The organism is Chromobacterium vaccinii, assembly GCF_000971335.1.
GTDB lineage: Bacteria > Pseudomonadota > Gammaproteobacteria > Burkholderiales > Chromobacteriaceae > Chromobacterium > Chromobacterium vaccinii.
This window is the reverse complement of the sequence record NZ_JZJL01000009.1, coordinates 1-111,775: the sequence shown is the minus strand read 5'-3', so window position 1 is coordinate 111,775 and position 111,775 is coordinate 1. Positions and strand designations below refer to the sequence as shown.

The 111,775-nt window shown below is 64.1% G+C and carries 109 protein-coding genes, 1 other RNA gene and 2 pseudogenes; 73 read left to right on the top strand and 39 right to left on the bottom strand.

Annotated features, from left to right (window positions below; translation table 11 throughout):
- Positions 1–16: 16 nt before the first annotated feature.
- Positions 17–502 carry a GNAT family N-acetyltransferase gene (locus VL52_RS06745; protein WP_046156315.1) on the top strand — a complete coding sequence of 162 codons (486 nt, stop codon included), beginning with the start codon at positions 17–19 and terminating at the stop codon, positions 500–502.
- A 10-nt stretch (positions 503–512) separates the two neighbouring features.
- On the opposite strand, the gene VL52_RS06740 is transcribed toward VL52_RS06745, so the two are convergent.
- Positions 513–1,055 carry a DinB family protein gene (locus VL52_RS06740; protein WP_046156331.1) on the bottom strand — a complete coding sequence of 181 codons (543 nt, stop codon included), beginning with the start codon at positions 1,053–1,055 and terminating at the stop codon, positions 513–515.
- Between the two features lie 62 nt (positions 1,056–1,117).
- Here VL52_RS06740 and VL52_RS06735 point away from each other — a divergent pair, with 62 nt between their 5' ends.
- The gene (locus VL52_RS06735; RefSeq protein ID WP_082107202.1) at positions 1,118–1,759 is read left to right on the top strand and encodes a TetR/AcrR family transcriptional regulator; all 642 of its coding nucleotides are present in this window, start codon (positions 1,118–1,120) and stop codon (positions 1,757–1,759) included.
- Positions 1,760–1,791: 32 nt separating this feature from the next.
- Here the strand turns inward: VL52_RS06735 and VL52_RS06730 are convergent, their stop codons facing one another.
- Entirely contained in the window at positions 1,792–2,799 is a 1,008-nt protein-coding gene (locus VL52_RS06730; protein WP_046156314.1) for an MBL fold metallo-hydrolase, read from the bottom strand.
- Positions 2,800–3,104: 305 nt separating this feature from the next.
- On the opposite strand from VL52_RS06730, the gene VL52_RS06725 reads away from it, so the two are divergent.
- The 4 genes from VL52_RS06725 (at position 3,105) to VL52_RS06710 (ending at position 10,720) form a co-directional block, all read left to right on the top strand.
- Complete coding sequence (locus tag VL52_RS06725; RefSeq protein ID WP_046156313.1) at positions 3,105–4,880, top strand: autotransporter assembly complex protein TamA; 1,776 nt, start codon at positions 3,105–3,107, stop codon at positions 4,878–4,880.
- Between the two features lie 4 nt (positions 4,881–4,884).
- Positions 4,885–8,700 carry a translocation/assembly module TamB domain-containing protein gene (locus tag VL52_RS06720; protein ID WP_046156312.1) on the top strand — a complete coding sequence of 1,272 codons (3,816 nt, stop codon included), beginning with the start codon at positions 4,885–4,887 and terminating at the stop codon, positions 8,698–8,700.
- A 155-nt stretch (positions 8,701–8,855) separates the two neighbouring features.
- Positions 8,856–9,347: a putative pterin-binding protein gene (locus tag VL52_RS24430; RefSeq protein WP_046156311.1), complete on the top strand. Its 492-nt coding sequence runs from the start codon at positions 8,856–8,858 to the stop codon at positions 9,345–9,347.
- Positions 9,347–10,720, top strand: coding sequence for a sensor histidine kinase (locus VL52_RS06710; protein WP_046156310.1), 1,374 nt, complete (start codon positions 9,347–9,349; stop codon positions 10,718–10,720). The genes VL52_RS24430 and VL52_RS06710 overlap by 1 nt, the downstream gene beginning before the upstream one ends.
- 9 nt (positions 10,721–10,729) lie before the next feature.
- On the opposite strand, the gene VL52_RS06705 is transcribed toward VL52_RS06710, so the two are convergent.
- A complete protein-coding gene (locus VL52_RS06705; protein ID WP_160298920.1) occupies positions 10,730–11,635 on the bottom strand; it encodes a helix-turn-helix domain-containing protein in 906 nt (301 codons plus the stop codon).
- A 391-nt stretch (positions 11,636–12,026) separates the two neighbouring features.
- On the opposite strand from VL52_RS06705, the gene VL52_RS06700 reads away from it, so the two are divergent.
- From VL52_RS06700 to VL52_RS06685, 4 genes are all read left to right on the top strand, one after another.
- Positions 12,027–12,284, top strand: a complete 258-nt coding sequence (locus VL52_RS06700) for a hypothetical protein (protein WP_046156308.1) — start codon at positions 12,027–12,029, stop codon at positions 12,282–12,284.
- A gap of 91 nt (positions 12,285–12,375) precedes the next feature.
- Positions 12,376–12,840 (top strand): MarR family winged helix-turn-helix transcriptional regulator, encoded by a 465-nt coding sequence (locus tag VL52_RS06695; protein WP_046156307.1) that lies wholly within the window; start codon positions 12,376–12,378, stop codon positions 12,838–12,840.
- Positions 12,837–13,409 (top strand): cysteine hydrolase family protein, encoded by a 573-nt coding sequence (locus VL52_RS06690; RefSeq protein ID WP_046156306.1) that lies wholly within the window; start codon positions 12,837–12,839, stop codon positions 13,407–13,409. Before VL52_RS06695 ends, VL52_RS06690 begins: the two co-directional genes overlap by 4 nt.
- Positions 13,406–14,326: an FUSC family protein gene (locus VL52_RS06685; RefSeq protein ID WP_046156305.1), complete on the top strand. Its 921-nt coding sequence runs from the start codon at positions 13,406–13,408 to the stop codon at positions 14,324–14,326. The genes VL52_RS06690 and VL52_RS06685 overlap by 4 nt, the downstream gene beginning before the upstream one ends.
- Before the next feature lie 10 nt (positions 14,327–14,336).
- On the opposite strand, the gene VL52_RS06680 is transcribed toward VL52_RS06685, so the two are convergent.
- Positions 14,337–17,501 (bottom strand): EAL domain-containing protein, encoded by a 3,165-nt coding sequence (locus tag VL52_RS06680; RefSeq protein WP_046156304.1) that lies wholly within the window; start codon positions 17,499–17,501, stop codon positions 14,337–14,339.
- 106 nt (positions 17,502–17,607) lie between these two features.
- On the opposite strand from VL52_RS06680, the gene rnpB reads away from it, so the two are divergent.
- The 6 genes from rnpB (at position 17,608) to galE (ending at position 23,826) form a co-directional block, all read left to right on the top strand.
- An RNA gene (gene rnpB, locus VL52_RS23160) (RNase P RNA component class A) lies at positions 17,608–18,067 on the top strand.
- Positions 18,068–18,204: 137 nt separating this feature from the next.
- The gene (dusB, locus tag VL52_RS06675) at positions 18,205–19,263 is read left to right on the top strand and encodes a tRNA dihydrouridine synthase DusB (RefSeq protein ID WP_046156303.1); all 1,059 of its coding nucleotides are present in this window, start codon (positions 18,205–18,207) and stop codon (positions 19,261–19,263) included.
- Positions 19,264–19,308: 45 nt separating this feature from the next.
- The gene (locus VL52_RS06670) at positions 19,309–19,545 is read left to right on the top strand and encodes a helix-turn-helix domain-containing protein (protein ID WP_011134100.1); all 237 of its coding nucleotides are present in this window, start codon (positions 19,309–19,311) and stop codon (positions 19,543–19,545) included.
- 180 nt (positions 19,546–19,725) lie between these two features.
- Positions 19,726–21,303, top strand: coding sequence for a bifunctional phosphoribosylaminoimidazolecarboxamide formyltransferase/IMP cyclohydrolase (gene purH / locus VL52_RS06665; protein ID WP_046156302.1), 1,578 nt, complete (start codon positions 19,726–19,728; stop codon positions 21,301–21,303).
- Positions 21,304–21,434: 131 nt separating this feature from the next.
- Positions 21,435–22,712 (top strand): phosphoribosylamine--glycine ligase, encoded by a 1,278-nt coding sequence (gene purD / locus VL52_RS06660; RefSeq protein ID WP_046156301.1) that lies wholly within the window; start codon positions 21,435–21,437, stop codon positions 22,710–22,712.
- Between the two features lie 109 nt (positions 22,713–22,821).
- Positions 22,822–23,826, top strand: coding sequence for a UDP-glucose 4-epimerase GalE (gene galE, locus VL52_RS06655; RefSeq protein WP_046156300.1), 1,005 nt, complete (start codon positions 22,822–22,824; stop codon positions 23,824–23,826).
- Between the two features lie 47 nt (positions 23,827–23,873).
- Here galE and VL52_RS06650 read toward each other — a convergent pair whose 3' ends face one another.
- The 10 genes from VL52_RS06650 to VL52_RS06615 all read right to left on the bottom strand — a co-directional run bounded on the left by VL52_RS06650 (position 23,874) and on the right by VL52_RS06615 (position 36,546).
- Positions 23,874–24,359, bottom strand: a complete 486-nt coding sequence (locus VL52_RS06650; RefSeq protein WP_046156299.1) for a hypothetical protein — start codon at positions 24,357–24,359, stop codon at positions 23,874–23,876.
- 183 nt (positions 24,360–24,542) lie between these two features.
- Positions 24,543–25,865 (bottom strand): capsule polysaccharide biogenesis protein, encoded by a 1,323-nt coding sequence (locus VL52_RS06645; RefSeq protein ID WP_052729184.1) that lies wholly within the window; start codon positions 25,863–25,865, stop codon positions 24,543–24,545.
- Positions 25,866–25,886: 21 nt separating this feature from the next.
- Entirely contained in the window at positions 25,887–27,953 is a 2,067-nt protein-coding gene (locus VL52_RS06640; protein ID WP_082113661.1) for a capsule polysaccharide biogenesis protein, read from the bottom strand.
- A gap of 566 nt (positions 27,954–28,519) precedes the next feature.
- Complete coding sequence (locus tag VL52_RS24425; protein WP_144410176.1) at positions 28,520–29,131, bottom strand: acyltransferase; 612 nt, start codon at positions 29,129–29,131, stop codon at positions 28,520–28,522.
- Entirely contained in the window at positions 29,131–31,317 is a 2,187-nt protein-coding gene (locus tag VL52_RS23805; protein WP_160298919.1) for a capsular polysaccharide export protein, LipB/KpsS family, read from the bottom strand. The genes VL52_RS24425 and VL52_RS23805 overlap by 1 nt, the downstream gene beginning before the upstream one ends.
- A gap of 15 nt (positions 31,318–31,332) precedes the next feature.
- Entirely contained in the window at positions 31,333–32,997 is a 1,665-nt protein-coding gene (locus VL52_RS06635; protein WP_082113659.1) for a polysaccharide biosynthesis/export family protein, read from the bottom strand.
- A gap of 4 nt (positions 32,998–33,001) precedes the next feature.
- Positions 33,002–34,177 carry a KpsE/RkpR family capsule polysaccharide export protein gene (locus tag VL52_RS06630; RefSeq protein ID WP_200895964.1) on the bottom strand — a complete coding sequence of 392 codons (1,176 nt, stop codon included), beginning with the start codon at positions 34,175–34,177 and terminating at the stop codon, positions 33,002–33,004.
- Positions 34,161–34,832, bottom strand: a complete 672-nt coding sequence (locus VL52_RS06625; protein ID WP_046156297.1) for an ABC transporter ATP-binding protein — start codon at positions 34,830–34,832, stop codon at positions 34,161–34,163. The genes VL52_RS06630 and VL52_RS06625 overlap by 17 nt, the downstream gene beginning before the upstream one ends.
- Complete coding sequence (locus VL52_RS06620) at positions 34,829–35,581, bottom strand: ABC transporter permease (protein ID WP_046156326.1); 753 nt, start codon at positions 35,579–35,581, stop codon at positions 34,829–34,831. The genes VL52_RS06625 and VL52_RS06620 overlap by 4 nt, the downstream gene beginning before the upstream one ends.
- A gap of 23 nt (positions 35,582–35,604) precedes the next feature.
- Positions 35,605–36,546, bottom strand: coding sequence for a KpsF/GutQ family sugar-phosphate isomerase (locus tag VL52_RS06615; protein ID WP_046156296.1), 942 nt, complete (start codon positions 36,544–36,546; stop codon positions 35,605–35,607).
- Between the two features lie 353 nt (positions 36,547–36,899).
- On the opposite strand from VL52_RS06615, the gene VL52_RS24420 reads away from it, so the two are divergent.
- The 4 genes from VL52_RS24420 (at position 36,900) to yedA (ending at position 39,458) form a co-directional block, all read left to right on the top strand.
- Entirely contained in the window at positions 36,900–37,118 is a 219-nt protein-coding gene (locus tag VL52_RS24420; protein ID WP_144410175.1) for a hypothetical protein, read from the top strand.
- Positions 37,119–37,253: 135 nt separating this feature from the next.
- Positions 37,254–37,835 (top strand): L-threonylcarbamoyladenylate synthase type 1 TsaC, encoded by a 582-nt coding sequence (tsaC, locus tag VL52_RS06610; RefSeq protein WP_186338496.1) that lies wholly within the window; start codon positions 37,254–37,256, stop codon positions 37,833–37,835.
- Between the two features lie 26 nt (positions 37,836–37,861).
- Positions 37,862–38,530: a protein TolQ gene (gene tolQ / locus VL52_RS06605; protein WP_021475840.1), complete on the top strand. Its 669-nt coding sequence runs from the start codon at positions 37,862–37,864 to the stop codon at positions 38,528–38,530.
- Positions 38,531–38,591: 61 nt separating this feature from the next.
- Positions 38,592–39,458 (top strand): drug/metabolite exporter YedA, encoded by an 867-nt coding sequence (gene yedA, locus VL52_RS06600; protein ID WP_046156295.1) that lies wholly within the window; start codon positions 38,592–38,594, stop codon positions 39,456–39,458.
- Positions 39,459–39,588: 130 nt separating this feature from the next.
- On the opposite strand, the gene VL52_RS06595 is transcribed toward yedA, so the two are convergent.
- Complete coding sequence (locus VL52_RS06595) at positions 39,589–40,719, bottom strand: lytic polysaccharide monooxygenase (RefSeq protein WP_046156294.1); 1,131 nt, start codon at positions 40,717–40,719, stop codon at positions 39,589–39,591.
- Positions 40,720–41,204: 485 nt separating this feature from the next.
- Between VL52_RS06595 and VL52_RS06590 the strand changes: the two genes are divergently transcribed.
- From VL52_RS06590 to gap, 6 genes are all read left to right on the top strand, one after another.
- The gene (locus tag VL52_RS06590; RefSeq protein WP_021475838.1) at positions 41,205–41,939 is read left to right on the top strand and encodes a GntR family transcriptional regulator; all 735 of its coding nucleotides are present in this window, start codon (positions 41,205–41,207) and stop codon (positions 41,937–41,939) included.
- Complete coding sequence (nagA, locus tag VL52_RS06585; RefSeq protein WP_046156293.1) at positions 41,936–43,057, top strand: N-acetylglucosamine-6-phosphate deacetylase; 1,122 nt, start codon at positions 41,936–41,938, stop codon at positions 43,055–43,057. Before VL52_RS06590 ends, nagA begins: the two co-directional genes overlap by 4 nt.
- Positions 43,038–44,060, top strand: a complete 1,023-nt coding sequence (locus tag VL52_RS06580) for an SIS domain-containing protein (protein WP_235429223.1) — start codon at positions 43,038–43,040, stop codon at positions 44,058–44,060. The genes nagA and VL52_RS06580 overlap by 20 nt, the downstream gene beginning before the upstream one ends.
- Before the next feature lie 89 nt (positions 44,061–44,149).
- Entirely contained in the window at positions 44,150–46,645 is a 2,496-nt protein-coding gene (ptsP, locus tag VL52_RS06575) for a phosphoenolpyruvate--protein phosphotransferase (RefSeq protein ID WP_046156291.1), read from the top strand.
- A gap of 76 nt (positions 46,646–46,721) precedes the next feature.
- Positions 46,722–48,410 carry an N-acetylglucosamine-specific PTS transporter subunit IIBC gene (gene nagE, locus VL52_RS06570; RefSeq protein ID WP_082113658.1) on the top strand — a complete coding sequence of 563 codons (1,689 nt, stop codon included), beginning with the start codon at positions 46,722–46,724 and terminating at the stop codon, positions 48,408–48,410.
- A gap of 229 nt (positions 48,411–48,639) precedes the next feature.
- Positions 48,640–49,638: a type I glyceraldehyde-3-phosphate dehydrogenase gene (gene gap / locus VL52_RS06565; RefSeq protein ID WP_046156290.1), complete on the top strand. Its 999-nt coding sequence runs from the start codon at positions 48,640–48,642 to the stop codon at positions 49,636–49,638.
- 67 nt (positions 49,639–49,705) lie between these two features.
- Here gap and VL52_RS06560 read toward each other — a convergent pair whose 3' ends face one another.
- Positions 49,706–50,149, bottom strand: coding sequence for an Lrp/AsnC family transcriptional regulator (locus VL52_RS06560; RefSeq protein ID WP_046156289.1), 444 nt, complete (start codon positions 50,147–50,149; stop codon positions 49,706–49,708).
- A gap of 420 nt (positions 50,150–50,569) precedes the next feature.
- On the opposite strand from VL52_RS06560, the gene phoB reads away from it, so the two are divergent.
- The 3 genes from phoB to tal all read left to right on the top strand — a co-directional run bounded on the left by phoB (position 50,570) and on the right by tal (position 53,722).
- Positions 50,570–51,259: a phosphate regulon transcriptional regulator PhoB gene (gene phoB / locus VL52_RS06555; RefSeq protein WP_021475523.1), complete on the top strand. Its 690-nt coding sequence runs from the start codon at positions 50,570–50,572 to the stop codon at positions 51,257–51,259.
- A complete protein-coding gene (phoR, locus tag VL52_RS06550) occupies positions 51,259–52,566 on the top strand; it encodes a phosphate regulon sensor histidine kinase PhoR (protein ID WP_021475524.1) in 1,308 nt (435 codons plus the stop codon). Before phoB ends, phoR begins: the two co-directional genes overlap by 1 nt.
- 94 nt (positions 52,567–52,660) lie before the next feature.
- Complete coding sequence (gene tal / locus VL52_RS06545; RefSeq protein ID WP_046156288.1) at positions 52,661–53,722, top strand: transaldolase; 1,062 nt, start codon at positions 52,661–52,663, stop codon at positions 53,720–53,722.
- An 81-nt stretch (positions 53,723–53,803) separates the two neighbouring features.
- Here the strand turns inward: tal and VL52_RS06540 are convergent, their stop codons facing one another.
- A complete protein-coding gene (locus VL52_RS06540; protein WP_046156287.1) occupies positions 53,804–54,334 on the bottom strand; it encodes a hemerythrin domain-containing protein in 531 nt (176 codons plus the stop codon).
- A gap of 196 nt (positions 54,335–54,530) precedes the next feature.
- On the opposite strand from VL52_RS06540, the pseudogene VL52_RS25315 reads away from it, so the two are divergent.
- Both VL52_RS25315 and ampD read left to right on the top strand, forming a co-directional pair.
- Positions 54,531–54,947, top strand: a pseudogene (locus tag VL52_RS25315) (GNAT family N-acetyltransferase); the annotation flags it as partial.
- A gap of 57 nt (positions 54,948–55,004) precedes the next feature.
- Positions 55,005–55,550 carry a 1,6-anhydro-N-acetylmuramyl-L-alanine amidase AmpD gene (gene ampD / locus VL52_RS25310; protein WP_260799326.1) on the top strand — a complete coding sequence of 182 codons (546 nt, stop codon included), beginning with the start codon at positions 55,005–55,007 and terminating at the stop codon, positions 55,548–55,550.
- Positions 55,551–55,554: 4 nt separating this feature from the next.
- Here the strand turns inward: ampD and VL52_RS06530 are convergent, their stop codons facing one another.
- From VL52_RS06530 to VL52_RS06510, 4 genes are read right to left on the bottom strand one after another with little or no spacing between them, the layout of a single operon-like run.
- A complete protein-coding gene (locus VL52_RS06530; protein WP_046156285.1) occupies positions 55,555–56,010 on the bottom strand; it encodes a hypothetical protein in 456 nt (151 codons plus the stop codon).
- Positions 56,007–57,335, bottom strand: coding sequence for a chorismate-binding protein (locus VL52_RS06525; protein ID WP_052729183.1), 1,329 nt, complete (start codon positions 57,333–57,335; stop codon positions 56,007–56,009). The genes VL52_RS06530 and VL52_RS06525 overlap by 4 nt, the downstream gene beginning before the upstream one ends.
- Positions 57,332–58,075, bottom strand: a complete 744-nt coding sequence (locus VL52_RS06515) for a queuosine precursor transporter (RefSeq protein ID WP_046156282.1) — start codon at positions 58,073–58,075, stop codon at positions 57,332–57,334. Before VL52_RS06515 ends, VL52_RS06525 begins: the two co-directional genes overlap by 4 nt.
- Positions 58,072–58,563 carry a helix-turn-helix domain-containing protein gene (locus VL52_RS06510; protein WP_046156281.1) on the bottom strand — a complete coding sequence of 164 codons (492 nt, stop codon included), beginning with the start codon at positions 58,561–58,563 and terminating at the stop codon, positions 58,072–58,074. The genes VL52_RS06515 and VL52_RS06510 overlap by 4 nt, the downstream gene beginning before the upstream one ends.
- Before the next feature lie 489 nt (positions 58,564–59,052).
- On the opposite strand from VL52_RS06510, the gene VL52_RS06505 reads away from it, so the two are divergent.
- The gene (locus VL52_RS06505) at positions 59,053–59,619 is read left to right on the top strand and encodes a hypothetical protein (protein WP_046156280.1); all 567 of its coding nucleotides are present in this window, start codon (positions 59,053–59,055) and stop codon (positions 59,617–59,619) included.
- A 61-nt stretch (positions 59,620–59,680) separates the two neighbouring features.
- Here VL52_RS06505 and kup read toward each other — a convergent pair whose 3' ends face one another.
- Positions 59,681–61,546: a low affinity potassium transporter Kup gene (kup, locus tag VL52_RS06500; RefSeq protein WP_046156279.1), complete on the bottom strand. Its 1,866-nt coding sequence runs from the start codon at positions 61,544–61,546 to the stop codon at positions 59,681–59,683.
- Positions 61,547–61,849: 303 nt separating this feature from the next.
- Between kup and VL52_RS06495 the strand changes: the two genes are divergently transcribed.
- Genes VL52_RS06495 through VL52_RS06485 form a run of 3 tightly spaced genes read left to right on the top strand, consistent with a single transcriptional unit; the run spans position 61,850 to position 65,546 of the window.
- Positions 61,850–63,556: a proline--tRNA ligase gene (locus VL52_RS06495; protein ID WP_046156278.1), complete on the top strand. Its 1,707-nt coding sequence runs from the start codon at positions 61,850–61,852 to the stop codon at positions 63,554–63,556.
- A complete protein-coding gene (locus VL52_RS06490) occupies positions 63,556–64,197 on the top strand; it encodes a lytic transglycosylase domain-containing protein (protein ID WP_046156277.1) in 642 nt (213 codons plus the stop codon). Before VL52_RS06495 ends, VL52_RS06490 begins: the two co-directional genes overlap by 1 nt.
- A gap of 41 nt (positions 64,198–64,238) precedes the next feature.
- Entirely contained in the window at positions 64,239–65,546 is a 1,308-nt protein-coding gene (locus VL52_RS06485) for an Nramp family divalent metal transporter (protein WP_046156276.1), read from the top strand.
- Between the two features lie 109 nt (positions 65,547–65,655).
- Here VL52_RS06485 and VL52_RS06480 read toward each other — a convergent pair whose 3' ends face one another.
- Positions 65,656–66,153, bottom strand: a complete 498-nt coding sequence (locus VL52_RS06480) for a MarR family winged helix-turn-helix transcriptional regulator (RefSeq protein WP_046156275.1) — start codon at positions 66,151–66,153, stop codon at positions 65,656–65,658.
- Positions 66,154–66,405: 252 nt separating this feature from the next.
- Between VL52_RS06480 and guaD the strand changes: the two genes are divergently transcribed.
- Together guaD and VL52_RS06470 are read left to right on the top strand one after the other, a co-directional pair.
- Positions 66,406–67,716 (top strand): guanine deaminase, encoded by a 1,311-nt coding sequence (gene guaD, locus VL52_RS06475; RefSeq protein ID WP_046156274.1) that lies wholly within the window; start codon positions 66,406–66,408, stop codon positions 67,714–67,716.
- Positions 67,717–67,894: 178 nt separating this feature from the next.
- Positions 67,895–68,239, top strand: coding sequence for a hypothetical protein (locus VL52_RS06470; protein ID WP_046156273.1), 345 nt, complete (start codon positions 67,895–67,897; stop codon positions 68,237–68,239).
- Here the strand turns inward: VL52_RS06470 and VL52_RS06465 are convergent.
- Positions 68,208–68,630 (bottom strand): carboxymuconolactone decarboxylase family protein, encoded by a 423-nt coding sequence (locus tag VL52_RS06465; protein WP_046156272.1) that lies wholly within the window; start codon positions 68,628–68,630, stop codon positions 68,208–68,210. The two genes, VL52_RS06470 and VL52_RS06465, sit on opposite strands and share 32 nt — an antisense overlap.
- Positions 68,631–68,634: 4 nt before the next feature.
- Positions 68,635–68,904, bottom strand: coding sequence for a DUF2798 domain-containing protein (locus VL52_RS06460; protein ID WP_052729182.1), 270 nt, complete (start codon positions 68,902–68,904; stop codon positions 68,635–68,637).
- Positions 68,905–69,002: 98 nt separating this feature from the next.
- Between VL52_RS06460 and VL52_RS06455 the strand changes: the two genes are divergently transcribed.
- Complete coding sequence (locus VL52_RS06455) at positions 69,003–69,896, top strand: LysR family transcriptional regulator (RefSeq protein WP_046156270.1); 894 nt, start codon at positions 69,003–69,005, stop codon at positions 69,894–69,896.
- Positions 69,897–69,944: 48 nt separating this feature from the next.
- On the opposite strand, the gene VL52_RS06450 is transcribed toward VL52_RS06455, so the two are convergent.
- The 4 genes from VL52_RS06450 to VL52_RS06435 are packed head-to-tail and all read right to left on the bottom strand — an operon-like array spanning position 69,945 to position 71,794.
- Positions 69,945–70,466: an RDD family protein gene (locus VL52_RS06450; protein WP_046156269.1), complete on the bottom strand. Its 522-nt coding sequence runs from the start codon at positions 70,464–70,466 to the stop codon at positions 69,945–69,947.
- Complete coding sequence (locus tag VL52_RS06445; RefSeq protein ID WP_021478379.1) at positions 70,463–70,858, bottom strand: DUF3106 domain-containing protein; 396 nt, start codon at positions 70,856–70,858, stop codon at positions 70,463–70,465. Before VL52_RS06445 ends, VL52_RS06450 begins: the two co-directional genes overlap by 4 nt.
- The gene (locus tag VL52_RS06440) at positions 70,851–71,231 is read right to left on the bottom strand and encodes a DUF3619 family protein (protein WP_046156268.1); all 381 of its coding nucleotides are present in this window, start codon (positions 71,229–71,231) and stop codon (positions 70,851–70,853) included. The genes VL52_RS06445 and VL52_RS06440 overlap by 8 nt, the downstream gene beginning before the upstream one ends.
- Positions 71,228–71,794: an RNA polymerase sigma factor gene (locus tag VL52_RS06435; protein ID WP_021478381.1), complete on the bottom strand. Its 567-nt coding sequence runs from the start codon at positions 71,792–71,794 to the stop codon at positions 71,228–71,230. Before VL52_RS06435 ends, VL52_RS06440 begins: the two co-directional genes overlap by 4 nt.
- 193 nt (positions 71,795–71,987) lie before the next feature.
- Between VL52_RS06435 and ilvB the strand changes: the two genes are divergently transcribed.
- The 4 genes from ilvB to VL52_RS06415 all read left to right on the top strand — a co-directional run bounded on the left by ilvB (position 71,988) and on the right by VL52_RS06415 (position 75,859).
- Positions 71,988–73,754, top strand: coding sequence for a biosynthetic-type acetolactate synthase large subunit (gene ilvB, locus VL52_RS06430; protein WP_046156267.1), 1,767 nt, complete (start codon positions 71,988–71,990; stop codon positions 73,752–73,754).
- A gap of 10 nt (positions 73,755–73,764) precedes the next feature.
- Positions 73,765–74,256 (top strand): acetolactate synthase small subunit, encoded by a 492-nt coding sequence (gene ilvN, locus VL52_RS06425; protein ID WP_011134142.1) that lies wholly within the window; start codon positions 73,765–73,767, stop codon positions 74,254–74,256.
- A 45-nt stretch (positions 74,257–74,301) separates the two neighbouring features.
- Positions 74,302–75,318: a ketol-acid reductoisomerase gene (gene ilvC, locus VL52_RS06420; RefSeq protein ID WP_046156266.1), complete on the top strand. Its 1,017-nt coding sequence runs from the start codon at positions 74,302–74,304 to the stop codon at positions 75,316–75,318.
- Positions 75,319–75,496: 178 nt separating this feature from the next.
- Complete coding sequence (locus VL52_RS06415; RefSeq protein WP_144408815.1) at positions 75,497–75,859, top strand: hypothetical protein; 363 nt, start codon at positions 75,497–75,499, stop codon at positions 75,857–75,859.
- A 141-nt stretch (positions 75,860–76,000) separates the two neighbouring features.
- On the opposite strand, the gene asd is transcribed toward VL52_RS06415, so the two are convergent.
- On the bottom strand, positions 76,001–76,843 hold the full coding sequence (gene asd, locus VL52_RS06410) for an archaetidylserine decarboxylase (protein WP_046156264.1): 843 nt from the start codon (positions 76,841–76,843) through the stop codon (positions 76,001–76,003).
- 216 nt (positions 76,844–77,059) lie between these two features.
- Positions 77,060–78,046, bottom strand: coding sequence for a DUF2860 family protein (locus VL52_RS06405; protein ID WP_046156263.1), 987 nt, complete (start codon positions 78,044–78,046; stop codon positions 77,060–77,062).
- Positions 78,047–78,252: 206 nt separating this feature from the next.
- On the opposite strand from VL52_RS06405, the gene VL52_RS06400 reads away from it, so the two are divergent.
- The 3 genes from VL52_RS06400 (at position 78,253) to VL52_RS06390 (ending at position 82,267) form a co-directional block, all read left to right on the top strand.
- Positions 78,253–78,909, top strand: a complete 657-nt coding sequence (locus VL52_RS06400; RefSeq protein WP_046156262.1) for a response regulator — start codon at positions 78,253–78,255, stop codon at positions 78,907–78,909.
- A complete protein-coding gene (locus tag VL52_RS06395; RefSeq protein ID WP_046156261.1) occupies positions 78,899–80,302 on the top strand; it encodes a sensor histidine kinase in 1,404 nt (467 codons plus the stop codon). Before VL52_RS06400 ends, VL52_RS06395 begins: the two co-directional genes overlap by 11 nt.
- Positions 80,303–80,479: 177 nt before the next feature.
- Complete coding sequence (locus VL52_RS06390) at positions 80,480–82,267, top strand: 2-isopropylmalate synthase (RefSeq protein ID WP_046156260.1); 1,788 nt, start codon at positions 80,480–80,482, stop codon at positions 82,265–82,267.
- 272 nt (positions 82,268–82,539) lie between these two features.
- Here VL52_RS06390 and VL52_RS06385 read toward each other — a convergent pair whose 3' ends face one another.
- The gene (locus VL52_RS06385) at positions 82,540–82,983 is read right to left on the bottom strand and encodes a hypothetical protein (protein WP_021478391.1); all 444 of its coding nucleotides are present in this window, start codon (positions 82,981–82,983) and stop codon (positions 82,540–82,542) included.
- A gap of 228 nt (positions 82,984–83,211) precedes the next feature.
- Between VL52_RS06385 and bioD the strand changes: the two genes are divergently transcribed.
- The 6 genes from bioD to VL52_RS06360 all read left to right on the top strand — a co-directional run bounded on the left by bioD (position 83,212) and on the right by VL52_RS06360 (position 88,389).
- Entirely contained in the window at positions 83,212–83,844 is a 633-nt protein-coding gene (gene bioD, locus VL52_RS06380; RefSeq protein WP_046156259.1) for a dethiobiotin synthase, read from the top strand.
- Between the two features lie 174 nt (positions 83,845–84,018).
- Positions 84,019–85,134, top strand: a complete 1,116-nt coding sequence (gene coxB / locus VL52_RS06375) for a cytochrome c oxidase subunit II (RefSeq protein ID WP_046156258.1) — start codon at positions 84,019–84,021, stop codon at positions 85,132–85,134.
- 13 nt (positions 85,135–85,147) lie between these two features.
- Complete coding sequence (gene ctaD / locus VL52_RS06370) at positions 85,148–86,785, top strand: cytochrome c oxidase subunit I (RefSeq protein WP_046156257.1); 1,638 nt, start codon at positions 85,148–85,150, stop codon at positions 86,783–86,785.
- Between the two features lie 14 nt (positions 86,786–86,799).
- Positions 86,800–87,342, top strand: a complete 543-nt coding sequence (locus tag VL52_RS06365) for a cytochrome c oxidase assembly protein (protein WP_046156256.1) — start codon at positions 86,800–86,802, stop codon at positions 87,340–87,342.
- A 2-nt stretch (positions 87,343–87,344) separates the two neighbouring features.
- Positions 87,345–87,521, top strand: coding sequence for a DUF2970 domain-containing protein (locus VL52_RS23800; RefSeq protein WP_082113656.1), 177 nt, complete (start codon positions 87,345–87,347; stop codon positions 87,519–87,521).
- A gap of 10 nt (positions 87,522–87,531) precedes the next feature.
- On the top strand, positions 87,532–88,389 hold the full coding sequence (locus VL52_RS06360) for a cytochrome c oxidase subunit 3 (protein ID WP_046156255.1): 858 nt from the start codon (positions 87,532–87,534) through the stop codon (positions 88,387–88,389).
- Between the two features lie 6 nt (positions 88,390–88,395).
- On the opposite strand, the gene VL52_RS06355 is transcribed toward VL52_RS06360, so the two are convergent.
- Positions 88,396–88,593: a DUF2909 family protein gene (locus tag VL52_RS06355; protein ID WP_021478398.1), complete on the bottom strand. Its 198-nt coding sequence runs from the start codon at positions 88,591–88,593 to the stop codon at positions 88,396–88,398.
- A gap of 103 nt (positions 88,594–88,696) precedes the next feature.
- Between VL52_RS06355 and VL52_RS06350 the strand changes: the two genes are divergently transcribed.
- The 22 genes from VL52_RS06350 to VL52_RS06245 all read left to right on the top strand — a co-directional run bounded on the left by VL52_RS06350 (position 88,697) and on the right by VL52_RS06245 (position 105,151).
- Entirely contained in the window at positions 88,697–89,311 is a 615-nt protein-coding gene (locus tag VL52_RS06350) for an SURF1 family protein (protein ID WP_160298918.1), read from the top strand.
- Positions 89,298–89,807 carry a redox-active disulfide-containing membrane protein gene (locus tag VL52_RS06345; protein WP_046156254.1) on the top strand — a complete coding sequence of 170 codons (510 nt, stop codon included), beginning with the start codon at positions 89,298–89,300 and terminating at the stop codon, positions 89,805–89,807. The genes VL52_RS06350 and VL52_RS06345 overlap by 14 nt, the downstream gene beginning before the upstream one ends.
- A gap of 47 nt (positions 89,808–89,854) precedes the next feature.
- Positions 89,855–90,886 carry a COX15/CtaA family protein gene (locus VL52_RS06340; protein ID WP_046156253.1) on the top strand — a complete coding sequence of 344 codons (1,032 nt, stop codon included), beginning with the start codon at positions 89,855–89,857 and terminating at the stop codon, positions 90,884–90,886.
- A complete protein-coding gene (locus VL52_RS06335; RefSeq protein ID WP_046156252.1) occupies positions 90,883–91,782 on the top strand; it encodes a heme o synthase in 900 nt (299 codons plus the stop codon). Before VL52_RS06340 ends, VL52_RS06335 begins: the two co-directional genes overlap by 4 nt.
- Positions 91,782–92,360, top strand: coding sequence for an SCO family protein (locus VL52_RS06330; protein WP_046156251.1), 579 nt, complete (start codon positions 91,782–91,784; stop codon positions 92,358–92,360). Before VL52_RS06335 ends, VL52_RS06330 begins: the two co-directional genes overlap by 1 nt.
- 45 nt (positions 92,361–92,405) lie before the next feature.
- On the top strand, positions 92,406–93,170 hold the full coding sequence (locus tag VL52_RS06325; protein ID WP_235429219.1) for a flagellar brake protein: 765 nt from the start codon (positions 92,406–92,408) through the stop codon (positions 93,168–93,170).
- 36 nt (positions 93,171–93,206) lie between these two features.
- Entirely contained in the window at positions 93,207–93,848 is a 642-nt protein-coding gene (gene hisG / locus VL52_RS06320; protein WP_021478405.1) for an ATP phosphoribosyltransferase, read from the top strand.
- 90 nt (positions 93,849–93,938) lie between these two features.
- Positions 93,939–95,243 carry a histidinol dehydrogenase gene (hisD, locus tag VL52_RS06315; RefSeq protein WP_046156249.1) on the top strand — a complete coding sequence of 435 codons (1,305 nt, stop codon included), beginning with the start codon at positions 93,939–93,941 and terminating at the stop codon, positions 95,241–95,243.
- 60 nt (positions 95,244–95,303) lie between these two features.
- A complete protein-coding gene (locus VL52_RS06310; RefSeq protein WP_046156248.1) occupies positions 95,304–96,290 on the top strand; it encodes an ABC transporter substrate-binding protein in 987 nt (328 codons plus the stop codon).
- 79 nt (positions 96,291–96,369) lie between these two features.
- The gene (gene hisC, locus VL52_RS06305) at positions 96,370–97,440 is read left to right on the top strand and encodes a histidinol-phosphate transaminase (protein WP_046156247.1); all 1,071 of its coding nucleotides are present in this window, start codon (positions 96,370–96,372) and stop codon (positions 97,438–97,440) included.
- Between the two features lie 7 nt (positions 97,441–97,447).
- Positions 97,448–98,041 carry an imidazoleglycerol-phosphate dehydratase HisB gene (hisB, locus tag VL52_RS06300; protein WP_046156246.1) on the top strand — a complete coding sequence of 198 codons (594 nt, stop codon included), beginning with the start codon at positions 97,448–97,450 and terminating at the stop codon, positions 98,039–98,041.
- On the top strand, positions 98,038–98,676 hold the full coding sequence (gene hisH / locus VL52_RS06295) for an imidazole glycerol phosphate synthase subunit HisH (RefSeq protein ID WP_046156245.1): 639 nt from the start codon (positions 98,038–98,040) through the stop codon (positions 98,674–98,676). The genes hisB and hisH overlap by 4 nt, the downstream gene beginning before the upstream one ends.
- Before the next feature lie 21 nt (positions 98,677–98,697).
- Entirely contained in the window at positions 98,698–99,438 is a 741-nt protein-coding gene (gene hisA, locus VL52_RS06290) for a 1-(5-phosphoribosyl)-5-[(5-phosphoribosylamino)methylideneamino]imidazole-4-carboxamide isomerase (RefSeq protein ID WP_046156244.1), read from the top strand.
- A gap of 72 nt (positions 99,439–99,510) precedes the next feature.
- The gene (hisF, locus tag VL52_RS06285) at positions 99,511–100,275 is read left to right on the top strand and encodes an imidazole glycerol phosphate synthase subunit HisF (RefSeq protein WP_046156243.1); all 765 of its coding nucleotides are present in this window, start codon (positions 99,511–99,513) and stop codon (positions 100,273–100,275) included.
- Positions 100,272–100,655 (top strand): phosphoribosyl-AMP cyclohydrolase, encoded by a 384-nt coding sequence (gene hisI / locus VL52_RS06280; RefSeq protein WP_046156242.1) that lies wholly within the window; start codon positions 100,272–100,274, stop codon positions 100,653–100,655. The genes hisF and hisI overlap by 4 nt, the downstream gene beginning before the upstream one ends.
- A gap of 135 nt (positions 100,656–100,790) precedes the next feature.
- Positions 100,791–101,117, top strand: a complete 327-nt coding sequence (locus VL52_RS06275; protein WP_046156241.1) for a phosphoribosyl-ATP diphosphatase — start codon at positions 100,791–100,793, stop codon at positions 101,115–101,117.
- A 17-nt stretch (positions 101,118–101,134) separates the two neighbouring features.
- A complete protein-coding gene (locus VL52_RS06270) occupies positions 101,135–101,458 on the top strand; it encodes a histidine triad nucleotide-binding protein (protein WP_046156240.1) in 324 nt (107 codons plus the stop codon).
- A 36-nt stretch (positions 101,459–101,494) separates the two neighbouring features.
- Positions 101,495–101,701 (top strand): Sec-independent protein translocase subunit TatA, encoded by a 207-nt coding sequence (gene tatA, locus VL52_RS06265; protein WP_021478416.1) that lies wholly within the window; start codon positions 101,495–101,497, stop codon positions 101,699–101,701.
- Between the two features lie 14 nt (positions 101,702–101,715).
- Positions 101,716–102,237, top strand: coding sequence for a Sec-independent protein translocase protein TatB (gene tatB / locus VL52_RS06260; RefSeq protein ID WP_046156239.1), 522 nt, complete (start codon positions 101,716–101,718; stop codon positions 102,235–102,237).
- Complete coding sequence (tatC, locus tag VL52_RS06255; RefSeq protein WP_021478418.1) at positions 102,234–102,977, top strand: twin-arginine translocase subunit TatC; 744 nt, start codon at positions 102,234–102,236, stop codon at positions 102,975–102,977. Before tatB ends, tatC begins: the two co-directional genes overlap by 4 nt.
- Positions 102,974–103,321, top strand: a complete 348-nt coding sequence (locus VL52_RS06250) for a DUF2069 domain-containing protein (protein ID WP_021478419.1) — start codon at positions 102,974–102,976, stop codon at positions 103,319–103,321. Before tatC ends, VL52_RS06250 begins: the two co-directional genes overlap by 4 nt.
- A 198-nt stretch (positions 103,322–103,519) precedes the next feature.
- Complete coding sequence (locus VL52_RS06245; RefSeq protein WP_052729181.1) at positions 103,520–105,151, top strand: methyl-accepting chemotaxis protein; 1,632 nt, start codon at positions 103,520–103,522, stop codon at positions 105,149–105,151.
- 66 nt (positions 105,152–105,217) lie between these two features.
- On the opposite strand, the pseudogene VL52_RS06240 reads toward VL52_RS06245, so the two are convergent.
- The 6 genes and pseudogenes from VL52_RS06240 to VL52_RS06215 form a co-directional block, all read right to left on the bottom strand.
- Positions 105,218–105,995, bottom strand: a pseudogene (locus VL52_RS06240) (TatD family hydrolase).
- The gene (locus tag VL52_RS06235) at positions 105,995–106,678 is read right to left on the bottom strand and encodes a hypothetical protein (protein WP_046156238.1); all 684 of its coding nucleotides are present in this window, start codon (positions 106,676–106,678) and stop codon (positions 105,995–105,997) included. Before VL52_RS06235 ends, VL52_RS06240 begins: the two are co-directional and overlap by 1 nt.
- Positions 106,679–106,718: 40 nt before the next feature.
- On the bottom strand, positions 106,719–107,267 hold the full coding sequence (locus tag VL52_RS06230) for an NUDIX domain-containing protein (RefSeq protein ID WP_200895962.1): 549 nt from the start codon (positions 107,265–107,267) through the stop codon (positions 106,719–106,721).
- Positions 107,264–109,024: an ABC transporter ATP-binding protein gene (locus VL52_RS06225; protein ID WP_046156237.1), complete on the bottom strand. Its 1,761-nt coding sequence runs from the start codon at positions 109,022–109,024 to the stop codon at positions 107,264–107,266. Before VL52_RS06225 ends, VL52_RS06230 begins: the two co-directional genes overlap by 4 nt.
- The gene (locus VL52_RS06220; protein ID WP_046156236.1) at positions 109,014–110,756 is read right to left on the bottom strand and encodes an ABC transporter transmembrane domain-containing protein; all 1,743 of its coding nucleotides are present in this window, start codon (positions 110,754–110,756) and stop codon (positions 109,014–109,016) included. Before VL52_RS06220 ends, VL52_RS06225 begins: the two co-directional genes overlap by 11 nt.
- Before the next feature lie 67 nt (positions 110,757–110,823).
- A complete protein-coding gene (locus VL52_RS06215; protein ID WP_046156235.1) occupies positions 110,824–111,039 on the bottom strand; it encodes a bestrophin family protein in 216 nt (71 codons plus the stop codon).
- Positions 111,040–111,775: the final 736 nt, after the last annotated feature.

Sequence of the window (111,775 nt, the reverse complement as noted above, 5' to 3'; positions counted from 1 at the left end):
CAGAAAGGCTTGCCGCATGCTGATCCGACAGATTCATTCCAGCGATTTCGCGTTCATTTCCTCGGTGATGGACGATTGGTGGGGCGGGCGCCAGGTGAGGCACCTGCTGCACCGCATGTTCTTCGACCATTTCGCCGATACCGGTTTCGCGGCGGTGGAGGGGGAGGAGATCGTCGGTTTCCTGGTGGGCTTCCAGTCCCAGTCGCGGCCGGAGATCGGCTACATCCACTTTGTCGGGGTATCGCCGGCGGCTCGCGGCAAGGAGATTGGGCGCAGCTTGTACCGCCGCTTCTTCGCGGCGGCGCGCGAGCGGGGATGTTCGGAGGTGCGAGCCATCACCTCGCCGGGCAATGCGGCGTCCATCGCGTTTCACCGGAGGATGGGCTTCGCGTTGCTGGAGGGCGATGGCGTGGAAGAGGGCGTGCCGGTCGAGCTCGACTACAGCGGCCCCGGCCAGCACCGCGTGCGCTTCAGCCTGCCGTTGTCTCAGGCGGTTTTCTAAGCCGCCGGCCTCAGGCCGATTGGGTTTCGCCTTGCCGCCGGCGCGCGGGTTCGGTTCGGTGCAGATGCACCGCGTAGGTGTCCCAGGGCAGTTCGACGCCCAGCGGGTGGCGCGCGGCGGCTTGGGTCAGCAGCCGGCCGGCTTCGCCGCGGTGGTAGCCGCCGTGGGTGACGACGTGGGTCAGCATTTCCTCGCGCGTCATATAGCCGTTGTCGCCGTCGGTGAAGGCGAAGGGGATGGCTTGCGCCAGCGTCGCCGGCGCGGCGCCGGCGGCGTAGTCCAGATACCAGCGGTCCAGCGCCGCGGTCTCCCGCCGCAGCGCTTCCGGCTCCGGCGTATACGGCGTGTTGTCGGCGGCGAAACCATGCGGGATGCCTTGCAGATGGGCGGCGAAGATCCGGTTCACCACCTGGCAGTGGTTCATCAGCCGCAGCGCCAGGCGGCGCTCCTCGGCGTGGCGTTCGGGGTCGAGCCCGGCGATGGCCGCCAGCATCTCCTCGTTGGCCCATGCCTGGTAGCGGAACATCCGCGTCAATAGTTGGTTCGCGCTCATGGTGCCGGCCTCTCCATTCATGCTATGTAGACATGATTGAATTGTTTTCCGAGGAGGCAGGCGTGTCCACTCGCATTCCCGGCGCCGCGGCGGCCATGCGCAAGGCCCCGCGCCAGGCGCGTTCCCGCGCGATGGTGGACGCGATCGTCGAGGCCGGCGCTCGCGTTCTGGACGCTCGCGGCTGGGCCGGTTTCACCACCAACGAGGTGGCCGGCGTCGCCGGCGTCAGCATCGGCTCGCTGTATCAATACTTTCCCGACAAGACCGCGCTGCTCGACGCCATCCGCCGCCGCCACTTTGAGGCGGTGCTGGCTGTGCTGCGTAGCGCCGTCGATGGCCAGGCCGCGCCGGCAGGTCTGGCCGAGGCGCTGGTGGACGGGATGATCGCCATCCACCGCGATTTTCCGGCCTTGCACCGGGTCCTGCTCGATCTGCCCAATCCCTATGCCGGCGAGGCGGCGCACCGGGCGTTCCTGGACGAATATCTGCGGCTGTACGGCGTCATCGTCGCCAGGCATCGCGGACCGGATGACGCGGACGGCGTCGCCGCCCACCTGCTGTCGTCGGCGATCGAGGGCGTGATCCACAACGCCGCGCGGCGCGGCCTGCTGGCGCATGCGGGCCTGGGGCGAGAGCTGCGGGGCTTGGTCTGCTCCTACCTGGGCGTTGCGGCCATCCCCGCCGGGCGTTCTGCGACTGCTTGAGATTGGCGTCTGCCGCTCGGGCGGCGGCACGCTCAGCGAGGGGATTCGGCAAGCGGCAGCCGCTCCGCCGGCAGCCAGGCGAAGCGCCCGCCGTCGTCGCGCAGGCGGCCGATGCCGGGGAAGGGAGCGTGGGCGGCGGCGATCCAGTCGTGGCCGGCGGCGATGCGGGCGAAGGCTTGCCGCCGGGTGGCCGCCGCCTGTCCGCCGTCGGTGTCGAAGCTGGCATAGATCTCTGGCTGGGCCGATTGGGCGGCCAGGTTGTGGATCATGTCGCCCACCGCCCACAGCGTTTCGCCATGGCTGCTGACCTTCACGCCGGTATGGCCGGCGGTGTGGCCCGGCAACGGCACGGCGGTGACGCCGGGCGCGATCTCTGTCTGGCCATCAAAGGCATGCCAGCGTCCCGCCGCGCGGTAAGGCGCGGAGATGGCTTTCACGATGCCGTGCAGTTTGCGCTTGGCCGGGTCCGCCGACCGGGCCATTTCCGCGCTGGTCCAGAGCGCGAAATCGGCCGAGTGGCTGTAGATGGCGGCGTTGGGAAAGGCCGGTTGGCCGTCGGGGCGCAGCAGGCCGCCGATATGGTCGGCATGCAGGTGGGTGAGGATGATCTTGCCGACCTGTTCGGGCTGGTAGCCGGCTGCGCGCAGATTATCCAGCAGCGAGCCATCGCCTTCGCCATAGAAGCGCCCGGCGCCGGTATCGATCAGCACCAGTTCCCGGCCGGTGTGGATCAGGAAGGCATTGTCGGATACCGGAAACGCGGGCAGGGGGTTGTCGCCGGCATCGAGCAGTGTCTGGATCTGGCCGGGGGCGGCGCCTTGCAGCACGGATGTCGGCAGTTGCAGGCTCTTGTCGAACAGGGTGGTGACGGTGAAGTCCCCAAGCTGCATCCGGAAGAAGCCGGGGGCCTGATTGCGTAGCTGGGCGGGCTCGGAGGAGGCGGGCAGTTCCGCCGCCTGGGCGAGAGAGAGTAATTGCAGGCCGGAGAGCAGCGCGGCGGCAAGGGTTCGAATGGGCAGGGCGGACAACGATGGTTTCATGGCGGTCGCTTCAATTGAGATTGGTGTGAAATACTAAGATGCATATTCAATGTTTTGACTAATTATTATATTTCAATGTGATTTTATGAAAAGAGGGAGGGAGCGAGGGGGATTGGGCTGGGTATTGATGGGGAAAATATTCGCGGATGCGGGCTTTTCCCGGTTTGATGCCTGGCGCATGGACAAGCCCGGAGTGAACTTGAGCGGGGCGGACACGGTCAGATACCCCTTGTTTGACAATCGTTTGCCGGTCGCCAGCCCCGCTGACTTCCGTTACCATGCGACATCCCCTTTTGAATCGAACCATGCCACGTTTTTCCATTCTCCCTCCGCGCTTTCTCGCATGCCGCCCTGGCCGGCTGTTGGCGCTGGCCGCCTGTCTGGCGGTGGCGCAGGCGCAGGCCGGCATTGAATACAGCGTGGAAATCGACGCGCCGTCCGATCTGGCGCAATTGCTGCGCGACAACCTGGATCTGGTGGAAAACCAGAAGGACCCGGACGTCGACCAGAGCTGGCTGGAGGCGCTGGTGAAGAGCACGCCTGACGAGGCGAAGAAGCTGCTGGAGACCGAGGGCTATTTCGGCGCCCGCGTGGACGCGGCGCTGGAGGCCGGCAACCGGGTGCGGGTCAAGGTCAGCCCGGGCGAACCGGTGCTGATCGACGACGTCACCATCCGGCTGGACGGCGACATCCGCCAACAGAGCGACTACCAGCAGCGGCTGGCCCAGGTGCTGGAAGCCTGGGCGCTGCCGATGGGCGCGCCTTACCGCCAGGCGGACTGGGATGCCGGTAAGCGCGCGGTGCTGCGTCGGCTGCAGGCCGACCGCTTCCCCCGGGCGCGCATCGTGTCCAGCGAAGCCAGGGTCGATCCCGCCACCCGCCGCGCCACATTGGAAGTGAAGCTGGACAGCGGCCCGCTGATCGCGTTCGGCAAGATCACCGTCAACGGCATCAAGCGCTATCCGGAGAAAGTGGCGCTGGGCATGGCCGACTTCAATCCCGGCTCGCCGTACAGCCAGGACAAGGTGCTGGCTTACCAGTCGGCGCTGGAGCAGGACCCGCATTTTTCGTCGGTGATCGTCAGCGCCGATTTCGACCACATCGCCGACAACCGGGTGCCGGTGACGGTGGACGTGGTGGAGATGCCGCGGCAGAAGGTGGAACTGGGTCTGACTTACGACTCCCAGGAAGGCCCTGGCGTGCGGGTGGGCTACGACCATTACAACATCTTCCGCCGCGGCTATACCGGCTCGCTGCTGCTGGACTGGAAGCGCGATCAGCAGGCGGTCAGCTTCGGCCTGGGCTTCCCGCGCCAGTCCGACGGCTATTCCCACTCGATCACCAGCTCGTTCAAGTCGGAAACCGTGCAGGGCCTGAAGACCAATACGGTGGACGCCGGCGTATGGCGCATCCGCAGCCGCGGCAACATCGAGGCGCGGATGGGGGTGGAGTTCCTGAAGGAAAGCGCCGAGGCCGGCGGCGAGACTACCGATACCCACGTCACCCAGCTGGTGTATGGCTGGACCCAGCGTGCGGTCGATGATTTGATGCGGCCGCGCAGCGGCTACCTGCTGGATGGTAGGTTGTCTGGTTCGTTAGGCCAGTTCGGCTCGTCCACTTCGCTGGTGCGCGCTTATGGCCGCGCGGTCGGCTACTGGTCGCCGTTCCCCAAGTACGGCACGCTGGTTGTCCGGGCAGAGCTGGGCCAGGTGTGGGCGCGCGACGGCTCTCAGGTGCCGTCCACGCTGCTGTTCCGCGCCGGCGGCGCCAACAGCGTGCGCGGCTACGACTACCAGAGCCTGGGCCTGTCCGATCCCAAGGGCTCAGGAGCGGTGCTGGGCGGCCGGGTGGTGGCTACCGGCAGCCTGGAATACCAGATTCCGATCAAGCCGGACTGGTACCTGGCGCTGTTCACCGACGCCGGCAACGCAGCCGACAGCTGGAAGGGCTTCCAGCCCGAGCACGCCAACGGCGTCGGCGTGCGCTGGATGAGCCCGGTGGCGCCGCTGTCCTTCGACATCGCCAAGGCCGAGCGCGACGGCAAGATCCGTTGGAACCTCAGCCTGGGCCTGGCCTTCTGATCCCATGAGCGACAAGCAGACCCCCCAAACCGAGGCGCCGGAGCAGGCGCCCACCCCTCCGCGGCGGCCGCGCCGCTGGCGCGCCTTCTTCGGCGCGCTGGCGCTGATGTTCGCGCTGCTGCTGGCCTTGCTGGGCTGGATCAGCGCCAGCCCGGCCGGCTTCGCCTGGGCGCTGCAGGGCGCCGGCCGCCTCAGCGGCGGCGTGTTCAGCGTCGGCGCGGTGGACGGCGCGCTGTGGCAGGGCTTCGCGCTGCGCGACATCCGCGTGCGCAGCGCCGGCGACGATGTGGACATCGAATCGCTGAAGCTGGACTGGCATCCGCTGGAGCTGTGGCGCGGCCGGCTGGACATCGACCGGCTGGCGCTGGGCCACGTGCGCGTGCTGAGCCGGGCCAAACCGGAAGAAAAACCGGCGCCGCCGCAGGCGCCGCAATCGCTGGCGCTGCCGCTCAAGGTCCGCGTCGGCGAGCTGTCGCTGGCCAGCCTGACGCTGGAGCCGGCCCACGTCAGCCTGTATCGCCTGCAGGCCGGCTACGACTACGACGGCGCCCGCCATCGTCTGAAATTGAAGCGGCTGGACACGCCGTGGGGCGGCGTCGACGCCGGCCTGGAGCTGGCCGCCGCTTCGCCGTTCGCGTTGTCCGGCCAGTTGGCCGCGCGCGGCGAGCTGGAGCAGGTGGCGGTGAAGGCCAGGCTGGGCCTGTCCGGCGATCTGCTCAAGCCGGCCTTCTCCGGGCAGATGGACGGCAAGGGCGTCAGCGTGGAGCTGTCCGGCGCGCTGCGGCCGTTCGACGCCAACCCGTTCAACCGGCTGGCGCGGCTGGATGCCCGCGTTGGCAACATCAATCCGCAATCGCTGCTGCCGTCCTGGCCCAAGGGCCGGCTCAGTTTCGCGGTGTTCGCCGAGCCGGACGCCGGCCAGAGGGTCAAGGGCGGCCTGACCCTGATCAACACCGAGCCGGGCGCGTTGTCGGCGCACAAGCTGCCTTTGTCGCTGCTGGTCGGCGAATTCCGCGCCGACGAGAAGGCGCTGGAGCTGTACAACAGCCATGTCGAGGCGGCGGGCGGCCGGGTGGATCTGTCGGGCGAATTCAAGCCGGGCGCGATCAAGCTGGCGGCCGATCTGAGCAAGGTGGCGCTGCGCCAGCTGCACGAGGCCGCGCCGGATGAAACGATAGGCGGCCGGATCACGGTGGAGGGCGCGCCGGCCGAGCCGCGCGTCGCCGCCCAATTGAAAGGCGGCCAGTTGCGCGCCGACGCGCTGCTGGAGCTGGCCGGCGGCAAGCAGCCAGCCTTGTTGCTGAAGAAGCTGGAGCTGGGAACCGGCGGCGGCGCGATCAGCGTCAACGGCAAGCTGGGCTTGTCCGGCCGCCAGTTGTTCGAACTGAACGGCGCGCTCAGCCGCGCCGACCCGTCGCGTTTGCAGCCCAAGCTGCCCAAGGGCGATCTGAACGCCACGCTGAAGATGGCGGGCCAGCTGGCCGAGCCGATGGAGATAGGCGCCAAGCTGCAGTTCGCGCCCAGCAAGCTGTCCGGCGCGCCGTTGTCCGGCAGCGCCAACGTGCTGCTGGACCCGCGCCGCCTCAAGCAATTGCTGCTGGATATCCGCCTGGCGGACAACCGGCTGCAGGCCAACGGCAGTTATGGCGTGGCCGGCGACAAGCTGAAGCTGGCGATCAACGCGCCCAATCTGTCGCTGCTGGGGCCCGGCTTCGCCGGCACCATACAGGGGCAGGGCGAACTGGCCGGCGTGCCCAAGGCGCCGCTGCTCAACGCCAAGCTGCAGGCCGATCGGCTGAAGCTGCCGGGGGGCGTGGCGCTGCAATCGCTGCAGTTCGCCGGCAATATCAAGGCCGACCAGGCCAGCCCTTTCCAGCTCAGCCTGGACGTGGCCGCGCTGCAGGCCGGCACGCTGCGCGCCGAGCAGCTGCATGCCCGCGCGTCTGGCACCCGCGCCCGCCACGGCCTGCAGCTGGACGGACGCTTCCGCGAAGGCGATTTGAACTACAACTTGCAACTGGCAGCCAGCGGCGGCTTGACCGCGGCCGGGGGCTGGCAGGGCAGCGTGCAGAAGCTCGATCTGGCCGGCAAGCCCGGCCTCAGCCTGCAGGCGCCGGCTGCGCTCTTCGTCGGCGGCGACGGCCAGGTGAAGCTGGGCGCAGCGCGGCTGGCCTTGCTGGGCGGCAATCTCAATCTGGCCGACTTCACCCGCCAGGCGAACGGCGCGCTCAGCAGCCACGGCAGCGCGCGCGGCATCAAGTTGGCCGAGCTGGGGCCGCTGTTGAAGCTGCCGGTGGAGCAAAACCTGCAGTTCGACGCCGACTGGGGATTGGCGCCATCCGGCCAGGGCCAGCTGGCGGTGTGGCGCAGCGGCGGCGACGTGCAGCTGCCGCAAGGCAAGGGCCGGCCGGTGCCGCTGGGCCTGAAGACCGCGCGGGTGGATCTGGACCTGGACGGACGCCGGCTGGCGTTCAAGCTCAATCTGGACAGCCGCTTCGCCCAGGCGCAAGGCCAGGGCAGCCTGCCGTGGAACGGCGGCCACATCGACGGCCGCACGCCGGTGGCCGGCACTTTGCGCGCCAGCCTGCCGGCCTTGTCCACGCTGGCCGAGCTGTCCGGCCCCGGCCTGGAGCTGGGCGGGCAGTTGCAGGCCAGCCTGGATCTGAGCGGCCCGCTGGCCGCGCCGCAGGCTTTGGGCCAGATCCGCGGCGACCAGCTGAAATTCGCCGACCGCCGCACCGGCATCGCGCTGGCCGACGGCAATCTGCTGGCCCGCGTCGACGGCCGCAAGCTGACGCTGCAGCAGCTGCGCTTTGTCAGCGGCAAGGGCGAGGTCACCGCCAGCGGCACGCTGGACCTCAGCGACGATCTGCCCGACGCGCGGGTCAAGGTGGCGCTGCAGCGCTTCAGCGTGTTCGACCGGCCGGGACGCCGGCTGGTGGTGTCCGGCCAGAGCGAGCTGGCCTTCGTCGGCGGCAAGCTGTCGCTGAACGGCCGCATCCGCGCCGATCAGGGCCGCATCGGCCTGCCCAAACTGGGCGCGCCGGACCTGGGCGGCGACGTGGTGGTGGTGGGCAGGCCGCCGGCGGAGCCGTCCGCCTTCGCCACCATGCCGCTGACGGTGGCGCTGGACCTGGATCTGGGCGACCGCTTCCGCTTCACCGGCCAGGGGCTGGACGTGGAGCTGTCCGGCATGGTCCATGTCAGCGCCAATCCGGGCGAGGCGCCGGCGGCCAAGGGCCAGGTCAAAGTGGTCAAGGGACGCTACAAGGCCTATGGCCAGGATCTGGACATCACCTTCGGCGCCATCACCTTCAACGGTCCGCTGGACAACCCGCTGCTCAACGTCCAGGCCAAGCGCCGGCTGTCGCCGGTGGGGGCGGGCGTGGAGGTCAGCGGTTCGGTGGCCATGCCCAAGGTGAGGCTGATCAGCGACGAGCCGATGGCGGAGAAGGACAGGCTGGCCTGGCTGGTGCTGGGCCGTCCCGCCAGCGGCGACCGCGACAACAACGACCTGGCCGCGTCGGCCGGCATGATGCTGGCCGGTTCGATCAACGACCGCATCGGCCTGTTCGACGATCTGGGCGTGTCCAGCCGCAAGGAGAAGACGCTGGCCAACGGCACGGTCAGCCCGGCCGAGCAGGTGGTGACCGTGGGCCGCCAGCTGACGCGCGAGCTCTACCTGGGCTACGAGTACGGCATCAGCAGCGCCGACCAGGCGGTGAAGCTGGCTTACCAGCTGTCCAAGGGCTGGTCGGTGATTCTGCGCGCCGGCACGGCGATGTCGGCGGAGTCGCGTTATACGCTGCGATTTGATTGAGCCGCAGCGGCAAGCTCAGGATTTTGCGTGTGCCGCTGCGATTTTCGGAACCCTCCTGAAATGTTGAACGCATTTTCCACTGCGGCTCATGGTGGTAGGCTAGCCGCTTTGCCGATTGGGGCGGATGGCCGCTTTCGGCGTGATAGGAAGGAAAAATGCGAACAAGCGTGAGATTGTGGCTGGCCGGGTTGTTATGGCTGGCGAGTTGCGGCATTGCCCAAGCCGCTGATGCCATCCTGGTGGTGAAAGGCAATATCGGTGCCTTCAACGATGCCGCGCGGCGCGAATACCGTTTTAGCGAGCAAGACTTGCTGAAGCTGCCGCAGCGGACCATCCAGACCAAGACGACATGGACGCCCAAATCCGCATTCTCTGGGCCGGCGATCAAGGACATTCTGCGGGCGGCCGGGGCGCGCGGTTCCGAGATCGACGTGGTCACTTACGACGACTACAAAGTCACGCTGCCGATCAGCGATCTGGCCCGTTACGATCCCATCATGGCCCGCTTCCTAAACGGCAAGCCGCTGGAGCGGCGCGATTTTGGCCCGCTGTGGGTCATGTATCCGGTCAGCGATTTCTCCGAGTTGCAGAAAGTGAAGTCGGACGCCAAGTTGGCTTGGCAGGTCAGGTATATCGTGGTGCGCTGATGAAGCTTTACGCCCATGCCCAGCGGGGGCGGCCCTGGCTGATTTTTTTCTTCATGGTCGTCCTGTTGCCGATGTCGTGTTTCTTGTACGTGCAGAGCACGCTGTTCTCCAAGGACGCGCTTGAGCAGGCCGCGGGGCCGGGCGAAGGATATTATTGGGCCGCCTCGCAGTACCGCTACGCGGTGCAGCGCTTGTACGGCGAGGCCAATGCCTACGCGCTGGGCGTGGAGACGTTCGACGATCTGCAGATCGCCTACGACGTGCTGGAGTCAAAATACCTGGTGTTGAACCGTTCAGTGTCGCCGCAGCTGCGCAAGAACGCCGGCTACGCGGCGCTTCTGGAGCGGATTGCCGGCTTCATGGCGCGCACGGCGGTCTTGTTTCCGGAGACGCGGCATGACGCGGCGGCGATGAAGTCGCTGGCGGCGTTGGACGAGATGTCTCCGGTGATTGCGGAGCTGGTGATGGCGGCGCATCTGGACGAAGTCAGACTACGGGACGTATCGATAGAACAGATGCTGCGGCTGCGCAACTTCGCACTGGGCTGCTTGATCGCCTGGGCGGCGCTGGCGGTGTTTCTGGCGCGGGAGCTGTGGAAGGCGATCCGGCGGCAGGAGATCATTGAGTTGCAGCGCGGCGTCATTTCCGCCGCGCAGCAGGCGAAAGAGGAGGCGGTGCAGACCGCGTTGGCGCGCTCCACCATGTTGTCTTCGGTCAGCCATGAAATTCTGACGCCCTTGCATACGATACAGGGCGGGGTGGAGTTGTTGTCCGATCAGGCGGCGGACCCAAGGGCGCGGCGGACCATCGCCAATGTCAGAACCGCGGCGGACTACCTGTCCAGGTTGATGCAGGATTTGCTGGACATGGGCCGGCTGGATGCCGGTCGGATGACGTTGAAGCCGACGGCATTCGCGCCAGACTTGCTGGTGGCGGGGGTCGTTGGTGAATTCCAGTCGGCGGCCAGGGCCAAGGGCTTGCTCTTGTCGTTTTCGGCATTTGAGGAGGCGAGCCGAGAGGTTTGCGCGGATGCGACGCGGGTGCGTCAGGTTGTCGGCAATTTGATTTCCAACGCGCTGCGCTACACCGACCACGGAGAGGTTCATGTAGCGCTGGCATGGGAGCCGGATGCGCAGCGGCCTTGCCTGGTGCTGACGGTCAGCGATACCGGCATCGGCATCCCGGAGCATGAGCGGGGCGCGCTGTTCGATGCGTTCAGCCAGGGCAAGGGCGTGAATCGGGGCGGCGCGGGCATGGGGCTGGCGATTGTCCGGAAAATCGCGGCTTTGATGGGCGGCGAGGCGTACTTGGCGAGCAGCGAGGCGGGCAAGGGGTCGGTGTTCATCGCCCGGTTGCCGGTCGAGGCTGTGTGACTTTCGCGCTCAGCCCTGTTCCCGCAGGTCCTTTTTCAATTGCGCGATGATGGGCTTGAACAGGCCGGTTTTCTGGAAGTAGCGGACGCCATGCTGGTCTATCGCGCGTTCGATCTCAAGCTCGCTGGCTTCGCCGGTGATCAGCATGATGGGCGTGCCGGCAACATGCCGCTGCCGGATTTCTTCCATCAGCCCCTCAGTGGTTTCGCCCCTGCCCATGGACCAATCGAGTACGAAGGCGTCGTAACGGATACGTTGCAGCGCTTGGCTCAAGTCAGCGACGCGGGTATAGGTATCCGCCGCGTAGCCGGCTTGCTCCAGAAAGCCTTGCATCACTTCAGCGGCTTCGGCGCGGTCGTCCAGCACCGCCACCCGGTAGGCGCTGATCGACGCGTCCAGTACCAATGACGCATAGACGCGGTGCAATGCCGCATGCTCCGGCGCTTCCTCGAGATTGCCCAGCCACCAGCCGCCGTGTTCACCATCTTTCCATCCAATGAATTGTGCGTTTTGCGCACTGCTCTGGCGTGAAATCCAAGCGATTGTCGCATCGTCTCCATTAATTGCATTCCGTTTTTTGGCGGAGACGACCATGGTTTCCTGTTCGAGCAGCCGATCGCAGAGCAGCGTGGCTTGAATGCCGAGGCCCTGGAAGGCCAAGCCTGGAAGCGCGTCGCGAGCGCTGCCTTCCTTCAGGCCTAGCAGATAATCCGTCGAGCAGTTGACGGCTTTCGCAACCTTGGCCACTTCTTCGATATTGAAGGCGATTCCGCCTTTCAGCTTGCGGTTGGCGCTGGAAAGGTCGATCTCGAGCAGGTCGCGCAGCCAGGTAGTGCGTTCGCGTTCGGCCATGCCTCTCGCGTCCAGTAATTGAGTAAGCCGGGCCAGGAAGAGCGGTTTGAAGTCGTCTGTCACGGCGGGCTTCTCTATGGGCGAAAAGGAGAAAATGCTAACAGCAAACAACATGATTGACAAATATGCCAATTTAAATAGCATTGCGTAAAGCGCATTTTATAGTTTCTAAGGCTGCGTAAAATGCATATTTTTTACAATGAAATTTGAATAAGTGGTATGTTTTGAAATGTTGAAGGCATGAATCTAATTTTGGAGCGAGACTGAGTTCCGGTCGGAAATTATTGTTTTGATGAGAAGTTTCTATCGGTTGAAGTGTTTGGGTGTATCCGTTTTTGATGATGTGCTGTGGAAATGAGCTTGATCTGGCCGGAGCCGGATGGGCTGGCGCGGACTCGGCATTGCGCGAGACCCGCGTCGCCTATCGGCTTTTTATGTGAGCGGGGGAGAGGGAATGGCATTAGAAGCGTTAGCGCAGAGGATTGAAGACGACGATTACGCGGTGGATACGATACAAGGCCGGCGGGTTCTCGTCACGGCTCCGGTGATGTTGGGGGCTGCGGGATCGGATTGGGAAGGTGCTCCCATTTTCGGACGGGATTATCTGGTGGACTTGCTGGCTTTGGGTTTGGCCCATCAGGTGTTGGATGTCAAGGATGTGGAGCGGGCGGTGAGCAAGGCGAGTCAGCATGCTGCGACGTGGCGCCGCTGACGATTGTTGGCAGAGTTGAATCGTTGTGTGTTAGGCAAGGGGTTAAATCTGGCATATTGCTATATATTAATAGCTATGTAATAATAGATAAATGATCGAAACCGATTTCTTGCCGACCATCGAAGCCACTCGGCTGCGCCGGCAACTGATGTCCATGGTGCGCAGGCTGCGCCGCCAGGGCAGCCTGGATGTCCTGCCTTTCGGGCTGCTGGCGGTGCTGGGCGCGATAGACCGCGCCGGCGGCGACATCACGCCAACCGAGCTGGCGCGCCGGGAGAACCTGCGCTCGTCCAACCTGGCCAGCGCGCTGCGCGAGCTGGACGCTTCTGGCCTGATCCGCCGCACCCAGGATCCGGACGACGGCCGCCGGGTGCGAGTCGGGCTGTCCGAAGCCGGCGAGGCCGCGCTGCGGCGCAACCGCCAATTGCGGGACGGCTGGCTGCAGCAAGCGCTGCAGGGCCTGAGCGCCGAGGAGCGCGGCATCCTGCTGCGGGCAGGCGAGCTACTGGAGCGGCTGGCCGCGTCCGAACCCACATCGATCAAGGAGCAAGCATGAAAACCGCATTGCTGACGCTGGATTACATCATCGACATCATGCATCCGCAGGGCCGGGTGGCGCGCTGCGCCGGCCATGCCGCCGAGCGCGGCGTGATCGCCGAGGCCAACCGCGCGATCGCGCTGGCGCGCGCGCGGGACTGGCTGGTGATCCACGTCAAGGTGGGCTTCTCGCCGTCCTATGTCGAGATGCCGCAGGGCTCGGCCATTTTCAGCCGCGCGGCCGAGTTGCAGGCGCTGAACCTGCAGGGCGAAGGCACCGCCTTCCATCCGGAGCTGGACGTGCGTCCGGAGGACGCGGTGGTCGCCAAGCACCGGGTCAGCCCCTTCTACGCCACCGGCCTGGAAGCGGTATTGCGCGCGCAGCGCATCGAGCGCTTGGTGGTGGCCGGCGTCAGCAGCACCTGGGCGGTGCAGGCCGCCGCGCGCGACGCGCACGACCGCGACTACCGCGTGCTGGTGTTGGAGCCCGCCTGCGCGGCGGCCAGCGAGGAAGAGCACCAGATGTCGATGCGGCAGCTGGCGGCGATCGCCGGCATCGTCACGCAGGAGCAGCTGGAGGCCTTGTGATCGCCGCGCTGGCCCGGCACTGCGACGGCTACCTGGCGCCGCGGTCTGTCGCCCTGCTGCTGCCGGCGCTGGGCATGGCGCTGATCGACGGCGACCCGCGCTGGCTGAGCGGCGGCATGTTGGCAGTGTGCTGCCTGATCGCGATGGAGCGCGGCCGGCTGGATGCGTCGTCTAGTTTGCTCCAGGCGCTGTCCGCGCTGGGCGGCGCCTTGCTCCTGGCCTGGCTGTGGCGCTGGCCCGCGTGGTTCGCGCTGGCTTGCGGGCTGGCCGCGGAGCTGGGGTGCCGGCTGGGCCGCCGCCGCGCCGCCTGGCGCTCGGTCGCCAATTTCACTTTCATCCCGGCCTTGTATCTGGGCTATGAGATGGCCGAACGGGGCGCGTCCGCGTCGGCCGAGCTGCCTTGGCTGGCCGGCGGCGCGCTGGCCGCCTGGACGCTGCATTTGTTGGCCGGCCGCGTAGGCGGGGCCGAGCGCAAGCCGGGCGAGTCGCCCGCATTCGGGCTGGCTTTTGTTTGCGTCGGGGTGCTGGCCTGGTGGGCGGCGGCCAGCCGTTTGCCGTACGGCCAGTGGTTGGTGTGGTCGGCCGCCAGCGTCTGCGTCGGCGGCTGGGCCGCGGTGCGGAGCAAGAGCTGGCAACGCGTCAGCGCCGCCCTGATCGGCGTGCCTTGCGGCGTGGCGCTGGGACTGGCCTTGAGCGACAGCGCGCCGCTGGCCTGGGCGATGGCCGCGGCGGGGATGCTGAGCCTGACGCTGTTCCGCGCCTACCGCCCCGCCTTCGCCGCCCGCAGCATGCTGGCAGCCGCGCACCTGACGCTGGTTGGCGGCCTGGGCTTGGCGCGCTTGCTGGATGTCGGCGCGGCCGCGGCGCTGGTGTTGCTGGTGTTGGCTGTCGGCGGCTGGCTGGCGTCGCCGCGTTGAACCGCCGCGCTTACGCCGGCTGCATCGGGCGCGGTTGTTGCTGTTCCAGCCGGCGCGTCATCATTTCCTCGGCCAGCGGGCTGCCCAGCAGATAGCCTTGCATCGCTTCGCAACCCAGCGTCTGCAGGAAGCGCTGCTGGTTTTCGTTTTCCACGCCTTCGGCCAGCGTTTCCATGCTCAGCGCGCGGGCCAGGTTGACGATGGCGCTGACGATGGCGGCGTTTTCCTCGTCGCCGGGCAGGTCGCTGATGAAGGAGCGGTCTATCTTCACCACGTCCGGCGCGAAGCGCTTCAGGTAGGCGAGGCTGGAGTAGCCGGTGCCGAAGTCGTCTATCGCCAGCCGCACCCCCATTGCCTTGATCACCGCCAACTGGCGCGATGCCAGGTCGGCATCGGCCATCAGCGTGCTCTCTGTGACTTCGAGTTCCAGGCAATGGCCGGGCAGCGCGTGCCGTTGCAGCGCCTCGCGCACGTCGTCGATGAAGTCGTGCCGCATCAGCTGGTGGGCGGAGACGTTGACCGCCACCCGCATCGGCGCCAGTCCGGCATGCAGCCACAGGCTGGCCTGGCGGCAGGCCTGGTCCAGCACCCAGCGGCCCAGCGGCACGATCAGGCCGGTGTCCTCGGCCACCGGGATGAAGCGGCCGGGCATGATCAGGCCCTCGTCAGGATCGCGCCAGCGCAGCAGCGCCTCGCAGCCCAGCAGCCTTTGTCCGGCCATGTCGTATTGCGGCTGGTAGACCAGGTACAGCTGTTCCTGCTCCATCGCCCGCCGCAGCCGGTTTTCCATCAGCAGCCGCTCGGCCACCTGGGTGTTCATCTCGCGGGTGTAGAAGCGGAAAGTGTTCCGGCCGTGCGCCTTGGCGTGGTACATCGCCAGGTCGGCGTTCATCAGCAGGGTCTGGATGTCGCTGCCGTCGTCCGGCATCAGGCTGATGCCTATGCTGCAGCCGACCACCAGCGAATGCTCGCCGATCTGGAATGGCTGCTGGATGGTGCGCAGGATGCGCTCGGCGATCTGGGCCGCCTCGCCGGGCTGGTTGATGGACGGCAGGATCAGCACGAATTCGTCGCCGCCGGTGCGGCCGACGGTGTCCAGGCCGCGCACCGCGCCGGCCAGCCGCCGCGCCACCTCTTTCAGCAGCTCGTCGCCGGCGCAGTGGCCCAGGGTGTCGTTGATGTTCTTGAAGTGATCGAGGTCGACGAACAGCACCGCCAGCTGGTTGTGCTGCAGCTCGGCCTGGCGTATCGCCTGGTGCAGGCGGTCGTTGACCAGCACGCGGTTGGGCAGGTCGGTCAGCGCGTCGTATTCGGCCATGTGCTGGACCCGCGCTTCCTGCTCCTTGCGCTCGGAGATGTCGGTGAACAGCGCGACGAAGTGGCTGATCTCGCCCTGCGCGTCCAGAAGCACGCTGATGTTGACCCAGCAGGGGAAGTGCTCGCCGCTCTTGCGCCGGTTCCAGATCTCGCCCGACCACTGGCCGCGCTGCTGCAGCGTCTGCCACATTTGCTGGAAGAAGGCCGGCTCGTGGCGGTCGGAGAACAGCATTGAGGCTTTGAGGCCGCGGACCTCGGCTTCGCCGTAGCCGGTGATGTGGCCGAAGGCGCGGTTGGCGGTGAGGATGCGGTTGTCCGGATCGGAGATCAGGATGGCCTCGTTGCTGGATTCGAATACCTGGGCGGCCAGCCTGAGCTGGCGTTCGGCCTGGCGGCGGCCGCTGATGTCGCGCGCGGTGGCGCACAGGTAGGCGTCGCCCTGGTAGTTGAGCTGGTTGATCGTGACTTCCAGGCAGCGCTCGGACTCGCCGGCGCCCTCCATCGTTTCGAAGGTGAGCGGGTAGCCGCCGCCGGGATGGCGGAACAGCGCGTCCGCCAGTTGCGGCGCTTGCCGCAGCGCCTGGTTGGAGTACACCACTTCGCCGCGGCTGTTGCGCAGCGCCACCAGCTCGGTGGCGTTGTCGATCATGAAATGGCTGAGCTTCAGCTCCCGCGCCTGCTCCTTCAGCGACAAATGGCTCTGCGCCAGATCCTGCTGGTAGCGCCGCACCAGCGCGCCGACCCAGCGCACGAAGTACCAGCACAGCAGGCCGGCGAACAGCATCGCCACCAGGGTCATGCCCAGCGTGGCGAGGATGCGTTCGGCCAGCCGGCCCTTCAGCCGCTGGGCGGCGCGCAGGCTGTCGTCCCGTATCGTCTGCACCTTGACGCTGGTGACCAGGGTCCAGTCCCAGCCCGGCAACTGGCGGCTGTAGGCGAGATAGCTGTCGGAGGCCAGGCCGGCGTCGTCCTGCTGGCTGTATTCGACGAAGCCGCCGTGCTTGCCCAGCTGCACCAGCTGTTCGACGCGGGCGCGCTCGGCGGCGGGCAGCTTGAGGTAGGGTTTGCCGACCAAGGCCGGCCGGGTCGGGTACAGGCGGATGATGCCGCCGCCGTCCACGATCATCAGCTCGCCGCCGGCCTGGCCGGCGCGCATCCGCGCCAAGGTGTCCAGGCCTTGTTGCTGCAACGCGGCTTCGACATTGCTGATGTATTCGCCGCTGCCGATCAGCCAGTTGTAGCGTGGAAAGCGGCGGGCGTAGGTGATCTTGTCGTCCATGCGGCCGGCGCCGGGCAGATACCAGCGGTAGGCGGAGAAGCCGCGGCCGGCGGCGTTGTCCACCGAGTCCAGCAGGCCCCGCATGATGCGGCGGCCGCGGTCGTCGCGGTTGTCCAGCAGCGATTGGCCTTCGCGCTCGGGCGCGGTGGGCAGCAGCACGCAGCGGCCGTTCAGGGTGTCGATGAAGAAATAGCCGCGGCCGTCGAAGTAGCGCAGCGGCCGCAGCGCCTCTACGATCAGCTGCTGCACCTGCCGGGGGCTCTGGCGGGCATGCTCGCGGCGCCAGATGGCGTCGGCCAGGCTCCAGGCCTGGTCCACCTGCTCGCGCAGTTGGTGGCGCATGGTGTCATTGGTGCGCTCCCGCAGCGCCGACAGCAGCAGCGCGGCGTGGTCGGCGTAGGCTTGCAGGCCGTCGCGCGCGCGCGCGGTCGCTTCCTGTTCGATGTTTTGCCGCCCGGATTGGAAATCGCGCCAGCTCATCATCAGGAAATAGCTGGCCAGGGTCAGCGCCAGCGCGAACACGATGGCCAGGGTGCCGGACAGCTGCAGGCGCGACAGCCGGGCGGGATTCCATTCCATCACGATCTCTGGACTTCGAAAAGGGATGGTCAGTATACGGGATTATCCTGAATGTCATGAAAAATTGTCAGGCGGCGATATCCAATTTCCGTTAAAATCGCGCTCGGGAGTTGGCCAGGCAATCGCCGCGTTCGCAAGGACGGGGAGGAAAGTCCGGGCTCCATAGAGCAGGATGCCGGTTAACGACCGGGCGCCGCGAGGCGACGGAAAGTGGAACAGAGAGCTGAACCGCCGATGGCCGGACTTGTCGACCGCAAGGTCGACAAAGTCTTTTTTCGGGGCTTGCCCCGGAAAAACCCGCAAGGGCGGATCAGGCAAGGGTGAAAAGGTGTACCGGGAGGCGCAAGCCGGCCCGGACGGGCGGGGAAACCCGCTTGCGGTAAGAGCGCACCGCGGACGTGGCGACACGGACGGCAGGCTAAACCCCATCCGGAGCAAGACCAAATAGGGGGGCGCTAACGTGGCTCGCGTTGTCCCCGGGTAGGTTGCTTGAGCCTGTCGGCAACGGCAGGCCTAGAGGAATGATTGTCCAACGACAGAACCCGGCTTATCGGCCGACTCCCACCCCATTCCTTATTCCTTCCGGCCGCGATTACTCGCGGCTATCGAATCTGCTTAAAAAATAAGCAAAAACTTTTCCCGCCCGGCGAAAATCGCTATACAATACCGACCCTTCCCAGCCATTACCCGTAATTTATTTGTCATGCAGATAGGACCGTACCAACTGAAAAACCGGCTGATCGTGGCGCCGATGGCCGGGGTGACGGACAGGCCTTTCCGCATGCTGTGCAAACGGCTGGGGGCGGGGATGGCCGTTTCCGAGATGATCACCGCCAACAAGGCCTTGTGGACCACGCCCAAGACGCTGCGCCGCGCCAACCATGAAGGCGAGGTCGAGCCCATCGTGGTGCAGATCGCCGGCGGCGAGCCGCAGATGCTGGCCGACGCGGCCCGGCTCAACGTGGAGCACGGCGCGCAGATCATCGACATCAATATGGGATGTCCGGCGAAGAAGGTGTGCAATGTGGCGGCCGGTTCGGCGCTGCTGCGCGATCTGGACAACGTCGGCCGCATCCTGGAGGCGGTGGTGAAGGCGGTGGACGTGCCGGTGACGCTGAAGACCCGCACCGGCTGGAGCCGGGAGGTGAAGACGGCGCTGGCGGTGGCGAAGATGGCTGAGGACGCCGGCATCGCCGCGCTGGCACTGCATGGCCGCACCCGCGAGGACATGTACCGCGGCGACGCCGAGTACGACACGATACGCGCGGTGAAGCAGGCGGTGTCCATCCCGGTGGTGGCCAACGGCGACATCGATTCGCCGGAGAAGGCCCGCCGGGTGCTGGACTACACCGGCGCCGACGCGATCATGATAGGCCGCGCGGCGCAGGGGCGGCCGTGGATCTTCCGCGAGATCCAGCATTATCTGGACACCGGGGAAACGCTGCCGCCGCCGACCGTGGACGAGATCCGCGCGCTGATGCTGGAGCACCTGGACGAGCTTTATGGTTTTTACGGCGAGTACTCGGGCTGCCGCATCGCCCGCAAGCACATCGCCTGGTACACCAAGGGCCTGGCCGGCGGCAACGCCTTCCGCCAGCAGATGTACAAGCTGGAGAGCACCGACGAGCAGCGGCTGGCGGTGGGTGAGTATTTCTCCAGGCTGGGCGACGCCGGCGATCGTCTAAGCTATGTAGTCGAGGATGAGGACAAGTTGGACCGCGACGGCGGCGCCGTGGCGGAGGGAAAGGCATGCGGCGCTTGACGCCGCGGCCTGGTGGGGACCCGACTTCTGGATACCAATAACAAGATGCAAAACAACGATCACATATCGCAGTCGGTGCGGCTGGCGATGGAGCAATACTTTCGCGACCTGGACGGCGAGGCGCCGTCGGCGATCTACGACATGGTGCTCGCCTGTGTCGAGAAGCCGCTGCTGGAGGTGGTGCTGATACACACCCAGGGCAACCAGACGCGAGCGGCGGAGTTGCTGGGATTGAACCGCAACACGCTGCGCAAGAAGATGAAGTCGTATGATTTGATTTGAAGATAACCGGCCACACCGTAACAGGGTGGCCGGTTTTTTTTGCCCCTCCCGCGCGGCGGGAGGCGGGGATTCGATGGACAGGCTGCCGATTGCTAAAGTTGAAATCTCGCCGATGCGCGTCGTCGGCGGCCTGGGCCGGGTTTTTATTGTGTTCATCCATAGCCAAAGCGATAGAGAAACATGACCAAGATCGAACGAGCGCTGATCAGCGTGTCCGACAAGAGCGGCGTGCTGGAATTCGCCAGGGAGCTGTCCGCCCTGGGCGTGCACATCCTGTCCACCGGCGGCACCGCCAAGCTGCTGCTGGAAGCCGGCCTGCCGGTGACCGAAGTGTCCGATTACACCGGCTTCCCGGAAATGCTGGACGGCCGCGTCAAGACGCTGCATCCCAAGGTGCACGGCGGCATCCTGGGCCGGCGCGACCTGCCCGAGCATGTGGCGACCATGGCCGAGTACGGCATCGGCAATATCGACCTGGTCTGCGTCAATCTCTATCCGTTCGAGGCCACCATCGCCAATCCGGACTGTTCGCTGGAGGACGCGATCGAGAACATCGACATCGGCGGCCCGACCATGGTGCGCTCTGCGGCCAAGAACTGGGCCCACGTCGCCATCGTCACCGACAGCGCCGACTACCCGGCGCTGGTGGGCGAGCTTAAGGCCAACGGCGGCAAACTGGCCAAGGCCACCCGTTTCGAGCTGGCCAAGAAGGCCTTCACCCACACCGCCGCCTATGACGGCGCGATTTCCAACTACCTGACCAGCCTGGCCGACGGCGTGGTGGCGGGCAAGCCCGAGCGCGTCGCCTTCCCGAACCGCCTGAACGCCCAGTTCATCAAGGTGCAGGACATGCGCTACGGCGAAAACCCGCACCAGGCCGCCGCCTTCTACCGCGATCTGGACCCAGCTGCAGGCAGCATCGCCCACTATCAGCAGCTGCAGGGCAAGGAACTGTCGTACAACAATATCGCCGACGCCGACGCCGCCTGGGAGGCGGTGAAGACCTTCGACGATACCGCCTGCGTCATCGTCAAGCACGCCAATCCCTGCGGCGTGGCGGTCGGCCCGGACACGCTGGCCGCTTACAAGCTGGCCTTCGCCACCGACACCACCAGCGCCTTCGGCGGCATCATCGCCTTCAACCGCCCGGTGGACGCGGCGACGGTGGAGGCCGTGACCGGCCAGTTCCTGGAAGTGCTGATCGCGCCGTCCTTCACCGAGGAAGCCAAGGCCATCATCGCCGCCAAGAAGAACGTGCGCGTGCTGGAGATTCCGCTGCAGGTCGGCGCCAACCGTTTCGAGCTGAAGCGCGTCGGCGGCGGCGTGCTGGTGCAGACGCCAGACATCCGCAACGTCGGCCTGGACGAGCTGCGTGTGGTCAGCAAGCGCCAGCCGACGCCGAAGGAAATGTCGGACCTGCTGTTCGCCTGGCGCGTGGCCAAGTACGTCAAGTCCAACGCCATCGTGTTCTGCAAGGATGGCCAGACCGCCGGCATCGGCGCCGGCCAGATGAGTCGCGTCGACTCCACCCGCATCGCCGCGCGCAAGGCGCAGGACGCCGGTTTGAGCCTGGCCGGCGCGGTGGCGGCGTCCGACGCCTTCTTCCCGTTCCGCGATGGCATCGACGTCATCGCCGAGCAGGGCATCAAGGCCATCATCCAGCCGGGCGGCTCGATGCGCGACGAAGAAGTGTTCGCCGCCGCCGACGAGCACGGCATCGCGCTGGTGCTGACTGGCGTGCGCCATTTCCGCCACTGACAACAGCCGGCAAGCCGCCGCGTCCCGACGGAAACGGCGGTAATGAAACCGACTTGGCGCTATGCTATTCAGGTAGGCGCCAACAGGCGGCGGCTTAGGGCCGCCGCCCCACACAATAGAATGGAAACCCGATGAAAGTTCTCGTGATCGGCTCCGGCGGCCGCGAGCACGCGCTGGCCTGGCGCATTGGCAAGTCCAAGCGCGTGTCCAAGGTCTTTGTCGCGCCGGGCAACGCCGGCACCGCGCAGGACGCGAATCTGACCAATATCCCGGCCAACGGCGTGGCCGAGTGGCTGGCTTTCGCCAAGGAAGAGAAGATCGACCTGACCGTGGTCGGCCCCGAGGCGCCGCTGGCCGCCGGCGTGGTGGACGCCTTCCGCAACGAGGGCCTGAAAGTGTTCGGCCCGACGCAGTACTGCGCGCAGCTGGAAAGTTCGAAGGACTTCGCCAAGGCCTTCATGCAGAGCCACGGCATTCCCACCGCCGGCTACCAGACCTTCACCGACGCCGCGGCCGCGCATGGCTACGTCGACGGCAAGGGCGCGCCCATCGTGATCAAGGCCGACGGCCTGGCCGCCGGCAAGGGCGTGGTGGTGGCGATGACGCTGGACGAGGCGCACGCGGCCATCGACGACATGCTGCTGGGCAACAAGATGGGCGATGCCGGCAGCCGCGTGGTGATCGAGGATTTCCTGGTGGGCGAGGAAGCCAGCTTCATCGTGATGGTGGACGGCGAGCATGTGCTGCCGATGGCTACCAGCCAGGACCACAAGCGGCTGCTGGACCACGACCAGGGGCCGAACACCGGCGGCATGGGCGCTTACAGCCCGGCGCCGGTGGTGACGCCCGAGGTGCACAACCGCGTGATGCGCGAAATCATCCAGCCGGTGGTGCAGGGCATGAAGAAGGACGGCCATCCGTATACCGGCTTCCTGTACGCCGGGCTGATGATAGACGACGAGGGCCACCCCAGGGTGATCGAGTTCAACTGCCGCTTCGGCGACCCGGAAACCCAGCCCATCATGGCGCGCCTGAAAACCGACTTCACCGTGTTGCTGGACGCCGGTGTCAACGGCAGGCTGGACAAGGTGGAAGCCGAGTGGGACCGCCGCGTCGCCTTGGGGGTGGTGCTGGCCGCCGCCGGCTATCCTGACGCGCCGCGCAAGGGCGACGCTATCCACGGCATCCCCGCCGAGAGCGAGGACGGCATCGTGTTCCATGCCGGCACCGCGTTCGACGAGCAGCATCAGCTGCGCGCCAGCGGCGGCCGCGTGCTGTGCGCGGTGGGGCTGGGCGACAGCGTCAAGATGGCGCAGGGCAGGGCCTACCAATTGGCCGATGCCATCGAGTTTGCCGGCAAGCAGTACCGCCGCGACATCGGCGCGCGGGCGATCGGGCGCAAGCACTGATCGCTCCGCTCGGCAATGAAACAGCGTCCATCCGGACGCTGTTTTGCTTTGGACAGGGCTCTTTATCTTTCCCTACAATGGTGGCGCGCTCAAAAAATAGGAAGAAACGATGATCTTGGTGACTGGCGGCGCCGGTTATATCGGCAGCCATACTTGCGTTAAATTATTGGAGGCCGGCCATGAGCTGGTGGTGTTGGACAATCTTTGCAACAGCAAGGAAGAAGCGCTGAGGCGAGTGCAGGCGTTAGCCGGCAAGCCGCTGACTTTCATCCAGGGCGATATCCGCGACGAGGCGGCGCTGAATGAAGCGTTCCGCCATCCCATCGACGCGGTGATCCATTTCGCGGGTTTGAAGGCCGTAGGCGAATCGGTGGCCAAACCGCTGGAGTATTACGAGAACAATGTCAGCGGCACGCTGGCGCTGCTGCGCGCTATGAAGCGCCATGGCGTGAACCGGCTGGTGTTCAGCTCCTCCGCCACCGTTTACGGCAATCCAGCCAGCACGCCGATCACCGAGGATTTTCCGCTGTCGGCGACCAATCCTTACGGCCGCAGCAAGCTGATCGTCGAGGACATGCTGCGCGATTTCGCCAAGGCGGAACCGGAATGGCGGATCGCGTTGCTGCGTTATTTCAATCCGATCGGCGCGCACGAGAGCGGCGATATCGGAGAAGACCCGAACGGCATCCCGAATAATCTGATGCCTTTCATCACCCAGGTCGCCAGCGGCAAGCAAGCTTGCCTGAAGGTATTCGGCAATGATTATCCTACCCATGACGGCACCGGCGTACGCGACTACATCCATGTGGTGGACCTCGCCGTCGGCCATGTGAAGGCCGTGCAGGCATTGCACGGGCAACCCGGTTTGTTGACGGCGAACCTGGGCACGGGCAAGGGGTATTCAGTGCTCGACATGGTGAAGACCTTCGAGCGCGTCAATGAAGTGGCCGTGCCGCACGAGATCGTCGCGCGCCGCCCGGGCGACATCGCAGAGTGCTGGGCCAACCCGGCCGCCGCCGAGCGCCTGCTGGGCTGGCGAGCTGAAAAGGGCCTGGAAGAAATGTGCCGCGATAGCTGGCGCTGGCAGAGCCGGAACCCGGCGGGTTTTCCATAAATGAAAATGGTCCGGCAATGCCGGACCATTTTTTATGCTGATATAGCTTAGAAATCGTAGCGGGCGTTGAATGTCAGCACATGGTCCACATTTTCCTTGTGCTTGTGGTGGCCTAGCTTGGAGTCGCCGTACCCGACTTCGAACGACAATTTCTTGTAGCCTACCGATACAAAGGGCAGGGCAGCGAAGCCATTGTGGTCGGAACCGTTTAGATAGCCGCCGTAGATGCCCAGCCCCATCTTGAAGTCACCTGCCACGTTGAAATCCTTGCGCCACCCGGCGGCAGCGTAGTACGCGGTTTTTTTAGCGGAGTCGCGATAAACGGCGCCGCGAACAATGGGCCGGCCCCATGGATATTCCTGAGGCGACCACTCCGCGCCCAGTCCGGGATTGAACTGCTCGAAATCGCAATTGTGCTTGTGGCTATTGCAGCCGTAATGTTTGGAGGCGAAAGGGACCAGCAGCGATACGTCGGCCAATGCCGGAAGAGCGGGGAGCAACAGAGCGGCGAACAACGCGGAACGAACGGACATCTAGACACTCCATTATTGTGGGTTATGGCATCTGACAGTAATCAAATTCACAATTTGTGTAAATAATTGGCATGTAATTTTATTTTTACATATATTTTTAAATCATAAGACGAATTTGACTTATTGCCTGCAGAGAGGTTTTGGCTCAAGTTTTGGCAACGCATCGTGTTTTACCCGCTGTTTTTAGGTTGGCCACAGACGGCCTAGCCATTCCCACAGAGCAGTGATTTCTGCAGCCTCGTCCAGCTCAATAAGGAAAACCGTTGTCAGAGAGAGCAATAGGGGCGCAAAGGCAGATGTGAAAGAACGCGGGCGTGTTTGGCGAGGCAGCCAGTGCGATTCGCCGAAAAAAGCGCCGTTGAGCTGGGTGTGTCTGATCAGATAGGAGCGCAGCTTGCCATACAACTCTCGTTGCGGCGGTTGACACTCTCGCCAGAAACGATCCAGCCCATGTTGGAAAGTCAGCCCCTCCATGTCATACAGCGCGCGCCCCATGACCGCCAGAGGCTTGCCGTGGTGCAGAGCGGACAAGCCGACGGTACTGTTGACGGTGACCACGCCCAGGCTCTGCTTCAACAAGGAAGGCAGATGCGCGTCGTGCAGGTAATGTACCCTGTCGGCGATGCCGGCTTTCTGCGCTAAGCCTTCGATCAAATGACGGTAATTGCGGTGGCCGCGGTCCATAGGGTGGTGTTTCAGCACCAGATGCCGATCCGAGGGGGCGTGGCGCGCGAAGGATGAAATGACGTCGTCGATGAAATCCGTCACGTCTTCATAGTGGCTGTGATTCAGAATCTGGCTGTCGTTGAAGACCTGCAATGCCGTCAGGTAATAGCCTTGGCCCGGGCCGGACAGCACGCGCCGGGTGATGGCGCGCTCGCTTAGCCGATAACACTGCTTGCGCCAGCCGGAACGCAGCCATAGCGCGCATTCGCGGAACGGGGAGAAATCCTTGTGGTGCTGGTAATGAGGATATCGCCGTCTCCATAGCCAGCCAGCAGCGTAATAACTGATGGCGGTGTACGCCATCCTGCGGAATGATGGCTGAGTTGGCCGGGGTGCCGGGGAGTCGCTGGACTCATGCTTCAGAATAGCGGCCGGATCGTCTGCCAATTTCGAATAAGCGTTGACGCCACCGGACTCAAGGGTGACATAGTCTGGACGCAGATAACCTTCCTCAAAGGCATAGAAAGCCAGTTTCCGGTCTCGGCAAAGCTCGGCGGCGATGCGATGATAGCGGCGGCAGTCGCCAAAGCAGACCACGCCGTCGATTTGCTTGTCTCGTAGAAACAAGGTCAGCCAGGCCGCGAAGTCTTCCAGTCGGCCATCGTAGTCGGTGCTAGGCAGGCGGCGATGATAGAGCCTGTCGCCGCCGTTGAAATTGATCTTGTGGACGGCGACGCCATTGTCGCGTAGCCAATCGGACAGGGCATTGAAGAAGGGCCCCATCGGCCCCTGCAGCAGCAGCAGCCGGCGGTGTCTGAGCAAAGGTTGGGCGGCAAGCATGGTTCTTTTGATGTTTTATGGTCAGCGAAGGGTGCGCAGCAAGCCGCGCGCTTTGCGCCATTGACGGGCCAGCCAGCGGGTTGAGACATAGTTTGCATGGTCGCGGGCTTTTTGCCGACGCAAATATTCCACAACCACTTCCACGCGGGCGAAGCCATCGTGACCGGGAATCGTATAGCGGGGGTAGGCGATCAACGCGCCGTAGACCAACTGGTCCAAAGTCAGCCGGCGCTGGCGGTGCGGGAGCGGCAGCCGGTCAACGGTCAGGCCCCATCCTGCATAGAACGGACTGCCGTGGCAGTGAACTCTTTTGCCCTGAAGCAAGGCTTCGAATCCTGCTTGAGAGGTCATGGTATGGATCTCATCTGCCGCCGCCAGGCAGTCGGCAATGTCTGCTCCCGTGGCGACCTGATCGGCCAGTCGGGCTAGCTCGCTGGCAGGGACCGCGCCTTGGCGGTTGCCGGATACGACGTCAGGATGCGGTTTGTAGATCAGCCAGGCATCCGGGCGAAGTTGCCGGGCCTCACGCAGTAGCTCAAGGTTGCAGCGTATCTCCAGCGAGGCTTCGCGGATCGAGGCGTCGTCTTCCACCTGTCCCGGCACCAGCACTACGGTTTTGCCCGCGGCTTCCGCGGGAAGCTGGAAACCGCCTCCCACGTTGTACTTGCTGAGCTTCAACTCGACCAACTGCTGCCTGAGCCGCGCTGCGCGCGCGGTTTGCCAATCATCAAGCTGCAGCGTGTTGAGCAAGCGCTCAAGGTCTGAGCCGGAATGCGGTGAGTAGTACAGGCCGCCGCGGTCCACCACCAGCGACATCGGAGGCATCAAGTTGGAGCCGAGACCGACCGAGCGCAGAAAGCCATCCTCCATTCTGAGCAAGGGCAGGCCGCGCTGCGCCGCCCATTCGGCGATATCCGGCCGCATGCCCCAAACCACCAGTTTGCTGTCCGGCGGCAAGGCGGCGGGCAGCTTGTCTAGTCTGGAAATGAAACGCAGGCGGTTGTCCGGCGTCTTGAGAAAGGGCCAGACAGCTGCCCGCTTCCACAAGCTCATGCCCACGCACCAGAGCGTCCCGCTGGTCTGTTCCCGTAGTTCCCGGTTCTGTCGAATCCATTCTGCAACGTCAAAGAAGGTGCCTGGCTCGCCGGTCTCCGGATGAATGTAACGGGCGTATTGCAGATAGGCTGCGTGGAACAGCTCTTCCAGCGTGCAGCGCCGCTGGCGCCGCTCGCTCAGCTTGGGCATGTCGGGATGGCGGTCGTCGGTCAATCCCCAGCCGGCATACCAGGGCATGCCAAAGCACACTACTTTGCAGCCTGCGATCAAGGCTTCGAAACCCATGTGGGAGGTGGCGGTATAGACGATGTCGACTTGGGACAACAGCGATTGCGGGCAGATGTCTTCTGACAGTAGCCGTATACCCTCTGGAGCCTGAGGCAAATAGCCTCGCTTCTTGCGCGCTACTACATCGGGATGGGTTTTCACCCATATTTCAGCATCAGGATGCTCATTGCAGGCGGCTGCAAGCATTGTTTGAAAGGCCTGAGCATCCGCGCCACCTAACTGAACTGATATATCGCCTTCAGTCTGATCCAGTACCAGTACGCGCGTTCGTCCTGTACGTAGCGGCAACTCTGCAGCCGGTGCATGGTTGTATTTGGACAAGCGGTATCGCTTGATCCAGGCTAAGCCATTGGCGGCATTCCGTATTGACTCATCCGATAATGAGTCGGTGTTCAGCATTTTTTCCAGTCGAGAAGGATGGTTGGCATCGTAATAGATGCCGATGTCGTCCTGGACGATGGATAATGGTGATGTGCCATACACGGCTAATCCCAAGGAACGGAGAAAACCGTCTTCCAGCGACCAATAGGGTAGCGAGTGCGTACGGGAGAATATTCGCGCACGTAGGGATGATGGCCGTAAGCCCCAACCGGCTACTGCGGTTAGCGTGGTTATATTAAATGCCAAGTGGTTATGAATGCGCCGTACTGGCGAGCCGAGAAGGGCTGCTAGGTACGGGATGCGAGCAATACCTGAGGACAAAATGGCGATCACTTTATCAGCCTGTCCAATATTGAGATACATTCCTGCCAGGAAAATATCTTGTAAGGCTGGTTAGGTTTTCTCATGAAGAACTACCATTCTATTTAAGAGTGATGAGGTTGGAATTGCTACCATTCTGAATGAGAGCTGGTAAATCATAGCGATTTATAATTAGTAGTCAATGCCAAAATGGAATAATTTTCCAATGGTTTGTGCGACACATTATCATGTGCAGAGTTACATTGCTGAAAGAAATTAAAATAGTTGTGTATGGGTAACTCTGTTATTTTAATAGTAAAAGTGTGGCGCTATTTTTTCGCTAAATGATTTGAGGCGGCACATCTTGGTTTTGACAAGCCTGAATGCTAATGTTTGCCCACCATTTTGTTGCGTATAGAGGCCTTACTGGTATTTTTCCGGGAGAGATGGCATTGTGTTACTCGTTAATTTTCACAAGCGGGCCGCTCTGACAAGAGGTTTTCTGGTGGTGGCCAGCGGTGAAAAGATAGTTTTTGATTGTGTTGTTCCATTGAAATTTTTATTAATCGGTTTGTGCTAATATAGGTTGCCCATTGTGTAATATCTGTTGGGTCAGAAGCATCTTTACATTATCCTAAAAGCTTTCTGTCCCAGGTTGTATTGGTTTTGATTAATTTTGCAGGTACTCCAGCATAAATACAATTGCCCTTATATTCCCCAGATGGAACAACAGATCTGATTCCTATGATCGTATTTTCGTTTATACTGGCACCTTTTAATATTGTTGTATGGGCGCCGATCCAGACATGATTATGTACAACTATATCCTCCCCAAAGTTAATTCTCTCGTTATTCTCTATGTTAATTATTGCATGGGAGTCTGTTGTTCGGAACTCGATGCCCCAAGCTATCATGCAGTCTTCGCCGATAGATATTGATTTGCCCTCGCCGCATATAAAGTTGGCTCCGCCAATAGTAGTTTTATTCCCTATAGTAAACCTGTTCCCATCGGTAAGCTTCATTATTAACTTCCCGCTCAAGCGACAATTCTCCCCTATTAGTATTTCATTGTTATTGCTCTCAATTAGTATGGAGAAATTATTAAGCAACGAGCCTTTCATAACTGTAATTTTGTTATTGTTCCCTTTTATTTTTATCTCGCCGCCTATTAGCTGGTTATTTTTTGTTTCTTGAAATGTAATGCAATTTCCCTCTCCCGATATGGTAATATTCTGATCCATTATTTAATTACCTTCCCTAGTATTTTAAAGATTCCGTGTCGCGAGTCCCTGAAAAATTTTCCAGGCGTTTCGACTAATTTTTTAAATTTTCTCTTACGGGTTATGTTTTTTTGTTCGATACTGGATTTGTTTTGATTTTGCTTGTGTTCTTGTGGAAGATTGCTAGTGGAGGGAGTTTTTTTTGGCGCCCCCGTTCTAATAATACCGCCTTGGTTTCTATATCGGTCAAATAGTATAGATGATGTTTGAATTTTAGGTGCGGTAGACCTTTCTAAAACCATTTCTTCAAAATTTGGGACTCTTAGAATGTAATAGTCAATCGCAGTGGTTGCAGTCATTTTGCTTCCATCTGTCCAATCAACAAGCCGAGTTTTGAAATTGGCAAATGAATAAAAATCTTGCGAGAGATATTTTATAAATCTAATCACTTTCTCTTGGCATGGTTTAAAATTGTCTATGCTATTAATTAGCTCGGTGGCTGTTGTGACACTTTTGCAAAGACCTGAGTGGTTATAAAAAGCATTCCCTGCGACAAACACTGGCTTTTCATGGATAAGGCCAGTTACCCCTACGCCAGAATTGATTAATAGAATAGCATTTGATGCCTCTATCAAACTGGTAATGTTAAAATTATTTGCATAATAAGCCCCAGGTATATCTGGGGCGCTATTCTCTAGTGGATGTTTTTTAATTACAACTTTCCAAGAGGATGGTAATGCTTCCACTAATTCTTCTATGAGTGAAATGAAGTTTTCATAGGAGCCAATGGGCCCGCAAAAATGTTGGATGACAGTATCGGTTGGTCTTTGCAGTGGAATAAATAATATTTTATCAAGAGGGTTTAAGTGCAGAGTGTTTTTCAAGCTGTAAGGTGTAATTTTTTCAGGTTGTAATTCTAAATATTTTTGAGAGTTTTTTTCGTTAATTATATATTTTAAACAATCTTTTCTTTGTTGCTCTGTTAGGGGGAGATCCCAATTTTGGGGATGATAACTTGAGCTGTCATAATTAAAGCCATTGCTATCAATAAAAACTGAGTCTGGCAATGCTCCTCTCTCACAAACGTAATACGGAATTAAATTTCCCCTAATGACATTGTAGATGCTGTGCATCTTTTCCGAGGAGTAAGGGTTGTGAAAGATTACTCTGTCAATTTGATTGTTTTCTATATATTTAATTATATCAATCCCATCAAAATCACACTCATCCAGTAAAATTAGTTCTCCAAAAAATGGCGAGGTCCATTTGTTGTATACCCACGGATTATTTCTGAATATTATAGATTTGCCGCTGGAAATCATTTTTAAAGCTTCAGGTTCTTTTCCTGTTTTTGCGAAGTCGGCGATTTTCTTTTCAAATTTCTTTTTGTTTTCAGACTTCCCTTGAATATAATTACTGTTGTGCTCAATAGGATGCCATGCATGGAACATTACCATCCCTTTTTTGAAGGTAATGTCGCCAAATAAACGGTAAATGCTTTTCCAACCTTTGTATTCTTGTATTGAAGAAAAATTACTATAATCTAATTGCGCATCACTTGGCAGCGGGAACTTTCTATTTCGGCGAAATGCTCGACAAGTATATTCAAGGTCCTCAAAACCCCATGCCTCAAACTCGGGGTCATTTCCACCTGTGCATAAATAGTGGTCTTTTCTCCAAATAGTGACCGATGTTCCTGTGGAGAATTTTTCTATTTTATCTTTATTGTCCTCAATAAGATATTGAATAAATTTTGATTTTCTTGTTAAGTGCGGCGTTTCAATAAATTCTGACGTTGCATCTTGAGTGAGATATATAACACCAAACATAATAAAATTGTCGGCAAATTTATCTAGTTTTTGAATAGAGCATTCATTTATTGCGTCATTGTAAAATCCATTGTATGGCATTAAGTCTACATCTTGAAATAAGATATATTTCCCATTTGCATTTTGTGCTCCAAAATTTCGAGCGCGGCCTATGGAGAAAAGAGATGTTTCTGATTCAATTCTTAGATATGTTGCGCCAATGCAGCGGCACTTCTCAATTAATTTTTCGGATAAATATTTAGGAGAGCCATCATCAACGATCATGAATTCAATTGATGTAGGGCATTCTTGATCAAGTGACATGTAATCAAGGCGCTCTATGGCATCAATACGCTCAGGGGAAATGCGAATAGGAATAATGACAGTCATTATGGACATGTGATTTTCTTTCATTTATAGATCAAGAATAACTTTGGCCGCTACTGCAATTTGATAAAGAATTTGAGTAATCCCACGGGTGACCTCGATGTTTTTGCTGTCTATCTTGGGTATCACCATCACTTCGTCGCCGGCTGCGACTTTGGCGCGTTCGCTGACGGGCAGCGCCTCGCCGTTCTGTTTCATGAGAACCAGGCGGGATTTGTCGGCGCTCTGGCTGTAACCGCCCACTTGTTCCACGTAGTCGCCCACGTTCAGACTCGACTGCCAGCTGACGGCATTGGGGAACAGCACATCGCCATGGACCATGACCACGCTGGTTTTTTCCGGTATCCGGATCACGTCGCCGTCTTCCAGCAGGGTGGTTTGCAGGGTTTTTTCGTTCAGCACGACCTGGCCCTTGGGCTCGACTTTGCCGGCCTTGGCGACGAAGCGCTCAATCAGCTCGGCTTCGCGGGTGCGCAGCTCGGACTCCTCCTTGGTGGAGGAGCGGGCGGAAAAGGCGGTTTCTTGGAGTTTTTGCAGGGACAGGGCCAGCATGGCTTTCTGGCGTTCGGCCACCGACTTGCGGAACAACTGGATAGAGTCGGTTTGCGACATGCTGTTGGAGCGGACTTTGGCCAATATGTCAGCCATCGTCGCGCCATAGGGCAGCACGATGGCGTGCTCGCCGGAATGCGCCCCTTCCACGCGGACCTGGATCGTTCCGGCATAGCGATCGGCAGTCACGGTCAGCTGATCGCCGTCATTCAGCGTGACGCTGCCGGCGCCGGCGAGAGGGTAGTATTCGCTGGTTTTTGCGCTGCCTTGCCGTCGAGTGATGCTGATATGGGTGGCGCCGGGCTTGGGGCGCGCCATGGCCAGCGCGTCATGGACGCTGATCTGGTTCTTGCCGAATTCGAAGTCGTTGGCGTTGTACACCTCGCCGTTGACGGCGAAGGTGTGCTGGCGCGGGCCGACGATGATTACGTCGCCATCGGAAAATTGCACCAGATCCAGTTTGCCATTCAGCAGGAAGTCATAAAGGTTCAGATGCTTACGAAGGGCGTCGCCGCGGCGGATCGAGATGTCGACATAGCTGCCGCGCTCGGCGTCCACGCCGCCGGCTTTGTCCAGGTAGCTCAGCACGCTGTCGGCCGCGATCCCGCCATACAGGCCGGGTTGCTTGACGAAGCCGGTGACGAAGACTTTCACCGGTTGGGCGATGTCCAGCGAGGCGTAGGCATGGACATTGGCCTTGTATACGCGGCGCACATGATTGGAGAGGACCGTGTTGAGTTCGCCGTTGCGCACGCCGGACACGGTGACGGGACCGATATTGGGGACGAAGATATTGCCTTGCGGATCGACGGCCAGCTGGCCCTCGTACATGAAGGCGCCCCACAGGCGCAAGGAGATGCGGTCGCCGATGCTGATCTGATAGTCGGGGTTGAAGCCGATGCCGGCGCTGTGACGGAAGGCGCCGCCGAACAGCTGCGAGCCGAACATGCGGCTGGGCGCTTGCACCGGGACTTGCGGTTCCGCGGCCGCCTGCGGCGCGGCGGGCTGGGGCGTGGTCGACGCGCTTTTGATCGCGGCTACGGTGGCGGCATCGGGCGCGGCCGGGCTGCCCATGGGCGTGCCTGGCAGGGCGAAGACCGAGCTGGAGGCAAACAACAGGATGAGGGGTGTCAGGCGCATTGTTTTAAATTTTGTGATCTTCAATGATGGACAGCGTCAGGCGCACGGTGCCGTACAGCAAGCCGCAAAGCAGCAGCAGCGAGCCCAGCACGTAGAGCCTGCGGGGGTATTCCGCTTCTTCCGGCAGTTGGGGGGCGCTGATCACGGCCAGGCTTTTGAGTTTGTGCGCGGAAGCGACTTTGGATTTTTCCAGCGCGGTGAGCGCCAGCTTGTACAGGTCGGTGCGGAACTCCGCATAAGCGCGTATTTCCTGGAACTGCGCGGTCTTGCGGTTCAGCTTGTCGTCATCGGGCGAGACCAGTTTGGACTTCTCGCGGGCGACCTGGGTTGTCAACGCATCCAGCGCGTTGCGGGCGGCGATGACTTGCGGCGAGTCGCTTTGCAGATAGCTTTGCAGATTGCGCAGCTCCGCTTCCAGTTGTGCCTGTTTGCCCTCTAATTCCGCCACCAGTTGTCCGGTGGCCTGCGCCTGGGCGTGCGGGTCGATCAGGCCGTGGCGGTTCTGATAGCTCAATAACTGTTCGCGAGCCCGGCTGAGTTCGCGGTAGGCGTAGTCCACTTCCTTTTGGGCGAAGGCCATGTCTTCGCGGCTGATCTTGTGCGACAGCTCATTGATGAAGCGCTCGCTTTCGGCCAGGATGGCCTGGTTGAGCTGTTGAGAAAACCGCGATGTGAATCCCTGGCTGCGGATGACCAGCAACGCGGTTTTCTCATCGAACTGCACGTCGACGCGTCCGCGATAGTAATTCAGGAACTCCTCGCGGGTAGCGTTGGCCGGCAGGCGATAAAACCAGTCCCAGCCGGCGGGCTCGGCGAAGGCCTGCTTCAGGTTCAGCGTCTTGTCCAGCCGCGCCAGCATGTCCGGTGAGTGGATGTATTGCTGCAGCAGCATGGCGTCTTCGCGCAGGGTGGAGGCGTTGCCGCCCAGCAGGAAGCCCAGGTCAAGGCTGCCTCCCCGATCGTCCGATCCGCGCTTGACGATGACGCGCGACTCGCTGACATAGCGATCATGCGCGATGGTGGCGAAGTAGAGGCCGGTCAACAACAGCGGAAGGGCGATCAGCAGCAGCGCCAACTTGTCGCGGCTGGCGCGTCGCAGCCAGCCTTGCAGCCACAAGGATGAGGGGAGGATGGATGCGCCATCGGCCTGGGATCCTGGATTTTCAAACCACTTGAACATCTTCTTCTTTCTTATAGGCCTCGATGGCCTCGTCGATCTGGTTGTAGTAGCGCACGCCTTCCCGGCCCAGCAGCAGGGCGGCGTCGCAGAGGCGCTGAATCTCGGCCATGCTGTGCGACACCATCAAAAACTGGCTTTGCCGGCGCTTTCCCTCCATCAGGCGGGCGCTTTTGGCTTTAAAGCTGGCATCGCCTACCGCAGTGACTTCATCGATCAGGTAGTAGTCGAAGTCGAACGCCATGGACAAGCCAAATCCCAGCCGGGACTTCATTCCTGAGGAATAGGTCTTGATCGGCATGTCGAAATGCTTGCCCAGTTCCGCAAAGGTTTCGACAAAAGCCACCTTTTCCGGCAGCTCATGCTTGTCGGCGTAGAGCCTGGCGACGAACTTGACGTTTTCGCGGCCGGTCATGCTGCCTTGGAAGCCGCTGGACAAACCTACCGGCCAGGAGACTGTGCGGTCGGTATGCACCGAACCGCAGTCTGGCCGGTCCATGCCGCCCAAGATGCGCAGCAGCGTGGATTTGCCGGCGCCGTTGCGGCCGATGAGGCCCACGCTGACGCCGGATGGGATGTCCACCGTCAGGTTTTTGAATACGTAGTGCCGTCCTGCCGGAGTGCGATAGGACTTGCTGAGATTGCGGATCTGGATCATGAGCGCAGGATGGCCGGTTCGCGGGCCTTGTAAAGCAGTAGTCCAATGAATAGGGAAACCAGCGCGCACAGCCATAAATAGCTCAGGCTGATGTCGTACAGCGGATAGCTGGGCGAAACGGCATGGCGCATCAGCTCGAAGGCGTGCAGCAAAGGATTCCAGTCCACCAGATAGCGAAACTCGGGCGGAAACACATGCAGTGAAAACATCACGCCGCTGGCGAAATACAGTGGGCGGAGCAGTAGCGGCAAAATCTTGTCCGCGGCCTTGAAGGCATGTCCCAGCACCATGAAGGCGAACCCCAGCCCTTGCGATAGCAGCGCCAGGGCCAGCCAGATCGAAAGCAGCATGGGGAGATTGTCGATGCGCATCGGCTCGCCCAGCAGCCACAGCCCCGCCAGCAACGCCGCGAAGCAACCGCCTTGGATCAGGCACTCCAGCAATGAGCGCGCCAATACGGCATCCACTGGATGAACCGGGCGATAGCTGAACAGCCCACGGTTGGCCTCGATGGCGTTGAGCGAACGGGTGGCGATGTTGGAAAACAGAGAGTAGGGGACGATGCCGCATACGAAAAAGACCGGGAACGAAATGTCCGGCATCACGCGATGCAACAGGAAACCCATGATCGCCAGCATCACCATCATCTGCAGGACGGGCTCCAGCAGCGCCCACAGATAGCCCAGCCGGTATTCGCCGAAGCGGGTCTTGAGTTCTCTCAGGAACAGCGCATGCACGGAGTTGCGCATCACGCTCCAGCCATTGCGCGCCGTCACAGGTCGAAATACTTGACGATGCCGGCCGGGCGGTTCTGCGGGTCCACCGCGATCAAGGAGGTGATCTTGCGTTTCAGCATCAGCTCTTCAGCATCCGCGAACATCGCATCGCAGGGAATGGTCAATGGCGTGGGCGTCATCAGCTGGCGGGCGCTCAGCGTGCCGGGCGCGTCGCTGCGCTCCATGCCGCGGCGCAGGTCGCCGTCGGTGATGATCCCCAGCAGGCTACCATCGTCGTCCAGCACTACGGTCAGGCCCAGGCAGCCCTTGGTCATGTGGTTGACCACTTGCTTGAAATCGTCGCCGGGATGATTGCTGGGGACTGTCGGCGTCATCACGTCGCGGACGCGGGTCAGCAATTTTCTGCCCAGAGAGCCGCCGGGGTGGAAGCGGGCGAAGTCGGTGGGCTGGAACTGGCGCAGTTCCATCAAGGCCACGGCCAGCGCGTCGCCCATCACCAGCGTCAGGGTAGTCGACGTGGTGGGAGCAAGATTATGGGGGCAGGCTTCGCGCTCGATCGGGACCAGCAAGACGCAGTCCGCCTCGCGGGCCAGCGTCGAATCGCTTCCGCCGGTGATGGCCAATACCGGCGCGCCGATGTGTTTCAGGTAAGGCAGCAGGCGCAGCACTTCCTCGGTCTCGCCGCTGTTGGACAGCAGCAGCACGCTGTCCTGCGGGCTGATCATGCCCAGGTCGCCATGGAAGGCCTCGCCGGGGTGGACGAAGAAGCTGGAGGTGCCGGTGGACGCGAAAGTGGCGGCGATCTTGCGGCCGATGATGCCGGATTTGCCCATGCCGCAGACGATCAGTTTGCCTTGCGTGGCGTGAATCAGCTCCACCGCATGGTTGAAGTCGTCCGACAGTCTGTCCGCCTGAGTCTGGAGCGCTCGGGCCTGCTCCGCGAAGACTGCCGATCCTGTGTGCGCATGCTGGGTCATGGTTATTGTTTAAAGTGCGTGCTTGGTATCAAAATTGTATCGGAATGTATAATTCTGCCATGACTGAGAACGTTTGTTGCAGTTTTTTTAAAAAATCATCGTTTTCATTTCGTTTGCAATATGATTTTCGGGCATTTAAATCCAATCAATGACAAATGGCTGTTCTTTTTGTAACAAAATAGAATGTGTACAGACTCTAGCGGAATTTCGAGATTTCAATGGCAGGAACGGGATTTGCCGCGTATTTATGAAAATTTGATGCGGCGCGCCGCTGTTTCTGCGGGAATTTGACACCCCGGCCGCTACAGTTCGCTTGAGAGTGCATCCATACCTCAATCCTGGAGCGAGCCATCATGTCCGCACTGACTACTGAACACGGCCTGCCGGCTGATCCGGAGCCTGGAAGTCGCAGCCGGCTATTGCGTTTCCTGACCCATGAAAAGCGCTGCTGGCGCCGACTGGCTTATTGGTTGAAGCAGTTCAACTTGGATGCCGGCGTGCCTGCGCGTTGCTATGCCTGGCGCGCCGCGCCGGAAGATCCTCCTGAAGACCACGAGCACCTGCTGCTCTGACGCGTGTCCGATGCCGACGCGCGCCGCGTCGCCGCTTCGGCATCCTCCACCCGTTTTTCCTCGCATTTCCGCCTGTGTTTTTGCGCCGTTGCCGCTACAATGGCTGCTTCCTGTTTCCATCTAGCTTGATCAATCATGAAGTCCGGTTCCGGTCCTTTGCCGCGCCTGCCTGGCAGCCGTTTGCAGCAACGGACCCGCAAGCAGCTGCGCGATGGCGGCGTGATCGCCTATTCCACTGAATCCTGCTACGGTTTGGGTTGCCGTCCGCTCGACACCCGCGCGATACGCCGCGTGCTGGCGATCAAGGCGCGGCCCAACCACAAGGGGCTGATCGTCATCGCCGCCGATTTCGAGCAGATCCGCCACCTGGTCAAACCGCTGTCCGCCGCGCAGCGCGCGGAACTGGCGCGCTATTGGCCCGGTCCATATACCTTTTTGCTGCCGGCGTCGCGGCGGGTGCCGCCGGCCTTGCGCGGCCGGCACCACAAGATCGCGGTGCGGGTCACCGCGCACGGCGAGGCGGCGGCGCTGTGCCGTCGGCTTGGCACGGCGCTGGTGTCCACTTCGGCCAACCGGGCCGGGCAGAAATCGCTGAAGACGGCGCGAGCCTGTCGAATGGCTTTCAAGGACAAGGTGCTGACGCTGCCGGGCCGCATCGGCAAGCGGCGCAAGCCATCGACCATCATCGATCTGGAGAGCGGCCGCGTATTGCGCTAGGCCGCGTGTGAACTGAGGAATAAAACGTGCAACAGATTTCTTTTATCAGCCTGATCCTGAACGCCAGCCTGCTGGTGCAACTGGTGATGGCGGGCCTGGCGCTGACGTCGCTGCTGTCCTGGGCGCTGATCTTCAACAAGATCTCGGTGCTGCGCTCGGCCAAGCGCCACAGCGAGGAGTTCGAGCGCAATTTCTGGAGCGGCGCCGATCTGAACCGCCTGTATGAAGACGTGTGCCGCCGCAGCGACACCGCCGGCATGGAGCGCATCTTCCAGTCCGGCTTCGCCGAGTTCCTGAAGCAGCGCGGCCGCAGCGGCGCCGAGCTGTCCGACATCATGGATGGTTCCCGCCGCGCGATGCGGGCGGCGGCGCAGCGGGAGCTGGACACGCTGGACAGCCATACCTCCTTCCTGGCCACCGTCGGCTCGGTCAGCCCCTACATCGGCCTGTTCGGCACCGTGTGGGGCATCATGCACGCCTTCATCGGGCTGGGGAACGCCGGCCAGGCCACGCTGAGCACCGTGGCCCCGGGCATCGCCGAGGCGCTGGTGGCCACCGCCATCGGCCTGTTCGCTGCGATTCCGGCGGTGGTGGCCTACAACCGCTTCGCCACCGACGTCGACCGCCTAGCCACCCGCTTCGACACCTATATGGAAGAGTTTTCCAACATCCTGCAGCGGTTGGCGACGCGTTAAGACGCTTGCCGTTTCGGCTTGCATACGGCATGGTTTCGGTTCGGAATTTACGGACTGAACCATGCCTTTTTCACGCCTCGCGCCGCTGACGCTGGCCGCCTTCCTCGCCCTCTACCTGGTCTGGGGCTCCACCTATCTAGTCATCCGCATCGGGGTCGAATCCTGGCCGCCGCTGCTGATGGCCGGCATCCGCTTCCTGTTGGCCGGCAGCCTGGTGCTGATCTATCTCGCGTGGAAGAGGACGCCGTGGCCGAGTGCGCGCCAACTGGGCGGCGCGGCCCTGCTGGGCGTGCTGATGCCGGCGATAGGCAACGGCCTGGTGACGGTGGCCGAGCGAGAGGTGTCGTCGGGCGTGGCCGCGCTGGTGATCGCGACGGTGCCGCTGTTCACGCTGCTGTTCGCCCGCTTGTTCGGCCACCAGTCGCGGCCGCTGGAGTGGGCCGGCATGGCGCTGGGCGTGGCCGGCATCGCGCTGTTGAACCTGGGTTCCAGCCTTAGCGCCAGCCCGCGCGGCGCGGCGCTGCTGATCCTGGCCTCGGCCGGCTGGGCGCTGGGTTCGGCCTGGAGCAAGAAGCTGCCGCAGCCGGCGGGCGCGATGGGCAGCGCCTGGACCATGATTTTCGGCGGCCTGGCCCTGGTCGCGTCCAGCTTCGCCGTCGGCGAGCGCCTGGCCGCCTGGCCCGGCGTCGAAGGCTGGGCCGCGCTGCTGTACTTGACGGTGTTCGGTTCGATGATTGCCTACAGCGCCTACCTGTATCTGTTGAAAACGGTGTCGGCGGCGGCGGCCACCAGCTACGCCTACGTCAATCCGGTGATCGCGGTGCTGTTGGGCGCGGTGTTCCTCGGCGAGCATGTCGGCGCGCACGAGATGCTGGCGATGGTGGTGATCGTCACCGCGGTGGTGTTGATCAGCTGGCGGCGTTCATGAGGCGGCCGGTCTCTCCTGCATGCATGTCGGGGCGGTAGGGACGTCCAGCCTGTAGCGGGACCACTACCTTGCCAATCAAGCAAAAAAACGCCGCTCCCGGGAGCGGCGTTTTTCATAGCGGGCGCTGAGCTCAGATCGGCTGCCACAGCGTGGGCTGGGTGGATGGCGTCCAGCCGGCGCCGGCCCAGGCAGTGTGCGGCTGCAGGCAACGGTACTGGCGGCCCTGGTAGCTGACCACCTGGCTCTGCGCGTATTTGACGCCTTCCTTCCAGGCGTTGGCTGCGGATGGGGGAGTGCCGGCATCGCCTTTCTTCAGGTCGATCGCGAAGCCGTAGCCCTTGTAGCTGTCGTTCAGATAGACGCGATTGGCCGTGGCGTCTTTCACCGGGACGATGGAAACCGCGCGCTGCTGCGACTTCATCACGCCGATGCGGATGAACGGCGAGGCGGCGTTCACCTTCTGCGCCAACTCGTACGGCCAATTCGCGATCTGGCCGCTGACGGCGTTCAGCGCCACCGTGTGTTTTTCGGCGTCGCGGCCCTGGCTGTCGAACACGCGCAGCGTGGCGCTGCTGCCGGCCGGCAGATTCTCCCGCGCGGCGGCGTTGCCGATTTCTTTCCACGGATTGGCCGCCGGCGGCGCGGCGTCGCCGCCGAAATTGACGTCGGAGCAGGAATAGAACGCTTCCTCGCTGTCGGAGCGTTTCCAGACGTTGAAGATGATGTGGGGGCCAGTCTTGCCTTGCGGCAGCTTCAGCGTCATGTGGTAACGCTTGCTGGCATCCTGCGTCGGATTGCCGTTGATGGTGCCGAACGGCTCCAGATCCGACCATTTCAGCGCTTGCTTCGGATTCCAGCCGTTCTTGGTCACATAGAACTTGAAGTACTTGGTGGCGTGCGGCGCGGTGGCTTTATAGATGAATTCGAAGTTGCCGCTGGCGTCCGGCACGATGCTGGTGGCGCGCCAATCGTCGCGGGCCAGATTGAAGCCTTTGAATTCGGCCTTGCCGCCGCCGCACAGCGTGCCGTCGGGCACCATCGCCTGGTGGTTGTCGCCCTGCGGGTTCTGGTTGACGCCGTTCCAGTCGTACATCGCCTGGGTGCCGCCCACTTGTTTGGCGGCCTGGCAGGCAGAGGACTTCGGCGCTTCCGGGCCTTCCAGAAAGCAGCTGTAGACGCGGTTGATCGGGATTTCCATCGCGCCATGGGCCCACAGCGGGCGCTCAGGCAGCTCAGGGTCAGCGCGGCGGGAAGATGCCAATGCAGTTTCATGCGGACTCCTTGTCTGGTAGTGGTATGTCAGCGCATCGTCATCAGCCAGGGCGTTCGGCGTCCTTGAATCGGATAAATGATTTAAAATGTGATCATCATATTAAATGTAAGTTTATTAATTGGTATTAGTGCCAATTCTCATGCGCCGAGGCGCAATTTCTGATTCTTGCAAAGATCGTCTGGCATTTGACCTGCCCGATTGGTCGTCGGGCGGCGCGTCCTGCGCCAGCCATCTCACGCTTCCTTGTTGTCGCGGTTCTTTCTGATTTCTCCTGATCGCCCGGTTTTGTCGTTTTGTTGCCATGCGCGATGCGCGAAGGGGGCTTGGCTTGATAATTGGTATTGACGTGGTATTAATGTGGTATTACCGTGCGAGCTGTAATGGAACGGTTACGCGGCAAGCTGTCCCGCGTTGGGATACCGGCGCGGCTTGACTGGGCTTACACTGCGGTTTTCAGACCACTTCAGACGACCATGGAAAACCGCTGGCAAGCATTGAAACCGGATGAAAACCTGAGCACGCCGCTGTATCTGCAGCTGTCGCGCAAGCTGGCCGACGCGATCAACGCCGGCTGGTGGCAAGCGGACGAGGCGCTGCCGTCGGAGCGGACGTTTTCGGAAGAGCTGGGCATTTCGCGGGTGACCGCGCGCAAGGCGATGGACGTGCTGCTGGAGCAGGGCATGATCCGCCGGCGCCAGGGGTCGGGCACCTTCATCACGCCCAGGCTGGAGCAGCCGCTGTCGCGGCTGACCGGCTTCACCGAGCAGCTGAGGCTGCGCGGTTTTGTGCCTTCGTCGGTGTGGCTGGAGCGCGGCGTGTTTCCGCCCAGCAACGAGGAGGTGATCAAACTGGGGCTGTCGCCGACCTCGATGGTGGCGCGGCTCAAGCGCCAGCGCCTCGCCGACGGCGTGGTGATGGCGATTGAAATGAGTACGATGCCGGTCGCGTACCTGCCCGATCCGCAGGCGGTGGGCACTTCGCTGTATGCCCATTTGGACGCGGCGGGCCATTCGGTGGTGCGGGCCTTGCAGCATATCCGGGCGGTGAACGCCTCCGGCGACGTGGCCCAGCTTGCGGGCATCCGCCCCGGCGAGGCGATGCTGCTGATCACCCGGATCGGCTTCAACGCCGACAACGTGGCGATCGAGCTGACCGACACCTATTGCCGCAACGATTATTACGATTTCGTAGCTGAACTGAAACGATGACTGAAACGCAGACCTTGCAGGGCCGCATCCTGACCGCCTCCGGCTGGATGGACGGCGCCGTGCGCCTGGCGGCCGACGGCCGCATCGCAGAGATAGACGCCCGCCTGGCGTCGGGCCGCCAGCCCGAACGCTACATCCTGCCGGGCTTCATCGACCTGCACGTGCACGGCGGCGGCGGCGTGGACATCATGGAGGGCGGCGACGCCGTCTCCCATGTCGCCCGGCTGCACGCGCGCTTCGGCACCACCTCCTTGCTCGCCACCACCATGACCGCGCCGCCGGAGGAAATCTCCCGCGTGCTGGCGGACATCGGCCGCTGCAGCAAGGAGCGCGCGCCGGCGGGCAGCCGCGTGCTCGGCGTGCACCTGGAAGGTCCGTACATCAACCCCGGCAAGCTGGGCGCCCAGCCCGACGACGCCTGCCGGGCGGCGATGGCGCAGATAAACGGCTACCGCGCGCTGGCGCCGATCTCGCTGATCACCTTGGCGCCGGAAATCCCGGGCCACCTCGACATCATCCGCGAACTCAGCGAACAGGGCGTCCGGATGCAGATGGGCCATACCCTCGGCAGCTATGAGGAGGCGGTGGCCGCGCTGGAGCAGGGCGCGTCCGGCTTCACCCATCTTTTCAACGCCATGACCGGCCTGCATCACCGCCAGCCGGGCGTGGTCGGCGCGGCGCTGGCCCATGCCGAGTACGCCGAGCTGATTCCCGATCTGCTCCACGTCCATCCCGGCGCCATCCGCACCGCGCTGCGCGCCATTCCGCGCCTCTATTGCGTCACCGACTCCACCGCCGCCGCCGGCATGCCGGACGGCGAGTACAAGCTGGGCTCCCATTCGGTCACCAAGTGCATGGGCGGGGTCAGGCTGGCCGACGGCACGTTGGCCGGCAGCACGCTGACCATGGACCAGGCGCTGCGCAATCTGGTGAAGATCGGCCTGCCGCTGGCCGACGCCTCCAACCGCCTGTCGCTGTACCCGGCCGATTACCTGGGCCTGGCCGACCGCGGCCGGCTGGCAGCCGGCGCCTGGGCCGACATCGCGGTGATGGACGCCGAACTGAATCTGCAGCAAGTCTACATTGAGGGAGAAGAGATTGGCCTCGTTGATGCTTGAGGAAGCGCTGTATTCCGCCGAAGCGGTGGCGGCGCAACATATGTACGCCGATGAAGGGCTGGCCGCGCTGGGGCGCGAGCTGGGCCGCATCAGCCCGCGGCTGGCGCTGACCGTCGCCCGCGGCAGTTCCGACCACGCCGCCAGCTACTTCGCCTACCTGGTGATGCAGCGTCTGGGCATTCCGGTGGTGTCGCTGCCGATGTCGCTGGTCACTCTGCACCAGTCGCCGCTGGCGGTGGACGGCCAGCTGGCCGTCGCGCTGTCGCAATCCGGCCAGAGCCCGGACCTGGTGGACACCATGAAGGCCCTGTCCGCCGCCGGCGCCCACACCGTGGCGCTGGTCAACAAGCAGCAATCGCCGCTGGCCGAGTCCTGCGACTGGGCGGTGCCGCTCTGCGCCGGCGAGGAAAAGAGCGTCGCCGCCACCAAGAGCTATATCGCTTCGCTGTCCGCCGTCGCCCGCCTGGTCGCCCACTGGCAGGCCGACGAGAAGCTGCTGTCCGCGCTGGCCAACCTGCCGCAGAGCCTGCAGGACGCCGCCGGACTGGACTGGTCGGCCGCGATCGAGGTGCTGAAGCCGGCAGAACGCATCATGGTGGTCGGCCGCGGCCTGGGCTTCGCGGTGGCGCTGGAGGCGGCGCTGAAGTTCAAGGAAACCTGCGCGATCCAGGCCGAGGCCTTCTCCGGTGCCGAGATCAAGCATGGCCCGATGGCGCTGATCGACGACGGCTACCCGCTGCTGGTGTTCGCGCCGCGCGGCCCGGAGCAGCAGGGCCTGATCGATCTGGCCGAGGAAATGCGCGGCCGCGGCGCGCGCGTGCTGCTGGCCGCGCCGGACAATGTGGCCAGCCGCGACCTGACGCTGGCGGTGGCCGACGATGAGGCGCTGGATCCGCTGCTGGCGATCCAGAGCTTCTATCTGATGGCGGCGCGCCTGTCCGAGGCGCGCGGCCTGAATCCGGATCTGCCGCGCCACCTGTCCAAGGTGACCCGCACCCGTTGACCGGATGAGCAGACAGGCGGCGCAGACCGCCGTGGCGGCCGCGGCGACGCGGCCCGCCGACAACAGAATCGACAGAATAAGGACGCTCGATGACCACAACGCTCGAACTGCTGGCCCCGTTTTCCGGGCCGGCGATCGCGCTCGACCGCGTGCCCGATCCGGTATTCGCCGGGCGGATGATGGGGGATGGCCTGGCCATCGACCCGCTGTCGCCGACGCTGCTGGCGCCCTGTAGCGGCGCGGTGGCCCAGTTGGCCCGCACCGGCCACGCGCTGACCATCGCCGCCGACAACGGCGCCGAAGTGCTGATCCATATCGGCATCGATACCGTCAAGCTGGAAGGCCGCGGCTTCCGTCCGTTGGTCGCCGTCGGCGACCGCGTGCAAGCCGGCCAGCCGCTGATCGAGGTGGACCTGGACGCGGTGGCGCGCCAGGCGCCGTCGCTGCAGACCATGGTGGTCATCGCCAATTCCGACCAATTCAGTTTTCCCCGCCGTGCCGAAGGCCTGCTTGAAGCCGGCCGTTCGCACTTCCTGATCCTGGCGGCTCGCGAGGCTGTCTCCCCTTGCGAGTCCGCCGGCGGCCCGGAGCGCCGCGGCGAGGCTACGGTGCGCCACGAGGGCGGCCTGCACGCGCGGCCGTCGGCCTTGGTGCAGCAGGCGGCCAAGCGGCACGCCGCCGAGGTGTCCATCGAATTGTCCGGCAAGCGGGCCAACGCCCGCAGCGTGGTGGCGCTGATGGGCCTGGGCGTGGCGGAGGGCGACCGCGTCGCGGTCATCGTCAGCGGCCATGACGCCGACGCGGCGCTGGCCGCCGTGATCGAGGCATTGCAAACCCGCAGCGAAGCCGGCCATGCCGCCGCGGCGCCGGCTCAGGCCCGCGAACCGGTCGCCGGCTATCTCGCCGGCGTAGCCGCCGCGCCGGGCCTGGCGATCGGCCGCGTGGTCAGGCTGGACGCTTTCGAGATGCCGCTGCCGGAGCAGGGCGGGGGTATCGCGGAAGAGCGGGCCGCCCTGACGTCGGCGCTGGCCCGGGTGCGCGGCGCGATCTCGTCCGGCATCGACGTGGCTTTGCGCCGCGGCGCCACCGCCGAGAGCGACATCTTCGCCGCCCATCTGGCCTTGCTCGACGATCCCGAGCTGCTGTCAGCGGCCGAGGCCGACATCGATGCCGGCCGCGGCGCCGGCTTCGGTTTCCGCCGCGCGGTGCGCGCCCAGTGCGCGATCCTGGCCGGACTGGGCAATCAGTTGCTGGCCGAACGGGTGGCCGATCTGAAAGACATCGAGCGCCAGGTGCTGGTGGCGCTGTACGGCGAGCCGGAGCAGGGGCCGGAGCTGTTCGACGCCTCCATCCTGGCGGCCGAGGACTTGGCGCCGTCCGAGCTGACCCGCCTGCCGCGCGGCAAGGTGGCCGGCATCGTCACCGCCGCCGGCGGGGCCAGCGGCCATGTCGCCATCCTGGCGCGGGCGCTGGGCATTCCGGCGCTGGTGGCCTGCGGGCCGTCGGCGCTGGCGCTGGAACAGGGGCAGACCCTGGTGCTGGACGCGCGCGCCGGCCTGGCCAATCCGCAGCCGAGCGCGGCCGATCTGGCCGCCGCCCGCGCCGAGATCGACAAGCTGGAGGCGAAGCGGCGCGCGATGCAGGCGTCGGCCAACGCGCCGGCCATCACTGTCGACGGCGTGGCGATCGAAGTGGCGGTCAACATCGCCAACGCCGACGACGCGCGCGAGGGCGTCGCCCACGGCGCCGACGCGGTGGGGCTGCTGCGCACCGAATTCCTGTTCATCGACCGCCGCGACGCGCCGACCGAGGCCGAGCAGACCGAGGCCTACCAGGCGGTGCTGGACGCGCTGGACGGCCGCAACGCCATCATCCGCACGCTGGACGTGGGCGGCGACAAAGAGGTGCCCTACCTGCAACTGCCGCCGGAGCCGAATCCGGCGCTGGGCCTCAGGGGCATCCGCACCGGCTTCGCCTATCCGGACATGCTGGACACCCAGCTGCGCGCCTTGCTGGCGGTGAAGCCGCTGTCGCGGCTGCGCATCCTGGTGCCGATGATCGCCGACGTCGGCGAGCTGATCCGGCTGCGCGAGCGCATCGAGCAGCTGGCCGGCGCAATGAATCTGGCCGAGCGGCCGCAGCTGGGCGTGATGGTGGAAGTGCCGTCGGCGGCGCTGCTGGCCGATCAACTGGCCAGGCACGCCGACTTCCTCTCCATCGGCAGCAACGACCTGACCCAGTACACGCTGGCGATGGACCGCTGCAACGCCACGCTGGCCTCGCGCATCGATTCGATGCATCCCGGCCTGCTGCGCCTGATCGCCATCACGGTGGAAGGCGCCAAGAAGCATGGCAAGTGGGTGGGCGTCTGCGGCGCGATGGCGTCGGATCCGCAGGCGGTGCCGGTGCTGATCGGGCTGGGCGTCGCCGAGCTGTCGGTCAGCCCGCGGCTGGTGCCGGAGGTGAAGAGCCTGGTGCGCGGCCTGTCGCGCCGGCATTGCGAGGAAGAGGCGCTGAGGCTGTTGGCGCTTGGGTCGCCGCAGGCGGTGCGCGGCAGGGTGACGGAACTGTGGCCCGGCGTGTGACGGCGGGCATCGGTGCGAAGTGCTGGCGAGCCGCCATCGGACAAGACGGCACCAGAATTAACCTGGGAGATATGTTGTGAGTACTCTTAACAAGTTTGCCGGCATCCAGCAGCTGGGGCGCGCCCTGATGCTGCCGATCGCCGTGCTGCCGGTGGCCGGCCTGCTGCTGAGGCTGGGCCAGCCCGACCTCTTGGACATCAAGATCATGGCCCAGGCGGGCGACGCCATCTTCGGCAACCTGGCGCTGATCTTCGCCATCGGCGTGGCGGTGGGTTTCGCCAAGGACAACAACGGCACGTCCGGCCTGGCCGGCGCCATCGGCTTCCTGGTGCTGACCGCGGTGCTGAAGGTGATCGACGACAAGATCAATATGGGCGTGCTGTCCGGCATTCTGTCGGGCCTGATCGCCGGCTATCTGTACAACCGCTACAAGGACATCAAGCTGCCCAGCTACCTGGCCTTCTTCGGCGGCAAGCGCTTCGTCCCCATCGTCACCGGCTTCTCCATGCTGATCCTGGGCGCGGTGCTCGGCTACATCTGGCCGCCGATCCAGCACGGCATCGACAGCGTCGGCAAATGGCTGATCGGCGCGGGCGAGATCGGCGTGTTCTTCTACGGCGTGCTCAACCGCATCCTGATCGTCACCGGCCTGCACCACATCCTCAATACCATGGTCTGGTTCCAGGTGGGCGATTTCACCAATGCCGCCGGCAAGCTGGTGCACGGAGACCTGACCCGCTTTTTCGCCGGCGACAAGACCGCGGGCATGTTCATGTCCGGCTTCTTCCCGGTGATGATGTTCGGCCTGCCGGCCGCCTGCCTGGCGATGTACCGCACCGCCAAGCCGGAAAACCGCGCGGCCGTCGGCGGCCTGCTGTTTTCGATGGCGTTGACCGCGATGCTGACCGGCGTCACCGAGCCGGTGGAATTCGCCTTCATGTTCCTGGCGCCGGCGCTGTACGCGATCCATGCGGTGCTGACCGGCCTGGCGATGGCCATCATGCAGACGCTGGACGTCAAGCTGGGCTTCGGCTTCTCCGCCGGCCTGTTCGACTATTTGCTGAACTTCGGCCTGGCCACCAAGCCCTTGCTGCTGCTGCCGGTGGGCGCGGCCTACTTCATCGTTTACTACGGCCTGTTCGTGTTCTTCATCCGCAAGTTCGACCTGAAAACCCCCGGCCGCGAGGACGTGATGGTGGCCGTGGCTGAAGTCGGCGCCGGCACCGGCCGCGCGCGCGCCTTCATCGACGCGCTGGGCGGCGCCGCCAACCTGAAATCGGTGGACGCCTGCACCACCCGCCTGCGCCTGCAGGTGGCCAGCAACGACAAGGTCAACGAAGCGGCGCTGAAGGCGCTGGGCTCGCGCGGCCTGATCAAGCCGGCCGCCGGCAGCGTGCAGGTGGTGCTGGGGCCAGAGGCGGATTTGATCGCCGACGAGATCCGCGGCGCGCTGGGCAGCGCCGCCGCGGAACCGCAGGTAGCCGCTCCGGCGGTGGCCGAGTCGCTGGCTTCCGCCGCCGCGGCGGGCGGCGCCAGCATCGACAAGGCGCGCTGGCTGGCGGCGCTGGGCGGCGCCGGCAATGTGCGCAAGATCGAGGCGGTGGCGGGCAGCCGGCTGCGGGTGGAAGTGGCCGACGCCGCGCTGGTGGACCAGGCGGCGCTGCTGCAGCTGGGCGCCAGCGGCGTCACCGCGGTGTCCGCCAGCCTGCTGCACGTGGTGCTGCGGGCCGACGCCGCGCCGTACGCCGCGGTTTTGCAAGGATGAGGCCGCTAAAATCGCAAACACTTGATGTAGCGTGTTGATTACAAGCGAAAATCAGAGGAAAGTGACAGCGCGGGACCGGAAACGGCCTGCGCTGTTTTCGTTTGGCGGGGTGCGCTGTCCCTGCCCGGCGGCGACGGGCCCCGTCCGCGGAATTCGTATTTTTCGGTGGCGATGTTCACTCCATCGAATCGTTCATTGAGCTGCCACAAGCTGACAAGGAGACTTCATCATGGCTATCAAAGTCGGTATCAACGGTTTCGGTCGTATCGGTCGCATGGTGTTCCGCGCCATCGCCAAGGATTTTCCCGAGCTGGAAGTGGTCGGCATCAACGATCTGCTCGACCCGGAATACCTGGCCTACATGTTGAAGTACGACTCGGTGCACGGCCGCTTCCAGGGCGACGTGAAGGTCGAGGGCGGCAGCCTGGTGGTCAATGGCAAGACCATCCGCCTGACCGCGGAGAAAGACCCGGCCGACCTGAAGTGGAACGAGGTGAGCGCCGAGATCGTCATCGACTGCACCGGCTTCTTCCTGACCAAGGAAGGCTGCCAGAAGCACATCGCCGCCGGCGCCAAGAAAGTGGTGCAGTCCGCGCCGTCCAAGGATGACACCCCGATGTTCGTCTATGGCGTCAACCATGACAAATACGCCGGCGAAACCATCGTTTCCGCCGCTTCCTGCACCACCAACTGTCTGGCTCCGGTGGCCAAGGTGCTGCATGACAACTGGGGCATCAAGCGCGGCCTGATGAGCACCGTGCACGCCGCCACCGCCACCCAGAAGACCGTGGACGGCCCGTCCTCCAAAGACTGGCGCGGCGGCCGCGGCATCCTGGAAAACATCATCCCGTCGTCCACCGGCGCCGCCAAGGCCGTGGGCAAGGTGATTCCGGAGCTGAACAAGAAGCTGACCGGCATGGCCTTCCGCGTGCCGACTTCCGACGTGTCCGTGGTCGACCTGACCGTGGAGCTGGAGAAGGAAGCCGACTACGCCGACATCTGCAAGGCGATGAAGGCCGCCGCCGAAGGCGAACTGAAGGGCGTGCTGGGCTACACCGATGAAAAAGTGGTGTCGACCGACTTCGTCGGCAACACCGCGCCGTCCACCTTCGACGCCGACGCCGGCATCGCGCTGGACAAGACCTTCATCAAGGTGGTGGCCTGGTACGACAACGAGTACGGCTACACCTGCAACATGCTGCGCTTCGTCAAGCACGTGGCAGGTTGAGCCGCGACGCTGTAAGGGAGAGTTGTTCTCTGTTCCGGCCGGCGCCCTAGGGGCCCCGGCCGTTTTTTCATTCGTCTTCGCTCAGCATCGGCATCCTCGGCGGCACCGGCATGTCGATAATGATCGAGGTCTTGGTGTCGCCGAACTGCATCAGCCGCGCGATCAGCGCCTGCAGCGCCGGCATGGTGTCCACCGCCACCCGTATCATCAGGCCGCTGGTGCCGGTGATGGACGCGCACTCGATCACTTCCGGCGTATTGCGGATCTGCTCGATCACCAGGTAGTACTCCAAGTGCTTGACTGTCAATTCGATCAGGCAGGCGATGGGCAGGCCGATCCGGTTGGGATCGATGCGGGCATGGTAGCCGGTGACCACGCCGGACTGCTCCAGCTTGGCCACCCGGTCGGCCACCGCCGGCGCCGACAGGTTTACCCGCCGCGCCAGTTCGGCGAAGCTGATTCTGGCATTTTCGTGCAGCGCAGCGAGGATTTTGCGATCGAATCTGTCCATGTTTCGAATCAAAGGAAATATGACGAAATAAAGATAGATAATAAAGCTAAATGTAGAAAAATCCTATTGTCGAGTGGCCTATGCAGCAGTATAGCTACGTAAAATTCAGCCCGTATCTGGAACAAGCGGCACGTCCCGCCGTTTGCTCCGCTCCAAGATTGGTTGCGGATGAGCGAGTCGCTCGACCCCCTCATTTGAGACTGTCCTGGTGATCTCTTTGTCCCTGGTCTCTTGTCAGATCAATGTTTTTGACGACGACCATTCCGGGTCTGCCTGATAGGCAGGCCCGTTTTTTTTTGGGTCTGGCGCGAGAGGGCGGTTTACGGGAAAATCGCGGCGCGGGAACTTTCCAAGACATGTCATATTAGTGTCATCTGGCGTTTGTATGCTTGCCGCAAAATCAAACCCGAGGATAGCCACATGGCCGCCAACATTCTGCTTGTCGAAGACGAACCGGCGATTCAGGAGCTGATCGCCTTCAACCTGGCCCAGGCCGGCCATCATGTGCTGCGCGCGGGCACCGCCGAGGCGGCGTTGACGCTGGTGAGGAACGCCTTGCCCGACCTGGTGCTGCTGGACTGGATGCTGCCGGGCGCCAGCGGCATCGACGTCGCCAAGCGCCTGCGCGCCGACGAGCGCACCCGCCACATCCCCATCATCATGCTGACCGCCCGCTCCGACGAGCAGGACAAGGTCGCGGGTCTGGAAACCGGCGCCGACGACTACATCACCAAGCCGTTCTCGCCGCGCGAGCTCCTGGCCCGCATCAAGGCCGTGCTGCGCCGCCGCGCGCCGCAGATGACCGACGACGCGGTCGACGTGCAAGGCTTGCGGCTGGACCCGGTGACCCACCGCGTCACCGGCAACGGCAGCGTGATCGAGCTTGGCCCCACCGAATTCCGCCTGCTGCACTTCTTCATGACCCATCCGGAGCGCGTCCACTCCCGCGCCCAGCTGCTGGACCAGGTGTGGGGCGACCACGTCTTCGTCGAGGAGCGCACCGTGGACGTGCACATCCGCCGCCTGCGCAGCGCGCTGGAGGGCACCGAGCACGACAGCCTGATTCAGACCGTGCGCGGCACCGGCTACCGCTTCTCCGTCCAGCAGTAATGCGAGAACTCCTGCAACGCACCGCGCTGTGGCTGGCGGCCATCCTGATCGTCAGCGCCGGTTTCTGGGCGCTGTCGTCGGCGACCGACGCGCTGCTGGTGCTGGCCATCTCGCTGGGCGGCTGGCTGGCTTTCAACCTCTACCACATCGCGCTGCTGCTGCGCTGGCTGCGCCATCCGGTGCCCGAGCGGGTGCCGGACGGCTTCGGCGTCTGGCACTCGGTGTTCATGATCCTCTACCGCACCATGCGCAACCAGAGCCAGAGCAAGAAGAAGCTGACCCACGCGCTGGAGCGCTTCATCAACGCCGGCGAGGCGATGCCGGACGGCGTGGTGGTGCTGGACGAGCACGACCGCATCGAATGGGTGAACCCGATGGCGGTGGAGCATCTGGGCCTGGACCGCAAGCGCGACGTCGGCAACCAGATCCTCAACCTGATCCGCCAGCCGGCCTTCCATACCTATATGAAGAACGCCAGCTTCAGCCAGCCGCTGACGCTGAGCTTCAGCCAGCCGCGCGAACTGGTGATCTCGCTGCAGCTGGTGCCGTTCGATTCCACCCGCAAGCTGCTGTTGACCCGCGACATCACCCAGCTGGAGCGGGTGCAGACCGTGCACCGCGATTTCGTCGCCAACGTTTCGCATGAGCTGCGCACGCCGCTGACCGTGGTCGGCGGCTTCCTGGAAACGCTGAACGACATGCCGGAAGTGGACGAGCGCACGCTGCGCCAGTTCCTGCCGATGATGATGGAGCAGTCGCGGCGGATGCAGAGCCTGGTGGAAGACCTGCTGGCGCTGTCCCGGCTGGAGAACAGCCCGAAGGCCGTCAGCTCCGAGCACGTGGACATGCAGATGATGCTGGACACGCTGATGGTGGAGGCCGAGGGGCTGTCCCAGGGGCGGCACCAGGTCAAGCTGGCGCGCTGCTGCGACGCCGGCCTGTGGGGCAGCGGGCAGGAGCTGCATTCGGCGTTCGGCAATCTGGTGTCCAACGCGGTGCGCTACACGCCGGAGGGCGGCAGCATCACCCTGTCCTGGCAGGATGAGGGCGAGCAGCTGCGTTTTTCCGTCGCCGACACCGGCATCGGCATTCCGCGCGAGCACATCCCGCGGCTGACCGAGCGCTTCTACCGCGTCGACCGCGGCCGCTCGCGCGGCAGCGGCGGCACCGGGCTTGGCCTCGCCATCGTCAAGCACGTGCTGGCCCGCCACCACGCCCGGCTGGAAATCAAGAGCGAGCCGGACAAGGGCAGCACGTTCAGCGCGGTGTTCCCGCGCGAGCGCCGCAACGACAGCCAGGCCGCCTGAGCCAGCGCAAATCGCCGCGCCTCTCCTCTTGGCGCGGCGGCGTTGCCGGGGTAGGATGGATTCTTTATCTCAAGCAATACCCGGACGCCTCACCATGAATCGTTTGCAAGCCATCCGTCCCTTCGGCCAGCGCATCTGGCTGGACAACCTGTCCCGTGAACTGATCGCCTCCGGCGAACTGGCCCGCCTGCTGGCCGACGACGGCATCGCCGGCGTGACCTCCAATCCGGCCATTTTTTACAAGGCGATCAGCGGCGACGCGAGCTATCAGGGCGAACTGGCCGTTCTGAAGCAGAACGCCGCCCTGTCCGCCGAGGCCCGCTACGAGAAGCTGGTGGTGGCCGACATCCAGGCGGCCTGCGACCTGCTGCTGCCGCAGTACGAAGCCAGCCAGGGCAACGACGGCTACGTCAGCCTGGAAGTGTCGCCCGAGCTGTCGCGCGACGAGGCCGGCACCCTGGCCGCCGCGCGCCGCCTATGGGCCGAGATCGGCCGCGCCAACGCGATGATCAAGATCCCGGCGACCGCCGAGGGCGTCCGCGCGTTCCAGACGCTGACCCGCGAAGGCGTCAACGTCAACATCACGCTGCTGTTCTCGCTGCCGCAGGTGGAAGCGGTCTGGGACGCCTACATCGCCGGCCTGTCCGCTCGTCTGGCCGACGGCCAGCCGGTGGCCGGCGTCAAGGCCGTGGCCAGCTTCTTCCTGTCGCGCGTCGACAGCCTGCTGGATCCGCAAGTGGCCGAGCCGCATCAGGGCAAGGTGGCGATCGCGCTGTCCAAGGCCGCGTACGCCCGCTACCTGGAGCGCTTCCACGGCGAGGAGTTCGCCAAGCTGCGCGCCGCCGGCGCCCGCCCGCAATTCCTGCTGTGGGCGTCCACCGGCACCAAGAACCCGGCTTACCGCGACGTGCTGTACGTGGAGAGCCTGATCGGCGACGAAACCGTCAACACCGTGCCGGACGCGACCATGGCCGCCTTCCGCGACCACGGCGACGCCGCGCTGACGCTGCCGCAGGGCATGGACGAGGCCAAGGCGCTGCTGGCCGCGGTGGAAGCCGCCGGCATCGACTTGGCCGCGGTCGGCGAGAAGCTGCAGCAGGACGGTTTGAAGCTGTTCGAGGACGCTTTCTCCCAGTTGCTGAAGCTGACCGCCTGAGCGGACCGCCGAGTCAAAGGGTGAAGACAGCGACGGGCTGCCGGCGGAAGCGGGCAGCCCGTTTCGCTTGCAGAGGCGGGCTCAGCCGGCCTGGCGGCGCCTGGCCATATTGGCGCCGGCCTGGCGCAGCTCTTCGGCGCTGAGCGCGCCGGCGGCGGCGGGAAACAGCCATTCCTCCTCGGCGGCCGCGTGCTCGCGGTACTGGCGGGCGAATTCCTGCAGCTCGGTCCTGCTGATCTGGCGGATGCGCCCGTCGCGCAGCGCGACCAGGTCGTCGCGGATGGCGTTCCAGCAGGAGTGCAGGTAGCCGTGCTCGGCGGATAGCTGCTCCAGCCGCGAGGCGGCGGTGGGGAGGCGTTCTTCGAGCAGGGGAAACAGCTCTTCCTCTTCGTCGGTATGATGGGCGGGGCCGGCGACGTCGAAATAGCGGACCACGTCGTCTATGGTGTTGCGCGCGGCGTCGTCGACGCCGTGCTCCTCGATATAGGGCGGCAGCTTGTCCAGTTGATCGCAGAAACGGCGGATCTTGTCGTGACAGGCCTGCAGCATTTCCAGCGGTTGTTCGAAGCTGGGCGCGGCGGCGGCTTTGCCCAAGGTGTCGAGTGTGAGCATGAAGATGGTCTCCTGCGTGGGTTCTGGCATGATTGTGCCGCCATGCCAGGGCCGTGGACATGATGCGCCTCAAGCGGTGAGCGACGCTTTTCCACCCGCGCGACGCGCGACGCAAGTTCTTGATACCGCTTTGCGCGATGGAACACAAGCCGGAATTGTACGAGATGATCCGATCCGAAGATGACGGAGAGATGAAATGGAGTTGCCGTTCGAAGTGACGGAATTGGCCCGCGGCGACGCGGCGCTGGCGCGGCGGGCCCTGCGGCTGCAGCTGGACGCGCACCGGCTGGAGGTGGAGTGGCTGAATTATCCGGCCCTGCCCGTGATGTGGCCGGACCTGGCGGCGTTGCATTCTTGCCGGGACCGCATTCTGGCCGCCTTCGAAGGGAATGAGCTGCGCGGCCTGCTGGTGACGTCCCGCGGTTCCGATGGCGGCATGCACATCGAACGCACGGTGGTGGACCCGGCGCATTTGCAGCAGGGCTGGGGCTATCGGCTGCTGAACCGCGCGCTGCAGGGCGAGGACCGCGTCAGCGTGGATACCGCCGAGGTCAACCAGGCGGCCATCGCGCTGTACCACAAGGCCGGTTTCGTGCTGGAGCAGCGCTGGAACACCACCGACGGGCTGGCGCTGTGGCGGCTGGTCTACCGGCCGTCCGCCGCGCCGGCGCTGGCGCTGGGCGCGGACGGCTGGATGCAGGGCGCCCAGCAGCTGCCGTCGCCGAACTGCGACGAACGCAGCCCGGGCTGCGCGCCGGAGCTGCTGGTGATCCACAATATCAGCCTGCCGCCTTACCGTTACGGCGGGGCCGGCGTCGAGCAGCTGTTCTCCAACCGGCTGGATCCGGACGAGCACCCCTATTACCAGGGCGTGCACCAACTGCGGGTGTCGTCGCATTTCTTCATCCGGCGCGACGGCCACCTGCTGCAGTTCGTGCCGGTGGGCAAGCGCGCCTGGCATGCCGGCGTCTCCAGCTGGCGGGGACGCGAGAAGTGCAATGACTTCTCCATCGGCGTGGAGATGGAGGGCTGCGATTTCGAGCCTTTCAGCGAGGCGCAGTACCGCACGCTGGCGGCGCTGTCGCGCGAGCTGCGGCGCGGGCTGCCGCTGTCCGCCATCGCCGGCCACGAGCATATCGCGCCGGGGCGCAAGACCGACCCCGGCCCCTGGTTCGACTGGCGCCGCGCCCAGGACGACAGCGGGCTGGGGTTCTGAGCCGCTATTTCAGCGTCAGGTAGGGGCGGGGGTGGTCGTCGAAGGCCAGATCCTCGCCCGGCAGCGCGAATAGCGCGTAGCTGAAACCCAGATAGAACGCCGCCTCGTCGCTCAGCCGCGAGATCGCGTCCAGATTGCCCAGCAGCTCGCGGAACGGCAGGTCCACCCGGGCGTCGCCGTCGGCGAGGAAGCCGACGCTGCGCTCGAACACCACATGCTGCGGCCGGAAGTCGCCGGAGACGGCGACGTCGGAGAAGTCATACTGCGCCAGGAGGGCGGGGCGCTTGCGCGCCACCTTGCCGGCCAGCACGCCGGCCAGCAGGATTTCATCCCGCGGCAGCCCCTGCAGGCACTGCAAGCGGATTACCCGGTCCAGCGGCACGAGGTAAGTCTTGGCGGTGTTGACCAGCCGTATCGTGATCGCGTCGGCATCGATGTCCTCTATGGTGAGGGCGCTCACAACACCCCCAGGATCAGAGAGGCTTTGGCTTCCAGCTCGCTGCGCTCCAACTGCGGGCTGGAGTGCGCGCTCAGCGTACTGCCCACCCGGGTGGTGGCCTTTCCGTCCGCCAGCAGCGCGGTGCGGATCATGGTGCCGAGCTCCGCTTCGCCGGCGCACAGATAGCCGAAGGCGCCGGCGTACCAGCGGCGGCTTTCGTGTGCCGCGAGCAGCCGCGCGGCGGCGTCGACCGGCGTGCCGATGACGGTGGCCGGCCACAGGTGGTCGCAGATCGCGTCGGCCAAGGTCTTGCCCGGCTTCAGGCGCGCGCTGATGCTGGCCGAGGTGTGGAACACATTGGCGAAGCGCTCCACTTCCCGTTCGATGTCGACGCGGATGTCCTCGCAGCTCGCTTCCTTGGCCAGCATGTCGGCCTTCACGCATTCCTCCAGCTCGAACCTGTCCTTGTCCGACGCCAGCAGCTTTTCCACTTGCGCTTGATCTTCGGCCTCGCCGCGGCCGCGCGCGACGGTGCCGCAGATGGGGCTGGTGGAGAGCCGGCCGTCGCGCAGGCGCAGGAACATCGCCGGCGAGGAGCCGGCCAGCTGGAAGTCGCCGCCGTCGAAATACAGGTTGTAAGGCGCGGGATTGCGCGCCAGCAGGTCCTGGTGGATCTGGTAGCCGTCGCGCGGGCAGGGGCGCTGGATCGCGTAGCTGGGATTGACCGAGCGCAGGCCGCCGTCGGCGATGCGCCGGCTGGCGATGGCGTACATCCGCTCGTAGGGCAGGCCATGGCCGGCGGCGAAATCGTCGGCGTCCAGCAGCGGGCCCAGCGCCAGCGGCCAGGTCTCGCCGCCGGCGTCGGCCGGGTCCAGCAGCAGGTCGATGGCGGCGCCGTCCTCGCTCAGCCGCTCCGGCAGGTGGAACACGCCCAGCAAGCCGGTGTCCAGGCCCAGCTTGGCGTGGATCAGCTCATAGCAGAAAAAGCCGTACAGGCCGAAGCGCGGATCCGCGTCGAAGCAGGCGGGGATGTCCAGCAGCCGCTGCAGCCGGGATGCCAGCGGCGCGGCGGGGTCGAGCGGCAGCCGGAGCGCGCCGGGCGCGGCGGCGTCGGGAAGCAGGCCAAGCCGCGGCGCCAGCGCCTCGGCGATGCGGACGCCGTTGCGGCTGCGCGGGATGAGCAGAACGCGGTCGGCGAAGAGCAGCGCGCTGAGCGCGGCGCGTTCGACTGCGCGGCCATGCAGCGCGTATTTGCCGCTGTAGTCGTAGTTGCAGCGCAGCGCGAACAGCGGCGGGCGGGCGCTCGTGGACGGCGCTTCGACGGAGTGCAGCCTGATCTTGTTCATACTTGCAGATACCGGGAAGAGAATTTGACTTTGCGGCCGCCGGAATCGCCCTCGCTCCAGGCCTGGTAGCGGTACAGCAGCAGCACGATGTATTGCGAGATCCAGGACAGGACCACGGTGGACGAGAACTTGAACATCAGGCTGAAGGCGAAGATCTTCAGGATGGTGGCGAAGGGAAAGACGCCGTAGAAGGCGATCATGAAGCAGATGGCGGTGTACACCACCTCGCCGATCACAGACGAGAAGATGTCGCGGATGAAGTACAGCCGGCTCGACCACAGATTCTTCAGGTACAGCAGGAAGCGCGTGTTGAACTGGCTGCCGATCAGGCAGCCGATCGCGAACGAGATCGAGCCGCGCACGATGTGTTCGCTGATCAGCACATAGCTCTGGTTCAGCGCCTCGCAATGGCCGTGGTCGGCCAATGGCAGCAGGCCGCAGTCGCGCTGCGACTGGCTGAGCGCGGTGAAGGAGACGGCGAACAGAATTTCGGCCAGGCAGGTGGCGAACAGGATCTGGTTGGAGCGCTTCTTGCCGTAGACCTCGGCGATCGGGTTGAGCAGCATCAGGATGATGGGCATGGTGAAGGTGCCCAGGCTGGCCTCGGTGCCGAACACCTGCACCACCTTGTACGAGGTCAGGTTGGAGGCGATCGCCGAAATCAGGATCAGGAAGGACAGGATCACGATCGGATCGATGCAGGCCAGCATGCGGCCGGCCAGGTCTTTGAGCAGTTTCATGCGTTTTTCCGGAAAAGAATGCCCGCGACCGCGCCGATGGCGGCGTGGCCGGTGTCTTCTAGGCTGAGCGCGCCGTGGTCGGGATACGCCAGGCGGCCGTGCTTGGGATGGTCGGTTTGCAGCAACACCACCGCGCGGCGGGGGAACACCCGCTGGCGGAACAGCGTCTGGTCTATGGCCAGCACCGTGTCGTCCAGCGCCGGCTCCAGCAGGATGAATTCGTCCCAGAGCGGCTGCCTGCCCTCGCTCAGCGCGTTCAATTGATCGAAGCCGGTGATGACGGGCGCCATCCTGGGGGGCTCGCCGCCGCCCAGATTGATGTCCAGCGCATGTCCGATCGCGTGGGCGTTGCTGAATGTCAGCTCCCGGTCTTCGAACAGGCCGCGGTGCAGCGTGGACTGCTTGATGCCGGTAATGCGCGCCAGTTCGCTGATCGACAGTTTTCGATCCCGGATTCTGCGCAGCGCGTTGAGCTTGAATTCATGCAATACAGAATGGGGTTTGAAAAGATTTTTTGCCTGCATTTCGAATTTGGCTTAATTGGTTCTTATATAAATATTTTAAGTTTTGACATATTGGTTTGCGAGTAAATGCCAAAAGGTATTTAACGTTTTTCTGGAAAAAGACCAGGTAGCTGTGCTAGATTTGAGTTCTTATGATCTATGTCATATCCGGATTATTAGTTGTTGTTTTGAAAGAAATAAATCCGAATAGTTCTAAGTGTGTTTTTCAGGGTCTTCCGCTGGATGGATTTGAATTTTCTCGTTTTGGCATCAAGGCCATGTCGGTTTGAAAATATCCGGGTTATTTAGCCTGTTCTGGCGAAGCCGCTTTAAGTTTTTGGATTTTATGCTGCTGAAATTGCTTTGATCAATGATCAAGTCGAAATAATTGCTGTGCGCAGGGATGACAGGGATGAAATCAGTGACGGCGGGATGGTTGCGCGGCGGCATCGGCCTCCGCGGGAGGGAGGGGCGATGAGAGGCGCATTCATACAAACGGTGTCGGGACGCTATCTGAACGTGCTGGATCCCCAGCCGGACGACATCGACATCGCCGACATCGCCCATCATCTGGCGCATGTCTGCCGCTTCGGCGGCGCCTGCCGCCAGTTTTACAGCGAGGCCGAGCATGCGGTCAGGATGGCGGATCTGCTGCCGCCGCGGCTGAAGCTGGCGGGCTTGCTGTACGGCGCGGCCAAGGCCTACGCCGGCGAGGTGGTGAGGCCCGACGTTCAGGACAGCCCGCCCTTGCAGCACCGGCTGACCGCGGCGGTGGAGGCGCGCTTCGGCCTGCACCTGTCCGGCGACGACCGGGCGGAGCTGGCGATGGCCGACGCCCGCCTGCTGGCGACCGAGCGGCGCGACCTGATGCCGCCGGACAATATCGAATGGCCCATCCTGACCGGGGTGCAGCCGCTGCCGGAGCGCATCTGGCCGATGACCATCGCCCAGGGGCTGGCCAGCTTTTGCGCGATGTACGAGCAGTGCCGGGCCTGGTCGTCGTCGGCGCAGATCCGGCTGCGACAGCCCGCGGCGCGCTGACGCTGCGGGAGATGAAAAAAGCGCGCCATCGGCGCGCTTTTTTATTGGGCGAAACGTCGGGCTACAGCTCCACCTGAGCGCCCAGCTCCACCACGCGGTTGGTCGGCACCTGGAAGAAGTCGGTGGCGCGCAACGCGTTCTTGCTCATCCACACGAATACCTTCTCGCGCCAGCGCGCCATGCCGGGATGGTCGGTGGAGACGATGGTTTCGCGCGACAGGAAGAACGAGGTGTCCATCAGCTCCATCTGGAAGCCTTCCTTGGCGCACATGTCCAGCACTTCCAGCACGTTCGGGTCTTCCTTGAAGCCGTAGCGGGCCATTACCCGCCAGAACGACGCCGACATCTGCACGATTTCCAGCCGCTCCTCCTCCGCCACATAGGGCACGTCCTCGGTGCGCACCGTCATCAGCACCACGCGCTCATGCAGCACCTTGTTGTGCTTCAGATTGTGCAGCAGCGCGTGCGGCACGCCGTGCAGGGTGCTGGTCAGGAATACCGCGGTGCCTTCCACCCGCGCCGGCGGATAGGCTTCCAGATTGTGGATGAAGTCGTCCAGCGGCAGCGCCTGTTCGCGCAGGCGCTTGAACAGGATGTCGCGGCCCTGTTTCCAGGTGCTCATCAGCGTGAAGATGACCATGCCCATCACCAGCGGCAGCCAGCCGCCGTCGGCCACTTTATGGATGTTGGCGGCGAAGAAGGCGGTGTCGATCACGCCGAACAGCAGGGTGATGCCCAGGGCCAGCGGCAGCGGCCAGCGCCAGTTCACGCGCGCGACGACGAAGAACAGCGCGGTGGTGATCAGCATGGTGCCGGTGACGGCGATGCCGTAAGCGGCGGCCAGGCTGGACGAGGTCTTGAAGGTGAGCACCACCACCAGCACGGCGACCAGCAGCGCCCAGTTGATGAAGGGCATGTAGATCTGGCCGATTTCCTTCTCAGAGGTGTGGTTCACCTCCAGGCGCGGGCAGTAGCCCAGCAGGATGGCCTGGCGCGTCAGCGAGTAGGCGCCGGAGATCACCGCCTGCGACGCGATCACCGTGGCCAGCGTCGCCAGCGCGATCATCGGCAGCAGCGCCCAGTCGGGCGCCAGCAGGAAGAAGGGGTTCTTGATCGCGGCCGGGTTGCTCATCAGCAGCGCGCCCTGGCCGAAGTAGTTCAGCCCCAAGCCGGGCAGCACCAGGCTGAACCAGGCGCGGCGGATCGGCGTTTTGCCGAAGTGGCCCATGTCGGCGTACAGTGCCTCGGCGCCGGTCAGCGCCAGCACCACCGAGCCCAGCGTCAGGAAGGCGTGGAAGCCGTTCTGGCTGAGGAAGGTGACCGCGTGCCACGGGTTCAGCGCCTGCAGCACCGCCGGCTGCTGGATGATCTGGTGCAGGCCGAGGATGCCGAGGATGGCGAACCAGATCATCATCACCGGGCCGAACATCAGGCCGACCCTGGCGGTGCCGTGGCGCTGCAGCAGGAACAGGCCCACCAGCACGCCGACCGCCATCGGCAGCACGTAGGCCTCCATGCCGGGGGAGAGGACTTCCATGCCCTCGGCCGCGGACAGCACCGACACCGCCGGCGTGATGATGGCGTCGCCGTAGAACAGCGCGGCGCCGAACAGGCCCAGCATCACGATCTTCCAGCGCGCGGCATGGGTGGTGTAATGGCGGGCCAGCGCCATCAGCGCCATGATGCCGCCTTCGCCGCGGTTGTCGGCGCGCAGCACGAAGGCCACGTATTTGATCGACACCACGAAGATCAGCGACCAGAAGATGAGCGACAGAATGCCGAAGATGTTGTCGGGCGTGGTGGGGAGGTTCTGGCTGACGAAACACTCGCGCAAGGTGTACAGCGGGCTGGTGCCGATGTCGCCGTAAACTACGCCGAGCGCGGCCAGGGTCAGGCCCGCCATCGCCTGTTTATTGTGATCCTGCATAAGCTTCCATTACGGTTGGACGCCGCCGCCGGAGGAGGCGCGGCGGCGAGGGGCCGGGTTGTTCATGGCCGGATGCCCTCTCATTGTCGACGACATGGGCAAAATAAAAAAGCCGTAAACCCCGGCAGCGCGCAGGTTACTCCAGAGCGGCGGGGCCGCCAAGTACAGCGCGGCGGGCTGTGCGCAGGATTGTTGTACTGCAACAACTGGCGAAAACCGCGAGTCCGGCCGGGCAGCGCTTGGCCGGGGGGCGGGGACGACGCTACAATCGTCTACATTTAGCCGAATTTTCAAGGACGCACCATGCGCGCATCGCAGTTTTTCATTTCCACCCAGAAAGAGGCCCCCGCCGACGCCGACATCGTCAGCCAGAAGCTGATGCTGCGCGCCGGCTTCATCCGCAAGCAGGCCGCCGGCATCTATTCCTGGATGCCGATGGGCCTGCGCGTGGTGCGCAAGGTCGAGACCATCATCCGCGAGGAAATGAACCGCGCCGGCGGCATCGAGGTGAGCCTGCCGGTGGTGCAGCCGGCCGAGCTGTGGCAGGAAACCGGCCGCTGGGACGCGATGGGCGCCGAGCTGCTGCGCTTCAAGGACCGCCACGAGCGCGATTTCGCGCTGCAGCCGACCGCCGAGGAGGTGATCACCGACATCGCCCGCCGCGAGCTGCGCAGTTACCGCGCGCTGCCGAAGAATTTCTACCAGATCCAGACCAAGTTCCGCGACGAGCGCCGTCCGCGCTTCGGCGTGATGCGCGGCCGCGAGTTCACCATGAAGGACGCGTACTCGTTCGACCGCAGCGCTGAGGACGCCCTCAAGAGCTACGACAATATGTACGCCGCCTATCGCCGCATCTTCGACCGCCTGGGCCTGACCTACCGCGCGGTGGCGGCCGACACCGGCGCCATCGGCGGCGATCGCTCGCACGAATTCCAGGTGATCGCCGACACCGGCGAGGACGCCATCGTCTACTGTCCGAACTCCGAATACGCGGCCAACATCGAACTGGCCGAAGCCGTGGCCCCGGCCGGCGAGCGCGCCGCCGAATCGGCTGCGCTGACCAAAGTGCACACGCCCAAGGTCAAGACCATCGCCGAGCTGGTGGACTTCCTGAACATCGACATCAAAGAGACCGTCAAGGCGGTGGTGGTGGAGGGCGCAGAGGACGAAGCGGTGCTGATGCTGGTGCGCGGCGACCACGAGTTGAACGAGGTGAAGGCGCAGAAGATCGCCGGCATCAAGAACCCGCTGACCTTCGCCAGCCCGGCCGCGATCCGCGCCGCCTTCGGCGCCCATCCCGGCTCGCTGGGCCCGGTGGGCTTCAAGGGCCGCGTGATCGCCGACCGCACCGTGGCCAAGATGGCCGATTTCGTCATTGGCGCCAACGAGGACGACCAGCACTACACCGGCGCCAACTTCGGCCGCGATTGCGCCGAGCCGGAAGTGTTCGACATCCGCAACGTGGTGGAAGGCGATGCGTCGCCGGACGGCCAGGGCGCGCTGGCGATCCAGCGCGGCATCGAGGTCGGCCACGTGTTCTACCTCGGCACCAAGTATTCCGCCGCGATGAACGCCACCTTCCTGGACGAGGATGGCAAACCCAAGCCGTTCGAGATGGGTTGCTACGGCATCGGCGTCACCCGCATCCTGGGCGCCGCCATCGAGCAGAACTACGACGACAAGGGCATGATCTGGCCCGATTCCATCGCGCCGTTCGCGGTGGCGGTGTGCCCGGTGGGCTACGACCGCTCGGAAGCGGTGAAGGAAGCCGCCGACAAGCTGCACGCCGAGCTGCTGGCCAAGGGCGTGGACGCCATCCTCGACGACCGCGGCGAGCGCCCGGGCGCGATGTTCGCCGACTGGGAGCTGATCGGCGCGCCGCACCGCGTCACCATCGGCGACCGCGGCCTGAAGGAAGGCAAGGTCGAGTACCAGCACCGCCGCGACAGCGAAGCCACCGCCGTCGCCGCCGATGCTATTCTGGAGCATGTCCTCTCCAAGCTGGCCTGATGAAGACGAGCCTCCTTTTTCTCCTGCCGTTCTGCCTTGTGCTGGCGCATGCGCCAGCATGGGCCGGCGCGCAGAAGGAGGAGGCGCTGTCGGCCAATGTCGCCTCGGCGATGAGCCGCTCGATCTCCGACGTCAACGCGCCCCGGCTGGTGTTCGACGATCCGCGGCTGGGCCAGGCCTGGCTCGCGGAGATGTCGTCGCGGCTGCAGAAGAAGATTCCCGACGCCTGGATGCGCGAGCGCCTGCTCACCGCCATCCAGTACGAATCCACCCGCGCCGGGCTCGATCCGCAACTGGTGCTGGGCCTGATCCAGGTGGAGAGCGGCTTCAACAAGTACGCGATCTCCGGCGCCGGCGCGCGCGGCCTGATGCAGGTGATGCCGTTCTGGCCGCGCCACATCGGCACGCCGCGGCATAATCTGTTCGACCTCAGCACCAATCTGCGCTACGGCTGCACCATCCTGCGCCACTATCTCGACATCGAGCGCGGCGATCTGTACCGCGCGCTGGGCCGCTACAACGGCAGCCTGGGCAAGCCGGAATACCCCGATCTGGTGGTCGGCGCCTGGAAGCGCCGCTGGGCGTGGACCGCGCCGCCGTCGTTGAAGATGGCCGGCGACAGCCTTCCGCGCGAGCGCTGATCCGCGCTATGCTGCCGGAGGACTGACTCCTTCCGGCCGCCATGTTCTCCCTTCCCCGCACCGCCACCGCGCCGTTCTGCCCGTCCGAAGTCAACGGCAGCGTGCGCATAGACCCGAACGCCTCCTTCAGCCAGCGGCTGCGCCGCTTCGCCGGCCCCGGCCTGCTGGTCGCCGTCGGCTATATGGATCCGGGCAACTGGGCGACCGACATCGAGGCCGGCTCGCGCTTCGGCTACCAGCTGTTGTGGGTGGTGATGCTGTCCGGCGTCGCCGCGATGCTGCTGCAGATGCTGGCGGCGCGGCTGGGGCTGGTGACCGGCATGGATCTGGCGCAGGCCAGCGCCGCGCGTTACGGCCGCGCCGGGCGTTTGCTCCACTGGCTGAGCGCCGAAGTGTCCATCATCGCCTGCGACGTAGCCGAAGTGCTGGGCTGCGCGCTGGCGTTCAAGCTGCTGTTCGGCGTGCCGTTGTTGTGGAGCGTGGCGCTGACCGCGTTCGACACGCTGATCGTGCTGGGGCTGAAGGGACGGGGCTTCCGCCAGTTGGAGGCCATCGTGCTGGGTCTGATCGCCACCATCACGCTGTGCTTCCTGGCGCAACTGGCGCTGCTGGACACCCATTGGCCGGCGGTGGCGGCGGGCCTGGCGCCCAGCTTGCCGGCGCAGGGCATGGACAAGGCCGTCGTGCTGGCGCTGGGCATCGTCGGCGCCACCATCATGCCGCACAACCTCTATCTGCATTCGTCGGTGGCGCAGACCCGGCGGGTGGAAGGCGGCGGGGACGGCGCGCTGCGGCAAACGCTGCTGCTGTGCCGGATCGACACCATAGGCTCGCTGTTGCTGGCGATGCTGGTCAACGGCGCCATCCTGGTGCTGGCGGGCAGCGCCTTCCACGCCGCCGGGCACACCGCGGTGGCCGACATCGCCGACGCGCACGAGCTGATCCGCCCGCTGGCCGGCTCGCTGGCGGCGCTGTTGTTCGGCGTCGCCCTGCTGGCGGCGGGGCAGAGCGCCACCTTGACCGGCACCGTGGCCGGCCAGGTGATCATGGACGGCTTTCTGCGCATCCGCATTCCCTGCTACCAGCGCCGGCTGATCACTCGCTTGCTGGCCTTGCTGCCGGCGGCGGCCGGCATCGGCTGGATGGGAGAGCAGGCGGTGGGTCCGCTGCTGGTGTGGAGCCAGGTGGTGCTGAGCCTGCAACTGCCGCTGGCGATGTGGCCGTTGCTGCGGATGACGGGGGATAAAACTCTGATGGGCGCGCACGCCGCGCCGCGCTGGGTCGGCGTTTGCGGTTGGGGATTGTTCTGGCTGATATTGGCCGCCAATTGCGCGCTGCTTGTGGGGTGAGCGGCTGGGAAGCGCCCGGGCGGCGTTGCGCCTACTTGCCGTGATTGACGCACGGTCCGGCGCGCAACGGATAAAACAAAGGCCGCCGGAAGGCGGCCTGTCTGCCGGATCAGTCTTCCTGCGCCTGCAGCATCTTCTTCAGCAGGCGGGCCAGCGTCTGGCGCTCGTCGGCGTCCAGCATCTCGATCAGCTCGGCTTCGGCGGCCAGGTGGTGGCCGGCGGCGTCCTCGATCACCTGCAAGCCCTTGGGGGTCAAGGTGACGATCACCCCGCGGCGGTCGTCCGGATCCGGCGAGCGGCTGACCAGCGCGGCTTCTTCCAGCCGGTTGATGCGGTTGGTCAGCGCGCCGGACGAGATCAGCACCATGCCCTGCAGCTGGTTGGGCGACAGCTGGTAGGGCTCGCCGCCGCGGCGCAGCGCCGCCAGCACGTCGAATTCGCCTACATTGAGATTATGGCGGGCCAAATCCTGCAGAACCCGTCGGGTGATGAAGTACTCCATCCGCACGATGCGGCCGATGACCTGGGTGGCTGAGGTGTCCAGGTCGGGACGGACTTCGTTCCAAAGGGCGACGATGCGGTCAATCTGGTCGGGTGCGTGCTGCATGCTGCGGGTTCCTGAGCAAAGGTAAATGCGGCAAATCCAGTCGGGCGCAAGAGTATCACGACTTAAAAATATACTATCTTCATCTAAAGACAATTGCCGCGCATCAGACCCTGGCCGTTTATTCAGGGCCAGCTTGCTTCGGCAGGGGAACGAAGCTATATTTACATGTAAAGATTCTTCATATGAAGATAATTGCCGGATTGAACGACTTCCATCTGGCGCGAAGGCCGCCCAGCGCGGCGGGAGCAGAGTGTGAAAACAGCGGTACGCGGCGATGCGCTGACTTTCCGGGGCAATCCGTTCCGGGAAGCCGAGCGCGATTGCCTGGTGTTCCAGCGCGACGCGCTGGTGGTGATGGAAAACGGACGCATCGCGGCCTGGGGCCCGGCGGCCGGACTGCTGCCGTCGCTGCCGCCGGACGCGCGGATCGAACACTATCCCGACCACTTGATCCTGCCGGGCTTCATCGATTGCCACGTCCATTATCCGCAGACCGAGATGATGGCCGCCTTCGGCGAACAGTTGCTGGACTGGCTGAACCATTACACCTTCGTCACCGAGCAGGGCTTCGCCGACGCGGATCACGCGCGCGAAGTGGCGCGGGTGTTTCTCGGCGAACAGCTGCGCAACGGCGTCACCACCGGCTGCGTGTTCGGCACCGTCCACGCCGCGTCGGTGGACGCGTTGTTCGAAGAGGCGTCCCGCCACGATCTGCGCATCCTGGCCGGCAAGGTATGCATGGACCGCAACGCGCCGGCCGCGTTGCTGGACACGCCGCTGATCGCTTACGAGGAGTCGCGCGCGCTGATCGAGCGCTGGCATGGCAAGGGACGCGCCGAGTATGTGATCACGCCGCGCTTCGCGCCGACCTCCAGCCACGGCCAGCTGGAAATGCTGGGGGCGCTGGCGGCGGAGTTTCCCGACATCGCCATCCAATCGCATATTGCCGAGAATCTGGACGAGATCGCCTGGGTCCGCCAGCTGTTCCCCGGCTGCCGCGATTACGCCGGCGTCTACCAGCGCTATGGTTTGCTGCGGCCGCGCGCGATCTACGGCCACGGGGTGCATCTGTCTGACGCTGAACTAGAGATGCTGCATAACAGCGGCGCCTCGCTGGCGCATTGTCCGACATCCAATTTCTTCCTCGGCTCCGGCAGCCTGAACCTGCGCCGCTGCGTCGAGGCGGAGAAGCCGGTCAAGCTGGGGCTGGGCACCGACCTGGGGGCCGGCACCAGTTTCTCGATGCTGCAGACGATGAACGCCGCCTACATGGCGTCGCAGACCCGCGGCAAGCCGCTGACCGCGGCCCAGGCTTTCTATCTGGCCACCCGCGGCGGCGCGGAGGCGCTGGGCATCGCGGACAAGGTGGGCGGCATCGAGGCGGGCATGGAGGCCGATCTGGCGGTGCTGGACCTGCGCTCCACCCCGTTGCTGGATTTCCGCATGCGCCATGTCCGCGACCTGTCCGAGGCGCTGTTCGTGCAGATGATGCTGGGCGACGACCGCGCGATCGCCGCGACCTACGCAGCCGGCGCGGCGGTGTACCGCAGGGGCGAGCGCTGAGTGCGGAAGGCCGGTCGCCGTTGGGTTGTGGATAAGTTTCAAAGCGGCGCGCCGCTGTGGATAAGCTGGCCGGCATCATGACAAGTGTTCTTACGCATTTCTTATCGCGATAGTCCGATGTATACCGTAGCGGATGCGGCTTGCCATTCCGGCCGCCGCCGTAGGCTACGGAGGTTCCATGTACCCCTGGTTCTGGATTTTCGCGCCGCAGATCCATCTGCCGTTCAGCGGCGGCGTGCAGCAAGATATCGATCCATCAAGCAACTGGAGCGGATTGCCGCCGCCATCCCTCGGATCGCGGCAGCGGGATTGGCTCCCCTACCTGCAGGCGCTGGACACCTTGATCGGCTATCACGGCATTCAGCCGCAACCGAGCTGGGGGCCGGATCAGATGGCCGCGCTGGATAGGCTGAAACAGTGGCGGGACAGCCTGGGGCAGGCCGGCGAACGGGTTCTCCAGCCGCCGGCGATGCCTGACAGTCCTGATGGCTTCATTGTCGCATCGCCACCGCCACCCGGGTGAAGGCGTTCATCAACGCGATGGCCAGGGTCAGATCGGCGATTTCCGCGTCGCTGAAATGCTCGCGCAGCGGCTGGAAAACGCTGTCCGGCGCGCGGGTTTCGCCTATCCGGGTCACCGCCTCGGTCCAGGCGATGGCGGCCGCCTCGCGGGGGCTCAGCGCGTCCGCCACGTCCCATCCAGCCAGCGTGTCCAGTTTTTCCTGGTTTTCGCCGCGGCGGCGCAGCGCCTGGCTATGCAGCTTCAGGCAGAAGGCGCAGCCGTTGAGCTGAGCAACGCGCAGGTAAGCCAGCTCGACTAGCGGCAGCCCCAAGCTGCTTTCCGCCAGCGCGTTCTTGCAGGCGAGCAGTCCCTGGTAGGCCTTGGGCGACAGCTGGGCATAGTCGATTCTCATGATTTCATCCTTTCGGTTTCAGCGCTGGCCGGCAGCCGCCGGCAGGGGCGCGCCTGTTCAGTAGGCGCAGGGTCAGTTTCTGCACGGCCGGCGCCAGCAGCAGCACCGAGCCCAGCGCCACGGGCCAGGCTTCGGCGAAGGCGAGCAGCCACCAGCCGGCAAAGCCCGAATGAAGTCCGTGATTCAGGGCGGTGAACCAGGCAGTCATCACCAGAGACATCGCCGCCGACATCAGCGAAGAGAACAGCAGGCGTTGGCATAGGGCGGGGCTCATGGCGCGCTCCATTCGGGTTAGCGATGAGGCGAGTCTAGTCAAAAGCGCATTATGAAAATAGAATCAAAAAATCAATATCAAATTCCATTTTTGCAATCATGTTGGATGATCTGGACTTGTTTGTGGCGATCGTGGACGCCGGCAGCCTCAGCGCGGCGGCCGGCCGGCTGCGAATGCCGGCGCCGACGCTGACGCGTCGCCTGCAGGCGCTGGAGGCGCGGCTGGGCTGCAAGCTGCTGAGCCGCAGCGCGCGCCGGCTGGCGCCGACCAATGAGGGTTGGCAGTACTACGAGCGCTGCAAGCCGCTGTTGGCGGCGCTGCGGCAGGAGACGGCGTCGCTGGACGGGGCCTTGAACCGGGTGGAAGGGGCGGTAAGGCTGCTGGCGCCGCTGAGCATGGCCAACGACATGCTGGTGCCGGTGTGGGCTAGCCTGCTGCGCGAGCATCCGCGGCTCCGGCTGGAGTTGAAGCTGAGCAACAGCCTGGATGATTTATACAGCGGCATGGCCGATCTGGCCTTGAGGGTGGGAGAGCAGTCGGACGCCTCGCTGCGGCAGCGCAGGCTGGGCGAGGTGCGGACCATACTGACGGCGTCGCCCGCCTATCTGGCCGCGCATGGTGCGCCCGAGCGGCCAGCGGACCTGGCCGCGCATCGCTTGTTGCTGGCTGAGCCATTCCAGCACTGGAAGCTGCGGCGTCGGGACAGCGGCGAGGAGGCGGCCTGGCCGGCCGAGCCGGGCCTGCTGGCCAACGACATGCTGCTGACGCGCAGGCTGGCCGAGGGCGGCGTCGGCATCGCGGTCAGCCCGCTCAGCATCTGCCATCGGCAGCTGGCGGATGGCCGTCTGGTCCGGGTGCTGGAAGAGTGGGAGATCGCCACCCGGCCGGTCTACGCCGTGTGGCCGGAGCGGCGCGCCTTGCCGGCGCGGGTGCGCGCGGTGTTGGACGCGTTGTTGGAATTTTCCGAGGATCTGCCGCAACTGCGCGGCTGACAAGCATCGGCGTGCGTTCGAGGCCGGGCGCGCCAATGCATGCCGCGCTTACTTTCCGCCGCGCGGCGGCTTGGGCAGCAGCTCCAGCCGGGTGCCGGACAGGCGGTCGTGCAGGTGGCGGCGGTCCTTGTCGTAATAGCGGGCCAGGAAGGGCAGCAGCCACCAGATCAGCGCCAGCCATTTCGCCGCCGGATGGTCGCCGTAGCTGCGCTGCCATCCCAGGTAGGAGATCACCGGCAGGCCGACGAACAGCATCGCCGCGACGGCGAAGCGCATCAGAGATTGCTGCCAGTTCAGCAGCCGGCCGTCGGCGGTCACCAGCCGGATGTGCCAGGTTTTCATCGCGGCGGTCTGGCCGCCGCGGGTCCAGCAGTAGCCGAAGTAGGCGAACAGCACGCCGGCGGCGGTCAGCTGGATCAGACTGTGCAGCAGCCAGGAATCCTGGCCCAGCGCCAGCTGCAGCGGGGTGATCGCGGCGCTGGTGATCAGCAGCATGGCGACGATCAGCAGCGATTCATAGAACAGGCTGGCCAGGCAGCGGGCGAGGCCGGGAGTGGCGTTATCGGTCATGGGGAGGAGGCGAGTGGTTTGGCGTCGCGCGAGCGCAGCCGGCTCAGCGCCTGTTCGCGCTGGGCTGGGGGCAGTTGCTGCAGCTTCTTCCAGTTGGCGCGGATTTCGTCGCGCTGGGGCTCGCTCAGCTCGGTCCAGGCCTTCAGTCGGCGTTGCAGTCGCTGCTGTTGGCCGGATGTCAGCTCGGCGAAGCGCGGAACGATGGTCAGCAGATCCTGCTTCTTGTCGGGCGCGTAGCGATTCCAGTCGGCGGCCAGCGGCGCCAGCACCTGCTGCTGCTCGCTGTTCAGTTGTTCCCAGCGCGGATCCGCCAGAGGGGAGGAATGGACGAAGTTTGGAATCAGCAGGCCGGCCAGGCAGATCGCCTTGGCCAGCCATCCGGCCTTATTCATGCAACCCCCGGCTGAAATGCGGCTCCAGCAAGGAATCCAACGGCAGGTCCTGGGACAGCACGGTGGCGTCCACCGCGTCGGTTTCGGCCATCAGGCCTTCCACCAGCATCAGGCCGACGCCGGTGACAACGGCGAAGCCCAGAGCGGCGCTGCCGCGCTTCAGCAGCAGGGTGTGGCGTTGCGCCCAGAGCAGGATTTTCTCCTGCAGGCCGCAGTTTTCGGCGGCGCGCTGTTCGAAGCGGCGCATCGCGGCGGCGCGCGCGCCCCTCAGGCGGGCAAGCTGCCGGGGCGTCGGATCGGAATGGGGATTGTCCAGTATGCGGGCGATATGGACGGGCAAATGGTCCCCCTGCCCGTCATTGGCGTGTTTCATAGCAAAACTCCCTTCTGCGCAAGAATGGCCGCCAGGGTGTGGTTGGCGCGCGAGCAGTGCGTTTTCACGCTGCCCTCGGAGCAACCCATGACCAGAGCGGTTTCGGCAACATCCAGTCCTTCCCAGTAACGCAGCAGAAACGCTTCGCGTTGACGGGCGGGCAGTAGTTGCAGCGACGCGTCTATCATCAGCGCCACTTCCTTGCGTTGGTACCACTGCTCCGGATTGGTGTGCGCCTCGTCGGCGGCGACATCCAGCGTTTCGAGCGGGTCGAGGGAGTCGTCTTCGGCGTGGGTGGGGATCAGCGACGACAGCAGCGTGCTGACGAAGCTGCGCACCTTGCTGCGCCGGTAGTGGTCGCGGATGGTGTTCTGCAAGATGCGCTGGAAGATCAGCGGCAGCTCGTGCGCGGGCGCGTGCGCGTAGCGGTCGGCCAGCTTCATCATCGAGTCCTGCACGATGTCGAGCGCATTGTCTTCATGCCGAACCGCGTACAGCGCCTGCTTGAAGGCGCGCTTCTCCACCGACTCGAGGAAGTCGGCCATTTCCTTGCGGCTTGCCATCTGTGCATTTCAGGTTGATGCCAACCAAAGATGGTAGCAGAGCATGATTCACTAGGCTAGTGGCAGTTTTTCTTCTGAAATAACCGTGGCTTAGCGGTATTTTGCACCTGCACAAAATCACTTGACCGTACTTTGAGCAATACGCTAAGGTCTTTGAGCAAACGGGATGAAATCAACACGAAATAGAGGCGATATGCAGATATCGGGCGCCGAAATAGTAGTCCGCTGCCTGCAGGAAGAGGGGGTCGAATTCGTCTTCGGCTACCCAGGGGGCGCAGTACTGGAAATCTACGATGCCATCTTCCGACAGGACAAATTCAAACATGTGCTGGTGAGGCATGAACAGGCGGCCGTCCACGCCGCCGACGCCTATTCCCGCTCCAGCGACAAGGTGGGCGTGGCGCTGGTGACCTCCGGTCCCGGCGCGACCAATGCCGTGACCGGCATCGCCACCGCCTACATGGACTCCATCCCGATGGTGGTGATCTCGGGCCAGGTGCCTTCTCCGGCCATCGGCCTGGACGCGTTCCAGGAAGTGGACATGGTGGGCATCACCCGTCCCTGTGTGAAGCACAACTTCCTGGTCAAGGACGTGAACGAGATCGCCGCGACCATCAAGAAGGCGTTCTACATCGCCATGAGCGGCCGTCCCGGCCCAGTGGTGGTGGATATCCCCAAGGACATTACCCAGGCGCGCGCCGAGTTCCGCTATCCGGACAGCGTGCACATCCGCTCTTACGTGCCGGCCACCCGCGGGCACAGCGGACAGATCAAGAAGGCAGTGAACCTGCTGCTTGAGGCCAAGCGTCCTTATATCTATGTCGGCGGCGGCGCGGTGCAGGGCCGCGCCGAGGCCGAGGTGACCGAGCTGGTGCGGTCCCTGAACCTGCCGTGCACCAACACGCTGATGGGTTTGGGCGCCTATCCGGGCTCGGATCGCCAGTTCCTGGGCATGCTGGGCATGCACGGCACCTACGAAGCCAATATGGCGATGCAGTACTGCGACGTGCTGATCGCCGTGGGCGCGCGCTTCGACGACCGCGTGATCAGCGTGCCGTCGCACTTCCTCGGCCAGGCCAAGAAGATCATCCACATCGACGTCGATCCGTCGTCGATCTCCAAGCGCGTCAAGGCCGACATACCCATCGTCGGCGACGTCAAGCTGGTGCTGCGCGAGATGCTGGACCAGCTCAAGCAATCCGGCCAGAAGCCGGATGGCTCGGCGCTGAACCAGTGGTGGAAGCAGATCGAGGAATGGCGCGGACACGACTGTCTGCTGTATACGCCGTCCGACGAGCTGATCAAGCCGCAGATGGTGGTGCAGACGCTGTATGACATCACCGGCGGCCAGGCCATCGTCACCTCCGACGTCGGCCAGCACCAGATGTGGGCGGCGCAGTACTACAAGTTCGACCGGCCCAAGCAATGGCTGAATTCCGGCGGCCTCGGCACCATGGGCTTCGGCCTGCCGGCGGCCATCGGCGCGCAGCTGGCCAACCCCAACGCCCAGGTGGCCTGCATCACCGGCGAGGGTTCGATCCAGATGAACATCCAGGAGCTGTCCACCGCCAAGCAGTACCACACGCCGGTGAAGGTGGTGGCGCTGAACAACCGCTACCTGGGCATGGTGCGCCAGTGGCAGGAGTTCTTCTACGGCACCCGCTACTCCGAGTCCTACATGGACGCGCTGCCGGACTTCGTCAAGATAGCCGAGGCTTACGGCCATGTCGGCTTCAAGGTGGAGAATCCGGCCGACGTGGAGCCGGTGCTGCGCGAGGCGTTCAGCGACAAGCTGAAGGAGCGCCTGGTGTTCCTGGACTTCCGCACCGACCAGTCGGAGAACGTGTTCCCGATGATCCAGAACGGCAAGGGCCTGGATCAGATGGACCTGCCGGCGCACATGCGCGCCATCCAGCAGGTGCCTTTCGAGAACAACCGTGACTACGGCAATATGTGCTAAGGCGGCCGGCATGCGACACATCTTATCCATACTTCTGGAAAACGAGGCGGGCGCGCTGTCGCGCGTCGTCGGGCTGTTTTCGGCCCGCGCCTACAACATCGATTCGCTGACAGTGTCCACCACCGAGGACCCGACATTGTCGCGGATGACCATCGTCACCCACGGTTCCGACGAAGTCATCGAGCAGATCACCAAGCAGCTCAACAAGCTGATCGAGGTGGTCAAGGTGATAGACCTCAACGAATCCGAGCACATCGAACGCGAGATGATGCTGATCAAGGTCCGCGCCGTAGGCAAGGACCGCGAGGAGATGAAGCGGATGGCCGACATCTTCCGCGGACGCATCATCGACGTGACGGAAAAGACTTACACCATCGAGCTGACTGGTACGAGCGACAAGCTCGGCGCCTTTATCGAGGCGGTGGACCGCACAGTGATCCTGGAAACGGTCCGTACCGGCGCATCCGGCATCGGTCGAGGCGAGCGGGTTCTGAAAATCTGAGCTGGACTGCAAGTCCCTTAGCAAACAAATACCAAGGATAAAGAAATGAAAGTTTATTACGACAAAGACGCCGACCTCTCCATCATCAAGGGCAAGAAAGTGGCCATCATCGGCTACGGCTCGCAGGGCCATGCGCACGCGCAGAACCTGAAGGAATCGGGCGTCGACGTCGTCGTCGGCCTGCGCAAGGACGGCGCCTCGTGGAAGAAGGCCGAAACAGCCGGCCACAAGGTCAAGGAAGTGGCCGAGGCGGTGAAGAAGGCCGACGTGGTGATGATCCTGCTGCCGGACGAATCCCAGCCGGACGTCTACCACAAGGACATCGCGCCCAACCTGAAGAAGGGCGCGGCGCTGGCCTTCGCCCACGGCTTCAACATCCATTACAACCAGATCGTGCCGCCGGCCGACGTCGACGTGATCATGGTGGCCCCGAAGGGCCCGGGCCACACCGTGCGCTCCGAGTACCTGAAGGGCGGCGGCGTGCCGACGCTGATCGCCGTCTACCAGGACAAGTCCGGCAAGGCGCGCGACGTGGCGCTGTCCTATGCGGCGGCCAACGGCGGCACCAAGGGTGGCGTGATCGAGACCAACTTCCGCGAGGAAACCGAGACCGACCTGTTCGGCGAGCAGGCCGTGCTGTGCGGCGGCGCCGTCGAGCTGGTGAAGGCCGGCTTCGAGACGCTGGTGGAAGCCGGCTACGCGCCGGAAATGGCCTACTTCGAGTGTCTGCACGAGCTGAAGCTGATCGTCGACCTGATGTACGAAGGCGGCATCGCCAACATGAACTACTCGATCTCCAACAACGCGGAGTACGGCGAGTACGTGACCGGCCCGGAAGTGGTGACCTCGCAGACCAAGGAAGCGATGAAGAAGGCGCTGTACCGCATCCAGAGCGGCGAGTACGCCAAGATGTTCATCCTGGAAGGCAAGACCAACTACCCGGCCATGACCGCCCGCCGCCGCCTGACCGCCGCGCATCCGATCGAGAAGGTCGGCGCCGAGCTGCGCGCGATGATGCCGTGGATCGCCAAGAACAAGCTGGTGGACCAGTCCAAGAACTGATCGATCAACGGTCTGTTGTCGATGACGAAGCCGGGCGAGAGCCCGGCTTTTTCACGTAAATAACATAAAGAAATAAACTTATAAATAAACTTTGTAGTAAATGTTAGTTTTCATTAATATTGTAGATTCCGAGTAATTGATCTACTGCTGAAAAGCTGTTGAAAACCAAGATAAGTTCATGAAACATCAGATGCATTTGTTGTTATTGGCGGGGGCTGTTTTAGGGTTGTCGGCCTGCTCTTCGTTCAAGGCCACGATCCTGCCGCAGCAGGAAGGCAGCTTTACCGCGGTGGCCACTGCGGCTTCGTACAAGGATGCGGTGGAAAACGCCGTCGGCAAGGCTGGCGAGGTTTGCAAGAAGCAAGACAAGAAGCTGGTCATCCTGGATCGGAAGGAAGAATCCAAAGACCAGGGGGACGGCGAGGTGATGAAGGCGGCGAAAACCGCCGCGGACATCGTGCTCAAGCTGGGCACGCTGGGCATTGTTTCCCGCGGCGGGGATGAGGACTACAAGGTCACGCTGCAGTGCAAGTGCGAGTAAGCTAGGGCATCGCTTCGCGTACGTTCTGTCGGCCTTGGCCAGCGGTTGTGGCTGGCGCGGCTTGGACAAACGGCTGTCCATATCGCAGTGGGCGCTGCGTACAAAGGACAGCCGTTTTGCGTCCCAATCCGCGGCGCGGCTTTACGACGCCATCGACTCGCCCAGCCGAACCGGGCTGGCCGCCTGCCATTGCGGATTGAATTTCAGCGGGCCGGCCGGGAACAACAGCACCACGGTGGAGCCCAGCAGGAAGCGGCCCATTTCCTCGCCCTTGGCCAGGCGGATGTCCTGGCCGCGGTAATCCCATTTCTCCAGCGCCGGACGGCGCGGCGGATTGACCACGCCGTGCCAGACGGTGGCCATGCTGCCGACGATGGTGGCGCCCACCAGCACCATCACGAACGGTTGTCCCTGCTCGTCTTCGAATACGCACACCACGCGCTCGTTGCGCGCGAACAGCCGGTCCACGCCGCGCGCGGTGGCGGGATTCACCGAGTACAGCTCGCCGGGCACGTAGGTCATTTCCAGCAGCCTGCCGGCGCAGGGCATGTGGATGCGATGGTAATCGCGCGGGCTGAGGTAGATGGTGGCGAAGTGGCCGTCGGCGAAGCGGGCGGCCAGCTCGGCGTCGCCGGCCAGCAGCGCCGCGGCGCTGTAGTCGCGGCCCTTGGCCTGGAAAATGCGGCCGCTGTCTATCGGGCCCAGCTGGCTGACCGCGCCGTCCACCGGGCAAAGCAGGCGGGCGTCGGCCAGCGGCCGCGCGCCGGGCCGCAGCGCGCGGGTGAAGAAGTCGTTGAAGGTGGCGTAGGCCGCCGGATCGCTGTTGGCGGCTTCGCTCATGTCGACGTGGTAGCGGGCGATGAAACGGCGGATGGCGGCCGTGGTGACGCCGCCGCCCTTCCAGCCGGCGAAGCAGCCTGCCAGCCGGGTCAGCGCCAGTTTGGGCAGGATATGTTGAGACAGCACGAACAGGCGCTCGGACACGGGCATTTCCTGATGATGAGTTTAACCGCCCATTATATCGCAGCTAAGCGGGGCTGGCCCGCCGTCCGCCGATGACGCGGCGCTTTCGCGCGGGCCATGCCGATTTCACCTGATGGCCGAGCGCGCGACAGAAAGCGCCGCAGCCATCCGGCGCCGCGCTGAATGGCGGGCCGCCAGCGTGCGCCTTGGCGACGATAGCCGCGCGTTTCGGCTGGATCAGAAATGGTAGCCCATGCCGATGGACACTTCCCGGATATGCTCGTTGAAATAAGCGAGGTCCGAGTTGGAGCGGCCATAGTTGCCGCTGAGAAAGGCGGACCAGGCCTTGGCGCCGAACAGGTTTTTCCGGGTCAGGCCCAGGCTGAGCAAAGCGTTGCGGCTATCCGCTTTCTGGCCGGAGAAGACCGGATTGCCGGCTTGATAGCGGGTGCGAAGCGCGACGAGCGAGGTCGTGGCGTCCCAGTCCGCGCCTTGGTAGGCGTAAGCCAATTGAACCCCGTAGCGTCGGGTGCTCATCGCCTTGCCGTCCAGATCCGCGCGCGCGTATATCAGGCCAGGGGACAGCGTATGCGCGCCCTGGTTGTCCAATTTCCAGGCATAAGCGGCTTGGACGCCATAGTTGTTGCCATTGCGCTGCAGCAGGGCTTGATTGGCCAGCGTCAAGCCTTGCGCCTGTCCGCTTTGCTCATTGCCCAGCTTTTGCCTGGCATAGCTGAAGTTGGCGCTGAACAGCGTATTCAGGATGTTCGACCAGCCTAGCGCCAGACCCGCGCTTTTCAGCTTGCCGTCCTGGCGGGCGACATTCAAGGCATAGGGGTCCAGCCATACTTCGCTCTCGCCATAAGTCAGCGCCGCCGACACCGCGCCGGCTTGCGGCAGTTGCTGGCGCACGCCGAACTGCATGCCGCCTCCCGCAGCGAAGGAGGTGGTGTTGGAAGGAGAGATGAAGAGCCGGGTGCCAGTGCCGGCGAAGCCATAGCTCCATTCGCCTTCGAACAGGGGGGCGGTGCCGGATTGCGAAGCCGGCGATTGCGTCAGGCTGGCGGCGCTGGGGCGGCCGTCGTTCGGCGCCTTGAGGAAATTGCTGGCCAGTTGATAGTGGCTGACGCCTAGCTGGAAGGTCCCGGAGAAACCGTCTTGTTCATTCTCTGCGGCGACTGCCAGCAAAGGTGCGAGCAGTATCAATACGGCATGATGTTTCATCGGATATTCCTTTGGATGGAGTGAAAAGAGCGGGTCGCCGGGCGGGCAATTCATCCTGGCCTTGGATGGCCAAGCCGATTGTCTGTCTTGAGCGCGCGACCATATACTCCATGGCCAGCGCAAAGAGAGGGCATCCCGTTCGCATGGCGCAAGTATGCGTATGCCAACCTTTTGCTAAGCCAAAGATTGTCGCGGTGAAAACGAAAATGCATCTATTGATTGTTGAGGATGACTTGGACCTGGGGCGGGCTTTGCAGGCCGCGTTGAAAGCCGAAGCGGTGACGACCGAATGGGTGCGCCAGCTGGCGGATGCGGACGCACTGTTCGAGCCGGACCGGTTCGATTGCGTATTGCTGGACTTGGGTCTGCCGGACGGCAGCGGTTTGGCATTGTTGCGCGCCTGGCGGGCCAGGCAGATCGCCGTGCCGGTGATCATGATCACGGCCAGCGCCGATTTGAACGATAAATTGGCGGGTTTGGACGATGGCGCCGACGATTATCTGTGCAAGCCGTTCGCGGTGTCGGAAATGGTGTCGAGAGTGCGGGCGGTATGCCGCCGCAGCGCCCGCCAGGCCAGCGAAGTCTGGAGCCTGGGCGCGCTGAGCCTCAAGCCCCGCGTGCACTTGGCTTGGCTGGACGGCCTGGCGTTGGACTTGTCGCCTCGCGAATTCCGATTATTGGTGGAACTGGCGCGCGATCCTGGCCGCATCGTGTCGAAGACGGTGCTGGGGCAACGCCTGGAGCCGCTTGGCGATATTGTCGACGGCGCGACGATAGAGGTGCACTTGTCCAATCTGCGCCGCAAGATAGGCGCCGAACGCATCCGCACCGTGCGCGGCGTGGGCTATCAATATGTGGTTTAAGCGGCTGGCGGACGGTTTGGCGCCGTCGCTGACGAGGCGGGTGTTGCTGGCTTTGTTGCTGGCTTTCGCCTTGATATGGCTGGCGCTGGTCGGGCGGGAATACCAGGAGTCGAGGTCGTCGGAATCCCGCCGCCAAGTTTTGTGGAACGTGACCGATCTGCTTTCCGAGGTGCTGTCGCCTGGCCGAATGGAGCAAAATCGGCAAGCCTTGCAGACGGCGGATCGCTTATTCAACGCATCGCGGCGCATCAACGTGGCTTCCAAGGTCGAAATCGATCACCCGGGCGATTTGTTGATTTCCGCGCGCACGCGGCAAGGCGAGCGGATCTACGCTTCGCCGGGCGCCCCGGCCACCGCGCTGCCGGCGCGCGATTTGAATAAGGGCGTGGTTCAGCTGAAAGGAAAAGCGTATCGGGTGGCGGAGCGTCTCTATCCCGCTGGATATTTGACTGTGTTCGAACCGCTGATTCCAGACGAGGAAGTGCTGCCTTTCATCACTAAGCAATATATCGCGCCCTTGGTCATTGCTTTTTCGCTAATCCTGCTGCCGCTGTGGCTCGCCATTTCGCGCGGCTTGCTGCCGCTGAGGCGCTTGGCCGATTATCTGAACCGTCGCGCCTCCGATGATTTTTCTCCTTTGTCCATGAGCTTGCCCTACCGGGAGTTGAAGCCCATTGTCCAGGCGCTGGACCAGTTGCTGAGGCGCAGCCGCGACAGCATCGCTCGCGAACGCGCCATCGTGCAGGATGCCGCCCATGAGATGCGCACGCCGTTGGCGGTGATTTCCACGCAGGCGCATGCCTTGGCTCGCGAGGAGGATGCCGAGGCCAGGCAGCAAAACCTGGCCGCTTTGGAGCAGGCGGTGGCCCGGCATTCCCATTTGGTGCAGCAGCTGTTGCGGCTGGCGGCGCTGGAAGGCGTGGAGAGCGAGCGCCGGCAACAGGTCGATCTGGTCGAGGTGACGCGCAATGCCTTGATCGGCTTGTCGCCGCGGGCGGAAGAAAAGGGCATGGAGCTGGAGCTGGACTCGCCTGATGGTTTGCTGGCCAGCCTGGCCTTGGTTTCCTTCCTCTCGATTGTCGACAATTTACTGTCCAATGCGGTGGCGTATGGCCGAGCCGGCGGTCGCGTCCGGGTGCGCCTTGCCGCCGCCGATGGACGGATAGAGTTGGCGGTGGCGGATGACGGGCCTGGCATCGCCGTCGAGGACAAACCGCATCTGTTCGAACGCTTTTACCGGGGCAGGGCTGCATCTGCTCCGGGTTCCGGCCTGGGGCTCGCCATTGTTTGGCAGGCGGTGCGGGCGCAAGGCGGCCGCATCCGGATGGCGGAGGGGCTGGAAGGCCGGGGCGTGGCGTTTCATGTCAGCCTGCCCTGGCTGTCGCCAAGTTAGATGCTTTGCCACGTTTGTGCGGGCGCCAGATGGCGCCTTATTAAATTCTACAATTTGTCTAAAAAATAAAGTTAGACATGTCATGTGACGAATTTGATACAGATTTTCCCTGTCAAATTTGACCTTGTGTCTCATGATTGAGTAGTCTGGTTCAAAACATGCTGCAGGAGCACATTGATGCAAGTGGATATCGAACGACTGGTCGCGGACTTCGGCGGGCCGAGCCATCTGGCCGACGAACTGAACCGTCTGTTCCCCGACGAGCCGGTGAGCCGCGCAGCGATATACAAATGGAGGGAACGCGGCAGCCTGCCGCTGACCCAGTTGAGCCGGCTGGCGCAACTGGCCGCAGGGCAGGGCAGGCGCTTTGATTTCAACGACTATCTGGTCGGAGAGCCGAACCAGGCGGCAGGGAGAACTATCGACATGGGCGAGCGCCTCTACATTTTCGACACCACCTTGCGCGACGGCGAGCAGTCGCCGGGCGCCTCGATGACCAAGGAAGAGAAAATCCGCATCGCGCGCCAACTGGAGCGCCTGGGCGTGGACATCATCGAAGCCGGCTTCGCCGCCGCCAGCCCCGGCGATTTCGACGCCATCCGCGCGATCGCAGAAACCATCAAGGATTCCACTGTCTGTAGTCTGGCGCGCGCCAACGAGCGCGATGTGCGCGCCGCCGGCGAAGCGATCAAGCCGGCCGCGCGCGGCCGCATCCACACCTTTATCGCCACCAGTCCCATCCACATGGAAAAGAAGCTGCGCATGAGCGCGGACGAGGTGGTGGCGGCTGCGGTGAAGGCGGTGACGATCGCCCGCGAATACACCGACGACGTCGAATTCTCCGCCGAGGACGCCTTGCGTTCCGACATCGACTTCCTGGCCCGCATCTTCGGCGAGGTGATCAAGGCCGGCGCCACCACGCTGAACGTGCCGGACACCGTCGGCTACGCGGTGCCGCGACTGACCGAAGCCTTCTTCCGCGAGCTGATCGCCCGCACCCCGGGCGGCGACAAGGTGGTCTGGTCCGCCCATTGCCATAACGACCTGGGCATGGCGGTGGCCAACAGCCTGGCGGCTGTGCTGGGCGGCGCGCGCCAGGTGGAGTGCACCATCAACGGCCTGGGCGAGCGCGCCGGCAACGCCAGTCTGGAAGAGATCGTGATGGCGGTGAAGACCCGCCGCGACGTGTTCGGCGTGGACAGCCGCGTCGATGCCACGCAGATCGTACCGGCATCCAAGCTGGTGTCCACCGTCACCGGCTATCCGGTGCAGCCGAACAAGGCCATCGTCGGCGCCAACGCCTTCGCCCACGAGTCCGGCATCCATCAGGACGGCGTGCTGAAACACCGCGAAACCTATGAAATCATGTCGGCCGAATCGGTGGGCTGGAGCGCCAACCGCCTGACTCTGGGCAAATTGTCCGGCCGCAACGCGTTCAAGACCAAGTTGTCCGAGCTGGGCATCGTGCTGGACAGCGAGGAGGCATTGAACGCCGCCTTCGCCCGCTTCAAGGAGCTGGCCGACAAGAAGCGCGAGATCTTCGACGAAGACCTGCACGCGCTGGTGTCCGACGAGATGGTGAACATCGAGCGCGAGGACTACAAGCTGGTGTCGCTTAAAGTGGTCAGCGAAACCGGCGAGCCGCCGTTGGCCAGCATCGTGTTCGTCGAGCACGGCGAGGAGCAGCGCGGCGAGTCCAGCGGCTCCGGCCCGGTGGACGCGGCGTTCAAGGCGATCGAAGCGGTGGTCGACAGCGGCGCCGAGCTGGAGCTGTATTCGGTGAACGCCATCACCAAGGGCACCGAGTCCCAGGGCGAGGTGACGGTGCGCCTGTCGCGCGACGGCCGCATCGTCAACGGCCAGGGCGCAGACACCGACATCATCGTCGCCAGCGCCAAAGCTTATCTGTCGGCGCTGAACAAGCTGACCGTAGAGGAGAAGGTGAGCGCTCAGGCCGTGGTCTGAGCCGACTGAAGTTTCCCGGCGCGGCGGCTCGTGGCCGTGGGGAGGCGGCAAGGTTTTCCATCCCGTTCTTGTCGTTGCGCCCCGCGGCCCGAGCCGCCAAGCCAAAAGGCTTTCACTCCATCCCGCGTGAAATCCTGCGCAGGCCTATCCGGCCGAAATCATCGCGCCCACGCTCAAAAGGCCGACGGCACGACGCCGACCCACAAGGTCGGCGTTGGCACGTCGAGGGCGCGGTCCCTATCTGCCGCGAAAGCCAGAGCGGCTGCGGCTTGCTATGCCGCCAATGCCGCTTGGGCAGGCTGCAATAGCCTGCGGTAGCCGGCCATTTTCACCCAGTGCGCGATCCACAGCGCGAGAGCGGGGAGCGCGGCCAGCAGATTGACGTAAGGAATGAAGCACAGCACCTGCAAGATCACCAGCGCCAGGCTGATGCCGAAGCCGCCGTCGCCCGGCAACTGCCGCTGCGCCAGCTCTTTGCGCAATGCGCTGGACAGCAGCAGGATGTAGATCATGTACCAGACCAGCCCCAGGCCGGGTATCAGCGCCAGCCAGATCAGGCCGCCGGCCAGCGGACGATGGGTTTCTCCGACGGCGTTCATCGTCTGATGCAGGGTCAGGAAATAGAAGATGCTGACCGCCAGCACCAGAGCGCCCACCACCACCAGCACCATGATGCCCATGCCGGCCAACGCGGCCAAAGCTTCGCTCTCTTTCATGGCGAGTTCCTAAAAAGTTGAGGATTGCGATTTTGGCATGTCGCAAGCAGGCCTTTATCCGGCCACCTGTTCTTTATGCTTATGGGATTGTGCATGCCCCGTTGAAAGCGGAGACCGTGATCGTTGGCGCCGGAAGTATTGAAAGATCGGCGCGACCTAGTGTAAAACGTCGGTCCCGGTCCGCATTCATTCGGCGTTTGGGCGGGACAACCATAATCGGGAGCGAGCATGAGCCAAGGCTATTTCATCACCGGCACCGACACCGAGATCGGCAAGACCCATTCCGCCGTCGAACTGATCCGTTCGTATCGAGAGCAGGGCAAGATCGTGTTGGCGATGAAGCCGGTGGCGTCCGGTTGCGAAATTCTGCCAGACGGCGGCTGGTGGAACGACGATGTGGCTAGGCTCACCGCGGCCACTGGCCAGACCGACCTGGAACTGATGAATCCCTATCGCTTCCTGCCGCCGGTGTCGCCGCACATCGCCGCGCGCGAAGCTGGCGTGGAGATCGAGCTGCCGCGCATCGTCGATCATTACCGGCGCTTGCGCGAGCAGGCCGACATCGTGCTGGTGGAGGGCGCGGGCGGCTGGCTGGCCCCGCTGTCCGACAGCCTGTTCATGTCGGACATGGCGCAGGCGTTGGCGCTGCCGGTGATCCTGGTGGTGGGCATGCGGCTGGGCTGCATCAACCACGCCTTGCTGACGGCGAAGGCGGTGCGAGACAGCGGGCTGGAGCTGGCTGGCTGGGTGGCCAACTGCGCGCAGCCGCCGCAAGCTGCGTATGCGGAGAACCTGGCCACGCTCAAACGCCATATTCCGGCGCCGCTGCTGCTGGAAATCCCCTACCGGCCGGCTGCCTGAGCGTCTTCCCATGGGCGGCCGCCGCCGCCCATGCCCCGTTCCGCGCGCATTGCGCCGCGTCATGACGCATTCTTGTTTTTCTTGACATTGCTCCTACGATGAAAACATGCCGGCGACAAGCCGGTGCTTGTGCATGCAGTGCATTGTGTCGGTCGTCTTGACCTAGGGGGCAACATGTCTTGTTTGCGCATTCCGCTATGCCTGCTGCTGGCCGTCCAGAGCGCGGCCGCGGCTGAGTTCAACCTGCAGCAGCCGGTCACCCCACTGGCCCGCACCGAATATCACCTGCATACCATGCTGCTGATCGTCACCGGCGTGATTTTCGCCGTGGTGTTCCTGGTGATGCTGTACTCCATCTTTCATCACCGCAAATCGGCTGGCAACGAGGCCAAGCAATTCCACGAGAACACCACGGTGGAGATCATCTGGACCGTGGTGCCGCTGCTGATCCTGGTGGTCATCGCGGTTCCCGCCACCCGCGCGGTGCTGGCGCAGAAGGGCACCCGCAGCGAGGACATGACCATCAAGATCACCGGATACCAGTGGAAGTGGCGCTATGACTACCTGGACGACAATTTCGGCTACGTCAGCCATCTCGCCACCCCTCGGGAAGCGATCGAGGGAACCATCCAGAAGCCTGCCAACTACCTGCTGGAAGTCGACGAGCCGCTGGTGGTGCCGACCGATCGCAAGATCCGCCTGCTGTTGACCGCCAACGACGTGATCCACTCCTGGTGGGTGCCGCAGCTGGGGGTCAAGCAGGATGCGATTCCCGGCTTCCTGCGCGACAGCTGGATGCTGATCGAGAAGCCCGGCGTCTATCGCGGCCAGTGTTCGGAGCTGTGCGGCAAGGACCATGGCTTCATGCCCATCGTGGTGGAGGCCAAGTCGCCGGCCGACTATGAGAAGTGGCGCGCGGCCAAGCTCAAGCAGATGGCAGCCGCCGCCGACGATCCCAACAAGGTGTGGAGGCTGGAGGACCTGAAGGCGCGCGGCGAGAAAATCTACGCCCAGAACTGCGTGCCCTGTCACCAGGCCAACGGCAAGGGCATTCCGGGCACTTTCCCGGCGCTGGACGGCTCGCCCATCGTCACCGGCGACAAGGCCGGCCACATCGAGATCGTGTTGTTCGGCGGCAAGAAGAATCCGGCGATGGCGGCCTGGGGCAAGCAATTGTCCGATACCGACATCGCGGCGGTGATCACCTACGAGCGCAACAGCTGGGGCAATCATACCGGCCAGATCGTGCAGCCCAAGGACGTGAAGGCTGCGCGCGGCAAGGCGGCATAAGGAGTCGGACCTCATGGCAATCGCGGAAACCACCCACGCCGGCGGCGCCCACCACGGCAAGCCCCATGGCATCGCCCGCTGGCTGATGGCCACCAACCACAAGGACATCGGCACGATGTACCTGTGGTTCTCGTTCACCATGTTCCTCACCGGCGGCGTGCTGGCGCTATGCATCCGCGCCGAGCTGTTCAGTCCCGGCCTGCGCTTCTTCCAGCCGGAGCTGTTCAACCAGCTGACCACGCTGCATGGCCTGATCATGGTGTTCGGCGCCATCATGCCGGCTTTCACCGGCATGGCCAACTGGATGCTGCCGCTGATGATAGGCGCGCCGGACATGGCTTTCGCGCGGATGAACAACTGGAGCTTCTGGCTGCTGCCGCCGGCGGCGCTGCTGCTGCTGATGTCGTTCGCGGTGCCGGGCGGCGCGGCCGCCGCCGGCTGGACGCTGTACGCGCCGCTGTCCACGCAGATGGGCATGGGCATGGACATGACCATCTTCGCCATCCACATCCTCGGCATCAGCTCCATCATGGGGTCGATCAACATCATCGTCACCATCCTCAATCTGCGCGCGCCGGGAATGACGCTGATGAAGATGCCGATGTTCGCCTGGGCCTCGCTGATCACCGCCTACCTGATCATCGCCGTGATGCCGGTGCTGGCCGGCGCGGTGACCATGGTGCTGACCGACCGTCATTTCGGCACCCACTTCTTCAATGCGGCCGGCGGCGGCGACCCCATTCTTTACCAGCACGTGTTCTGGTTCTTCGGCCATCCCGAGGTCTACATCATGGCGCTGCCGGCCTTCGGCATCGTCAGCCAGGTGATCCCCACCTTCGCCCGCAAGCCGCTGTTCGGCTATACCTCGATGGTGTACGCCACCAGCTCCATTGGCATCCTGTCCTTCATGGTGTGGGCGCACCACATGTTCGTCACCGGCATGGCGGCCACCGCGCAGCTGTTCTTCATGTACGCGACGATGCTGATCGCGGTGCCCACCGGCGTGAAAGTGTTCAACTGGATCGCCACCATGTGGGAAGGCGCGATGAGCTTCGAGACGCCGATGCTGTTCTCGATAGGCTTCATCCTGCTGTTCACCATCGGCGGCCTGTCCGGCATCACGCTCAGCGTGGCGGCGGTGGACATCCAGTTGCACGCCAGCTACTACGTAGTGGCCCATTTCCACTATGTGCTGGTGGCCGGCGCGTTGTTCAGCCTGTTTTCCGCCATCTACTATTGGTTCCCCAAGATGAGCGGCCGGATGTACAACGAGAAGCTGGGCAAGCTGCATTTCTGGTGGTCGATGATCTGGTTCAACGTCACCTTCTTTCCGATGCACTTCCTGGGCCTGGCCGGGATGCCGCGGCGGATTCCGGACTACGCGCTGCAGTTCACCGACTTCAACCGCATCGCCAGCGTCGGCGCCTTCATGTTCGGCCTGGGCCAGTTGATCTTCCTGTACAACATCCTGCACGCGTTGCGTCACGGCGAAAAAGCGCCGCACAAGCCCTGGGAGGGCGCCAACACGCTGGAGTGGGAGCTGCCGACCCCGGCGCCCTATCACAGCTTCGAGCAGGCGCCGCGGGTCGAGGTCGGCGAGAACGGCGTGATCCTGTCCTGCCAGGAAGGCGGGGACGGGCATTCGCATTGAGCGGGGAGAGGGGCATGGACGCGATGGCGATGCGGCGGCGCAACCTCCGGCTGGTGAAGCGGCTGGTGCTGATCGTCGCGCTGATGTTCGCTTTCGCCTGGGCGATGATTCCGCTGTACCGCATCGTGTGCGAGCAAACCGGCCTCAACGACGTCGTCAAGGCGGACGAGCTGGAGAAGGAGGACCTGATCGCCGGCGACGGCGAGGTCAGGATGACTTTCGACTCCACGGTGCAGGCAGGCCTGCCATGGCAGGTGCAGCCGCTGACCACTCATCTTAGGGTCAAGCCGGGCACTTTCGTCCAGGTTCAGTACCGGATCACCAACGCCAGCCCGCGCGTGGTGGTGGGGCAGGCGCTGCCGCGCTACCTGCCGGCCGAGGCCGGCGAGTACGTCAAGAAGCTGGAATGCTTCTGCTTTACCCAGCAGCGTTTCCAGCCCGGAGAGACCCGCACCTTCCCGGTCGTGTTCGTGATAGACCGCAAGCTGCCGGCCTCGATCACCAGCATCACGCTGGCCTATACCGTGTTCGATGTGCCGGGCCAGGGAAAGGGATGAGCATGAGCTGGGGGCAAGGAGTCAAGGCGGTGCTGGGTGCCTTCATCGGTGTGCGCAAGGGAGCGGCTTCCCAGGACGACCAAGCGCTCAAACCGTGGCAATTGATCATCACCGCGCTGGCGCTGGCGGCAGGGCTGATCGCAGCCCTGCTGCTGCTGGTGTCCTGGGTGACCCGCTAGGAGGAGTGAGATGGCAAGCGTAGAAGAACAGGACCGCTATTTCGTGCCGACGCCGTCGCGCTGGCCCATGGTGGGTTCGCTGGCGTTGTTCTGCATCGGCCTGGGCGCGGCGTTCGCCGTCAACGGGATGCTGCTGGGCAAGGTGTCGCTGGCGCTCGGGATGCTGATCCTGGTGGCGATGCTGGTGGGCTGGTTCGGCGACGTGATCCGGGAAAGCCGGCTCGGCGTCTATCTGGGGCGAGAGGACATGTCCTTCCGCTGGGGCATGGGCTGGTTCATTTTCTCCGAGGTGATGTTCTTCGGCGCGTTCTTCGGCGCGCTGTTCTGGGTGAGAACGGTGTCGGTGCCGGAGCTGGGATCGCTGGACTACAAGATCCTGTACCCGGATTTCGAAGCGTCCTGGCCGTTGTCCACCGGCCCGGGCATCACCCAGGCTTATCAGGCGATGGAAGCCTGGGGCTTGCCGTCGCTGAATACGATGATTTTGTTGAGTTCAGGCGCCACCGTCACCTGGGCGCATTGGGGACTGCTGCAGGAGAAGAGAAGCCAGTTCACGCTGGGGCTGCTGTTGACCGTGGTGCTGGGCTGCACCTTCCTGGCCTTGCAGATGCACGAGTATGGGCACGCCTTCAGCAAGCTGAACCTGACGCTGGCTTCGGGCGCGTACGGCATGACTTTTTTCATGCTGACCGGTTTCCATGGCCTGCATGTGCTGCTGGGGTCCATCATCCTGTTCGTGGTGTGGCTGCGCAGCATGAACGGGCATTTCGACGCCCATCACCATTTCGCTTTCGAGGCGGCCAGCTGGTACTGGCACTTTGTGGACGTGGTGTGGCTGCTGCTGTTTATCTTCGTTTACTGGCTATGAGGGAAATCAGACATGGTGCGGGCGCCACCAGCCGAACAGCGCGCCCAGCAACAGCAGCAGGAATAATCCAATGGACAGTCCCACCCGCAGGGTCAGGGAGCGCACCAGGCGCTGAGAGCCGTGCTCGGCCTTCATCAGCCCGGTCAAGCCCCAGAACAGGGCCAGGACGATACAGGCAAGCAACAACAGGATGACGAGTTTCATGACCGTATCCTCCACGCAAACTGATCCGGAACACAAGCCGCAGTCTAAATGGCAACGAACGCTGTGGCTGTTTCTTTTGGTAATCAATTTATTACCATATGTATTGGCAGTATGGCAGTGGCAAAGGGGGCAAGACAAGGAGGCGCTGCTGAACTCTCTGACCAGCGCGATGAGCGTGGCGCCGGTGGATTTGGTCTACCGCGAAGCGGAGCCGCCGCCGGAGTTCACCCGGGTCAGGCTGAACCGGGCCGAGCCGGCCGGACCGGTGATCGAGCTGCGCAACAGCTTCATGGCCGGCCAGGCAGGGAGGCGCATCCTTCAGCCCTGGCGGCAGGGGGACGATCGTTCTCTGGTGTTGCTGGATCTGGGATGGCTGGTCGACGGCGCTCCCGTGCCGGCTTTCCGGCCGGAGCAGGTGCAGGCCCAGGGCTATCGGATGCCGACGCCGCGCCATTTCGTGCTGTCTGGCGCGGTCAAGGGCGCCGAAGGTCCTGTCGACGCGGTGGACGAAGCGGTCTTGCGCCGCCGCTATCCCGGGCATTGGTTCCAGGGCGTGGTGGTGCTGGAAAGCTCCCCTGAGCCGCTGTTGCACTGGCCGGTGGTGCCGGAGTTCATGCCAGACCGCCACTATGCTTACGCGCTGCAATGGCTCCTGCTAGGCGTCTGCATCAGCGGCGCCAGCTGGCTGATGTGGAGGCGCAGGCATGAAATCCATTAACCGGGGGCGGGTGGCGTTGCTGGCGATGGGCTTGCTGTGCCTGGCGCCGGTGCTGGCCGCGTTGTTGGCTTATTGGTTGTTGCCGCCCCAGGGCGGGCGCAGCTATGGCCAATTGCTGCCCACCCATCCTTTCGCCGCCGCGGCGCAGCCGCAATGGCCGCGTGGAAAGTGGGTGCTGGCGGCGGTATTGGGCACGGAGTGCCATGGGCGTTGCCAGCAGCGCTGGCATGCGATGCGCCAGATAGAAAGGGCGCAGGGCGAAGCGGCTGGTCGCCTGACCAGAGTGGCCTTGCAGGTTTCGGAGCAGGCGCCGCGGCTGGATGTGCCGCACCGGCTGCCGCATTCGACGGAGTCGGCCTTGCCGGCCGGCAACCTGGGCTTTTATCTGGTCGATCCGCTGGGCAATCAGGTGATGTTCTATCGGGACGGCGCGGATCCGCGCCTGATCATCGATGAAGTGGCCAAGGTGTTGAAGGTGAACAACGGGCTGGGCTGAGCCGGCGGCTGACCGGCGGACACGCTGTGCACTGGGGGGCGCTCGCCATGCGGAAACTGGTTTGGCTGGCTTTGCTGCTGGCCGTCGTCGTGGTGCCGTTCGGCGCCTATGTCAGATTGTCCCACGCGGGCCTCGGGTGCCCGGACTGGCCGGGCTGCTACGGCCAGATTTCGCCGTCGCACGCGGCCGACAGCATACTCCAGGCCCAGGCGCTGTCGCCGGAAGGCCCGGTCAGTCTGGGCAAGGCCTGGCGCGAGATGCTGCACCGCTATCTGGCAGGCAGCCTGGGCGCGCTGATCGCGCTGATCGCCTGGCGGGCCTGGCGGGAAAGGCGCCAGCGTCTGCCGGCGGGGCTGTTGCTGGCGGTGCTGGGCCTGCAGGGCCTGTTGGGCATGCTGACCGTCACCTTGCTGCTCAAGCCCGTCATTGTCACTTCCCATCTGTTGGGCGGCATGGCGGTGCTGCAGATTCTCGTCTGGATGGCCTTGTCCCCGGGCTTGCCGCCCGTCGCCGTTCCCGCAAGGCAAGTCAGGCTTGCCGCTTGGCTGGTCTCGGCATTGGCGCTGCAACTGGCGCTGGGCGGCTGGGTGTCCAGCAATTACGCGGCGCTGGCTTGCCAGGGCTTTCCCGCCTGCAACGGCGAAAGCTGGCCGGCGCTGCGTTTCGATCACGCCTTCCATCTGTTGCGAGAACTCGGCGAGGCGCCGGACGGCAGCCTGCTCGATTTCGCCAGCCTGGTGACCATACATTGGCTGCACCGGCTGGGCGCGCTGCTGGTGTCTCTGCTGCTGCTGTCGCTGCTGTGGCTGGGCTGGCGGGAGCCAGCGTTGCGGCGGCACCTGCTGTGCCTGGGAATGGCATGGGCGGTCCAGGTGGGTCTGGGCATCGCCAATGTGCTGCTGCAACTGCCGTTGCCGCTGGCGGTGGCGCACAACGCCGGCGCGGCCTTGCTGCTGGCGACGTCCTTGCTGCTGTTGTCCCGGCTGCATGAGAAGGAGGCGGCGCGACGGCGCGTGGCCTGGCCGAGGCTGCCGTTTTTCCATCACGAGCGTTTGAGCGGGCCGGGAGAGGGGCGATGAGCGCCGTCGGCCTGCCGCTGTGGCGGCAACACGGCTACGCCTTGTGGCAGCTGTCCAAGCCGCGGGTGGTGGCGCTGATCGTGTTCTGCGCGGTGATCGGCATGTTCCTCGCCAGCCCGGGCGTGCCGGATGCCGCGGTGGTGGCGCCGGCCACGCTGGGCATCGCGCTGGTGGCCGGCGCGGCGGCCATGGTCAACTGCCTGGTGGAGCGCGGCGTTGATGTCAGGATGAGGCGCACCGCCTGGCGGGCCACGGCCACCGGCGAGGTAGGCGCGCGGGAGACGCTGCTGGCGGCGCTGGCGGTCGGCGGCATGGGGCTGGCGCTGCTGCTGGCCTGCTGCAACGCGTTGACCGCCTGGCTGACCCTGGGAACTTTTGTCGGCTACGCCATTGTCTACACCTTGTTGCTCAAGCCGAACACGCCGCAGAACATCGTGATCGGCGGCGCCAGCGGCGCGATGCCGCCGGTGCTGGGCTGGGTGGCGGTCAACGGCGAAATCGACGCGTTCGCGCTGGTGCTGTTCCTGATCATCTACACCTGGACGCCGCCGCATTTCTGGGCGCTGGCGCTGTACCGGCGCGACGATTACGCCCGCGCCGGCTTGCCGATGCTGCCGGTCACCCATGGCCAGCGCTACACGACGCTGTCCATTGTGTTGTACGGTTTTTTGCTGACGGCGGTCACGCTGTTGCCGGTGGCGCTGGGCGAGGCGGGGGCAATATATCTTGGCGCGGTTTTGCTGCTGGACGGCAGATTGTTGTTCCTTGCCGTCAGGCTGCATCGCCAGTATGCTGACACTTTGGCGCGCCGCCTGTTCGCTTGGTCCATCTGGTATCTGACCTGGCTGTTCGCGGCGCTTTTGCTTGACCATTACTACCTGATTCCATTGAGCTGATGTCCCGACTCCTGAAGTGCCTGCTAGGCTTGTTCGCCGCGTTGGTTTTGTCCGCCTGCGCCCAGAAAATCGATTTCAAGGGCACCGCCATCGAGGATGCCTCGATGGGAGGCGATTTCAAGCTGACCGATTTCCACGGCAAGCCCCGCGGCCTGGATGAATTCCGCGGCAAGGTGGTGGCGCTGTTCTTCGGCTATACCAGCTGTCCCGACGTTTGCCCGACCACGATGCTGGAGTACGCGTCGGTGATGAAGCAGTTGGGCGCCGACGGCGACAAGGTGCAGGTGATGTTCGTCAGCGTCGATCCCGAGCGGGATACGCCCCAGGTGCTGGCCGGCTACGTGCCGCATTTCGACAAGCGCTTCATCGGCCTGACCGGCGCTGCCGGCGACATCGAAAAGGTGATGAAGCAGTACAAGGTTGTCGCGCAGAAGGTGAAGAACGAGGAGGGCGGCTACACCGTCGACCACAGCGCCGGTTCCTATCTGCTGGACAAGGAAGGCAAGCTCAGGGTGTACGAGGCCTACGGCACCCCGGCGGCCAACCTTGCTTCTGATATCCGGCAGTTGTTACGCTAAACTTGGCGTATCACTCAACCCCGCAGACATGAAGGCCGGAATATCGTGAGCAACGACAATACGCCAGCCATGCCGGCAAGTTCACATCAGCCGCTGGATCTGGCCAAGTTCACCCTGAGCTCGCCGACCGAGATCGCGCAGCATCTGACCAATATCGCCAAGCACGGCCATATGGTGACGGTTTTTGCCAACAAGGGTAAAAACTTCATTCTGACCCGGCTGTTGGAGGTGGATTACCAGGCCGGCGTTTTCATCTTCGACTGGGGCGCTGAGGAAGAAACCAATACCCAGGTCCTGAACAGCGAGCGCAATGTCTTCGTCTGTTCTCCCGAGGGCGTGAAGACCCAGTTCGTCACCGGCCAGATCAGCCGGGTGACGATGGATAACCGGCCGGCCTTCCAGTGCCGGCTGCCGGAGCAGGTGATCAAGCTGCAGCGGCGCGAGTTTTTCCGCATCCAGACGCCGCTGGGCCAGCCGATTTTTTGCCATATCAGCGATTTCGGCCAGCGGGAGATCGATCTCGCGCTGTTCGACATCAGCCTGGGCGGCCTGAGCCTGTGGCTGCCGGGCGTCGATACGCCAGGCTTCGACATCGGCCAGCAGTACCGCCAGTGCTCGATCGACCTGAAACCGTTCGGCACGCTCTCGCTGGGCGTCGAGGTGCGCCACCGGCTGACCGCGCGGATGCGCAACGGCAACGAGGCGATGCGGGTGGGATGCTCCTATCTCAACCTGACGCCGCCGATGGAAACCATCATCCAGCGTTATGTCGGCTTCCTCGAGCGCGAACGCCGCGCGATGGTGGGTTGACCGGACTTATCGAAATCCTTTTCGCAGTAGAACATCATGAAGCTGACCATTGCCCTGTCCAAGGGCCGCATCTTTGAAGAAACGCTGCCCTTGCTGGCGGCTGCCGGCATCGTGCCGGCGGAAAATCCGGAATCCTCGCGCAAGCTGATCATCGGCACCAACCACCCGGACGTGCAACTGGTGATCGTGCGCGCGTCCGACGTGCCCACCTATGTGCAGTACGGCGCGGCCGATCTCGGCATCGCCGGCCGCGACGTGCTGATCGAGCATGGCGGCGCCGGCCTGTACCAGCCGCTGGACCTCAACATCGCCAAATGCAAGATGATGGTGGCGGTGCAGGAAGGCTTCGATTACGACGCGGCGGTGCGCCGCGGCGCGCGGCTGAAGATCGCCACCAAATATCCGCAGATCGCCCGCGAGCATTTCGCCAAGAAGGGCGTGCACGTCGACATCATCAAGCTGTACGGCTCGATGGAGCTGGCGCCGCTGGTTGGTCTGGCCGACGCCATCGTCGACCTGGTGTCCACCGGCGGCACGCTGCGCGCCAACAAGCTGGAGGCGGTCGAGCACATTATCGACATCAGCTCGCGCCTGGTGGTGAACCAGGCCGCGCTGAAGCTCAAATACGACGCGATCCAGCCGGTGCTGGACGCTTTCGCCGGCGCCGTGCCGGCCTGACCGTTTCCAACTCATGACGCGCCGCCGGTCAACCGATTGCCGGCGGCCGGCGTTCCCCATTCTTCAAGCTCCAAGCATCAGAGAATCATCATGTTGAAACTGTCCTCCTCCCAGCCCGACTTCGCCGCGCGCCTGAAAGCGCTGCTGGCCTTCGAAACCGCGCAGGACCCCGCAGTCGACGCCGCCGTGGCGTCCATCTGCGCCGACGTCCATCATCGCGGCGACGCGGCGTTGGTGGAGTACACCAACCGTTTCGACCGTATGCAGGCGGCGGGCATGGCCGACCTGACGCTCAGCCGCGAGCAGCTGGAAGCCGCGTGGGGACGTCTGCCGGCCGATGTGCGCGACGCGCTGTCCGCCGCCGCCGACCGCGTGCGCCGCTACCACGAGAAGCAGCTGGCGCACAGCTGGAGCTATGAGGACGAAGACGGCACCTTGCTGGGCCAGCAGGTGACGGCGCTGGACCGCGTCGGCATCTACGTGCCGGGGGGCAAGGCCGCCTATCCGAGCTCGGTGCTGATGAACGCGCTGCCGGCCAAGGTGGCCGGCGTCGGCGAAATCATCATGGTGGTGCCGACGCCGGGCGGCGAGCGCAACGACCTGGTGCTGGCCGCGGCCTATATCGCCGGCGTCGACAAGGTGTTCACCTGCGGCGGCGCTCAGGCGGTGGCTGCGCTGGCCTACGGCACCGAGACCGTGCCGCAGGTGGACAAGATCACCGGCCCGGGCAACGCCTACGTCGCCGCAGCCAAGCGCCGGGTGTTCGGCGTGGTCGGCATCGACATGGTGGCCGGCCCGTCGGAGATTCTGGTGATCTGCGACGGCGACACGCCGCCCGACTGGGTGGCTATGGATCTGTTCAGCCAGGCCGAGCACGACGAGATCGCCCAAGCCATCCTGCTGTGCCCGTCGGCGGACTATATCGCCAAGGTGGAGGCCAGCATCGCCAGGCTGCTGCCGTCCATGCCGCGCCGCGCCATCATCGAGCAGAGCCTCGCCAACCGCGGCGCGCTGATCGAGGTGCGCGATCTGGCCGAAGCCTGCGAGATCAGCAACTATATCGCGCCGGAGCATCTGGAACTGTCGGTGGCCGATCCGGAAGCCCTGCTGCCGCAATTGCGCCACGCCGGCGCCATCTTCATGGGCCGCTTCACCTCGGAGAGCCTGGGCGACTACTGCGCCGGCCCCAACCACGTGTTGCCGACCAGCCGCACCGCGCGTTTCGCCAGCCCGCTGGGCGTCTACGACTTCCAGAAGCGCAGCAGCCTGATCCGCGTGTCGCAGGCGGGCGCGCAGAAGCTGGGCCGCATCGCCAGCCTGCTGGCGCACGGCGAGGGCCTGACCGCTCACGCCCGCGCCGCCGAGCTGCGGCTGGAGGATGGGAAGCCGGGCTAGGGCATTTTCGCGCCGTCCTCTACCCTGAAAGCTGGCAAGGCCGGCGGAGGAGTGGGAGCGATGGCGAGGATAGGCGTGTGGCTGGCGGTTGGCCTGCTGTGCTTGGCCGCGTCGGCGTTCGGCGCGGAAAAGAAGGTGTTCCTGCTGGAGAGTTATCACAGCGATTACCAGTGGGATCATGACTACCGCGCGGCGCTGTACGAGAAGCTGTCCGGGCGGTGCGAACTGGCGGTATACGCGCTGGACAGCAAGCGCCTGCCGCGAGACCAAGTGCTGATCCGGGTTGAGGAGGCGCGCAAGCGCATCGCGGCTTTCCAGCCCGATCTTGTCATCGTCGGCGACGATGCCGCGTTACAACTGGTGGGGAGCAAGCTGGCCGAGGCCGGCGTTCCGGTCATCTATCTCGGCATCAACAACAATCCGCGCAACTATTTCCAGTCCACGCCGAGCAATATCAGCGGCGTGCTGGAGCGGCCGCTGATCCTGCGCAATATTTTCGAGCTGGGGCGCATGGTGCCTGGCTTGAAGCGCGCGCTGGCCCTGTTCGACAGCGACCTGACTTCGCGCATCATCCGCGACGAAGCCTTCGTCGGCCGGGACAACATCCGGTTGGGCGGCATAGACGTCGACATCGCGCTGCCCTACACCTTCGCCGAGTGGCAGCAGCGTGTCCTGCAGGCGCCGCAGCGCTACCAGGCGATCTGGGTAGGATTGTATTTCACGCTGCGTGACGACAACGGCAAGGTCGTGCCTAGCGACGAAGTGATGCGCTGGACCACGGCCAACAGCAAATTGCCGATGTTCGCGTTCTGGAATTTCGCGGTGGGCAAGGGCAAGGCCATAGGTGGCCGGGTGCTGACCGGGCGCGAGCAGGGGCTGGAGGCTGCGCGGATGGCGCAGGCGACGCTGTTCGAGAGCCGCAGCCTGTCCTCATTGTTCCCGGTCACGCCGTCGGAAGGCGAATACCTGTTCAGTCGCAGCGAGCTGGCGCGTTCCGGCCTGTCGCTGCCGCCGCAGGTGGCGCGCAAGGCGCATTGGGTCGAGTAGCCCAAAACCCGCGAAACTTGTAGGATGGACGTTCCGGCCTGGCGCGCGCCGCGCGGCCGGCAAGGGGCGAGAAAGAGACATGAAACTGACTGTGCAACAACTGGTGCGGCCCGAGATCGCCGCCATCGGGGCCTACCATGTGGCCGACGCCTCCGGCTTCATCAAGCTGGACGCGATGGAAAACCCGTGGCCGCTGCCGGTCGAGCTGCAGCATGAGCTGGCCGCCGAGCTGGCCCAGGTGGCGCTGAATCGCTATCCGGACGCCAACGGCGGCGGCCTGAAAGACGATCTGCGCGCCGCCTTCGCCATTCCGGCGGCGGCAGACATCGTGCTGGGCAACGGTTCGGACGAGCTGATCACGCTGGTCTCCCAGGCGCTGGCGCGTCCCGGCGCCAAGCTGCTGGCGCTGGAGCCGTCGTTCGTGATGTACAAGATGAACGCGCTGTTCTCCGGCCTGCAGTACGTCGGCGTGCCGCTGAACGGTGATTTCACGCTGGATCTGCCGGCCACGCTCGTCGCCATCGAGCGCGAGCAGCCGGCGGTGGTGTTCGTGTCCTACCCCAACAATCCCACCGGGCCGCGCTACGCCCGCGACGAGGTGATGGCGATCTGCCGCGCCGCGCCGGGGCTGGTGGTGGTGGACGAGGCCTATCAGAGCTTCGCCTCCGACAGCTTCATGGACCTGGCCGGCGAGCTGGGCAACCTGCTGGTGATGCGCACGCTGTCCAAGCTGGGCCTGGCCGGCATCCGCCTTGGCTACGCCGCGGCCAGTCCGGCGTGGATCGAGCAGCTGAACAAGGTGCGGCCGCCGTACAACGTCAATGTGCTGACCCTCGCCGCCGCCCGTTTCGCCCTGAAGCACCTGGACGTGTTCAACCGCCAGGCGGCCGAGCTGCGCGCCGAGCGCGCGAAACTGTCGGCGGCGCTGGCCGCCTTGCCTCAACTGGCGGCGTTTCCGTCCGAGGCCAATTTCGTCACCGTCCGCGCGCCGGACGCGCCGGCCCTGTTTCAGCACTTGAAGGCGTCCGGCATCCTGATCAAGCAGCTGCACGGCAGCCACCCGCTGCTGGCTAACTGCCTGCGCCTGACCGTGGGCAGTCCGGACGAAAACGCCGCGCTGCTGTCCGCCATCCAACGTTTTTTCGCCTGAAGCCGCAATGAGAACCGCAACTGTCACCCGCAACACGCTGGAAACCCAGATCACCGTCAGCCTGAATCTGGACGGCACCGGCGTCGGCCGCTTTGAAACCGGCGTGCCCTTCCTCGACCACATGATGGACCAGATCGCCCGCCACGGCCTGATCGATCTAGATGTCAAGGCGGTGGGCGACCTGCATATCGATGCCCACCACACGGTGGAGGATATCGGCATCACGCTGGGCCAGGCTTTCGCCCAGGCCATCGGCGACAAGAAGGGCATCCGCCGCTACGGCCACGCCTACGTGCCGCTGGACGAGGCGCTGAGCCGGGTGGTGATCGATCTGTCCGGCCGTCCAGGCCTGGTCTACAACGTCGACTACACCCGCGCCAGCATCGGCCAGTTCGATGTGGACCTGTTCTCCGAATTTTTCCACGGCTTCGTCAATCACAGCATGATTACCCTGCACATCGACAATCTGCGCGGCCACAACAGCCACCATCAGGCCGAGACCATCTTCAAGGCTTTCGGCCGCGCGCTGCGCATGTCTTGCGAGCACGATGAGCGCATGGCCGGCATCACGCCGTCCACCAAAGGGACGCTGTCGGCATGAAGGTCGCAGTGATTGATTACGGCATGGGCAATCTGCACTCGGTGCTGAAGTCCCTGCAGGCCGCCAACGAAAACGGCGCCGATATTTTCCTGACTCGCGACCCGGAAGCGGTGGTGAAGGCCGACAAGGTGGTCTTCCCCGGTCAGGGCGCGATGCCCGACTGCATGCGCGAGCTGAACCGCCATGGTCTGGCCGAGGCGGTCCGTGAAACCACGCAGAACAAGCCGTTTTTTGGAATCTGCGTCGGCGCGCAGCTATTGTTCGAACATAGCGAGGAAGGCGACACCGCCGGCCTGGGCCTGTTCCCGGGCGACGTGCGGCGTTTCGCCGACGATCTCGTCGCCGGCGGCGAGCGCCTGAAAGTGCCGCACATGGGTTGGAACCAGGTGTACCAGACCCGGTCCCATCCCTTGTTCGCCGGCATCGCCGACGGCGAGCGCTTCTATTTCGTCCACAGCTACCATTTCGCGCCGGCCGACGCGGCGCTTACGCTCGCGGAAAGCGATTATCCGCAGCGGTTTGCTTGCATCGTCGGGCGTGGCAACATATTCGCCACGCAGTTTCACACCGAAAAGAGCCACCGGGCCGGACTTCTGATGATGAAGAATTTCCTGGCCTGGGACGGCAATGTTTAACTTACGAATACACCTAGCACCATGCTGCTGATACCCGCGATAGACCTGAAAGACGGTCAATGCGTGCGCCTGAGACAGGGCGCAATGGACGACGCCACCATTTTCTCCGACGATCCGGTCAAGGTTGCCGCCCACTGGCGCGACCAGGGCGCGCGACGCCTGCATCTGGTGGACTTGAACGGCGCCTTCGCCGGCAAGCCGAAAAACTTGTCGGTGATCCGCGACATCCTCGGCGAGGTCGGCACCGACATGCCGGTGCAGCTGGGCGGCGGCATCCGCGATCTGGACACCATCGAGGCCTACCTCGACATGGGTTTGTCCTACGTGATCATCGGCACCGCCGCGGTGAAGACGCCGGGCTTCCTGCACGACGCCTGCGACGCCTTCCCCGGGCAGGTCATCGTCGGCCTGGACGCCAAGGACGGCATGGTGGCGATCGACGGTTGGGCCAAGATCACCAACCATAACGTGATCGATCTGGCCAAGCGCTTCGAAGACTACGGCGTCAACTCGGTGATCTACACCGACATCGGCCGCGACGGCATGATGACCGGCGTCAACATCGAAGCCACCGTCAAGCTGGCGCAGGCGCTGACCATTCCGGTGATCGCCTCCGGAGGCCTGACCAACCTCGACGACATCCGCGCGCTGTGCGCGGTGGCGGACGAGGGCGTGGAGGGCGCGGTCACCGGCCGCGCCATCTACGAGGGCAGCATCGATTTCGCCGCCGCGCAAACGCTGGCGGACGAACTGGCCGGCTGAGCCGGCTGACCGCGTCGAAGCGGCGGGCATGTCCCGCCGCTTCGGCGCGCCTGAAGCTTTCTGGAAACGCACATGCTTGCCAAACGCATCATCCCCTGCCTGGACGTGACCGCCGGCCGCGTGGTCAAGGGCGTCAATTTCCTGGGCCTGCGCGACGCCGGCGACCCGGTGGAAATCGCCCGCCGCTACAACGAGCAGGGCGCCGACGAACTGACCTTCCTCGACATCACCGCAAGCTCCGACCAGCGCGACATCATCCTGCACGTCATCGAGGCGGTGGCCGACCAGGTGTTCATCCCGCTGACCGTCGGCGGCGGCGTGCGCAGCGTCGCCGACATCCGCCGCCTGCTCAACGCCGGCGCCGACAAAGTCAGCATCAATACCGCCGCGGTGACCCATCCAGAGTTCGTGCGCGAAGCCTCCGATCACTTCGGCAACCAATGCATCGTCGTCGCGCTGGACGCCAAGGCGGTGACGCCGGAGAACGACCGCTGGGAAATCTTCACCCACGGCGGCCGCAACCGCACCGGGCTGGACGCCGTCGAATGGGCGCGCAAGATGCAGCAACTGGGCGCCGGCGAAATCCTGCTCACCAGCATGGACCGCGACGGCACCAAGGCCGGCTTCAACCTGCCGCTGACGCGCGCGGTGTCGGACGCGGTGAACATCCCCGTCATCGCCTCCGGCGGCGTCGGCAATCTGCAGCACCTGGTAGCCGGGGTGAAGGAAGGCCATGCCGACGCGGTGCTGGCGGCCAGCATCTTCCATTTCGGCGAATACACGGTGACGGAAGCCAAGCAGGCGATGCGCGACGCGGGAATCGAGGTGAGGCTATGAGCTGGCTGGACGAAGTGAAGTGGGACGACAAGGGCCTGGTCACGGCCATCGCCCAGGACGCGGCCAGCGGCCGGGTGTTGATGGTGGCGTGGATGAACCGCGAAAGCCTGCAGCTCACCGCCGATACCGGCATCGCCCACTACTGGAGCCGCTCGCGGCAAAAGCTGTGGAAGAAGGGCGAGGAGTCCGGCCATTTGCAAAACATCAGCGAGCTGCGCCTGGACTGCGATGGCGATGTGATCGTGATGCAGATCGAACAAATCGGCGGCATCGCCTGTCACACCGGACGGGAGAGCTGTTTCTACCGCCGTTTCGAGAACGGCGGCTGGACGACGGTGGACGCGGTGCTGAAAGACCCGCGCGCCATCTACCATCCCTGAATTGCGGCCGGTCAACGCCGGCGCCCCCGGCCGGGTTACAATGGCGGACCGGTTTTGCCAGAATGTCATGCCCGAGCCGTATACTGGAAGGCTGGCGGGCATCAGAGCCTGCAAAGGGTTCGAAAGGATAAGGATATGACCCCGGACGTGTTGAAGAACATAGCCGATACGCTGGAGGCCCGGCGCGAGGCGGCGCCGCAATCGTCTTATGTGGCTTCGCTGTTCCACAAGGGCGAAGACGCCATCCTGAAGAAGGTGGCGGAAGAGGCGGCGGAGACGCTGATGGCCTCCAAGGACAAGGACAAGCTGCATCTGGTGCGCGAAGTGGCCGACTTGTGGTTCCATACCATGGTGCTGTTGGCATATCATGGCCTGCGTCCGGAAGACGTGGTGATGGAGCTGCATCGCCGCGAGGGCATTTCCGGCCTGGACGAGAAGGCCGCGCGCAAACCCACAGCCTGAATGACGGAACACTCACGATGAGCGATTGCCTTTTCTGCAAGATCGTGGCGGGCCAGATTCCCGCCAACAAGGTTTACGAAGACGAAGACGTGCTGGCCTTCCACGACATCCGTCCGATCGCGCCGGTGCATTTCATGATCATCCCCAAGCGCCACGTCGACTCGCTGGCCCATTGCGGCCCCGAGCACGAGGCGGTGCTGGGCAAGATCCTGACGCTGGCGCCCCGGCTGGCCAAGGAGCAGGGCCTGGAGTCCGGCTTCAAGACCGGCATCAACACCGGCCGCGGCGGCGGCCAGGAAGTATTCCATCTGCACGTGCATGTGTTCGGCCACAAGGGCTGAGCGCGGCTCCCGTTTTTTCATCAAGGAAGAGTCACAATGGGTTCTCTGAGCATCTGGCATTGGCTGATCGTGCTGCTGATCGTGGTATTGGTGTTCGGCACCAGGAAGCTGCCCGGCATCGGCAAGGACCTCGGCAACGCGGTCAAGGGCTTCAAGGAAGGCATGAACGAAGGCGCCAAGGAAGGCCAGCCGCCGGCCAAGGACGCCGGCCGCATCATTGACGGCGAAGCCGACAAGAAATGACGTGGTGACGCGGCGTGCTTGACATCAGTTTCGGCGAATTCGCCCTGATCGGCGTGGTGGCGCTGGTGGTGCTGGGCCCGGAGCGCCTGCCCGCGGTGGCGCGCACCGTCGGCGCGCTGCTGGCCCGCGCCCAGCGCTTCGTCGCCAATGTGAAGGCGGACATGCAGCAGCAAGCCAATCTGCAGGGGCTGGATTCCATCCGGCAAGACCTGCAGGAGGCGGCGCAAAGTTTCCGCGGCCAACTGGAGGCCGAGGTGCAGCAGGTCCGCGACACGATAGACCAGGGCGCCGCCGACGCGCGCGCGCTGGCCGGTGAGGCGGCAGAGCCTTTCCATGAGGCCGAGCGCACGATACACGGCGGACCCGCGCCGGACGCGGAGGCTGAGGCTCATGAAGCCGAGGCGCATCCGCCCGAGGCCGCTCCGGCCGCGCAAGCCGATGTCCCGCCGCGCGACGAAAACCAGCTGGACCTGTTCGACGACGTTTCGCCGAGCAGGCCCGCCTCCCAACCTTCCGCAACACAAGCCCGCGAATGAACGAACAACCGCTGCTCGCGCACCTGATCGAGCTGCGCACCCGGCTGGTGCGCGCGCTGCTCGGCATCGCCCTGGCGTTTCTGGGGCTGTTCCACTGGTCGTCCGACATCTACCATCTGCTGGCCAAGCCGTTGCTGGACGCGTTGCCCCAGGGCGGCAGCATGATCGCCACGGAGGTGACGTCCACCTTCTTCGTGCCGATGAAGGTGACCATGCTGGTGGCCTTCCTGGTCTCGCTGCCCAACACGCTGTACCAGATCTGGGCCTTTGTCGCGCCCGGCCTGTACAGCCACGAGAAGAAGCTGGTGCTGCCATTGGTGCTGGCCAGCCTCTTGCTGTTCCTCACCGGCATGGCCTTCGCTTATTTCCTGGTGTTCCCGGTGGTGTTCCACTTCATGTCGGCGGTGACGCCCGCCGGCGTCAGCATGATGACCGATATCGACAAGTACCTGTCCTTTGTCCTGGGCATGTTCCTGGCTTTCGGCACCACGTTCGAGGTGCCGGTGGTGGTGGTGCTGTTGACGCGGATGGGTGTGGTGACGGTAGCCAAGCTGCGCGAGGCGCGGCCTTATGTGATCGTCGGCGCCTTCGTCGTCGCGGCCATCGTCACGCCGCCGGACGTGTTGTCGCAAACGATGCTGGCGGTGCCGCTGTGGCTGCTGTTCGAGGCCGGCGTGCTGGTGGCGGCGCTGCTGGAGCGCAAGGCGCGCGCCCGCGAACAGGCGGAGAGCGCGCCATGAGCCGCGAAGCCTGCCGCGCCGGCGCGTCCGCCGCGCTGATCGCCCTGATCGCGCTGACGCTGGCCTGGGAGCTGTGGCTGGCGCCGCTGCGCGCCGGCGGCTCCTTTCTGGCGTTCAAGGCCTTGCTGTTGCTGCTGCCGCTGCGCGGCATCCTGGCGGGGCGGCTCTATACCTACCAGTGGTCGAGCATGTTCATCCTGGGATTTTTCATCGAGGGTGTGATGCGTGGCTGGGCCGACCATGGCCTGTCGCAGCGATTGGCATGGTGTGAAGTCCTGATTAGTACACTATTCTTCATCTGTGTATTGGGATACGCCAGGAGCTTCAAGAAGCTCAAGGCCTGAGGCTCGCCAGAATCAAGGAAGACCGGCATCCCATGATGCTGGTTTTTTTTTGAGCTTTTTGCCACTGATATCGCGTGAGTTTAGCTGTTCAGAATGCCGCGGCTGGCAGGCCGGCGGGGCGCTCATCTAAAATCGCTGCACAAAACGGACCGGGCTCAGCCCGGCCACTTTCATCTCATCGGGTGTGGGGAAGTAACAATGCGGAATTTTTCCATCGCGGCCAGGATTACCCTCGGCTTCGGGCTGCTATTGGCGGCCCTGATTCTCACCGGCGTGTTCACGCAGCTGGGACTGAACAAGATCACCCGTCGGGTGGCGGAGGTCAGTTCGCAGGAACTGGTGTTCTACACGGACATCGTCGAATTGCAGCGGAGCATGGGCAATCTGCGCCGTTTCGAGAAAGACTATTTCATCAATATCGCCAGCGACGCTAAGCGCACCGAGTACCAGGGCAAGTGGAAGGACGCGCTGGCTGGCGCGCAGAAGTCGATCCAGCAGGCGGGCGGCCATCCGCTGGATGACGGCGCCAGCCAGAAACTGGCCAAGCTCGGCACGTTGCTGGCCGGCTACGCCGACGGTTTCGGCAAGGTGTCGGCCCAGGTGGAGGGCAAGCAGCTGGTGTCCACCGCCGACGCCAACCACGAGCTGGACAAGTACAAGGAAAATATCCACCAGATGGAAGGCACGGCCGAGGATCTGGCCAAGGCCGCGGCCGACGCCGTCGGCCTGCTGGACGATCAGATCGACGCCACCGCCACCGCGGTGCGCAGCCAGTTGATGACCGAGATCATCATCGCGCTGGGCGTCGGCGTCTTGTTCGCCTGGTACATCATCTCCTCGATCCGCCAGCCGCTGCTGAAAATGCGCGACGCCAGCCAGGAGCTGGCCGACCAGCGCAATCTGCGCTTGCAATTGCCGGATTTCGGCCAGAATGAATTGGGCAGCGTAGGCGGCTCGCTGGGCAAGCTGGTGGACAGCGTGAGGTCGGTTGTCGAGGAGTCGCAGCAGCACTCCGCCAGCTTGGCGAAAGCGGCCGGACAGCTGTCCGGCGTCAGCGAGCACGTGTCGTCGGCTTCCGTTCACCAGTCGGAGGCGGCGTCCAGCGGCGCGGCGGCGATCGAGCAGATGTCGGTCAGCATCAATCTGGTGGCCGACAGCACCCAGGACGTCGAGCGCCAGGCGAGGCTGACCATGGAGCAAGCCAGCGCCGGCACCGAGCTGGCGCAGAAGGCGGCCGGCGAGATTCGCCAGATCGCCACCACCATCACCGAGACCGCGACCGTGATGGACGGCTTGAACCAGCGCTCATCCGACATCAGCGACATCGTCCGCGTCATCCACGACATCGCCGAGCAGACCAATCTGTTGGCGCTGAACGCGGCGATCGAGGCGGCGCGCGCCGGCGAGATGGGGCGGGGCTTCGCGGTGGTGGCGGACGAGGTGCGCAAGCTGGCGGAACGCACCAGCCAGGCCACCACCGAGATATCCAGCCACATCGACGGCGTGCTGGCCGACACTCAGCGCGCCTACCAGAGCATGCAGCAGGCCAACAGCCGCATCGAGAACGGCGTGGTCAGCGCCTCCAGCGTCGCCGACGCGCTGGGCCAGATCCGCGAGCTGGCCGAGCAATCGGTGCAACGCATCGCCGACATCGCCAATGCGATCAAGGAACAGAGCCTGGCCAGTCAGTCGGTGGCGCGCAATGTCGAGCAGATCGCGCAGATGAACGGCCAGACCACCGAGGCGGCCACCGAGGCCAGCAAGCTGGCCACCGAGCTGAGCGGCCTGTCCGAGGAGCTGGACGCCTGCCTGCAGCGGTTCCGCACCTGAGTCCGGCGCGCGCGGTGACAAACGAAAGCCCCGGCTGCGTGCCGGGGCTTTTTGTCTGCCAGCGCGTCAGCGCAGGGCCAGCGCCGCCAGCGTGTTGTCGTGCAGCGCGCGCCGCAGCGGCGCGGTCTGGATGCCGCGTAACTCAGCCAGCACTTCGACGAAACGGGCCAGCTGGAATGGTTCGTTGGGGACGTTTTGGGCGTACTCGGGGCGAATGTCCGGCGCGTCGGTTTCCAGCACCAGGCTGGAGAGCGGCAGGGTGGCGGCCAGCGCTCGGATGCGGCGCGAGCCGCTATAGGTCATCGCGCCGCCGAAGCCCAGCTTGAAGCCCTGGCGGATGAAGGCTTGCGCCTGCTGCTCGCTGCCGTTGAAGGCATGGGCGATGCCGCATTCGATGCAGATGCTTCAACACCCGGTCTGCGGAGCGCCGGACGTGCAATACCACCGGCAGGCCGTGTTTGCGGGCCAGCTTCAGCTGTTCGACCAGCAGCGCCTCCTGCCGCGCCGGGTCCAGCTCCGGCAGGTAGAAGTCCAGGCCGATCTCGCCGACGGCGGCCGGCGCATGCCGCGCCAGGTACTCGTCCAGCTGGGCCAGATGCTCGTCCAGATGCCGGTCCAGGTAGATGGGATGTAGGCCGAAGGCGATCCAGCAGCCGTAGCGCTCGCGCATCGCCAGCACGTCATCGAAGGTGCCGGCCGTCACTGCAGGCACCAGCAGCTGGCCGACGCCCGCCGCGCGCGCGCGCGCCGCCACGCCGTCCACGTCCGGCGCGAGCTCCGGCGCGTCCAGATGGCAGTGGCTGTCTATCAGGCAGTCTTCGGCCGGCAGCGGATCGAAACGCATCACAGTTTCCAGGTGAAGCCCAGCAGCGTCTGCCAGCCGGCGGTATGCTCGCCGGTGTTTTCCGCGGCCCAGCGGCTGCCGGCGCCCAGATCCAGCGTCCAGTGGCGGGAGAGCGGGTGCGACATCACCAGCAAGAGATTGCTTTGCTCCAGCTGCCAGCCAGATCCGTCGTCATGGTGATTCAAACCCAGCCGGCGCTTCTGGTTGGCCAGGCTGGCCCAGCCCAGCACTGAAAACTTCTGGCCCATCCAGTCGCCCAGCGGCGCGTCCAGCGTGGCTACCAGCAACTGGCCGGGATGGCTGTCGCCGATGCGGCTGGCGTAGCCGAAGGACAGGCTGCCGTCGCGCGGCAGATCGAAGCCGTAGCGCGCCAGCGCCAGGCTTTGCGACACCCCGCCGCCCAGACTCCAGGCCGGCTCGTTGGCCACGCCCAGCGACACCCATCCCGCGGGCGCCGGCAGCGCCCAGCCGCCTTCGCCGTCCTGCACGTACAGCGCGCCGAAACGGGTGCGGTATTGCAGGTCCACGCTGGGCTGCAGCCGCGACGAATTGCCGTATGAGGTTTGCCGCGTCATCAGCTCGGTGCTGATGGACAGGTCGAGATCCTTGTCGTCTTCGGCATGGCAGGACAGGGTGGTCAGCGACAGGCAGAGCAGGCTGGCGATGGCGGGCGGGCGTGGCATCGGGGCTCCGGTACGGGGAAGGGCCGCGGCGCGGCCCGGTTCAAGCGTTTATCTTAGCCAACTTGGCGGCGAAGCGCGCCAGGTGCGGATCGCTGTCGGCATGGGGCAGCTGGTTGAAATCGAACCAGCGCACCTCGTTGAATTCCGTCTTGTCATGGCGCAGCGGCAGCGTCCGAGCGACAGGCAGCGCGTACCACAGCGTCACGTCCAGATGGCGGGCGGCGCGGCCGGCGACCTCCGTGCGCGTGAGAAAGGAGGCCGCGGGCACGGGCAGGCCGCCAACGCCCAGTTCCTCGAGCAGCTCGCGCGCCACCGCGTCGCGCGGATGCTCGTCGGGATCGACATGGCCGCCGGTCGGCAGCCATAGGCCGGCATTGCGGTGGTCGACCAGCAACATGCCGGCTTCGTCCACCAGCGCGAAGTAGGTCGACAAGTGTATCGGCGGCTTGGCCGGCTTTTCCCGCCGCCACAGCTCGGCGCCGGAATCGATCCAGTCCAGCGTGGCCTGTCGGTGCGCCTCTTCCTGCGCGTCCAGCGGGGCGATGGCGGCCACTTCGGCGCGGATGGCCGCGCGCAAATCCGGACTCACGCTTCCTCCTCCGGCTGCAGCTGTTGCAGCAAATAGAGCTTGTGGTAGATGCCGCCGTGCCGCATCAACGCGTCATGGTCGCCGGATTCGGCGATGCGGCCGTGGTTGAGCACGACGATGGCGTCGGCGTCGCGGATGGTGGACAGCCGGTGGGCGATGGAGATCAGCGTGATCTTGCCGGCCAGCCGCGACAGCGCCTGCTGCACCAACTGCTCGGTTTCGCTGTCTATGCGCGAGGTGGCCTCGTCCAGCAGCAGGATGCGCGGCTTGCCCGCCAGCGCGCGGGCGATGGCGATCAGCTGCTTCTGGCCGCTGGACAGCCGCGCGCCGCTCTCGCCCATATCGCTGTCGTAGCCGTTTTCCAGCGACAGGATCAGCTCGTGCACGCCGGCGGCGCGGGCGGCGGCCTCTATCTCGCCTTGCGGCAGGCCGCGGCCCATGTCGATGTTTTCCCGGGCGCTGGCGGCCAGCAGGAACGGGTCTTGCGGCACCAGGCCGACTCCGGCGCGGAAGGCGGCGTCGCCGATGGCGTAGAGCGGCTGGCCGTCGACCAGGATCTCGCCTTGCTGTGGCCGGTAGAAGCGCAGCAGCAGCGACAGCAGCGTCGATTTGCCGCTGCCGGTGTGGCCGACGATGCCGATGAAGCTGCCGGCCGGAATATCCAGGCTCAGATCGTGCAGCACCGGATGCTCGGCCTGGTAGCCGAAGCGCAGGCCGCGGAAGCTGACCGCGCCGTCGGCGATATGGCCGGCTTCCGAGGCTTGCGGCGCGGCCGTCTCGGCCAGTAGCTGGCTGACGCGGCTGGCGGCCACCACCGCCTGCTGCAGCTGGCCGAATTGCAGCGTGATCTGGATCAGCGGCTCCACCACCCGGCCGATGTAGCCGACGAAGGCGTACAGCACGCCGATCTCCAGCCCATCCAGCGGGCGCTGGCCGTAGCTGTGGATCACCGCGACCAGCAGCAGCACGTTGAGCAGGTCCAGCGCGGGGCGCAGCAGCCAGGCGTTGGCGCGCAGCTCGCGCAGCCGAGCGTGGTAGTAGCGCTGGTTGGTGTCGTCGAAGCGGCCGATGAAGCGGCCTTCGGCGTTGCTGGCCTGCAATACCGAGATGCCGGAGATGGATTCCGCCATCTGGGCGTTGATGTCGCTGCGCAGCGCGCGGGCGCGGGCCACCGACGGCGCGCTCAGCCGCTGGTACAGCCAGACGATGGCGAGGGTGGCCGGGAACAGCAGCAGAGAGACCAGCATCAGCCGCCAGTCCAGCCAGGCCATCGCCGCCAGCGCGCCCAGCACCACGATGCTGCTGTTGAGGATGACGAACAGCGCTTGCACGTACAGCGCTTTGACGGATTCGGTGTCGTTGGTGACGCGGCTGACCAGCTGGCCGGTGATCGCCTTGTCGAAGAAGGCCATCGGCAGCCGCATCACATGGCCGTAGACCCGCTCGCGCAGCCGCAGCACCGCGCGCATCGCCACGCCGGCCAGCCGCACCAGCTGGCGGTAGCGCAGCGCGGCGGCGGTCAGTCCCAGCAGCAGGCTGCCGGCCAGCAGGCCGGCGATGGCGCTCCAGTCCAGCCGGTGCGGCAGCAGGTAGTTGTCGATGAATACCTTGCCCAGCAGCGGCGCGCCAGCCTCCAGCAAGGCGGCGATCATCAGCCAGAATCCGCCCCGCCACAGATGGCGGCGGTCGGGGCGGGCGGCGTCGATGAGCAGGGAGACCGCTGCGCGGGTTTGCAGGCGGTTGGCGTCAGATTTCATCGAGGCTGGCCTCCAGTTGTTGATAGCGCCATTGGCTGGCGTACCAGCCGTCTTGCCGCAGCAGCTCGTCGTGGCTGCCTTGTTCGGCGATGCGGCCGTGGTTCAGCGCCACGATGTGGTCGGCGTCGGCCACCGCCGACAGCCGGTGGCTGACGATGATGACGCTGCGGCCGCGCCGCGCCTCGCGCAGATGGCCGAGGATGCGGCTCTCGGTATCGGTGTCCACCGCCGACAGCGCGTCGTCCAGCAGCAACAGCGGCGCGTCGGCCAGCAGCGCGCGGGCGATGGCCAGCCGCTGGCGCTGGCCGCCGGACAGCGCCACGCCTTTTTCGCCCACCGGCGTCGCGTAGCCTTGCGGCAGCCTGAGAATGTCGTCGTGCACCGCCGCCAGCCGCGCCACCCGCTCGATCTCTTGCGGGCCGGCGTCCGGCCGCGCCAGAGCGATGTTCTCCGCCACGCTGGCGGAGAACAGGAAGGCTTCCTGCGGCACCCAGCTGATCGCGCCGCGCAGGGTCCGCAGCGAGTAGTCGTCGATGTCGGCGCCGCTCCAGCGTATCGCGCCTTGCTGCAGCGGGTATTGCCGCATCAGCAGTTTCAGCAGCGTGGATTTGCCGCTGCCGGTGGGACCGACCACGCCCAGCGTCTGCCCGGGCGGCAGTTGGACCGACACCTGGCGCAATGCGGCGGCGGCGTCTTCCGAATAGTGGAAGGTGAGGTCGTCGAAAACCAGCGCGCCGGGCGCGAGCTCGGTCCGGTTGCCGTCGTCGGCGACGTCGGGCTCGGCGTCCAGCACCGGCTGCAGCCGGCGCCAGGCGGCGGCGCCGCGCTGCAGCAGCGACAGCACCCAGCCGGCGGCGAACATCGGCCAGATCAGCTGCACCAGGTACATGCTGAAGCTGGTGAGCGCGCCTATGGTCAGCTGGCCGTGCCAGACCAGGTAGCCGCCCAGCGCCAGCGCGATGGCGGTGGCGGTGACCAGGGCGACGCCCACGGCGGGTTCGAACGCGGCCTCCCAGCGCTGGGCCTCGAAGCTGCTGTCCGACGCCGCGGCCGCCAGCCGGGACAGCTCGGCGTCGTTGCGCGCCTCCAGCCCCAGCGCGCGCAGAGTGCGCACGCCGGACAGGGTTTCCTGCACGTGGTCGTTGAGCTGGCCGAAACGGGAGAGGGCTTCGCCCCATTCGCGGTGGATGTGGTCGGAAATGCGGGCGAAGGCCCAGGCCATGAAGGGGAAGGGCAGCAGCGCCGCCAGCGCCAGCCGCCAGTCCACGCCCAGCGTCATCATCGCCAGCACCAGCGCCAGGGTCAGCAGGCCGTCGAAGCCGGCCAGCATCGCTTCGCCCGCCGCCATCTCCACCGAGTCTATGTCGTTGGTGGCGCGGGCCATCAGGTCGCCGGTGCGCTGGCGCTGGAAGAAGGCCGGGCCTTGTCCGGCCAGGCTGCGGTACAGCTTGCCGCGCAGCTCCACGCCCAGTTTGTACGAGGCGGTGAACAGCTGCAGCCGCCAGCCCACGCGCAGGGCGTAGATGGCCAGGCCCATCGCCAGCAGCCGGCCCAGCTCCATCAGCAGCGCGTCGCCGGACAGCCGCCGCGCCACCAGCGCGTCGACGATATGGCCCACCTGGCGTGGAATCATCACGGTCAGCACCGCCACCGCGGCCAGCATCAGCGCGGCCAGGATGTAGGAGCGCCAATGGCGGGAGACGAAGCTGAACAGCAGGCGGGTCAGGGACATGGGGGCGCCGGGGGTCGTTCGGAGCCGTCCATTCTATGCAAACTCCAATGTCATTGCCACCCGGCGCTCAATGCAGGTATACGCCGCGCTTGGGCGGCGGCGGCGTCTCCATCGGCAGGCCCTGCATCTCGCGCAGCGATGATTCGATGGTATGGCACAGCGTGGACAGCGGCAGGTCGTTGCCCTCGGTGCCAAACGGCTCCTCCAGCTCTTCGGCGATCTGTTCCAGCGCGAAATAGGTGTAGGCGATGAACACCGCGATCGGCGGCGTCAGCCAGCCTATGCTGCTGGCCGAGCGAGCGGCTGGTGATCAGTAGGTTGCCCCGTAGCTTGGACGTCTCGAAAGATCGCCAGTGATAGGCCTGGTAGCGTGAAGCTGGAAATGCCCTGCGACGATTTGCAGGCTTTGCAGCCACCAGTGACGGGTGAATGCGACGTGACAGTCACGACCAGCACCATAAGCAGTTGCGGCATGATGCGTGGCAGCACCGAGCCGCGCTAGACGAAGAGCAGACGGAATCATGACGGTGTATTGCGGACTGTCATGGCTTGGCGATGCTAAGGGCCAAAATAGGATGTTACGCAATTAACCATCATTAGATGATGGATAGAAGAGATTGGTCATGGATAAGGCCCGCAGTCTGCCGGCCGCCGCTTGCCCGGCCGCTCCTCACCGACGGTCGACGGTAGTGGCTATGGATCATCTTGTGTATGTGGTGGGTGTCCACCGCAAATTTTAGTGTTTTATTACATTACTCTACTGCATTGACATTCCAATTGGCGATAAGTAACCTGACTTGGTTTTATTTATGACAATTGCAAAATTAACGAGGATTTAACTATGCCAATTGGACTTTTTGCCCTGGCCTTAGGGGCGTTCGGTATCGGACTCACCGAGTTCGGCATCGTCGGCTTGCTGCCGCAGGTGGCGGCGGATTTCAGGATCACGGAGCAGGTGGCGGGCTATCTGGTGTCTGGCTACGCGCTGAGTGTGGCGATAGGAGCGGTGGCATTGACGG

Excerpts from the sequence above, each read along its gene's own strand:
- VL52_RS06745 (WP_046156315.1), top strand. The coding sequence starts at position 17 with ATGCTGATCCGACAGATTCATTCCAGCGATTTCGCGTTCATTTCCTCG.
- VL52_RS06740 (WP_046156331.1), bottom strand. The coding sequence starts at position 1,055 with ATGAGCGCGAACCAACTATTGACGCGGATGTTCCGCTACCAGGCATGG.
- VL52_RS06730 (WP_046156314.1), bottom strand. The coding sequence starts at position 2,799 with ATGAAACCATCGTTGTCCGCCCTGCCCATTCGAACCCTTGCCGCCGCG.
- VL52_RS06725 (WP_046156313.1), top strand. The coding sequence starts at position 3,105 with ATGCCACGTTTTTCCATTCTCCCTCCGCGCTTTCTCGCATGCCGCCCT.
- VL52_RS06720 (WP_046156312.1), top strand. The coding sequence starts at position 4,885 with ATGAGCGACAAGCAGACCCCCCAAACCGAGGCGCCGGAGCAGGCGCCC.
- VL52_RS24430 (WP_046156311.1), top strand. The coding sequence starts at position 8,856 with ATGCGAACAAGCGTGAGATTGTGGCTGGCCGGGTTGTTATGGCTGGCG.
- VL52_RS06710 (WP_046156310.1), top strand. The coding sequence starts at position 9,347 with ATGAAGCTTTACGCCCATGCCCAGCGGGGGCGGCCCTGGCTGATTTTT.
- VL52_RS06700 (WP_046156308.1), top strand. The coding sequence starts at position 12,027 with ATGGCATTAGAAGCGTTAGCGCAGAGGATTGAAGACGACGATTACGCG.
- VL52_RS06695 (WP_046156307.1), top strand. The coding sequence starts at position 12,376 with ATGATCGAAACCGATTTCTTGCCGACCATCGAAGCCACTCGGCTGCGC.
- VL52_RS06690 (WP_046156306.1), top strand. The coding sequence starts at position 12,837 with ATGAAAACCGCATTGCTGACGCTGGATTACATCATCGACATCATGCAT.
- VL52_RS06680 (WP_046156304.1), bottom strand. The coding sequence starts at position 17,501 with ATGGAATGGAATCCCGCCCGGCTGTCGCGCCTGCAGCTGTCCGGCACC.
- dusB (WP_046156303.1), top strand. The coding sequence starts at position 18,205 with ATGCAGATAGGACCGTACCAACTGAAAAACCGGCTGATCGTGGCGCCG.
- VL52_RS06670 (WP_011134100.1), top strand. The coding sequence starts at position 19,309 with ATGCAAAACAACGATCACATATCGCAGTCGGTGCGGCTGGCGATGGAG.
- purH (WP_046156302.1), top strand. The coding sequence starts at position 19,726 with ATGACCAAGATCGAACGAGCGCTGATCAGCGTGTCCGACAAGAGCGGC.
- purD (WP_046156301.1), top strand. The coding sequence starts at position 21,435 with ATGAAAGTTCTCGTGATCGGCTCCGGCGGCCGCGAGCACGCGCTGGCC.
- galE (WP_046156300.1), top strand. The coding sequence starts at position 22,822 with ATGATCTTGGTGACTGGCGGCGCCGGTTATATCGGCAGCCATACTTGC.
- VL52_RS06650 (WP_046156299.1), bottom strand. The coding sequence starts at position 24,359 with ATGTCCGTTCGTTCCGCGTTGTTCGCCGCTCTGTTGCTCCCCGCTCTT.
- VL52_RS06645 (WP_052729184.1), bottom strand. The coding sequence starts at position 25,865 with ATGCTTGCCGCCCAACCTTTGCTCAGACACCGCCGGCTGCTGCTGCTG.
- VL52_RS06640 (WP_082113661.1), bottom strand. The coding sequence starts at position 27,953 with ATGTATCTCAATATTGGACAGGCTGATAAAGTGATCGCCATTTTGTCC.
- VL52_RS24425 (WP_144410176.1), bottom strand. The coding sequence starts at position 29,131 with ATGGATCAGAATATTACCATATCGGGAGAGGGAAATTGCATTACATTT.
- VL52_RS23805 (WP_160298919.1), bottom strand. The coding sequence starts at position 31,317 with ATGTCCATAATGACTGTCATTATTCCTATTCGCATTTCCCCTGAGCGT.
- VL52_RS06635 (WP_082113659.1), bottom strand. The coding sequence starts at position 32,997 with ATGCGCCTGACACCCCTCATCCTGTTGTTTGCCTCCAGCTCGGTCTTC.
- VL52_RS06630 (WP_200895964.1), bottom strand. The coding sequence starts at position 34,177 with ATGTTCAAGTGGTTTGAAAATCCAGGATCCCAGGCCGATGGCGCATCC.
- VL52_RS06625 (WP_046156297.1), bottom strand. The coding sequence starts at position 34,832 with ATGATCCAGATCCGCAATCTCAGCAAGTCCTATCGCACTCCGGCAGGA.
- VL52_RS06620 (WP_046156326.1), bottom strand. The coding sequence starts at position 35,581 with ATGCGCAACTCCGTGCATGCGCTGTTCCTGAGAGAACTCAAGACCCGC.
- VL52_RS06615 (WP_046156296.1), bottom strand. The coding sequence starts at position 36,546 with ATGACCCAGCATGCGCACACAGGATCGGCAGTCTTCGCGGAGCAGGCC.
- VL52_RS24420 (WP_144410175.1), top strand. The coding sequence starts at position 36,900 with ATGTCCGCACTGACTACTGAACACGGCCTGCCGGCTGATCCGGAGCCT.
- tsaC (WP_186338496.1), top strand. The coding sequence starts at position 37,254 with ATGAAGTCCGGTTCCGGTCCTTTGCCGCGCCTGCCTGGCAGCCGTTTG.
- yedA (WP_046156295.1), top strand. The coding sequence starts at position 38,592 with ATGCCTTTTTCACGCCTCGCGCCGCTGACGCTGGCCGCCTTCCTCGCC.
- VL52_RS06590 (WP_021475838.1), top strand. The coding sequence starts at position 41,205 with ATGGAAAACCGCTGGCAAGCATTGAAACCGGATGAAAACCTGAGCACG.
- nagA (WP_046156293.1), top strand. The coding sequence starts at position 41,936 with ATGACTGAAACGCAGACCTTGCAGGGCCGCATCCTGACCGCCTCCGGC.
- ptsP (WP_046156291.1), top strand. The coding sequence starts at position 44,150 with ATGACCACAACGCTCGAACTGCTGGCCCCGTTTTCCGGGCCGGCGATC.
- gap (WP_046156290.1), top strand. The coding sequence starts at position 48,640 with ATGGCTATCAAAGTCGGTATCAACGGTTTCGGTCGTATCGGTCGCATG.
- VL52_RS06560 (WP_046156289.1), bottom strand. The coding sequence starts at position 50,149 with ATGGACAGATTCGATCGCAAAATCCTCGCTGCGCTGCACGAAAATGCC.
- phoB (WP_021475523.1), top strand. The coding sequence starts at position 50,570 with ATGGCCGCCAACATTCTGCTTGTCGAAGACGAACCGGCGATTCAGGAG.
- phoR (WP_021475524.1), top strand. The coding sequence starts at position 51,259 with ATGCGAGAACTCCTGCAACGCACCGCGCTGTGGCTGGCGGCCATCCTG.
- tal (WP_046156288.1), top strand. The coding sequence starts at position 52,661 with ATGAATCGTTTGCAAGCCATCCGTCCCTTCGGCCAGCGCATCTGGCTG.
- VL52_RS06540 (WP_046156287.1), bottom strand. The coding sequence starts at position 54,334 with ATGCTCACACTCGACACCTTGGGCAAAGCCGCCGCCGCGCCCAGCTTC.
- VL52_RS06525 (WP_052729183.1), bottom strand. The coding sequence starts at position 57,335 with ATGAACAAGATCAGGCTGCACTCCGTCGAAGCGCCGTCCACGAGCGCC.
- VL52_RS06515 (WP_046156282.1), bottom strand. The coding sequence starts at position 58,075 with ATGAAACTGCTCAAAGACCTGGCCGGCCGCATGCTGGCCTGCATCGAT.
- VL52_RS06505 (WP_046156280.1), top strand. The coding sequence starts at position 59,053 with ATGAGAGGCGCATTCATACAAACGGTGTCGGGACGCTATCTGAACGTG.
- kup (WP_046156279.1), bottom strand. The coding sequence starts at position 61,546 with ATGCAGGATCACAATAAACAGGCGATGGCGGGCCTGACCCTGGCCGCG.
- VL52_RS06495 (WP_046156278.1), top strand. The coding sequence starts at position 61,850 with ATGCGCGCATCGCAGTTTTTCATTTCCACCCAGAAAGAGGCCCCCGCC.
- VL52_RS06490 (WP_046156277.1), top strand. The coding sequence starts at position 63,556 with ATGAAGACGAGCCTCCTTTTTCTCCTGCCGTTCTGCCTTGTGCTGGCG.
- VL52_RS06485 (WP_046156276.1), top strand. The coding sequence starts at position 64,239 with ATGTTCTCCCTTCCCCGCACCGCCACCGCGCCGTTCTGCCCGTCCGAA.
- VL52_RS06480 (WP_046156275.1), bottom strand. The coding sequence starts at position 66,153 with ATGCAGCACGCACCCGACCAGATTGACCGCATCGTCGCCCTTTGGAAC.
- VL52_RS06470 (WP_046156273.1), top strand. The coding sequence starts at position 67,895 with ATGTACCCCTGGTTCTGGATTTTCGCGCCGCAGATCCATCTGCCGTTC.
- VL52_RS06465 (WP_046156272.1), bottom strand. The coding sequence starts at position 68,630 with ATGAGAATCGACTATGCCCAGCTGTCGCCCAAGGCCTACCAGGGACTG.
- VL52_RS06460 (WP_052729182.1), bottom strand. The coding sequence starts at position 68,904 with ATGAGCCCCGCCCTATGCCAACGCCTGCTGTTCTCTTCGCTGATGTCG.
- VL52_RS06455 (WP_046156270.1), top strand. The coding sequence starts at position 69,003 with ATGTTGGATGATCTGGACTTGTTTGTGGCGATCGTGGACGCCGGCAGC.
- VL52_RS06450 (WP_046156269.1), bottom strand. The coding sequence starts at position 70,466 with ATGACCGATAACGCCACTCCCGGCCTCGCCCGCTGCCTGGCCAGCCTG.
- VL52_RS06445 (WP_021478379.1), bottom strand. The coding sequence starts at position 70,858 with ATGAATAAGGCCGGATGGCTGGCCAAGGCGATCTGCCTGGCCGGCCTG.
- VL52_RS06440 (WP_046156268.1), bottom strand. The coding sequence starts at position 71,231 with ATGAAACACGCCAATGACGGGCAGGGGGACCATTTGCCCGTCCATATC.
- VL52_RS06435 (WP_021478381.1), bottom strand. The coding sequence starts at position 71,794 with ATGGCAAGCCGCAAGGAAATGGCCGACTTCCTCGAGTCGGTGGAGAAG.
- ilvB (WP_046156267.1), top strand. The coding sequence starts at position 71,988 with ATGCAGATATCGGGCGCCGAAATAGTAGTCCGCTGCCTGCAGGAAGAG.
- ilvN (WP_011134142.1), top strand. The coding sequence starts at position 73,765 with ATGCGACACATCTTATCCATACTTCTGGAAAACGAGGCGGGCGCGCTG.
- ilvC (WP_046156266.1), top strand. The coding sequence starts at position 74,302 with ATGAAAGTTTATTACGACAAAGACGCCGACCTCTCCATCATCAAGGGC.
- VL52_RS06415 (WP_144408815.1), top strand. The coding sequence starts at position 75,497 with ATGAAACATCAGATGCATTTGTTGTTATTGGCGGGGGCTGTTTTAGGG.
- VL52_RS06405 (WP_046156263.1), bottom strand. The coding sequence starts at position 78,046 with ATGAAACATCATGCCGTATTGATACTGCTCGCACCTTTGCTGGCAGTC.
- VL52_RS06400 (WP_046156262.1), top strand. The coding sequence starts at position 78,253 with ATGCATCTATTGATTGTTGAGGATGACTTGGACCTGGGGCGGGCTTTG.
- VL52_RS06395 (WP_046156261.1), top strand. The coding sequence starts at position 78,899 with ATGTGGTTTAAGCGGCTGGCGGACGGTTTGGCGCCGTCGCTGACGAGG.
- VL52_RS06390 (WP_046156260.1), top strand. The coding sequence starts at position 80,480 with ATGCAAGTGGATATCGAACGACTGGTCGCGGACTTCGGCGGGCCGAGC.
- VL52_RS06385 (WP_021478391.1), bottom strand. The coding sequence starts at position 82,983 with ATGAAAGAGAGCGAAGCTTTGGCCGCGTTGGCCGGCATGGGCATCATG.
- bioD (WP_046156259.1), top strand. The coding sequence starts at position 83,212 with ATGAGCCAAGGCTATTTCATCACCGGCACCGACACCGAGATCGGCAAG.
- coxB (WP_046156258.1), top strand. The coding sequence starts at position 84,019 with ATGTCTTGTTTGCGCATTCCGCTATGCCTGCTGCTGGCCGTCCAGAGC.
- ctaD (WP_046156257.1), top strand. The coding sequence starts at position 85,148 with ATGGCAATCGCGGAAACCACCCACGCCGGCGGCGCCCACCACGGCAAG.
- VL52_RS06365 (WP_046156256.1), top strand. The coding sequence starts at position 86,800 with ATGGACGCGATGGCGATGCGGCGGCGCAACCTCCGGCTGGTGAAGCGG.
- VL52_RS23800 (WP_082113656.1), top strand. The coding sequence starts at position 87,345 with ATGAGCTGGGGGCAAGGAGTCAAGGCGGTGCTGGGTGCCTTCATCGGT.
- VL52_RS06360 (WP_046156255.1), top strand. The coding sequence starts at position 87,532 with ATGGCAAGCGTAGAAGAACAGGACCGCTATTTCGTGCCGACGCCGTCG.
- VL52_RS06355 (WP_021478398.1), bottom strand. The coding sequence starts at position 88,593 with ATGAAACTCGTCATCCTGTTGTTGCTTGCCTGTATCGTCCTGGCCCTG.
- VL52_RS06345 (WP_046156254.1), top strand. The coding sequence starts at position 89,298 with ATGAAATCCATTAACCGGGGGCGGGTGGCGTTGCTGGCGATGGGCTTG.
- VL52_RS06340 (WP_046156253.1), top strand. The coding sequence starts at position 89,855 with ATGCGGAAACTGGTTTGGCTGGCTTTGCTGCTGGCCGTCGTCGTGGTG.
- VL52_RS06335 (WP_046156252.1), top strand. The coding sequence starts at position 90,883 with ATGAGCGCCGTCGGCCTGCCGCTGTGGCGGCAACACGGCTACGCCTTG.
- VL52_RS06330 (WP_046156251.1), top strand. The coding sequence starts at position 91,782 with ATGTCCCGACTCCTGAAGTGCCTGCTAGGCTTGTTCGCCGCGTTGGTT.
- hisG (WP_021478405.1), top strand. The coding sequence starts at position 93,207 with ATGAAGCTGACCATTGCCCTGTCCAAGGGCCGCATCTTTGAAGAAACG.
- hisD (WP_046156249.1), top strand. The coding sequence starts at position 93,939 with ATGTTGAAACTGTCCTCCTCCCAGCCCGACTTCGCCGCGCGCCTGAAA.
- VL52_RS06310 (WP_046156248.1), top strand. The coding sequence starts at position 95,304 with ATGGCGAGGATAGGCGTGTGGCTGGCGGTTGGCCTGCTGTGCTTGGCC.
- hisC (WP_046156247.1), top strand. The coding sequence starts at position 96,370 with ATGAAACTGACTGTGCAACAACTGGTGCGGCCCGAGATCGCCGCCATC.
- hisB (WP_046156246.1), top strand. The coding sequence starts at position 97,448 with ATGAGAACCGCAACTGTCACCCGCAACACGCTGGAAACCCAGATCACC.
- hisH (WP_046156245.1), top strand. The coding sequence starts at position 98,038 with ATGAAGGTCGCAGTGATTGATTACGGCATGGGCAATCTGCACTCGGTG.
- hisA (WP_046156244.1), top strand. The coding sequence starts at position 98,698 with ATGCTGCTGATACCCGCGATAGACCTGAAAGACGGTCAATGCGTGCGC.
- hisF (WP_046156243.1), top strand. The coding sequence starts at position 99,511 with ATGCTTGCCAAACGCATCATCCCCTGCCTGGACGTGACCGCCGGCCGC.
- hisI (WP_046156242.1), top strand. The coding sequence starts at position 100,272 with ATGAGCTGGCTGGACGAAGTGAAGTGGGACGACAAGGGCCTGGTCACG.
- VL52_RS06275 (WP_046156241.1), top strand. The coding sequence starts at position 100,791 with ATGACCCCGGACGTGTTGAAGAACATAGCCGATACGCTGGAGGCCCGG.
- VL52_RS06270 (WP_046156240.1), top strand. The coding sequence starts at position 101,135 with ATGAGCGATTGCCTTTTCTGCAAGATCGTGGCGGGCCAGATTCCCGCC.
- tatA (WP_021478416.1), top strand. The coding sequence starts at position 101,495 with ATGGGTTCTCTGAGCATCTGGCATTGGCTGATCGTGCTGCTGATCGTG.
- tatC (WP_021478418.1), top strand. The coding sequence starts at position 102,234 with ATGAACGAACAACCGCTGCTCGCGCACCTGATCGAGCTGCGCACCCGG.
- VL52_RS06250 (WP_021478419.1), top strand. The coding sequence starts at position 102,974 with ATGAGCCGCGAAGCCTGCCGCGCCGGCGCGTCCGCCGCGCTGATCGCC.
- VL52_RS06245 (WP_052729181.1), top strand. The coding sequence starts at position 103,520 with ATGCGGAATTTTTCCATCGCGGCCAGGATTACCCTCGGCTTCGGGCTG.
- VL52_RS06235 (WP_046156238.1), bottom strand. The coding sequence starts at position 106,678 with ATGCCACGCCCGCCCGCCATCGCCAGCCTGCTCTGCCTGTCGCTGACC.
- VL52_RS06225 (WP_046156237.1), bottom strand. The coding sequence starts at position 109,024 with ATGAAATCTGACGCCAACCGCCTGCAAACCCGCGCAGCGGTCTCCCTG.
- VL52_RS06220 (WP_046156236.1), bottom strand. The coding sequence starts at position 110,756 with ATGTCCCTGACCCGCCTGCTGTTCAGCTTCGTCTCCCGCCATTGGCGC.